This is a genomic window from Arthrobacter sp. LAR12-1-1.1 (assembly GCF_040676555.1).
GTDB lineage: Bacteria > Actinomycetota > Actinomycetes > Actinomycetales > Micrococcaceae > Arthrobacter.
Genome location: NZ_JBEGIG010000012.1, coordinates 110,762 through 225,025 on the forward strand (window position 1 = coordinate 110,762; position 114,264 = coordinate 225,025).

The 114,264-nt window shown below is 65.4% G+C and carries 100 protein-coding genes, 1 tRNA gene and 3 pseudogenes (2 of these 104 only partly in view); 61 read left to right on the plus strand and 43 right to left on the minus strand.

Annotation, left to right across the window (positions count from 1 at the left end; genetic code table 11):
* Together MRBLAR12_RS08570 and galU are read left to right on the plus strand one after the other, a co-directional pair.
* Positions 1-276, plus strand: partial view of an enoyl-CoA hydratase/isomerase family protein gene (locus MRBLAR12_RS08570; RefSeq protein WP_364745176.1) — the end only. 507 nt of this gene lie to the left of the window's left edge; only the last 276 of its 783 coding nucleotides appear in the window; its start codon lies off the left edge, out of view; its stop codon occupies positions 274-276.
* Between the two features lie 57 nt (positions 277-333).
* Positions 334-1,224, plus strand: a complete 891-nt coding sequence (gene galU / locus MRBLAR12_RS08575) for a UTP--glucose-1-phosphate uridylyltransferase GalU (RefSeq protein ID WP_364745179.1) — start codon at positions 334-336, stop codon at positions 1,222-1,224.
* Positions 1,225-1,319: 95 nt separating this feature from the next.
* Here the strand turns inward: galU and MRBLAR12_RS08580 are convergent.
* From MRBLAR12_RS08580 to MRBLAR12_RS08610, 7 genes and pseudogenes are all read right to left on the minus strand, one after another.
* Positions 1,320-1,703 (minus strand): annotated as a pseudogene (locus MRBLAR12_RS08580) (VanZ family protein); the annotation flags it as partial.
* A gap of 304 nt (positions 1,704-2,007) precedes the next feature.
* Positions 2,008-2,610, minus strand: a complete 603-nt coding sequence (locus MRBLAR12_RS08585) for an LPXTG cell wall anchor domain-containing protein (RefSeq protein ID WP_364745184.1) — start codon at positions 2,608-2,610, stop codon at positions 2,008-2,010.
* Between the two features lie 167 nt (positions 2,611-2,777).
* Complete coding sequence (locus tag MRBLAR12_RS08590; protein WP_364745961.1) at positions 2,778-4,121, minus strand: DUF4012 domain-containing protein; 1,344 nt, start codon at positions 4,119-4,121, stop codon at positions 2,778-2,780.
* A 634-nt stretch (positions 4,122-4,755) separates the two neighbouring features.
* Positions 4,756-6,192, minus strand: a complete 1,437-nt coding sequence (locus tag MRBLAR12_RS08595; RefSeq protein ID WP_364745187.1) for a sugar transferase — start codon at positions 6,190-6,192, stop codon at positions 4,756-4,758.
* A gap of 62 nt (positions 6,193-6,254) precedes the next feature.
* Positions 6,255-7,229 (minus strand): GDP-L-fucose synthase family protein, encoded by a 975-nt coding sequence (locus MRBLAR12_RS08600; RefSeq protein WP_364745190.1) that lies wholly within the window; start codon positions 7,227-7,229, stop codon positions 6,255-6,257.
* Entirely contained in the window at positions 7,229-8,257 is a 1,029-nt protein-coding gene (gmd, locus tag MRBLAR12_RS08605; RefSeq protein ID WP_364745193.1) for a GDP-mannose 4,6-dehydratase, read from the minus strand. Before gmd ends, MRBLAR12_RS08600 begins: the two co-directional genes overlap by 1 nt.
* A 46-nt stretch (positions 8,258-8,303) precedes the next feature.
* Positions 8,304-9,548 carry a glycosyltransferase gene (locus tag MRBLAR12_RS08610; RefSeq protein ID WP_364745196.1) on the minus strand — a complete coding sequence of 415 codons (1,245 nt, stop codon included), beginning with the start codon at positions 9,546-9,548 and terminating at the stop codon, positions 8,304-8,306.
* A 109-nt stretch (positions 9,549-9,657) separates the two neighbouring features.
* Between MRBLAR12_RS08610 and MRBLAR12_RS08615 the strand changes: the two genes are divergently transcribed.
* The 4 genes from MRBLAR12_RS08615 to MRBLAR12_RS08630 all read left to right on the plus strand — a co-directional run bounded on the left by MRBLAR12_RS08615 (position 9,658) and on the right by MRBLAR12_RS08630 (position 13,722).
* Positions 9,658-10,230, plus strand: a complete 573-nt coding sequence (locus tag MRBLAR12_RS08615; RefSeq protein WP_364745964.1) for an acetyltransferase — start codon at positions 9,658-9,660, stop codon at positions 10,228-10,230.
* Entirely contained in the window at positions 10,227-11,351 is a 1,125-nt protein-coding gene (locus MRBLAR12_RS08620; RefSeq protein WP_364745198.1) for a glycosyltransferase, read from the plus strand. Before MRBLAR12_RS08615 ends, MRBLAR12_RS08620 begins: the two co-directional genes overlap by 4 nt.
* A 55-nt stretch (positions 11,352-11,406) precedes the next feature.
* Positions 11,407-12,288 (plus strand): glycosyltransferase family 2 protein, encoded by an 882-nt coding sequence (locus tag MRBLAR12_RS08625; protein WP_364745201.1) that lies wholly within the window; start codon positions 11,407-11,409, stop codon positions 12,286-12,288.
* A gap of 342 nt (positions 12,289-12,630) precedes the next feature.
* Positions 12,631-13,722: a hypothetical protein gene (locus tag MRBLAR12_RS08630; RefSeq protein ID WP_364745204.1), complete on the plus strand. Its 1,092-nt coding sequence runs from the start codon at positions 12,631-12,633 to the stop codon at positions 13,720-13,722.
* Positions 13,723-13,925: 203 nt separating this feature from the next.
* On the opposite strand, the gene MRBLAR12_RS08635 is transcribed toward MRBLAR12_RS08630, so the two are convergent.
* From MRBLAR12_RS08635 to MRBLAR12_RS08655, 5 genes and pseudogenes are all read right to left on the minus strand, one after another.
* Complete coding sequence (locus MRBLAR12_RS08635; RefSeq protein WP_364745967.1) at positions 13,926-14,300, minus strand: transposase; 375 nt, start codon at positions 14,298-14,300, stop codon at positions 13,926-13,928.
* Between the two features lie 152 nt (positions 14,301-14,452).
* Positions 14,453-14,791: pseudogene (locus tag MRBLAR12_RS08640) on the minus strand (IS110 family transposase); the annotation flags it as partial.
* Between the two features lie 656 nt (positions 14,792-15,447).
* Entirely contained in the window at positions 15,448-16,815 is a 1,368-nt protein-coding gene (locus MRBLAR12_RS08645; protein WP_364745207.1) for a hypothetical protein, read from the minus strand.
* Between the two features lie 55 nt (positions 16,816-16,870).
* On the minus strand, positions 16,871-18,385 hold the full coding sequence (locus MRBLAR12_RS08650; protein ID WP_364745970.1) for a polysaccharide biosynthesis tyrosine autokinase: 1,515 nt from the start codon (positions 18,383-18,385) through the stop codon (positions 16,871-16,873).
* 353 nt (positions 18,386-18,738) lie between these two features.
* Positions 18,739-19,203, minus strand: coding sequence for an Lrp/AsnC family transcriptional regulator (locus tag MRBLAR12_RS08655; RefSeq protein WP_364745208.1), 465 nt, complete (start codon positions 19,201-19,203; stop codon positions 18,739-18,741).
* Positions 19,204-19,362: 159 nt separating this feature from the next.
* Between MRBLAR12_RS08655 and pdhA the strand changes: the two genes are divergently transcribed.
* From pdhA to MRBLAR12_RS08675, 4 genes are all read left to right on the plus strand, one after another.
* Positions 19,363-20,601: a pyruvate dehydrogenase (acetyl-transferring) E1 component subunit alpha gene (gene pdhA, locus MRBLAR12_RS08660; protein ID WP_364745211.1), complete on the plus strand. Its 1,239-nt coding sequence runs from the start codon at positions 19,363-19,365 to the stop codon at positions 20,599-20,601.
* A complete protein-coding gene (locus MRBLAR12_RS08665; RefSeq protein WP_364745214.1) occupies positions 20,598-21,710 on the plus strand; it encodes an alpha-ketoacid dehydrogenase subunit beta in 1,113 nt (370 codons plus the stop codon). The genes pdhA and MRBLAR12_RS08665 overlap by 4 nt, the downstream gene beginning before the upstream one ends.
* 2 nt (positions 21,711-21,712) lie before the next feature.
* Complete coding sequence (locus MRBLAR12_RS08670) at positions 21,713-23,209, plus strand: dihydrolipoamide acetyltransferase family protein (RefSeq protein ID WP_364745217.1); 1,497 nt, start codon at positions 21,713-21,715, stop codon at positions 23,207-23,209.
* Between the two features lie 602 nt (positions 23,210-23,811).
* Positions 23,812-26,553 (plus strand): SGNH hydrolase domain-containing protein, encoded by a 2,742-nt coding sequence (locus MRBLAR12_RS08675; protein WP_364745220.1) that lies wholly within the window; start codon positions 23,812-23,814, stop codon positions 26,551-26,553.
* 21 nt (positions 26,554-26,574) lie between these two features.
* Here MRBLAR12_RS08675 and MRBLAR12_RS08680 read toward each other — a convergent pair whose 3' ends face one another.
* From MRBLAR12_RS08680 to MRBLAR12_RS08690, 3 genes are all read right to left on the minus strand, one after another.
* Positions 26,575-27,132, minus strand: coding sequence for an SGNH/GDSL hydrolase family protein (locus tag MRBLAR12_RS08680; RefSeq protein WP_364745223.1), 558 nt, complete (start codon positions 27,130-27,132; stop codon positions 26,575-26,577).
* Positions 27,074-27,823: a hypothetical protein gene (locus MRBLAR12_RS08685; RefSeq protein WP_364745225.1), complete on the minus strand. Its 750-nt coding sequence runs from the start codon at positions 27,821-27,823 to the stop codon at positions 27,074-27,076. The genes MRBLAR12_RS08680 and MRBLAR12_RS08685 overlap by 59 nt, the downstream gene beginning before the upstream one ends.
* Before the next feature lie 87 nt (positions 27,824-27,910).
* Positions 27,911-28,540, minus strand: coding sequence for a TMEM175 family protein (locus MRBLAR12_RS08690; protein WP_364745228.1), 630 nt, complete (start codon positions 28,538-28,540; stop codon positions 27,911-27,913).
* Positions 28,541-28,759: 219 nt separating this feature from the next.
* On the opposite strand from MRBLAR12_RS08690, the gene MRBLAR12_RS08695 reads away from it, so the two are divergent.
* The 3 genes from MRBLAR12_RS08695 to MRBLAR12_RS08705 all read left to right on the plus strand — a co-directional run bounded on the left by MRBLAR12_RS08695 (position 28,760) and on the right by MRBLAR12_RS08705 (position 31,414).
* Positions 28,760-29,575, plus strand: coding sequence for an MBL fold metallo-hydrolase (locus MRBLAR12_RS08695; RefSeq protein ID WP_364745231.1), 816 nt, complete (start codon positions 28,760-28,762; stop codon positions 29,573-29,575).
* 307 nt (positions 29,576-29,882) lie between these two features.
* Positions 29,883-30,005, plus strand: a complete 123-nt coding sequence (locus tag MRBLAR12_RS08700; protein WP_364745233.1) for a hypothetical protein — start codon at positions 29,883-29,885, stop codon at positions 30,003-30,005.
* A gap of 131 nt (positions 30,006-30,136) precedes the next feature.
* A complete protein-coding gene (locus MRBLAR12_RS08705) occupies positions 30,137-31,414 on the plus strand; it encodes a MinD/ParA family ATP-binding protein (RefSeq protein WP_364745236.1) in 1,278 nt (425 codons plus the stop codon).
* Here MRBLAR12_RS08705 and MRBLAR12_RS08710 read toward each other — a convergent pair.
* Together MRBLAR12_RS08710 and MRBLAR12_RS08715 are read right to left on the minus strand one after the other, a co-directional pair.
* Complete coding sequence (locus tag MRBLAR12_RS08710; RefSeq protein WP_364745238.1) at positions 31,411-32,322, minus strand: nucleotidyltransferase family protein; 912 nt, start codon at positions 32,320-32,322, stop codon at positions 31,411-31,413. The genes MRBLAR12_RS08705 and MRBLAR12_RS08710 overlap by 4 nt on opposite strands.
* Positions 32,322-32,618 carry a PqqD family protein gene (locus MRBLAR12_RS08715; RefSeq protein ID WP_364745241.1) on the minus strand — a complete coding sequence of 99 codons (297 nt, stop codon included), beginning with the start codon at positions 32,616-32,618 and terminating at the stop codon, positions 32,322-32,324. Before MRBLAR12_RS08715 ends, MRBLAR12_RS08710 begins: the two co-directional genes overlap by 1 nt.
* Before the next feature lie 115 nt (positions 32,619-32,733).
* On the opposite strand from MRBLAR12_RS08715, the gene MRBLAR12_RS08720 reads away from it, so the two are divergent.
* The 3 genes and pseudogenes from MRBLAR12_RS08720 (at position 32,734) to MRBLAR12_RS08725 (ending at position 35,548) form a co-directional block, all read left to right on the plus strand.
* The gene (locus tag MRBLAR12_RS08720) at positions 32,734-33,468 is read left to right on the plus strand and encodes a GAF and ANTAR domain-containing protein (protein WP_364745244.1); all 735 of its coding nucleotides are present in this window, start codon (positions 32,734-32,736) and stop codon (positions 33,466-33,468) included.
* Positions 33,469-33,471: 3 nt separating this feature from the next.
* Positions 33,472-33,570 (plus strand): annotated as a pseudogene (locus tag MRBLAR12_RS23725) (2-oxo acid dehydrogenase subunit E2); the annotation flags it as partial.
* Positions 33,571-34,333: 763 nt separating this feature from the next.
* Positions 34,334-35,548 (plus strand): MFS transporter, encoded by a 1,215-nt coding sequence (locus MRBLAR12_RS08725; protein WP_364745247.1) that lies wholly within the window; start codon positions 34,334-34,336, stop codon positions 35,546-35,548.
* On the opposite strand, the gene MRBLAR12_RS08730 is transcribed toward MRBLAR12_RS08725, so the two are convergent.
* Positions 35,526-36,617 (minus strand): flavin-containing monooxygenase, encoded by a 1,092-nt coding sequence (locus MRBLAR12_RS08730; protein WP_364745250.1) that lies wholly within the window; start codon positions 36,615-36,617, stop codon positions 35,526-35,528. The two genes, MRBLAR12_RS08725 and MRBLAR12_RS08730, sit on opposite strands and share 23 nt — an antisense overlap.
* Positions 36,618-36,698: 81 nt before the next feature.
* Here MRBLAR12_RS08730 and MRBLAR12_RS08735 point away from each other — a divergent pair, with 81 nt between their 5' ends.
* Entirely contained in the window at positions 36,699-37,313 is a 615-nt protein-coding gene (locus tag MRBLAR12_RS08735) for a TetR/AcrR family transcriptional regulator (protein ID WP_364745253.1), read from the plus strand.
* A gap of 127 nt (positions 37,314-37,440) precedes the next feature.
* Here the strand turns inward: MRBLAR12_RS08735 and MRBLAR12_RS08740 are convergent, their stop codons facing one another.
* The gene (locus MRBLAR12_RS08740) at positions 37,441-38,463 is read right to left on the minus strand and encodes a phosphatase PAP2 family protein (RefSeq protein ID WP_364745256.1); all 1,023 of its coding nucleotides are present in this window, start codon (positions 38,461-38,463) and stop codon (positions 37,441-37,443) included.
* Between the two features lie 356 nt (positions 38,464-38,819).
* On the opposite strand from MRBLAR12_RS08740, the gene MRBLAR12_RS08745 reads away from it, so the two are divergent.
* From MRBLAR12_RS08745 to MRBLAR12_RS08785, 9 genes are all read left to right on the plus strand, one after another.
* The gene (locus MRBLAR12_RS08745; RefSeq protein ID WP_364745259.1) at positions 38,820-39,341 is read left to right on the plus strand and encodes a DUF6993 domain-containing protein; all 522 of its coding nucleotides are present in this window, start codon (positions 38,820-38,822) and stop codon (positions 39,339-39,341) included.
* Positions 39,342-39,355: 14 nt separating this feature from the next.
* Complete coding sequence (locus MRBLAR12_RS08750; RefSeq protein ID WP_364745262.1) at positions 39,356-40,150, plus strand: class E sortase; 795 nt, start codon at positions 39,356-39,358, stop codon at positions 40,148-40,150.
* Positions 40,151-40,442: 292 nt separating this feature from the next.
* Entirely contained in the window at positions 40,443-41,378 is a 936-nt protein-coding gene (locus MRBLAR12_RS08755; protein ID WP_414645496.1) for an o-succinylbenzoate synthase, read from the plus strand.
* 79 nt (positions 41,379-41,457) lie between these two features.
* Positions 41,458-41,985 carry a MarR family winged helix-turn-helix transcriptional regulator gene (locus MRBLAR12_RS08760; protein WP_229995324.1) on the plus strand — a complete coding sequence of 176 codons (528 nt, stop codon included), beginning with the start codon at positions 41,458-41,460 and terminating at the stop codon, positions 41,983-41,985.
* A 139-nt stretch (positions 41,986-42,124) separates the two neighbouring features.
* The gene (locus MRBLAR12_RS08765; RefSeq protein WP_364745268.1) at positions 42,125-44,209 is read left to right on the plus strand and encodes a PhoX family protein; all 2,085 of its coding nucleotides are present in this window, start codon (positions 42,125-42,127) and stop codon (positions 44,207-44,209) included.
* Positions 44,210-44,492: 283 nt separating this feature from the next.
* On the plus strand, positions 44,493-46,247 hold the full coding sequence (locus MRBLAR12_RS08770; protein WP_364745271.1) for a multicopper oxidase family protein: 1,755 nt from the start codon (positions 44,493-44,495) through the stop codon (positions 46,245-46,247).
* Between the two features lie 119 nt (positions 46,248-46,366).
* Positions 46,367-48,223 (plus strand): arginine--tRNA ligase, encoded by a 1,857-nt coding sequence (argS, locus tag MRBLAR12_RS08775; RefSeq protein WP_364745274.1) that lies wholly within the window; start codon positions 46,367-46,369, stop codon positions 48,221-48,223.
* On the plus strand, positions 48,220-49,953 hold the full coding sequence (gene menD, locus MRBLAR12_RS08780; RefSeq protein WP_364745277.1) for a 2-succinyl-5-enolpyruvyl-6-hydroxy-3-cyclohexene-1-carboxylic-acid synthase: 1,734 nt from the start codon (positions 48,220-48,222) through the stop codon (positions 49,951-49,953). Before argS ends, menD begins: the two co-directional genes overlap by 4 nt.
* A gap of 275 nt (positions 49,954-50,228) precedes the next feature.
* Positions 50,229-51,188, plus strand: coding sequence for a hypothetical protein (locus MRBLAR12_RS08785; RefSeq protein WP_229995329.1), 960 nt, complete (start codon positions 50,229-50,231; stop codon positions 51,186-51,188).
* Positions 51,189-51,285: 97 nt separating this feature from the next.
* Here MRBLAR12_RS08785 and MRBLAR12_RS08790 read toward each other — a convergent pair whose 3' ends face one another.
* The 4 genes from MRBLAR12_RS08790 to MRBLAR12_RS08805 form a co-directional block, all read right to left on the minus strand.
* On the minus strand, positions 51,286-52,062 hold the full coding sequence (locus MRBLAR12_RS08790; RefSeq protein WP_229995330.1) for an amino acid ABC transporter ATP-binding protein: 777 nt from the start codon (positions 52,060-52,062) through the stop codon (positions 51,286-51,288).
* On the minus strand, positions 52,059-53,030 hold the full coding sequence (locus MRBLAR12_RS08795) for an amino acid ABC transporter permease (RefSeq protein WP_364745281.1): 972 nt from the start codon (positions 53,028-53,030) through the stop codon (positions 52,059-52,061). Before MRBLAR12_RS08795 ends, MRBLAR12_RS08790 begins: the two co-directional genes overlap by 4 nt.
* A gap of 35 nt (positions 53,031-53,065) precedes the next feature.
* Positions 53,066-54,019, minus strand: coding sequence for an ABC transporter substrate-binding protein (locus MRBLAR12_RS08800; protein WP_229995332.1), 954 nt, complete (start codon positions 54,017-54,019; stop codon positions 53,066-53,068).
* Positions 54,020-54,297: 278 nt separating this feature from the next.
* The gene (locus MRBLAR12_RS08805; protein ID WP_364745284.1) at positions 54,298-55,698 is read right to left on the minus strand and encodes an isochorismate synthase; all 1,401 of its coding nucleotides are present in this window, start codon (positions 55,696-55,698) and stop codon (positions 54,298-54,300) included.
* 153 nt (positions 55,699-55,851) lie between these two features.
* On the opposite strand from MRBLAR12_RS08805, the gene MRBLAR12_RS08810 reads away from it, so the two are divergent.
* The 5 genes from MRBLAR12_RS08810 (at position 55,852) to MRBLAR12_RS08830 (ending at position 60,420) form a co-directional block, all read left to right on the plus strand.
* A complete protein-coding gene (locus MRBLAR12_RS08810) occupies positions 55,852-56,646 on the plus strand; it encodes a demethylmenaquinone methyltransferase (RefSeq protein ID WP_229995334.1) in 795 nt (264 codons plus the stop codon).
* A gap of 12 nt (positions 56,647-56,658) precedes the next feature.
* Complete coding sequence (locus MRBLAR12_RS08815) at positions 56,659-58,050, plus strand: geranylgeranyl reductase family protein (RefSeq protein ID WP_364745287.1); 1,392 nt, start codon at positions 56,659-56,661, stop codon at positions 58,048-58,050.
* Positions 58,047-59,147 carry a polyprenyl synthetase family protein gene (locus MRBLAR12_RS08820; RefSeq protein ID WP_229995336.1) on the plus strand — a complete coding sequence of 367 codons (1,101 nt, stop codon included), beginning with the start codon at positions 58,047-58,049 and terminating at the stop codon, positions 59,145-59,147. The genes MRBLAR12_RS08815 and MRBLAR12_RS08820 overlap by 4 nt, the downstream gene beginning before the upstream one ends.
* A 452-nt stretch (positions 59,148-59,599) precedes the next feature.
* Positions 59,600-60,235 (plus strand): hypothetical protein, encoded by a 636-nt coding sequence (locus MRBLAR12_RS08825; protein WP_364745290.1) that lies wholly within the window; start codon positions 59,600-59,602, stop codon positions 60,233-60,235.
* Positions 60,184-60,420, plus strand: a complete 237-nt coding sequence (locus MRBLAR12_RS08830; RefSeq protein ID WP_364745293.1) for an endonuclease domain-containing protein — start codon at positions 60,184-60,186, stop codon at positions 60,418-60,420. Before MRBLAR12_RS08825 ends, MRBLAR12_RS08830 begins: the two co-directional genes overlap by 52 nt.
* Positions 60,421-60,577: 157 nt before the next feature.
* On the opposite strand, the gene MRBLAR12_RS08835 is transcribed toward MRBLAR12_RS08830, so the two are convergent.
* Together MRBLAR12_RS08835 and MRBLAR12_RS08840 are read right to left on the minus strand one after the other, a co-directional pair.
* Complete coding sequence (locus MRBLAR12_RS08835; protein WP_229995872.1) at positions 60,578-61,006, minus strand: hypothetical protein; 429 nt, start codon at positions 61,004-61,006, stop codon at positions 60,578-60,580.
* Positions 61,007-61,026: 20 nt separating this feature from the next.
* Positions 61,027-61,692, minus strand: coding sequence for a trimeric intracellular cation channel family protein (locus MRBLAR12_RS08840; protein ID WP_229995873.1), 666 nt, complete (start codon positions 61,690-61,692; stop codon positions 61,027-61,029).
* Between the two features lie 61 nt (positions 61,693-61,753).
* On the opposite strand from MRBLAR12_RS08840, the gene MRBLAR12_RS08845 reads away from it, so the two are divergent.
* From MRBLAR12_RS08845 to MRBLAR12_RS08885, 9 genes are all read left to right on the plus strand, one after another.
* On the plus strand, positions 61,754-62,500 hold the full coding sequence (locus MRBLAR12_RS08845) for a sirohydrochlorin chelatase (protein WP_229995874.1): 747 nt from the start codon (positions 61,754-61,756) through the stop codon (positions 62,498-62,500).
* A 131-nt stretch (positions 62,501-62,631) separates the two neighbouring features.
* Positions 62,632-64,377: a nitrite/sulfite reductase gene (locus tag MRBLAR12_RS08850; RefSeq protein ID WP_364745297.1), complete on the plus strand. Its 1,746-nt coding sequence runs from the start codon at positions 62,632-62,634 to the stop codon at positions 64,375-64,377.
* Positions 64,374-65,084, plus strand: a complete 711-nt coding sequence (locus MRBLAR12_RS08855) for a phosphoadenylyl-sulfate reductase (RefSeq protein ID WP_364745300.1) — start codon at positions 64,374-64,376, stop codon at positions 65,082-65,084. The genes MRBLAR12_RS08850 and MRBLAR12_RS08855 overlap by 4 nt, the downstream gene beginning before the upstream one ends.
* The gene (cysD, locus tag MRBLAR12_RS08860; protein WP_229995877.1) at positions 65,081-66,028 is read left to right on the plus strand and encodes a sulfate adenylyltransferase subunit CysD; all 948 of its coding nucleotides are present in this window, start codon (positions 65,081-65,083) and stop codon (positions 66,026-66,028) included. The genes MRBLAR12_RS08855 and cysD overlap by 4 nt, the downstream gene beginning before the upstream one ends.
* Positions 66,028-67,440, plus strand: a complete 1,413-nt coding sequence (locus MRBLAR12_RS08865; protein ID WP_364745303.1) for a sulfate adenylyltransferase subunit 1 — start codon at positions 66,028-66,030, stop codon at positions 67,438-67,440. The genes cysD and MRBLAR12_RS08865 overlap by 1 nt, the downstream gene beginning before the upstream one ends.
* A gap of 163 nt (positions 67,441-67,603) precedes the next feature.
* Positions 67,604-68,770: an RtcB family protein gene (locus MRBLAR12_RS08870; RefSeq protein ID WP_364745306.1), complete on the plus strand. Its 1,167-nt coding sequence runs from the start codon at positions 67,604-67,606 to the stop codon at positions 68,768-68,770.
* A gap of 240 nt (positions 68,771-69,010) precedes the next feature.
* Entirely contained in the window at positions 69,011-70,189 is a 1,179-nt protein-coding gene (locus MRBLAR12_RS08875; protein WP_364745309.1) for an aliphatic sulfonate ABC transporter substrate-binding protein, read from the plus strand.
* Positions 70,190-70,233: 44 nt separating this feature from the next.
* A complete protein-coding gene (locus MRBLAR12_RS08880; RefSeq protein ID WP_364745312.1) occupies positions 70,234-70,959 on the plus strand; it encodes an ABC transporter ATP-binding protein in 726 nt (241 codons plus the stop codon).
* Positions 70,949-71,887: an ABC transporter permease gene (locus MRBLAR12_RS08885; RefSeq protein WP_364745315.1), complete on the plus strand. Its 939-nt coding sequence runs from the start codon at positions 70,949-70,951 to the stop codon at positions 71,885-71,887. Before MRBLAR12_RS08880 ends, MRBLAR12_RS08885 begins: the two co-directional genes overlap by 11 nt.
* A 76-nt stretch (positions 71,888-71,963) precedes the next feature.
* On the opposite strand, the gene MRBLAR12_RS08890 is transcribed toward MRBLAR12_RS08885, so the two are convergent.
* Entirely contained in the window at positions 71,964-73,478 is a 1,515-nt protein-coding gene (locus MRBLAR12_RS08890; RefSeq protein WP_364745318.1) for a hypothetical protein, read from the minus strand.
* Between the two features lie 252 nt (positions 73,479-73,730).
* Here MRBLAR12_RS08890 and MRBLAR12_RS08895 point away from each other — a divergent pair, with 252 nt between their 5' ends.
* The 4 genes from MRBLAR12_RS08895 to MRBLAR12_RS08910 all read left to right on the plus strand — a co-directional run bounded on the left by MRBLAR12_RS08895 (position 73,731) and on the right by MRBLAR12_RS08910 (position 78,168).
* The gene (locus MRBLAR12_RS08895) at positions 73,731-74,027 is read left to right on the plus strand and encodes a putative quinol monooxygenase (protein ID WP_229992420.1); all 297 of its coding nucleotides are present in this window, start codon (positions 73,731-73,733) and stop codon (positions 74,025-74,027) included.
* A 123-nt stretch (positions 74,028-74,150) separates the two neighbouring features.
* The gene (gene cobA / locus MRBLAR12_RS08900; protein WP_364745321.1) at positions 74,151-75,437 is read left to right on the plus strand and encodes a uroporphyrinogen-III C-methyltransferase; all 1,287 of its coding nucleotides are present in this window, start codon (positions 74,151-74,153) and stop codon (positions 75,435-75,437) included.
* Positions 75,438-75,525: 88 nt separating this feature from the next.
* On the plus strand, positions 75,526-76,989 hold the full coding sequence (locus MRBLAR12_RS08905) for an FAD-dependent oxidoreductase (RefSeq protein ID WP_364745324.1): 1,464 nt from the start codon (positions 75,526-75,528) through the stop codon (positions 76,987-76,989).
* Between the two features lie 177 nt (positions 76,990-77,166).
* Positions 77,167-78,168 (plus strand): DNA topoisomerase IB, encoded by a 1,002-nt coding sequence (locus tag MRBLAR12_RS08910; protein ID WP_364745327.1) that lies wholly within the window; start codon positions 77,167-77,169, stop codon positions 78,166-78,168.
* Positions 78,169-78,224: 56 nt separating this feature from the next.
* Here the strand turns inward: MRBLAR12_RS08910 and MRBLAR12_RS08915 are convergent, their stop codons facing one another.
* From MRBLAR12_RS08915 to MRBLAR12_RS08940, 6 genes are all read right to left on the minus strand, one after another.
* Complete coding sequence (locus MRBLAR12_RS08915) at positions 78,225-79,064, minus strand: DUF1206 domain-containing protein (protein ID WP_364745330.1); 840 nt, start codon at positions 79,062-79,064, stop codon at positions 78,225-78,227.
* 23 nt (positions 79,065-79,087) lie between these two features.
* Positions 79,088-81,856, minus strand: coding sequence for a cation-translocating P-type ATPase (locus MRBLAR12_RS08920; protein ID WP_364745333.1), 2,769 nt, complete (start codon positions 81,854-81,856; stop codon positions 79,088-79,090).
* Between the two features lie 28 nt (positions 81,857-81,884).
* The gene (gene ppk2, locus MRBLAR12_RS08925; protein ID WP_364745336.1) at positions 81,885-82,718 is read right to left on the minus strand and encodes a polyphosphate kinase 2; all 834 of its coding nucleotides are present in this window, start codon (positions 82,716-82,718) and stop codon (positions 81,885-81,887) included.
* A 392-nt stretch (positions 82,719-83,110) separates the two neighbouring features.
* Positions 83,111-83,791 (minus strand): FadR/GntR family transcriptional regulator, encoded by a 681-nt coding sequence (locus tag MRBLAR12_RS08930; protein ID WP_229992427.1) that lies wholly within the window; start codon positions 83,789-83,791, stop codon positions 83,111-83,113.
* Entirely contained in the window at positions 83,788-85,101 is a 1,314-nt protein-coding gene (locus tag MRBLAR12_RS08935) for an MFS transporter (RefSeq protein WP_364745340.1), read from the minus strand. Before MRBLAR12_RS08935 ends, MRBLAR12_RS08930 begins: the two co-directional genes overlap by 4 nt.
* A gap of 116 nt (positions 85,102-85,217) precedes the next feature.
* Positions 85,218-86,660 carry a PucR family transcriptional regulator gene (locus MRBLAR12_RS08940; protein ID WP_364745343.1) on the minus strand — a complete coding sequence of 481 codons (1,443 nt, stop codon included), beginning with the start codon at positions 86,658-86,660 and terminating at the stop codon, positions 85,218-85,220.
* A 146-nt stretch (positions 86,661-86,806) separates the two neighbouring features.
* Between MRBLAR12_RS08940 and MRBLAR12_RS08945 the strand changes: the two genes are divergently transcribed.
* Complete coding sequence (locus tag MRBLAR12_RS08945; RefSeq protein WP_364745346.1) at positions 86,807-88,237, plus strand: gamma-aminobutyraldehyde dehydrogenase; 1,431 nt, start codon at positions 86,807-86,809, stop codon at positions 88,235-88,237.
* Positions 88,238-88,331: 94 nt separating this feature from the next.
* The gene (gene gabT / locus MRBLAR12_RS08950; RefSeq protein WP_229992431.1) at positions 88,332-89,687 is read left to right on the plus strand and encodes a 4-aminobutyrate--2-oxoglutarate transaminase; all 1,356 of its coding nucleotides are present in this window, start codon (positions 88,332-88,334) and stop codon (positions 89,685-89,687) included.
* Positions 89,688-89,912: 225 nt separating this feature from the next.
* Here the strand turns inward: gabT and MRBLAR12_RS08955 are convergent, their stop codons facing one another.
* A complete protein-coding gene (locus MRBLAR12_RS08955; protein ID WP_364745349.1) occupies positions 89,913-90,689 on the minus strand; it encodes an AMIN-like domain-containing (lipo)protein in 777 nt (258 codons plus the stop codon).
* Between the two features lie 191 nt (positions 90,690-90,880).
* Here MRBLAR12_RS08955 and MRBLAR12_RS08960 point away from each other — a divergent pair, with 191 nt between their 5' ends.
* Complete coding sequence (locus MRBLAR12_RS08960; RefSeq protein WP_364745352.1) at positions 90,881-91,753, plus strand: universal stress protein; 873 nt, start codon at positions 90,881-90,883, stop codon at positions 91,751-91,753.
* Here MRBLAR12_RS08960 and MRBLAR12_RS08965 read toward each other — a convergent pair.
* The 4 genes from MRBLAR12_RS08965 to rarD form a co-directional block, all read right to left on the minus strand.
* Complete coding sequence (locus MRBLAR12_RS08965; RefSeq protein ID WP_364745354.1) at positions 91,720-92,565, minus strand: class I SAM-dependent methyltransferase; 846 nt, start codon at positions 92,563-92,565, stop codon at positions 91,720-91,722. The genes MRBLAR12_RS08960 and MRBLAR12_RS08965 overlap by 34 nt on opposite strands.
* A 65-nt stretch (positions 92,566-92,630) precedes the next feature.
* Positions 92,631-94,163: a putative bifunctional diguanylate cyclase/phosphodiesterase gene (locus MRBLAR12_RS08970; RefSeq protein ID WP_364745355.1), complete on the minus strand. Its 1,533-nt coding sequence runs from the start codon at positions 94,161-94,163 to the stop codon at positions 92,631-92,633.
* Positions 94,150-94,554 carry an STAS/SEC14 domain-containing protein gene (locus tag MRBLAR12_RS08975; RefSeq protein ID WP_229992436.1) on the minus strand — a complete coding sequence of 135 codons (405 nt, stop codon included), beginning with the start codon at positions 94,552-94,554 and terminating at the stop codon, positions 94,150-94,152. Before MRBLAR12_RS08975 ends, MRBLAR12_RS08970 begins: the two co-directional genes overlap by 14 nt.
* Positions 94,555-94,656: 102 nt before the next feature.
* Entirely contained in the window at positions 94,657-95,682 is a 1,026-nt protein-coding gene (gene rarD / locus MRBLAR12_RS08980) for an EamA family transporter RarD (protein ID WP_364745358.1), read from the minus strand.
* 129 nt (positions 95,683-95,811) lie between these two features.
* On the opposite strand from rarD, the gene MRBLAR12_RS08985 reads away from it, so the two are divergent.
* From MRBLAR12_RS08985 to MRBLAR12_RS09020, 8 genes are all read left to right on the plus strand, one after another.
* A complete protein-coding gene (locus tag MRBLAR12_RS08985; protein WP_364745361.1) occupies positions 95,812-97,248 on the plus strand; it encodes an FAD-dependent oxidoreductase in 1,437 nt (478 codons plus the stop codon).
* A 112-nt stretch (positions 97,249-97,360) separates the two neighbouring features.
* Entirely contained in the window at positions 97,361-98,134 is a 774-nt protein-coding gene (locus tag MRBLAR12_RS08990; protein WP_364745364.1) for an ion transporter, read from the plus strand.
* Between the two features lie 180 nt (positions 98,135-98,314).
* Complete coding sequence (locus tag MRBLAR12_RS08995; protein ID WP_364745367.1) at positions 98,315-99,694, plus strand: GAF domain-containing protein; 1,380 nt, start codon at positions 98,315-98,317, stop codon at positions 99,692-99,694.
* Positions 99,695-99,839: 145 nt separating this feature from the next.
* Entirely contained in the window at positions 99,840-101,363 is a 1,524-nt protein-coding gene (locus MRBLAR12_RS09000) for an aldehyde dehydrogenase family protein (RefSeq protein ID WP_364745369.1), read from the plus strand.
* A gap of 169 nt (positions 101,364-101,532) precedes the next feature.
* Complete coding sequence (adhP, locus tag MRBLAR12_RS09005) at positions 101,533-102,555, plus strand: alcohol dehydrogenase AdhP (RefSeq protein ID WP_364745371.1); 1,023 nt, start codon at positions 101,533-101,535, stop codon at positions 102,553-102,555.
* Complete coding sequence (locus MRBLAR12_RS09010; RefSeq protein ID WP_364745373.1) at positions 102,555-102,971, plus strand: DUF779 domain-containing protein; 417 nt, start codon at positions 102,555-102,557, stop codon at positions 102,969-102,971. Before adhP ends, MRBLAR12_RS09010 begins: the two co-directional genes overlap by 1 nt.
* A 173-nt stretch (positions 102,972-103,144) precedes the next feature.
* Positions 103,145-104,716, plus strand: coding sequence for an amino acid permease (locus MRBLAR12_RS09015; RefSeq protein WP_364745375.1), 1,572 nt, complete (start codon positions 103,145-103,147; stop codon positions 104,714-104,716).
* A gap of 125 nt (positions 104,717-104,841) precedes the next feature.
* Positions 104,842-105,447 carry a TetR/AcrR family transcriptional regulator gene (locus MRBLAR12_RS09020; protein ID WP_229992445.1) on the plus strand — a complete coding sequence of 202 codons (606 nt, stop codon included), beginning with the start codon at positions 104,842-104,844 and terminating at the stop codon, positions 105,445-105,447.
* 8 nt (positions 105,448-105,455) lie between these two features.
* On the opposite strand, the gene MRBLAR12_RS09025 is transcribed toward MRBLAR12_RS09020, so the two are convergent.
* The 3 genes from MRBLAR12_RS09025 to MRBLAR12_RS09035 all read right to left on the minus strand — a co-directional run bounded on the left by MRBLAR12_RS09025 (position 105,456) and on the right by MRBLAR12_RS09035 (position 108,255).
* Positions 105,456-106,091, minus strand: coding sequence for a DUF2461 domain-containing protein (locus MRBLAR12_RS09025; protein WP_229992446.1), 636 nt, complete (start codon positions 106,089-106,091; stop codon positions 105,456-105,458).
* A gap of 174 nt (positions 106,092-106,265) precedes the next feature.
* Positions 106,266-107,765 carry a catalase gene (locus tag MRBLAR12_RS09030; RefSeq protein WP_364745378.1) on the minus strand — a complete coding sequence of 500 codons (1,500 nt, stop codon included), beginning with the start codon at positions 107,763-107,765 and terminating at the stop codon, positions 106,266-106,268.
* Positions 107,766-107,787: 22 nt separating this feature from the next.
* Positions 107,788-108,255: a Fur family transcriptional regulator gene (locus tag MRBLAR12_RS09035; RefSeq protein WP_229992448.1), complete on the minus strand. Its 468-nt coding sequence runs from the start codon at positions 108,253-108,255 to the stop codon at positions 107,788-107,790.
* Positions 108,256-108,356: 101 nt separating this feature from the next.
* On the opposite strand from MRBLAR12_RS09035, the gene MRBLAR12_RS09040 reads away from it, so the two are divergent.
* Positions 108,357-109,628 (plus strand): MFS transporter, encoded by a 1,272-nt coding sequence (locus MRBLAR12_RS09040; RefSeq protein ID WP_229992450.1) that lies wholly within the window; start codon positions 108,357-108,359, stop codon positions 109,626-109,628.
* 71 nt (positions 109,629-109,699) lie between these two features.
* Positions 109,700-110,569: a zinc metalloprotease HtpX gene (gene htpX / locus MRBLAR12_RS09045; RefSeq protein WP_364745380.1), complete on the plus strand. Its 870-nt coding sequence runs from the start codon at positions 109,700-109,702 to the stop codon at positions 110,567-110,569.
* Between the two features lie 165 nt (positions 110,570-110,734).
* On the opposite strand, the gene MRBLAR12_RS09050 is transcribed toward htpX, so the two are convergent.
* A complete protein-coding gene (locus MRBLAR12_RS09050; RefSeq protein ID WP_018773569.1) occupies positions 110,735-111,226 on the minus strand; it encodes a YajQ family cyclic di-GMP-binding protein in 492 nt (163 codons plus the stop codon).
* 198 nt (positions 111,227-111,424) lie between these two features.
* Here MRBLAR12_RS09050 and MRBLAR12_RS09055 point away from each other — a divergent pair, with 198 nt between their 5' ends.
* The gene (locus MRBLAR12_RS09055; RefSeq protein ID WP_364745382.1) at positions 111,425-111,679 is read left to right on the plus strand and encodes a hypothetical protein; all 255 of its coding nucleotides are present in this window, start codon (positions 111,425-111,427) and stop codon (positions 111,677-111,679) included.
* Between the two features lie 172 nt (positions 111,680-111,851).
* Positions 111,852-111,933: transfer RNA gene (locus tag MRBLAR12_RS09060), tRNA-Tyr, on the plus strand.
* Between the two features lie 103 nt (positions 111,934-112,036).
* Here the strand turns inward: MRBLAR12_RS09060 and MRBLAR12_RS09065 are convergent.
* On the minus strand, positions 112,037-112,618 hold the full coding sequence (locus tag MRBLAR12_RS09065) for a LysM domain-containing protein (RefSeq protein WP_364745384.1): 582 nt from the start codon (positions 112,616-112,618) through the stop codon (positions 112,037-112,039).
* 118 nt (positions 112,619-112,736) lie between these two features.
* On the opposite strand from MRBLAR12_RS09065, the gene MRBLAR12_RS09070 reads away from it, so the two are divergent.
* Positions 112,737-113,330, plus strand: coding sequence for a DinB family protein (locus MRBLAR12_RS09070; RefSeq protein ID WP_364745386.1), 594 nt, complete (start codon positions 112,737-112,739; stop codon positions 113,328-113,330).
* Positions 113,331-113,501: 171 nt separating this feature from the next.
* Here MRBLAR12_RS09070 and MRBLAR12_RS09075 read toward each other — a convergent pair whose 3' ends face one another.
* Positions 113,502-113,963, minus strand: coding sequence for a DUF1810 domain-containing protein (locus MRBLAR12_RS09075; RefSeq protein WP_364745388.1), 462 nt, complete (start codon positions 113,961-113,963; stop codon positions 113,502-113,504).
* Positions 113,964-114,202: 239 nt separating this feature from the next.
* Between MRBLAR12_RS09075 and MRBLAR12_RS09080 the strand changes: the two genes are divergently transcribed.
* On the plus strand, positions 114,203-114,264 hold the beginning of the coding sequence (locus MRBLAR12_RS09080; RefSeq protein ID WP_229992457.1) for an MgtC/SapB family protein. 670 nt of this gene lie beyond the right edge of the window; only the first 62 of its 732 coding nucleotides appear in the window; it begins with the start codon at positions 114,203-114,205; its stop codon lies beyond the right edge, outside the window.

The following is a 114,264-nucleotide window of genomic DNA, read 5'->3' on the forward strand; positions in this document are numbered from 1 at the left end:
GACGCCGTGGCGCAGGGACTGTTCAGCCGGGCCATGCCGGCAGCCGAACTGCTCGAGGCCACCCGGTCGATCGTCGCCAACGTGGCCACAGGCGCCACGGGTGCGTTCCGGGCCAGCAAGGAGCTCGTGGCGCACATCCGGGACCAGCGGCTGGGGCTGTGGGAGGCCATGGCAGAGGAGAACGCCGAGCAGGCAAGGCTGTGCAAAAGCGAGGACTACGCCGAGGGTTTCCGCGCCTTCCAGGAGAAGCGCAGCCCGGTTTTCAAAGGTTTTTAAGCTTCTCCTTTGAGGTCACGATTGCGACTTTGTACGATTGATTTGTAGGGTTCACCTATGACTTTGGGGAAATCAGTAAGAAAAGCCGTCATTCCTGCTGCCGGATTGGGAACACGCTTCCTGCCCGCCACTAAGGCAATGCCGAAGGAAATGCTGCCGGTGGTTGACCAGCCGGCCATCCAATATGTGGTGGAGGAAGCCGTCACGGCAGGCCTTACGGACCTCTTGATGATCACGGGGCGCAACAAGCGGGCCCTGGAGGACCACTTTGACCGTGCCCCGGCCTTGGAGCGGACGCTGGAGCTCAAGGGCGATCTGAACCGCTTGGAGGCAGTGCAGCACGCCTCCAACCTGGGGCCGCTGCACTACGTCCGCCAGGGCGACGCCAAGGGCTTGGGCCACGCTGTCTTGTGTGCCCGCCAGCACGTGGGAAACGAGCCCTTTGCCGTCCTGCTTGGCGACGATCTTATTGACGAGCGCGACGAGTTGCTCAGCACCATGATCGAGGTCCAGGCCAGGACCGGCGGCTCGGTGGTCGCCTTGATCGAAGTGGATCCGTCCCAGATCAGCGCCTACGGCTGCGCGGACATCTCCGTGGTGGAAGGCGAGGACTACTTCCGGGTGAACCGCCTGGTGGAAAAGCCCGCTGTGGAGGACGCTCCGTCCAACCTTGCAGTGATCGGGCGGTATGTTCTTCACCCCGAGATCTTCGACGTCCTGGAGGACACTCCGCCGGGCCGCGGCGGGGAGATCCAGCTGACTGATGCCCTCCAGACCTTGGCCGTGTCCGATTGCGACGGCGGAGGCGTTTACGGTGTGGTGTTCCGGGGCCGCCGCTATGACACCGGAGACAAGCTGAGCTACCTGAAGGCGGTTATTTCCATCGCCTCGGAACGCGTGGAGTTCGGTGAAGAGCTGAAGTCCTGGTTGAAGGAATTCGTGAACTAAACCGCAATCTAAATGCGATACTTCGGCTGGTCCGGCGCTGACAGGCGCTGGGCCTGTTGGGTTCTTACGGCTCTGAGCACACCGGCTGCCAACAGAGTGCCTGCCGCGCAGCCGGCGCTGTTCGTCATAATGTCCAGCGGGCTTGCATAGCGGCTACTGAGGAAGAGTAACTGGCCGAGTTCCATGCACGCGGAGACTAGGAGCCCCAGGGCCGCGTTCTGCCACCATTTCCTGCGCGGAAAAGCCAAGGTGGCCGCGATGCCCACGGGAATAAAGAGCACCACGTTTGCGATGGCCTCTATGAACGCGTAGTTGATCCAGCCAGGAATTCCGTACGCATGGAGCAAAAGCAGGGTCCCGGCAATTTCGCCCTGGACGGGCCGGTCCACGGGGCTGGGCCAAAATCCGATGAGTGCCAGCAGGATAAATGCACCGCCCAGGACTCTTTGCCAGAGCCGGGGCCGCAGCAGCGTCCTCAAACCAGCCCTAGGAGGACTTCAGAATGGCCAGGGTCGCTGTCCCGAGCGCGGCTGCCGCCAGGAGCGTTAGAAGGAAATAAGGGAGTGCCTGCGGCGTTGGCAACGGCAGGGAAAAGTGCGGCCGCCATCGCCTTGTTCTTATGCGCCAATGTCTCCCCGTAAATTCAGGTCTCCCCATAACCCTAGTAAATACCACAATGGGTCCATGACAGACCGTGTGACGTGTTTAACATAAAATGGTGGTGTGGTTCATCGGTTTCCCAATGAACCACACCACCAACTTTAGTGCGTGTTGTCCTGAGGCCTAGGCTGCAACCTCTGCCTTGGCGCGGCGGCGAACCACCACAACAGAGGTCGCGCCGGCTGCCAATGCACCTGCGCCAACCAAGGACCAGATCATGAGGTTGGAGTCAGCGCCGGTGTTGGCCAGTCCGCTTGTCGAGGTGGAGGTCGTGGTGGTCGTGGAGGCGGGCGCCACTGCGGCGCCTTCCACCGTGATGCTCGAGGTAGCGGTGACGCCAGACTCCAAACCGGTCGCGGTGATGGTGTATACGCCCGGCTCGCTGATGCTGAGCGGGAGGGCGAAGGCGCCATTGGCATCTGCCTTAGCGGACAACTGCTGCGGTGCCAGCGGCAGCGTGATCTTGCCGGTGACGCTCATTCCGCGGCCGTTGACGCTGGCGCCCGTCGATGCAGGCTTGGTCCCGGGCGTGACCTTGATGACGAGGCCTTCGCCAGCCTTAAAGCCCTTGCCGCGGAAGACGAAGTCAGCGCCTGGGCCAACCACGCCGTCAGAAACGGCGGCGTTTGCGGGCGGTGCCGGATACTTATCCGCTGCGACTGCCGGAAATGCGCCGATGAGGGCGATGGAGCCTGCGAGCGCGATTGTTGCAAGTGTTTTTTTCATGTGTCCCCCTGAGACCGTAAATTCGTGTGTCACGCGATGTGGAGATTTCCGGCCCCCCGAGCGGCCGCGGATTGAAATCTCATTTGATAAGCCCATGCAGAGACTAGCATCTAAAACGAATGTGACCAAAGTGAATCAAGTCGCTTTACTTACTGTTAACGTGGCATTTACGTCCCCGCCCCGCAGGCGGAATTCTCGGTGGCCATGATGACGTCCTTGACGGGCTGGACGGTGGGCGTGACAACCACGGTCGGTTCCGTATGCTGGACGATTTTGCCGAAGGTCAGGTCTACCGTGCTGCTCTGACCGGGGGCCAGGGTGAGGGTGACAGTTCCCACAGGTCTATCGGCGTGGCGGTGGGCGGCGAAGTCGGTCTTCGTGCCGTCCACGGTGGCTGTTTCCACGTTGGCCTGGACCGGACCGTAGGCAATCACGTTGGTCTGGACTGTCCCGGCTGGCACACCGAAGATGCCCCCTCCAGTGACATAGGCAGGAAGTGACGTTGCTGCGTCGGCAGGGGCTGTGTTGGTGCTCGTGATGCGGACCTTGACCTGACCGTAGTCGTCACCGGTACATTCCTTTACGAGCTGGACAGTCCGTTTGACGTAGTAGTCCATTTTGGCTCCGGTGCCATCGTTGAAGTAGACGCCGAACTGTGCGGGGGCGACACTCTTGCCCGCGATTGATCCGCTAAGCGGATAATTCGCGATGATGGCCTGTTCATTGGCCGCGCCGGACCAGACAAGAACCCGGCCTTCCGCCGCACCGCGGGTGATGCCCTTGATCAAGCCCCTAGCTTCACCCTTGCCGCTGGAGAGGGCCCCAAAGACCTCCTTGGCCACGTCCGCGAAATAGGCGTCCTGCAGTTCAGGGCGTTCGATCTTCGCGTAGACGTCTGAGACCAGGGTCTGCACAACGTTCTTACCTGTCAGTTCGGTCGGGAGCCCGATCTTGGCTGCAGCGGCCAGCCCGGGATCAGTTATCCGCACGGGCCCGGTTGCATCCAGGATATAGCCCAGCGCCACGGGGTCCAGGGACAGGACGCCGTCCACCTGCTGCCCGGTCCTCTTCTCCCACATGGCCTGCGCTGTGGCTGCCGCAGTGGGAAAGTCCGGGGTGAGATTGACGTCGTGCATGTACTCGCCCAGGCGTGCCGAGTAGATCTGCGCCTGCTCAGGGTCCGCAGGGAATACGGGGAAGAAGACGCCGAGCCCCGAGGCACTGCCTTGGGCCCCGAGCGTCAGCTTGCCGTGATCGAACGTCAAGACCGCCAAGGCCCCCGGAATGCCCCCAGAGGCCCGGGATTCCGCGTTGTTTTGGATCATCAGCAAGTAACTGCGCGGGCCATCTGACCCCAACAGGCCTGGGGCCACTTTTGCGGCACTAGCAGCTGCATCCAGCGCACCGGTGACGCTCCGAAGCTGTTCGCGGGCGCGCGCCAGGGGTTCAGCCACCTGAGGGAGCAAACCGCTAGTCTCGATTCCGTCAATTCGCTCGGCCGATGCCCGCACGGCGTGGGCGGCGGACGAAACGCTGGGGGAAGCCTGTCGTAGGGGTTCCAGATTCGTGCCCGCGCTGCTCGGCAGCAATCCCTCCCAGCTGAGGGACTCGAATACGTTTACGAGCGGGTCTACGCCCAACGTGGCAACGTCGTCTGCTGATCGTGCGACTTCTGTAATGGCGCTGAAATTTGGACCTAACCACGGAATAGCAGAGGCCAAGGACCACAGCGGATCGCCGGCTGCCTCCCGTGCTGTGGCTGTGTGGGAACGAAGCCGGTCCGAAGTCTCTCTTGCTTCCTGTGGCTTGTCGTTGGCAATACTAGCTTTGAGGACGGGGATCAGCTGCGCGGTTGCTTCAAGTTCGTCCTTGATGACGGTGGCTCGTGTACCAAGCCATGCCGCCGCCACACTGAGCACCGCAGTGAGCGCTAGGGACGAGGAAAGGACTATGTAACGGCGCGGCAATTTTCGGGCTTGTGTCTGCTGTGTCCGCCTCTTCTGCTCGGGATGGCCGTTGCCGTCCTCTGGCGCCTCTTGGGTGTCAATCATCGCCTACGGAAGCCCCAGACTTAGGTGGCCACAGCCAATTACAGATGTTCGCATTGTTTGTTTCCTTGCCTATGAAGGGCGTCTGCTTGGTGGCTTAGTAGGCGCCTGCGCCACGAAAAACGGCACGAAAGGTCTTCAGTAAAATCATGAGATCGCCAGCAAGCGACCAGTTTTCCACGTAATACAAATCAAGCCTGACTGAGTCCTGCCACGATAGATTCGAGCGCCCACTCACCTGCCAAAGACCCGTGAGGCCAGGCTTAACCAGGAGTCGGCGGCGAACATCATGCTCGTAGGCTGCCACTTCCGTAGGCAGAGGGGGGCGCGGACCAACCAGGCTCATGGAGCCACCGAAGATATTGAAGAGCTGGGGGAGCTCGTCCAAGCTGAATTTTCTGATGGATCTCCCAACGCGTGTTACGCGGGGATCTCTCTTCATCTTGAAGAGGAGACCGCTCCCGTCACTGTATTGCGCGAGCTCCGCCAGTCGCTGTTCGGCGTCCACCACCATTGACCGGAACTTCAGCATTTCAAAATGCTCGCCCTCCATCCCCACTCGCTCTTGCTTGAAGAGGACGGGCCCCTGGCTTTCCATCTTTACGAGCACGGCTACGGTTAGCATGATCGGTGCGGAGACGACGATCAGGACGGTTGACACGAGGACGTCAAACAGCCGCTTTGCTACGCCCTGGCCACCGGCCAGAGTAGGTGTCGTCACATGGATCAGCGGTAATCCGGCAACCTGTTGAGTGTGAATCCGCGGCCCCGCAATGTCAGTTAACGCTGGGGCCATGATCAACCCGATATTGCGAGAGGCCAACTCCCAGCCAAGGTGGCGCAGGGTTTGAGGATGGAGTTGAACCCCAGCGGAAACGGCCACGGCGTCTGCGCCGCAGACCTCAATTGCGTTCATGATGGAACGCGCGTCAGGCTCGTGTCCCAGTACTGGCAAACCGGACTCCGGTTCTACGCCGGGTCCCGCATGAGTTCCCGGGGTATACGCCGCGATTGGCAGATAGCCGGCGTGCCTTGCGCGTTCTAGGGACGCTGCGAGATGTGCGACGGCGCTTGGACCGCCCAAAATGAGCAATCGCGACATGCTGTGGCCGCGCTGTCGGGTGATATTTAGGTGCTGCCTAATAAGCCAACGTCCAAGGAGCAAACCAACCAGCCCGACCGGTAGCGCAACTCCAACGTATCCTCGTGCGGTATCGACGCGGAGGACGTAGGAGACGATAGCGATCAGACCAAATAGCCAGAGTGAGGCCGCAGCGACCCGCTTGTATTCGTCGGGGCCAGAACCGAGACTTCGAGTCTGTCGGCTGTTCCAGGCCCCGAGCATGACCCACCAAACGATAGCCAAGGCGACCGAAAGCCAGGCATAGGCGAATTCCTGACCCGCGACAACGAAATCCGGTTCCACGCCGAAACGGATAATGAAGGCTCCCACCACCGCCCAAACTACGACAAAAGCATCGACCACCCGCAAACGCCGGGAAGACCGAGCACGCCAATCTCCGCCCGCAGGCATCAGATTCCCCCCACTTTTTGAAGTTCTGGATTACGCATTCAGTTGTGCGCTGACGGTGTTAATTAGCTGCGGACCGAAGCAAAGTTCGCGCGATACCAATCTACAGTTTCGCGAACACCCTCTTGGAGCCCGATTGAAGCTGACCAGCCGGCCCCTGTCAGCTTGGAAACATCCAGCAACTTACGTGGGGTTCCGTCAGGCTTGGAGCTGTCCCAATCAATAACGCCTTTGTAGCCGACGGCATCAGCAACGAGGGACGCCAATTCTTTGATGGTGACGTCTGTTCCCGTCCCAACATTCACCTGGGAAGCGCCGTCGAAATTCTCTAGCAGGTGAAGGCAAGCAGCAGCCATATCGTCCACATGCAGGAACTCGCGCCGAGGCGTTCCGGTTCCCCAGTTACTGACGCTTTCCGCTCCAGACCTGGCCGCTTCGTCGTAGCGGCGGATAAGGGCAGGTAGGACATGCGAGCCTTCCGGGGAGAAGTTGTCCCCGGGGCCGTAGAGGTTCGTGGGCATTGCCGAGATCCACGGCAAGCCATACTGACGGCGGATGGCCTGGATCTGCATGATTCCAGCGATTTTCGCGATGGCGTAGGCGTCGTTGGTGGGCTCCAAATGCCCGGTTAGGAGTGAGTCCTCCCGAATAGGTTGTTCCGCGAATTTGGGGTAGATGCATGAGGACCCTAGGAACAAGAGGCGTTCAACACCGTGTTCCACCGCAGCGTCTAGAACATTTACCTGGATACGGAGGTTTTCGCTGAGAAAGTCCACCGGGTAGGTGTTGTTGGCAAGAATGCCACCAACCTTGGCTGCAGCCAGCACCACATAGCGGGGCTTGGTCCCGGCGAAGAACCGGAACACTGCCTCGCGGTCCTTCAAATCGAGATCCGTCGACGACCGACCGATGATGTTCGTGAAGCCCTCGGATTCAAGGTTTCGCCAGATTGCCGATCCGACAAGTCCACGGTGGCCGGCAACGTAGAAAGTTGAAGTCCGGTCAAGCTTGCTTGGACGGAAACTGGACTCCGTCACCATCAGTTCTTCCAGCTTTCGAGATTGACGCTGTCGATCCAGTGGTTTCCTGCGTGCTTCAAGGCCTCGATGTCGGCATCTACCATAATTCGAGCTAGTTCCGGTGTATGAACGGAGGCCTTCCAACCGAGTTTCTCCTGGGCCTTCGACGCATCTCCGACCAAGGCGTCTACCTCTGTCGGGCGCAGATAGCGCTCATCGAAACGCACGTGGTTCTCCCAGTTGAGGCCGGCATGCTCGAAGGAGATCTGGAGGAAGTCACGAACGGTGTAGTTGCCACCTGTGGCCAGCACAAAATCATCGGGCTCGTCAGCCTGCAGCATGCGCCACATGCCTTCGACGTACTCGGCGGCGTAGCCCCAGTCACGAACTGCGTCCAAGTTGCCCATGTAGAGCAGATCTTGTTTGCCGGCCTTGATCGCGGCCACCGCGCGGGTGATTTTGCGCGTGACAAAGGTTTCACCGCGTCGGGGTGACTCGTGGTTGAAGAGGATGCCGTTCACCGCGTACATCCCGTACGCTTCACGGTAGTTCTTGGTGATCCAGTAGCTGTATACCTTCGCAGCGCCGTAGGGGGACCGGGGATAAAACGGAGTGTCCTCGTTCTGTGGGGGAGGCGTGGCGCCGAACATCTCGGAGGAGGACGCCTGGTAGAACTTGGTCTCAATTCCGGACATACGAACCGCCTCCAGGAGACGGATCGTGCCGACACCAGTGGTGTCAGCCGTATGCTCCGGTTCATCAAAGGAAACTCGCACGTGAGACTGGGCCGCCAGGTTGTAGACCTCGTCCGGCTTGATCTCCGCAAGCAGCGTGACGAGTCGCGCACCGTCACTCAAATCGCCATAGTGCAGGAACAGTCTGGCCTTCGGATCGTGCGGATCCACATAGAGGTGATCCACACGGGCGGTATTGAACGTGGATGCCCGTCGGATGAGGCCGTGAACCTCGTAACCCTTGGACAACAACAGTTCGGCTAGATAGGACCCGTCCTGTCCCGTTATACCCGTGATCAGAGCGCGCTTGGCCATGGTATCCCCCAAATGAAGAAGTTGCGTGACAAAAGAATCGCCCGACCTATCGGCCGCGCGACGATGCCAGACTTGTAATGAAATCATCATAGTGGCTGATGGCAGTGGACTCCGACAATGTTTCGTGTCGGAATTTAAGGCCGCGGGATCCCATCGCGTTCGCGGCGTGTTTGTCATTCCAGAGTCCCTCGGCAGCTTCAAGTAGAGCCTGCGGATCTGCCGCGTCAACACGGATACCACCTCTGGAGGCCGCGAGCTCCCCGGCTGTCACGCTTCCCTCGTCAGTGGCGGCAATTACCGGAACTCCGGCATTGAAGTAGGAGGTGAGCTTACTGGGGACGGCCATGTCCCTCACTCCAGGCAACTCATTGACTAGGAGGACGTCGGCTGCCGCTAGGGCCTCCATGAAGTCGCTCCCCGGGAGAGGGGGCAGGAATTGAAGGTGGCGCAAGTCCGTGGCCATGGTCTGCAGCTCACGTCGCTGATTGCCATCACCCATCAGGACGAAACGAACGGGACTCTCTTGCTCCTGCGCCAGCCTGGCGGCGTTGACCACGTTCGCCAGCCCCTGCTTCTTGCCCATGTTCCCAGCGTGAAGAACCACCGTTTCTTCCGGGGCCCAGCCGAGGCGGGATCTGACTTCCTGCCGGCATGATTTTGGAGCGGGCGGCAGATGGGTCCAGTTTCGAATTACCTTGACGTCATCCGAAGACACATCGAGTGAGGTGACCATGTGTTGTTTGAAGCGATCATGGATTGCCACCACTCCGTCAGCCGATCGTAGTATCAGGGATTCCAAGGCTGTGGAAAGCCATGCCAACTTCTTCCCCCCGGTGCCGGTCTCGGTCACGCCACGACTGTAGAGATCTTGCACCCAGATTCCGAGGGCTGGGCGGCCCGGGGACAATTTCACGCGCACCATAGCTAGCGCACTTGAAAAGAGCGCAGGACTGACGACCAGTACCACGTCTGGCTTCTCCCAGCGCGCAAAAACGAGCCGGAGACCAAAACTCAGTTCCATATGCAGACGCGACAACGGACCTGGGGCGGACGGAACGTGGTGACGTAGCCGCTGGACTTGGACGCCATTAATCACTTCCGAACGTGCCCAGCCTGAATATCCCTTCCTCAGAGTCCACTCGGGATAGTGTGGGTACCCCGTAAGTACGCGGACCGTATGGCCGGCCGCAGCCAGGCCTTCCGCAAGACTTGAAGTGTAGGGAGCGTTGCCGGTTGGCTCGGGAGCGTAGTTCAATCCCAAGATAGTTATGCGCAGATTTGGTCGATTCACAGATGTAAGAATAGTGCGAAGCGTCCTTGCTCAGATGCGAAGCGTGCCAATCAAGCCAAGTCAACGTCACACCCGGGAGTTAATGAATGGGGATGCAGTCCACGTGAACATGTCAACGAGGGTCATTGACCTGTCCCGCGCTCCGGGCGAGGGGGCGTCATGGGGCCGACCGAAGGCAGTCGTCTATCTTTGGGCCGCAGTCGAACTGATATTCGTAACCAACCCGTGGCAAGTGAGCTCGGGTCTGAGGGCCGCGGTTCTCCGGCTATTTGGAGCCGAGATAGGAAATGGCGTCATATTTAGACCCCGAACAAGGGTGAAGTTCCCTTGGAAACTCAAAGTTGGAAACAACAGTTGGATTGGCGAAGGTGTCTGGATCCATAATCAGGATCAGGTCACGATAGGTGCCAACGTTGTTGTCTCTCAGGAATCATTCATAACCACGGGGAGTCATGCGTTCCGGCGCGACATGGCGCTGCTTACTAAGCCAGTCAAAATAGCGGACGGTTCGTGGGTGACATCCAGATCAATTATTCTCGGGGGATCGTTTCTCGGTGAATCATCATTTGTGGCACCCATGAGCGTCGTCTCAGGGATAGTTGCAGCGAACAGTATGGTCAGAGGTAATCCAGCCGAGCATTATGCATATCGTTTTGTCGAAGAATCGGATTTCATCAGTTGAGAATTACTCACGTACTTACTTACGTTTCGGAAGATGGTTCCTTCGGTGGGCCCACCGCAGTAGCCTTAGCCCAACTGGATGATTTGAAAGAAAAAGATGTCATCTGTGGCCTAGTAGCAGGATGGGACGGCCACGTTTCCTTGAATTCTACAGTTTCCCACGTCTTTGGACGGGTTTGGAAATTGGGAAAAGGATTCAAATTCATTTTTGCTCCGCGAGTGCTATGGGAAATGATCGGCCCCAGGCCTCAACGCGAGATACTTCATATTCATTTGGGTAGAGATTTTGTATCCATGTCTGCGGCGATAATTGCAATGCTCAGGAAACTTCCGTTCGTAGTCCAGACTCACGGGATGATCACTTTAAGATCCTCAATTTCTATCAGATTATTTGATTCACTTTTTACGATACCGGTGCTGAGGCATGCTGAAAGAGTATATGTGCTTACGGATGAAGAGGAATTACGAATTGCTTCGATAGCGAAGCGTGGCGCTGCGATTGAATCCCTCGCGAACGGCATAAAAGACGTGCTGGACTCCCCGGAGGATATTCGCGACCCTCATCTGATTGTTTTCTTGGCGAGGTTACACCCCAGGAAACGAGTGTTGGCTTTTGTCGAGATGTGCCGTCTTCTACGTGACCAGGGTGTACGATTCCGGGCGGAAGTATATGGTCCGGACGAGGGTGACTTGGACGAGATGCTGCACCTAGTCAGAACGCACGACCTTGATTTGCTTGTCAAGTACTGCGGATCGGTTAATCCCGGCCAGTCAATTGGACTTCTACGGAAGGCAGGAGTCTTTGTGCTCCCTAGCTATGGTGAGGTCTTCCCCATGACAGTCTTAGAATCGATGGTGTCCAGGACGGCTGTGGTCACGACGATGGACTCTGGACTTTCTGAGATTCTTTCCGCTCTGGATGCTGCAGAGGTTACTGACGGTTCCCCTGAAGAGCTGGCAAATGCTACCGCCAGGGTACTGGTCGATTCATCACGGAGGGTTGAGCTTGTCCGGAATGCACAAGGCGCCTTGGAGTCACATTTTGGAATAAGAGCCGTTACGAATCAGTTAGTGAATGGATATAGAGAAATTCTGGATCGAAGAAACCCTGAACTTAAGTAATCTGCGCGGTATGTCGTGACACCTCGGATAAAAGCAGGAGAGAGGCTGGTAGTCAGTGCCGAAATACACGGTTATTATGGCCGCAAAGAATTCAGCGGAGACCATTGGGCTCGCTGTATCATCGGTGATGAGGGGGCTGCCATCTGATTCAGAAATCGTCGTGTGGGACGATGGCAGCGTCGATGGAACCGGCGAGGAGGCTCTTAGAGCTGGGTCCGGCAAGGTCAGCGTGATTCGTGCCGAAATGAGCGTCGGTAGCGGGCGTGCTCGGCAGAATATACTTGAGTCAACCGATAGTGAATTTGTAATAAACATGGATTCGGATGACGTTTCTATGCCTTGGAGATTCAATTATCAACTCGATCAAATGGACGCCGCCGACTTTTGTTTTTCCGCCAGTTTTCGCTTCTCCAAGGGAAGCCTACTCAGGAAGCCAACACTGCCCCTGAGTTATACGGACCGAGAGACGCGCACGTCATTGGCATTTCATAATGTTTTGACACATTCAAGCATGGTGGCACGTCGTTCTGTATTGTCAATGGTAGGTGGCTACGGGGATTTTCGACTTGCCCAAGACTACGAATTGTGGTTGCGCGCAGCATCTCGAGGTGCCCGCTTTCGCCGCATCGGCGTGCCTTGCTTGGCTTACAGACTAAGTGATTCGCAAGTTTCTAGCCAAGAGGGGTATATGGATCGAATACTCACGCAGCCAGGGCTATTTAATTCGTACTTGGGGTTATTGGATAGCCTAGCTCCCGGAGGGCCTAGCCGGCTTCCTGGCGCCGGGGGCGGCGATGGAGATATTGAGTCATTATCTTATCTTTTACCTGAACTGCTATCGAATTTTCGTCCTCCCTTGCGATATTATTATCGAACCCTGCTTAAGAAAAATGCTTATGGTCCGTTTCACGGCCTGCGATCGCTAAATGAGCGTTAGACCAAAATGCGGAGTGAATGACATTTCATGCCCTCAACCGAACTCTTCCTTCTCATTGGCAAGCAGTCTTTCGTTGTTGTTCGACAACTTCCGCGTCCCCCCCGTGTCGTCTGCTGCGATATTGTGCCCGCAAGTTAGGTCAGTGTGTCCGCTCGATTTCAAATCGGTTGGGATGCTCTGTTGATTCGGTCTGTGTGGTCCCTACTAGAGCGCTTGATACCTCGAGCTTCGACATCCGTTCTAATGCTTTTGTTGGCCTGGCGCACTTCTCCGGAAGTCGTGGGAGTGTACGCTTGGGGAATTCTCGCATATACGGCTTTGACGGCTGTTACGGACTCGACAATGAGGCAGATTGTCGTTTCGGCGATCAAATCTGACAAAGGTCTGCAGTTCGTTCGACGATATCAACGAATTGTGGTTTTTGTTTCGCCAATCTGCATGGCAAGTGTGATCCTGCTGCTTTGGCTGACGTCGGACGGTGAGCGGCGGATGACGGTTCTGTGCTTATTGCCCCTTCTACTTGGGCCTCCCGTCATGGCATGGAACATCTGGAATATTGGTGCTATGCAGGCCGCTCACAGTTGGCGATCCTTAGCCACGGGGCAAGTGCTGGCCAGCTTGTTTGCGATCATTGTCGGCGTGCCGCTGGTAGTTGTGTACGCCAATCCGTTCGGTGCATCGCTTGGCGCCGTGACGGTCGAGATTGTCATGGCGATCTGGTGCAGCGTTGCAGCAAAGGGGCTGCCAAATCGGATAGATCGTCGCTCTGATAGGTCGAGAAAGGACTATAGGACGATGGCGGTCTACTCTGGCCTGGCTTGGGGCCAAGGGCAAACCGACCGACTTTTTGTGGGATTGGTCGCGGGCAGTCATACGCTTGGCGTGCTTTCCCTTGGTGCATCACTTTCTCGGGCGCTTGGGGATGCTGTCGCGTCTTCAAACGCCAACCTTCTGCGCGCCGAACTGGCCTCCGCACCAGCATCACGCGCGGAGCGGCTGGGCACGAAAGTCCTATTGAGAGGGATGATTCTGGCCGCAGCTGCCGCGGTGCTGACGGCGTGTGCTAACAAATGGGTGCTAATCCCGATACTTTCCGAAAGCTGGCGGCCAGCCTTGGAAATTGTCCCGCTTCTCTGCCTAAGCGTGGTGCCATCAGTGCTTTCATGGAGTGCCGCTGTTTATCATGTTCGATTCAACACAGGTAAGCGCGCGCTTATCGGTCCGTTTGTGAGCATAGTAATCGCACTGCCGCTGTCGATGCTTTCACTATTGAGCCTCCAGGCCCTAGGCATTGGTATAGTCGTTCGCGAGTTCGTTATGGTGGCCGTTTCCTACATGGCGATTGGTCGTCGCGCGCCGTGGCAGGCGCTATATGGCGCTCTCGCCATTACTGCGCTGCTCGGTGCAGCGGTCTTCACATTAGACATGATTTAATGTAGGAATTCGGAATCTACGGAAATATACCTTGGGAAATGGGGATCCTGTTCGACCAGCGACTGCATGCGGTCTTTCACCGCGGCTTCGCCTGCCACTGATCCGGTAGCGAGCAGGGCCCTGAGCTGTTCCTTGACCTGCCAGGCGGACCGTCGCTTGCCGGCTCCTCAAGGTTCATGGGGAAAGTGATTCCCGGATGAGTGTCATGCCGCCGTCCGGGCGGCACTTCTCATGAGAATAACCGATTTGTAGTTCCCTGCGTTGTGGTAGCCGCGGGCGGTGCGATTGATGTGCTTGATGCCGGTGTCATTAGCTTCTACCTTGCCGGTTGTGGCGCCGGTGACAATGAGGACTTCGATCTCATTCCACCACCGGCAGACGGTGCGATAGAGCTTGTTCGTTTCCGGCCGTCCGGCGGCCTGGACCAAGATGTTGAGTTCCTCTTTCGCGGTTGCGGCGTCGGCGAGGGATCCTGTCCGGAGTAGCGCCCCCAGCTGTTTCCTCGACCTTCCACACGGCCTGCAGCTTGCCGGTGGAGTCGTCGTCGGCGAAGACCTCGGCCAGGCAGCGGGCTGAATTTCCGGTGAGCGTGTCGCCGGCGCGCAGGAGCAGCATCCGGTGGGCCCAAGCTTGTCGGCTCACCACGAACCGCGGAGAGCCACCATACCTCGGGGAAGGCCCGCCGGGCCAGGGACAACAGCCGCCGCCAGTACCGGTTGCCGTCAATGACGGCCCCGGCCCGGCGGACCACGGCCCGCCGCAGCGCCAGCTGTCCCGGAGATGCCAGCACCAGCGGTGGCGGGTCGAAGATCTCCCCGGCATGGGTGAGCACTTCGGAGTCGATGACGTCGGATTTGTTCTTGCCCATGATGGCCCCGCGCAGCCGTGAGGAGTGCCGGGCACCGATCATCTCCATCTGACCGCCGGCCCGTTCGACAGCGAGGGTCAGCGCCAGCCAGGTCATCGAGGTTGGTTCCACGAGCGCGGTCACCGGTGCCTGCACGGCGGCCAGCCGCTGTGACAGACGGTCCAGCCCGGCCAGGGTGGGGTCGACCGTGAAACGGCTCAGATGCTCTGTTCCGTCATCAAAAACTCCCGCACCGCGATATGGTGCCGTGCCGTGATGGCCGCGTCGATACCTGCCACTGCCCGCACGAGCCCGGCGGGCTTATCCTGATCCTGCATGATGGTTCTCCTCCTCGCATCGAATACGTGCGATGGGACAACCCGTCGTTGCCGGTCCACCAGCCGAGTCACCAGGCCGGGCATCCCACCCGGGAGAACCGTCATGCGCTAACTGGTGCGCCCGCGGCGACCTCCCTCACACGCCCGCAACTGCTGAGGAAGCGTCGGATACAGCTCCCGCGCTTGTGAGTCATACGGTGCCCGCCCGAACGAAAACCGGTGCTGCGCACCGTTCTCCTCCGGCCACCAATTCCCTCAATCGGGTCTGCTTGGAAGACAGGCCGGGGGCGACGATCTCTTTCACGGGCCATGACGCCCAGCCGAAAACCAGAACCACCCCGGCCCCTCCCAAGGCCACCGTAAACGACGACCACCCCACCTCAACAGGGGTACCTAAGAGATACAAGCCGATTTGCCACCAACTGCGAAGCCGGATTCCCGGACGGCGGGATGACATTCACCCGGGAATCACCCTCCCCCACCAATTGAGGAGCCACAAAGCCGGGGCAGTCCAAGACGACAGGCAAGTGCGGCCCTGCGTCACGGATGCTGAGGCTGCTTGTGCAGAATGTCGTTGCTGGGGGACTTGGCGTGCCGTCGAATACGGCGTCTTACCAAACCGGAGTAGACGCCTAGAGCAATCAATGGAAGACCCGTGTACAAGAGGTAGCCGTAGATGGCTCCTGAGTCGGCGGAAACAGTCCGGAAGACTAAGAGTGTACCGAGATAGGCAAACGCCAGTCGTAGGATCGCACCCGGGGCCTTATCGTATTGAGCGTCAACCCATGATGTGATTCGACCAAGACTGTAATAGCCGATGATAATGCCGATCAGACCAAAGTTCATATACAGCTCTGCCGTGAGGCCTGGAACTATGTGTATGGCGCTGCTCGAGTTCAGCAGTTCCTCACCGGTTATGTTCATGGACATTCGAAGGGGAGGATTAGGGATTCCGACCCCGACGAGCCGCAAAGCACCAAACAAAACGTTTGTGATCCCAGCCAAGAAGGTCTCACCATATAAGAATCCATGCTCGTCAACGTGCGCATCGGCAAGCCCCATTAGTGAGAAACGACCCCACTCCCAATCCAGCCACGTTGCGAGTTGACCCCCGGAGCTAATCGCTCTGGCTTCCGTTGCAGAAAGAATGTACGATACGGCGGCCATAACAGCAGCGGGGAGCGCTAGCCAGCGGACACCGTTTAGCTTTGGCAGCAAGACCAGCAATAAAGGAAGGGCCATAACAATGATCACCGTTCGGCCCCCACTCCATGCGAGCGATAAAACTATTGCGATCATCGACGAGGCGGCCACGATCAGCACAAAGAGCCGTGATTGGCCAAATCTTCCGCTTACCAAGGCTATTGCGGCAAATGAAACCACCCAAACAAACCAGCCAGAAATAAAGCTATATCGGGCGTAGCCCTCGGCAACGGAGATGACTCGAGCTGTATCGATATCTCGCACATAGCCTTGAATTTGAAATATTGAAAACAGTGTTAAGGGCAGCATGGTCAAGCTGAACAGCCATGCGGCCCGTCGTTCACCATTCGTTATCCAGGACCTTTTCGGCTCCCGTAGGCGGGTCGGAACTGCTGAGTTCGAAAGCCCGCGGACGCACGCCAAGCAAAGAGCAGTCAGCCCTAATGTGCTGCCCATGACGGGATTCACAAGGGAATGCGGTTCAATCGATGCAGCCAGATCAAAATATCCTCTGCTCGCACCAGGAATTTCTAAAAGATGAATAATGCCCGAGATTTGGGTCACGAGGACATAATTGATAATGAGCATTGAACGAAAATTTAGAATACTTCCCGTTCGTCGAATAATGTGGATTGCAACGCAAACCGCCATAAATGCAGGAACGACTAGCGTCAGGTACACTAGGATCACAAAATCATTGTCCATCTATATTCTCAAATCTCAACGTCTTCGCCGAGAGTGATCCATTGCGACCCGCAAGCTAATCATTGAATCTCCCGCGCGGAAATGACCTTGCCGGTTGTACTTCTGCGTCACGAAGGGCTCGTTCAAAATTATAAGACACGGGAATTTCCCACTCACCGTCTTGGGCAATTGCATGGTCTGCTGGGTTATCGGCTGTAACGTTTGCTCCGGATTCAGCTTTTTCGTCGTGACTGTAGTAGCTGTATGTGTACGCATCCGGCCCTTTGGAGGGGAGGCGGTTCAGCACTATTCCGAGCACGTTCGCTCCCACCATTTTCAGAGCTTTCAGCGATTTCTCCAGATCTTGGTTTTTTAGTCTGTGGGAACCGACAACGACGACTATTCCACTCACGTGCTGGGACAGGACAGCAGCGTCAGTGACCGGCAGCAGGGGTGGAGCGTCAATTACGACAGTGTCGAAGGTTTGCTCCAGCCTGGATATAAGATCCTTCATTTCCGAAGAGCCGAGAAGCTCGCTGGGGTTGGGCGGAATCTGACCGGACGATAGGACGTAGAGGTTGTCGTCACCCCACGGTTGCAGAAGATCTTCGACGTCCGCAGCCCCTACGAGCGCCGTAGTGAGTCCAGCATTTCTGTCTAAGCCCAGATATTCGCTAATCATTGGTCGTCGAAGGTCTGCATCGATGAGGCACACACTTTGTCCGGCCTGAGCCAGGGCGATGGCTAGATTGGTGGCAGTCGTGGTCTTTCCCTCGCCTGGCACGGAGGACGTCAATAGTACGGTTCTTGCCTGGCCCGAGATGTTGGCGAATTGGAGGTTCGTCCGAAGCTGGCGAAAAGATTCTGCGCGGGGACTCTGAGTTGCCGTCTCGGTGATCAGCGGGCGCTTGACCGCATCCTGATCAAACGTGATTCCACCCAGGAGGGGCGCATCGGTCACCTGACGGAGGTCAGCCTCACCTCGAATCCTGTTGTCAAGGGTGGCGCGGAGCATGCCTAGACCCACTCCGAGACCTGCTCCTATGAGCAAACCAAGGAGGAGATTCAAAGGAGTATTCGGGGCTGTCGGCATCTGTGGGGCTTTGGCTGGCTTCGTGACTGAGAGGCCAACAGGTGATGAACCGCCGTTCTTGGGCCGCTCAAGAGTCTCGATCGTTGCCACGAGGCTGTTTGCGATCGATTGAGCAATCGCAGCGGCCTGGACTGCTGACTCGTCGCTTACGGAGATATTGATCAGAACGGTGTTGAGGTCAGTGCTCGCCTTCACCCTCTTGGCCAGTTCCTCCGCGGACGTCGTTAGTCCCAAACTGTCAATTACAGGTTGAAGTACTAGCGGAGAATCCACTGTTTTTACATACGACTGGACTCGAGCTTGGCTGAATGTGTTGCCTTGCTGGAGTTCCTGAACAGACCCAGAATTAGATATTGCTACGAACAGCTGAGTGTCCGAAACATATGTGGGCTTCGTCAGCACAGACACCGCGCCACCTATGAGCAGCCCTGCCAACGTAGCTGCAACTATTAGAATCCAATTGCGGCGAAGGATGCGCAAGTAGTCGCGTAAGTCCAAATCGGTGTCCCCCTGTGTCGATTTCTGGGGCACCCTGAGCGAATGCCACTAGAACGGCAATATTCGCGCGGTCAGGCCCATTATACCCGGCGTTTGCCGAACGATTTGCGGGTTACTACGGCAGCGTCCGAGGTCGGGGCAACCCCTGGAAGGTGGTCTGGATTGCTGGCGCGGCAAGGATGCAAATGTGTAGGCAAGCGAAGAGCTAAAGAACCATGGTCGGCGATTGGCCGGCCGGATGACCGGGATGGGCGCGGACCCGAATCGGTGCGTGGATCAACTGTGGTCACATCTGGGTTCGGACATTGCCCGGGCTCCCGGCAAAAGTTCTGGATCTAGCGCGCGGCCAGTGGTTACCGCGTATCCACATCCTCAAACACCAGGAACGTCTGGGTGTCCAGGACCCCGGGCATGGACTGCAGCTGGTCGAAGATCACCCGGCGCAGGTCGATGTTGTCCACGGCGCGCACCAGCAGGATGACATCGAAGTCCCCGCCCACCAGCGCAATGTGGTGGACCTCCGGGATGGCGCGCAGGAGTTCGCGCAGCTCGCGCCAGGAATGCTGGCGCACCTTCAGCGTGACGTAGGCAGAAGACTTCAAGCCGGCCTTGATGGGATCCACCAGGGCGGTGAACTTGGTCAGGACGCCCTCGCCGGTGAGCCGGGCAATCCGGGTGTAGGCGTGGGCACGGGAAATGTGGACGTTCTCGGCCACCTGTGTCACGGACATCCGGCCGTCCCGGGTCAGCTCCGCGATGATGTTCCGGTCCACATCGTCCAGCGGCACCGCCGCCTGCTCCGCCTCAAGCTCTGCCATTCGTCTACAACCCCCGCCGGTAATCCAGCTCACACTTACGATTTGTCTTCCAGACTAGGGCAAATTTGTGGACTTCTCCACGATTTGCCGTGGAGGTGGATACGAAACGGCGGCTGGCGGCATACTGGGAAAGATTAGTGGCTACAGAAGGACGGACCAATGACGATCTCCGCAGACCACGCTGCGCAGCAACACGCGCAGCAGGCCGCGCAGCAGAATCCAGCCAGTGACGCCGTGAGCAAGTTCGGCATCACGGTTGAGGACTACATGCTTCCGGCCCGACACCAGATCCAGATGGTCGGCCCCGACGGCACCCTGAATCCGCACACGGAGCAGGGCACCCAGCCCGGGCACGAGTACAGCCTGCCCAGCGAGGCCGAACTGCTGGCCGCCTACGAGCAGCTCGTCGTCGGCCGCCGCGTCAATGACCAGAACTCCGCGCTGGTCCGGCAGGGCCGCATGGCCGTCTACCCTTCAAGCCACGGCCAGGAGGCATGCCAGGTTGCCGCGGCCCTGTGCCTTGCCCAGGGTGACTGGCTGTTCCCCACCTACCGCGACTCCGTGGCCGTGATGGCCCGCGGCGTGGACCCTGTCCAGACGATGACGCTGTTCCGCGGCGACTGGCACGGCGGCTACGACCCCGCCAAGAACAAGGTCGGCATCCAGTGCACCCCGCTGACCACCCAGCTGCTGCACGGCGTCGGCGTTGCCCACGCCGCCAAGCTCCGCGGCGAGGACACCGTGGTCCTGGCCATGTGTGGTGACGGCGCCACAAGCGAAGGCGACTTCCACGAGGCCCTGAACTTCGCCGCCGTCTTCCACCTGCCCGTGGTCTTCTTCGTCCAGAACAACCAGTACGCGATCTCCGTGCCGCTCGCGCACCAGTCCGTCGCGCCGTCGCTGGCCCACAAGGCCGTGGGCTACGGCATGGCCGGCGAACGCGTGGACGGCAACGACGTCGTCGCCCTCCTCGCCGTCCTCGGCCGGGCCGTCAAGCTCGCCCGGGAAGGCTCCGGCCCGCTCCTGGTGGAGGCGCACACCTACCGGATGCAGGCGCACACCAACGCCGACGACGCCACCCGCTACCGGCAGGACAGCGAAGTGGCCGAGTGGGTGGCCAAGGACCCGCTGAGCCGGATGAAGACCTACCTGACGGACCGCGGCCTGCTCGACGACGGCCGCGCCGCCAGGATCGCCGAAAAGGCCGAGGCAGTGGCCACGCAGCTGCGCGAAGGCCTCAGCGAAGAGGTCCCGGTGGAACCGCAGGACCTCTTCAAGTACGTCTTCTCCACCCCCACCCCACAGCTGAAGGAACAGTCAGCCATGCTCGCCGACGAACTGGCCCGCGACGCCGCATCCACCGCAGCCGAATCCACATCTAGGGAGGCCAGCAAATGAGCCCCACCATCACCACGTCCTCCGAAGCGAACGGTAACGTCAGCGCGGCGACCGCCCGCGCGGCCGCCAAAGCTGCAGCCACCGCAGAGTTGACCGGCCCGCAGACCATCACGCTTGCCAAGGCCCTCAACACCGCGATGGCCGACGCCATGCACGCCGACGAGTCGGTCCTGGTATTCGGCGAGGACGTCGGCATGCTCGGCGGGGTCTTCCGCATCACGGACGGGCTCACCAAGACCTTCGGCACGAGCCGTTGCTTCGACACCCCCCTGGCCGAATCCGGGATCGTCGGCATGGCCGTCGGCATGGCCATGAACGGCATGCGCCCGGTCATCGAGATGCAGTTCGACGCGTTCGCCTACCCGGCCTTCGAACAGATCGTCAGCCACGTGGCCAAGATGCACAACCGCACCAAGGGCGCCGTGAAGCTGCCCATGGTCATCCGGGTCCCGTACGCCGGCGGCATCGGGGGAGTGGAGCACCACTGCGACTCCTCCGAGGCCTACTACGCGCACACCGCCGGCCTGAAGGTCTTCACCCCCGCCACCGTGGCCGACGGCTACCGGATGCTCCGCGAAGCCATCGACTCCGACGATCCCGTCATGTTCATGGAGCCCAAAAAGCTGTACTGGTCCAAGGACCAGGTGGACCTGGACGCGCTGCGCGCCGAGCACGCCGAGAACACCGAGCGCGGCACCTCCTCCGAGGGCAGGGCCGCCGTCGCCCGCCCCGGTACCGACGCCACGCTGATCGCCTACGGACCGTCCGTCCCGACGGCGCTCGCCGCCGCGGCCGCCGCCGCCGAGGAAGGCCGCTCGCTGGAAGTGATCGACGTCCGCTCGATCGTCCCGTTCGACGACGAGACCGTCTGCGCCTCGGTCCGCAAGACCGGCCGCGCCGTGGTGATCGCCGAGGCCCACGGCTTCGCGTCTGTCGCCTCGGAAATCGTCGCCCGGGTCCAGGAACGCTGTTTCCACCACCTGGCCGCGCCGATCCGCCGCGTCACCGGCTTCGACGTGCCCTACCCGGCGCCGAAGCTTGAGCACTACTACCTGCCCGGCGTGGACCGCATCCTCGACGCCGTTGACGACCTCCAGTGGGAAGACTGACCATGAGCGAACCGAAAGTATTCCTCCTGCCGGACCTGGGCGAAGGCCTGACCGAGGCCGAACTCGTGAACTGGCTTGTGGCCGTGGGCGACGAGATCCGCGTGGACCAGCCAATCGCCGAGGTGGAGACGGCCAAGTCCATGGTGGAGGTGCCCTCCCCGTACGCCGGCACCGTGGCCGTGCTGCACGGCGAGCCCGGCCAGACGCTGGACGTCGGCAAGCCGCTGATCTCGGTGATGCCGGTTGGTGCTGATGTTTCGGCCGCAGGTGTCGCCGTAGGGAGGCCCGATGCCACTCCCGGGGCGGCATCATCCGCGTCGGCTGGTTTCGCTGCTGTTTCCGCGCCTGCTGCTGTTGCCGCTGAAGCGTACCGCGAGGAGGAGAAGGCCGGGTCTGGCAATGTCCTGATCGGTTATGGGACTCCGGGCGGGCATGGGGTTGCTCGACGGACTCGGGCTCCTAAGCGGGCTGCGGGGGCCGAGCCGATAAACGGGGTGTCTGCTGCCGAGAAGGCTGCCGATGACCTGTTGCTGACGCGGACCAGGGTTCCCGGGAAATTGGGGGCCGTTATTTCTCCGCTGGTCCGCCGGATGGCGCGCGATCATGGGGTCGATTTGGGGGGACTCCAGGGGTCGGGGGCCAGCGGGCTCATCATGCGGCGGGATGTGGAGGCTGTGATCAAGCCGTCTCCGGTGGCTGTGCGCCCGGTGGCTGAGACGGCCGCTCCTGCTGCGCCTGCCGCGGCGTCTATTCTGTCCGATACGGATGCGCGTACCGGGCTGGGCATTTCCGGACGTACTGCCGTCCGGGGCGTCCGCAAGGCTGTGGCGGCGAACATGACGCGCAGCCGGTCCGAGATCCCGGAAGCCACGGTGTGGGTGGACGTGGACGCCACGGCGCTCGTGGAGATGCGCGCCGCGCTGAAGAAGGCCGACCCGCACAACACGCCGGGCCTGCTGGCGTTCATCGCCCGGTTCGTCGTCGCGGGGCTGAAGAAGTACCCGGAGCTGAACACCAGGATCGTGACCACGGAGGACGTGGCCGGCGGCGCCATGCAGGAGATTGTGGCCTTCGACGGCGTCAACCTCGGTTTCGCGGCGCAGACTGACCGCGGACTGATGGTGCCGTCCGTGCGGAACGCGGACAAGCTCAGCGCCCGCGAACTGGACGCGGAGATCCGCCGCCTCACGGCCGTCGTGCGCGAAGGCAAGGCGACCCCGGCGGAACTGGGCAGCGGCACGTTCACGCTGAACAACTACGGCGTGTTCGGTGTGGACGGGTCTGCCGCGATCATCAACCACCCCGAGGTCGGAATCCTCGGCGTCGGGCGGATCATCGACAAGCCCTGGGTGGTCAACGGCGAACTCGCGGTCCGCAAGGTCACCGAACTGACTCTCACGTTCGACCACCGGGTGTGCGACGGCGGCGCGGCCGGCGGTTTCCTGCGCTACGTCGCCGACGCGATCGAGAACCCGGGGTCGGTGCTCGCGGACATGTGAGGTGGGCGGGGCCGTCCGAACCGATCCAATCTAGCCTCCCGGTGACTGAACGGGAAGCCAAGGTTGCTTGGATGCAACGGGTGGTTGAAGCCGCCCTTGCGAACTGTCGGTCGTTGTGGCATGCGGACAGGGCGGGATTTCTGTCACGGCCGGCCGGGGCACTTAACCGGTCTTGCCTGTCCGTAAGCGAGTGATTTGCGCCACTAAATGCCCGTAGTCACTACTCGTGCGCCCATTGCTCCTAGTTCTTAGTCTCGGACCATGGAACAAGGGACATACAACGACAAGTGGCGGCGCAAACGGCCCCGGCTTACGGAACGCGAGATCCAGGACCTCATCGCCCTGATTAATGCAGATGAAAGGGTCACCAAAATATCCGTTGTTGCACCCGTATCCGTGCTAGCTATTATCCGCACGTCCCTAGGGAAGGTTGTGGATCTGCCTGCTGCGATCCTCCGAAGCAAGTCCACCACTTAGCCTGCCGGGCCCGGCACGCTACTTGGCAACCCAGCCGGTCTTACCTAACCAGTCGTATTGCGTCTGCGATGTCTGTTGCGCCTTGCCTCTGATATAGGATCTGGGAATAAAACATAGGGGGAAATGTGGCGCAGTTGACGCTGTCAAGAAGCCAAAGTAAGCAATTCGGAGGCGTCAAGAAATCAGGCTTCAGGCCTGATGTGCAGGGTTTGCGTGCGCTGGCCGTTTTACTGGTGCTCGTCTACCACGCCGGGGCCACGGTCTTCCCAGGTGGATTCGTTGGAGTGGACGTATTCTTTGTCATCTCCGGCTTTCTCATCACGGGCATACTACTCAAAGAGGCGGCCAGTTCAAACAGCATTTCCATTACGGGGTTCTACGCTCGCCGAGCCAAGCGTATCCTTCCCGCCTCTACGCTGGTCCTCATTGTGGTGGCGGCCGCCACTTTCTTCATCTTGCCGCGGACGCGCTGGGATGACACAGCGTGGCAGATCATGGCTAGCGCTTTCAATGTCGTGAACTGGCTATTCGCCGGAAGCGCCGTTGATTACCTCAACAATGATGAGGCCGCAAGCCCTGTCCAACACTTTTGGACGCTAGCTGTGGAAGAGCAGTTCTACCTCTTGTGGCCCCTCCTGTTGGCTGGATGCCTGTTCCTAGCGGGCGGGCGCTCGAGGCGACAGCGGCGGAGGCGCGTGGATTCGGTGAAATTCAAGCGGTGGGCAACTATTGCCGTACTCGCCGTCACCGTACCTTCCCTCGGCTTCTCGGCGTACTACACTGCAGCGAACCCTGGCGCGGCCTACTTTGTTTCAACGACGCGACTGTGGGAGCTTGGCATCGGTGCCATGGTGGCAATTTTCGCCCCGCAGCTTCAGCGTCTTGGCGGTAATACGTCGCGCTTGCTTGGCTGGGGCGGGTTAGCTGCCATTCTGATGGCCGGGGTTTCTTACTCCAGCTCCACACCGTTCCCTGGTGTTGCCGCATGTGTGCCCACACTTGGCGCAGCGGCCGTGATCATCGCTGGCATGGGCGGGCGCGACCGGCTGGGGGTAGGACGAATATTGTCGGTTAGTCCGGCTACGCGCATTGGCGACATCTCGTACTCTCTTTACCTCTGGCACTGGCCCATGATCGTAATCGGCACGTATCTTTTGGGTCAGCTGCAACTGCATCAGGGGCTTCTAATAGTGGCAGCATCTTTTGTACCTGCCTACTTGAGCTATCGCTACGTTGAGACTCCGCTGAAAGACTTTCAGCAGAGCGACGGGGATGCGCTGCAGGTAGGCGCTGTGGCCATTCTGGTGACAGCCGTGATGGCCGTCGGAATCATGGTGCTGCCGAAGCCTGCTGAGCAAGGGGTCTATGTGCCGCCAGTCGCGAGTCCCGGCTCAGCGGTCTCAGCTCCGGTCGCACTGGTCGGTGCAGAATTGCTCGCCAAGGACCCCTCGGTTGGAGAGCCGAAGGACGTAGTCGACGCGTTCATGCCCTCGGCACTGGAAGCTGCGAACGACAACCCGACCGTCTACAAAGACGGCTGCCATCAGGCCGTGACGGAGGTCGAACCTGAGGCTTGTACCTACGGCAAGTCCGGGGCAGACTACCGTGTTGCAGTCGTAGGAGATTCCCATGCGGCTCAATGGGTCCCTGCGCTCACACGCCTCGCCAAAGAGAACGCGTGGCAGGTGGATAGCTACACGAAGTCCTCTTGTCCGTTCGTTGGAACGCCCATCATGGCGGAGGGCAATACACGGGTGTATGACGAATGCACCACTTGGAATAGCAATGTAACGAAAGCGCTGACGGGTCCGGAGCGTCCCGACCTTGTACTCGTCACGGGACAGAGCTACCAAACGACGGGTGAGCAATCGTTTGCCCAAGGATTGGAGTCTGCTTGGACTCGACTTCGTGAGGCGAGCGTCCCATTCGCCGTACTGATGGACACCCCGAGACCTGGCATCAACGTCCCCGAGTGCGTGAGCACGAACCCACAGTCACTCACTAAGTGCGCTGTGGACCGCGAGAAAGCGATGGCGAACGGCTCCGCTGTCCAGCGCGAAGCGGCCGGTGCCATGGGCAAAGTAGAGGAAGTCGACATGACCGACTCCATTTGCCCAGGTACCCGGTGCGCGCCGATCGTCGGCAAAGTGCTCGTTTACCGCGACAGCAACCATTTGACGGCTACATATTCGACAACCCTCGGGCCGGCTCTTGGTGCACGCCTGGCCGAGATTGGCGCACCGGTTGTGAAGGCGCCAACTGCCTCGGCGCCCGCTACACAGACGGACCCGAAGCTTGTGACCGTCGTGGGCGACTCCTACGTTGCCGGGTCGGACATGGGCGGCGTGTCCACGACCAACTGGACATCGCTGGTTGCCCAGCAGCTTCAGGTCTCCGGGCCGATTAGCCTCTCCCGATCCGCCGCCGGCGGCTCCGGCTATGTCGCCCCGGGACCAAAGAACATTGTCTTCGACGAACTGCTCACCACATCGATCGGACCTAAGACCGACCTGATTGTGTTTTTCGGCAGCATCAACGACAGCGGCGCCAACTCGGCGCAGGTGGGCATGGCTGCTGCCAAGGCCTATGCAGATGCGAAGAAGCTGGCACCGAACGCAAAACTGGTTGTCTTCGGCCCCGCCTGGAGCAACCCCAAGGTGCCTGCCAAGATCATTGCCAACAGTCAAGCTCTGCGGAGTGCGGCGGAAGCCGCTGGCGCCACATGGATTGACCCGATTGCCGAGCTGTGGTTCTTCGATAAGCCCTCCCTCATCGGCACGGACAAAACTCATCCGACCGACGAGGGACACGCCTACATGGCGAAGCAGATCCTCCCACACCTTGCCGCAGCTCTTGGGAAACCCTAATTAACGAGCTTGAAAGCGCCGTTACGGCGTCATACTGAAGCCGCCTGCGATGCCCTGATAGAGGCGCCTGGTCAGGAGCTTGTGACCCTCATGGGTCGGGTGGACGTTGTCAGTGCCGATGCAGTAATCGGCGTTGCCGTTGCCGGTCATGGTGACTGACTTGCCCGTGCCGTAGATGATTCCCATGAGGTCAATGTAGGGGCGTCCTGCCGCTTCGGTCCCGGCCTTGACCGCGTTGTTGCCAGTGCCCGTTCCGGCGACGATATACCCGGACACGTAGACTTCCGGGACGGCGCTGCACGTCGCCACGGTTGATGTCACGGCGGCTGTTAGGGCTGGGATGTCCGTCCACGAGTCGTTTCGGGAGCCGAGGAATATCACGACGTCCGGGTTCATTCCGGTTACGCCGCTCATGCGGGTCGAGAACGGCGAGGCCGACGCAAGCCAGCCGGTCCCGCCGATGCCCGCGAGGATTGTCTCGTCGGCGCCCAGCAGGTATGCGAGGCGCATGGCGTAGGTTTCAAATACGCCAGCCCCGCCCGGGGCCGTGCCCGAGCCCTGCGTGAATGAGTCGCCCACAATGGCGATCCGCCGGGGTAATGGGCGCGGGTGTGCGGACCAGGGTTGTCCCGGTCGACGCCCATGCCCCGCCGAATGCCGCGTCACGGGTGAACAGTTCCACGGTGCGCGGGCGGGCGTCCGGGAAAGTCAGCTTGAACCTAAACGTGCCGCCTCCGATCAGTCCTGTCACAAGGCTTTGCGTCTCGGTAACCCAACGCCCATTAACCCGCAGCATGTACGCGAACGACGTCGGGACGCAGCGGAACTTGTATTCAATTTCCGCGCCGACCATGTCCGTTTCGATGCTCCACGTCCAGGCAACCGTCGACTGACCCGGAATGAACGGGGTCTTCACGAAGTTGGCCTGCTGGTTGCCCGAGTCTTCCGGGATGCCAGACGGGGCGCCCTTGATGCGGAAGTGTGTATCCCCGGCGATGTCAAGGTTTGCCGTTGACACGTCTCCGATGCGCTTTTCGCGGATCAATGTCGCCCCGGCAATGGTGCCGGTTGTTGAGGATGAGAAGAAGCCCGCCCTCGTCACGGTCACGGCGGGCACGTCCGTAGCGCCCGGGGCCGCGAATGCGTCCGTGGCCCAACGATCCAGCCGGGCCAGCGGCGCGTACTTAGTCACGGCTTCTGTACGGTTCACCTTGTCTGCACTTGCCGCAGCAATAGTGGCATTAAGTTCACTCGGCAACGGGGCAGTCAACGGGGAGCTCGCGGTCCGCGAGGTCACCGAACTGACGCTCACTTATACTCGCCGGAGTTCCCAGATGTTGGGGCGGGGACCGCACGGTCAGTTCTGTGCGGTCCCCGCGCTCTTCTCCGTCTTCGCGGATAGCCACCGCGCCAGCCACGACGCCGGCAGGAGCAGCAGCCACATAAACGGCGTGTAGGCGTTGAGGACGAACGCCGCCGGAATCGAGAGTAGGAAGACCAAGGTCACGGCGATGCGCGCATAGAAGATGCGGCGGTGCACGTGGGCGGCCATTTCGCGGTCCATGAGCCCGGCGTGCTTCGCGTAGCCCCAAATGGCCGCCAGCATCAGATAGACCGCGGCAATGTTGGCGGCGTACAAAATGCTCGGCCACGGCGTGGGGTCGTCCCCGTAGTCGCTGAGGATAGACGTCGGAGCGGGCAGCATGGCAATGAAGAACAAGAGCGCCAGATTCAGCCAGGCCAGGTTCGCATTGAAGCGGCGGATGAGGGCAAAGTCGGAGTGGTGCGACATCCACGTCTTGGCGATGATGACAAAGGACAAGGCATACGCCAGCAACTGTGGCCAGGCCGCAAGCAAGGCGTTGTCCAGCTGCTCCGCGGGGATGCCCTCGGGCAGTTTCAGGTCCAGGGCCAGGAGGGTCAGAGCGATGGCGAAGACGGCATCGCTGAAGAACACCATCCGCTCCAGGGAAGTACCGGCATTCAACGGGAGCCACCCCCAATCGTTTGGCGGAGCAACGGGCTCATGGACGGAAGTTGCCCACAGGCTACTCCGCGGTGCGGGCCAGGACGAGGGGCGTCCGGGCACACCGCCGCAGGGTCAGGACGGCCATGCCCTCCCGGAATTGCCAGCCGACACGGGTAGAATCGAGGCCAACACACCGCACCAACAACGCCGGAAAAGCGTCGGAATTACGGAGATTCAATGTCACGATGGCTCGAGGTCGGTCCGGACAACTACGTACTGACAACTCAAGGTTCCCTGCTCAACACGGGTCTGGTGGTCGGCACCGAGCGCGCCATGGTGATCGACACCGGCGGCGGCCCCCGCCAAGGCCGTGAGATCCTGACCGCTGTGCGGGAAAAGACCATGCTGCCGCTGGTGGTGGTCAACACGCACGCCCACTACGACCACTTCTTCGGCAATGCGGTCTTCGCCGACGACGGCGTCACGGAATTCTGGGCGCACGAGAACTGCGCCGCGGAAATCGAGGAGAACGGCGACGAGCAGCGCCGGCTCGTGGCCTCGGAGGAACCGGAAATGGCGGCCGGGCAGGGCTCCGACGCCGAGTTGGTGGTTCCGAACGCGATCGTGAAGGACCAGCCGGTCCTGGTGGACCTTGGCGGGCAGACTGCCACCTTGTTCTATCTGGGCCGCGGCCACACCGACGGTGACCTCCTGGTCGGCACGGCGAGCACCCTCTACGCCGGCGACCTTGTGGAACAAGGTTCCCACCCGTCCTTCGAGGATTCTTTCCCGGAAGACTGGGCCGACGCCCTCCGGCACCTTTCCGCGCTGCGGCACCGCTACGAATTCCTGATTCCCGGCCACGGCGAACCGTGCAGCGACGAGTTCGTCAAGACCATGGCCAACACCATGACCACCGCGGTCCGGCAGGCAATCCAGGCCACCCGGGAAACCCCGGACGACGCTACCAAGGCCATCCCGATCCTGCCGTACGGCCCCGAGCAGTCGCGCTGGTTCATTAAGCGCCTGCAGGACACGCGGGCCCACCGCTAGGACTGGCGGGCTCACGCGCGCCGGATGGACAACGCCGGTAGCCTGTGAGTAATCTCATCTCCGGGTCCCTTTCCGTGGACCCGCTCTCGCCCAGCGACCAGCTTGCCCAAGGATGGGGATCCGAGGGGCTCGCGACAAAATGATGTCGCTGCTCTCAGGAGGTCTCACCTGTGACTTTGCCCGGCTATGTCCTTGCGCTGTGCATTTTGCTGGGGAGTCTCGTGTTTCTCTCCGCCGTGTTCTACGGGCTACTTCGCCTCAGGCGGCGCAGACACGAGCCCGCCTCCGTTCCCCATCGCCAGGAGTCATGACAGTGCCGTACGTCGACATCAACCCCCACCGCAACCGGCCGAAATGGTGGGCCTACGTGGGCCTGGTGCTCTTGGCGGCAGCAACGGTCGCCGTTGTGGTGCTCGCTCTGCGTCGCTGAATAGGGGCACTTTCCGGCCGCGTTTGCGGGTCCCGTCAGCTGACCACCGTGCCTGCGCCTAGACTTGCTGGTTGGACCAAATCAAACAAGCAACGCAGCGGCCTGCGCTGTGATCCCTGGGGGGAACAAACATGTCCGAACCGGTGGACACCAAAACTGCCAACGACACGGTGGACGCAGGGCAGCCGGATCTCCGGCGCCGGCGTGACCGCCGCGGCGACGGCTCCGATGCCTGGACGGGAACCATGCCGATCATCACGCCCAACGAAGCCGACGCCCAATCTGTACGTACCGCCCCGAGCAGTTCATGGGCAGAAGCGGCCGCCGCGGCGGATGCGCCCGCTGCACCCACACGTGCACCCGCAGGCGGAGCGCCGGCGGCGTTGCCCGAGGCCCCCGGAACAGCTCCGGCCGTGCCTGCGCAGCCGGCTCGCTCCACGCGTTCAGCCAACCGGTCAGCGGCTCTGGCCGACGCCCCGGTGCCTGACTTCATCAGTTCCCCCGGCCTGTTCGTCCGCGAGCAGAAGCCCCGGCCCGTCGGCGGGTTCCGCGGCGCCCTCTACAAGCTGACCGGCGGCGGGCTGAACCTGGGCCCGAACGCGCGGCAGCGTGAAGAGGACGAGCTCGCCCGGCGCATCTCCCGCCAGCTCCAGGGCAGCTACAACACGGCCGTCCTGAGCCTCAAGGGCGGCATCGGCAAGACGTCCACCACGGTGGGCGTCGGACTGACCCTGGCCGAGTTCCGCGGCGATCCGCCGTGCGCGATTGACGCCAACCCCGATTCCGGCGACCTCGTGGAGCGCGCCCTCGGCGAGGGCATCTACCAGCAGCAGAGCCCGCGGACCATCACGGACCTGCTCAAGAACATTGAATCGGTCGATTCCCTCACCGCTCTGGCCCGCTACATGCACCATGCCGGCAGGCTCCACCTGATTGCCGGCGAACAGGACCCCGAGGTGTCGGATTCACTGACGGCCGCGGAATACCTGCGGATCCGCAAGCTCATCTCCGCTTACTACTCGGTGGCACTGATCGACTGCGGCACGGGCGTGACACACAACGCCATGAGCGGCATCCTGCAATCGGCGGACAACCTGATCATCGCGGCCGGCTACGCCGTCAGCGGCGCCAAACGGGCCCGCAGCACCCTGCACTGGCTGGCGAGCCACGGCTACCAGGACCTGGCCCGCAACGCGATCGTGGTCATCACGGACAAGGATGAGGTCTCCACGCGGGTGGACAAGGACGCGATCGAGGAACACCTGTCCGGCATCTGCCGCCAGCTGATCGCGGTCCCGCACGACCGCGGAGTGGCCGACGGCGACCTAGTCACCTTGGATGTGCTCCGCCCGGAAACGCGCCGCGCGTATCGGGAGATTGCCGCCGCCATTGTGGACGGGTACGTCTAAGCGGCGGACCGCTGCCGGCGGCGTGAATCCCTGATCTTCCGGGCTGCTGCCGGAAGGCCAGCCATCCCGCGGCGCCAGCGCGCAACGTGGGCCCGGAGGAGCCCGGCTACCGAGTCGTCCAGATGGAGGTCGCGCTCCCGCAATGTTTGCCGCGAGGGAAAGAGCGCACGGGCCAGCACGAGTGGCTTAACCCTCCAGGGGCTTTCGACGAGCGAGACCAGGTAGGCCGTTCCGGGGCCCTGCACGGAAGTGCGGTGGCGCCACTCCTCACTGACAGTTCCCTGCAAGGCTGGCATGTCCGCTATACCCAAGTCGGCAAGGAGCGGCTGCAGCGCCGCCGTCGCCTGCAGTTCCGCACTGAGGTCCACCAAGTCCTGGTGCATCGTGACGTCCACCCGATGGAGGAGCGCTGAGTACTCGCGTTGATGGCGGGGCTCATCCATGGAGCGCAGGCTGTGCAGCGCCTGAAATATCACCGCCGCAGGTTTGGAAGGAACAGGCACGGGCCTGGCCGCCATGACCAGGTATTGCCTGTCGCGCCAAAGCGTGTCGAAGGCATTGCCGGGGGAGGCCTCCATCCCGGGAAATCTGTCATGCACGTCGATATCGCAGTTCCACTGCGGATGATAGAGAGTGCGGGAGTGCGAGTACCGGCGAACAACTGTCACGCCGGAGGGCCTTTCGAGCCAGCCTCGCCCGCCCAGATGGTCCACCATTTCGTCTAGATGCTCCGGGCGGACCAGGACGTCCACGTCTGCGGAGACGTGATGTCCGCGGATCCCCATCATGGTGGCGGCTGGGCCTTTGATGAACAACACGTTGAGACCGGATGATGCTGCCACGTGGTCCACGAGGGCTGTGGCCAAGAGGACGGCTTCATCTTGGTGCAGGGGCTCTGCGCCGCCCATCAGCTGGCACCTTCGTCTCGAGGAGACGAAGTGATCGTTCCGGTGCTGCTCAAGGTGTGGATCAAGCCCATCACATCCCCGTGGATGGTCCCGGCCTCAGTGGCGTATTCGCGGGCAAGGAACTCGATGAGCTCCTTCTCGGTCCTGGTCCCGTCCAGCCCGTTCCACACCGAGGCAGCCGTCCCGGCCAGGATGAACGGCACGTGTTGCTCAAGATGCAGGACGGCAACGCGATCGCCGTCGGCACTTTGGACGCAGGCGACATCGGAACTGACGCGCCATACCTGTTCAGTCATGAGACCTCCGCCGACACTAGAGAGGCCATGAAGCATCACGCGGGCCTTCGCAAGGCTTCATGCTACCGCGCAGCAGGCAAGTTGTTTCGCGCCGGTGACCGACTTAGATTTAGGCATGACCAACAACGCCGGGGACGAAGCCGCCCTGCAACTGCAGGACCTCCTGATGGGAACAGAGAACGTCGAGGACTTCCTGGGCCGCCTCGCTGAATTCTCGGCCGCCACACTCAGCCAGGCCGCCGGCGCGGAGATCGAATGCGGCGTGACGCTGCAGCGCCGGAAGAAGACCATGACGGTGGCGGGGAGCAGCCCCCGGGCTGTCATCCTGGACCGCATCGAGCAGAGCCTCGGGGACGGCCCGTGCATCGCCGCACTGCGGACCAAATCCGTGGGCCTGCTGGCCGACGTCGATACCGATCCGCGCTGGCCGGAGTACCAGCGGCAGCTCGCGGCCCATGGCTGCCGCAGCACCCTCGGCGTACCCCTGGAAATCGGCGAGGACGCGGCCGCCGCCCTGAACTTCTTCGGCTCTGACACCGGGATTTTCACCGAGGCAATCATCACCGAGGCCTCCGGCTTTGCCGACCTCGCGGGCCGGTCCCTCCGCTTGGCCGTCCGGATCGGCACCGCGCAGTCCCGGGCCGAGGACCTGCAGGCCGCCATGGAGCACCGCACGTCCATCGACCTGGCCTGCGGCGTCGTCATGGCCCAGAACCGCTGCTCCCAGGACGAGGCCATGGGCATCCTGACCCGGGTGTCCAGCAACCGGAACCAGAAGCTCCGCGACGTCGCGGCCGAAGTCCTGCGGAATCTCACCAGCGGGGAAGTCCACACGCACTTCGACGCCTGAGCGCTCACCTTCGACCACCGTGTCTGCGATGGTGGAACGGCCGGCGGATTCCTGCGCTTCGTGACCGACGCGAGCGAGAATCCGGGTTCGGTGCTGGCAAATCATGGCCACTGCTGTCGCGGCCTCGGGCCCCATAGCCCGTTCAACGCTTGCAGACTTACACCCTGGCCACGACTTCGGGATGGCTCCACCGACGCGATGAGGGGGCCGGCAGGGTGGCCACCGGAAGGTTGCCATCAGGACATCGACTGGCCTGGCGTTATGCTTCGACGGCCGCTTCTGCAGCGGCGCAGTTGCTGCCCACGTCCTCCGCTAACTCTTCTTCGTAGGCCCGCCGGACCGCCGGTGCCGGAGCAGCCCGTGAGTATTAGCGAGTGACTCAAGCTTCAAAAACAGGTATCACATACTGGTCCGTTCCCAGGATCTGATATCTAACCTGAATCAAGGCCGCGCGGCATCGGTAAGTGAGAGATTTTCGGGAGGACCTATGTTTTCCACGCAACGTCGATTGTTCGCACCCAGCCCGCGGTGTAAGCACTGTCGAGTATCGCTCCGCCGGCGACAATTTACTACTGACTTTTGCTCGCGCGCATGCTGGGAGACTTGGGAATACATGCGAGTCCATAGGCCAGACTTGGCCAAATTGGGCCGGTTTCGAGATGCGGTTCTCGTGGTACGGCTCGTTCTTCGTGCGTGACGACGCCGCGCAGGGCCAGACGGCATGGCGTCTGCGCCCTTCAAGAAATACGGGCAATATTGTTGGTTTTGAGATCGGCGTTACCTGGATGGTATAGCCAGTGTGGAAGTCCACACGCACTTCGACGCCTGAGCTCCCCGGCCCCCCGGCCGCCCTAGGATGAAGGGGATGACCACCACACAGACCGCACCCTTCAGCCTCCGCAGCATCGCCGTCCCCGCCTTCGGCCCGGCCCTGCTGTTCTGCATCGGCGAGGGCGCCATCCTGCCCGTGGTGGCACTGTCCGCCCGTGACCTCGGCGCCTCGGTGGCCGTCGCCGCGCTGGTGGTCACCCTGATCGGTCTGGGCTCCTGGTTCTTCAATCTCCCCGCCTCTCTCATCACCCTGAAGTTCGGCGAACGCTGGGCCATCGTCGGGGCGGCGGCGGCCAGCGCCGTCGCCCTCGCCGCCGCGGCACTGGCTCCGCTAGTGCCGGAAGGGCTGTGGCTGCTCGCGGCGGCCATGGTGGTGGTCGGCATGGCCGCGAGCGTCTTCAGTCTGGCCCGGCAGAAGTACCTGACCGAGGCGGTGCCCGTGATCCTCCGGGCACGGGCCCTGTCCACGCTCGGCGGCGTCAACCGGATCGGCATCTTCATCGGACCCTTCATCGGCGCAGCCGTGATGCAGTTCGCCGGCATCACCGGCGCCTACTGGGTAGGCGTCGTCGCCATGACCGCGGCCGCCCTCTTGTCGGTGACCATCCCGGACCTCGTGGCCACGCCCGCAGCGGACGACGGCGTCCCCGTCCAGCAGGCGACGCTGCGCAGCGTCGCCGTGTCCCACGCCGGGGTTTTCCTGACCGTCGGCATGGGGGTGCTGCTGCTCAGTGCGCTGCGTGCGTCCCGGCAGGTGGTGATCCCGCTCTGGGCCGAGCACCTCGGGATGGACGCCACGCAGGCATCGCTGATCTACGGGCTGTCCGGCGCCATCGACATGCTGGTCTTTTATCCGGCCGGCAAGCTGATGGACCGCAAGGGCCGGCAATGGGTGGCGATACCCTCGACCCTCATCATGGGCACGGCGATGCTGCTGATCCCGCTCAGCACCGGCTTCGCGGGCCTGCTGCTCGCGGCCCTCCTGATCGGCTTCGGCAACGGCATCAGTTCGGGCCTGAACATGACGCTGGGGGCCGACTTCTCACCCGACAACGGCCGCGGCCAGTTCCTGGGCATCTGGCGGTTCATGGCCGACGCCGGGGCCACCGGAGGTCCGGTGCTGCTCTCCGGCGTGACCGCCGTGGCCTCGCTCGGGGCGGGGGTGGCCGCCACCGGCGTGATTGGCTTCGCAGCCGCCGCGGTCTTCGCCGTGACCATTCCCCGGCTCAAACACCGCCGGAACTACTGACCGCTGCCGGAAGGCGCTGCACCACCTGGTCAACCACGTAGGCGGCGTCCCGGTCCACACCGCCGATCAGGCCGGAGGTGAGGGCGTACTGGAACGGCATACCGACAAAGTACAGCCCCGGCGTTCCGGGGACAGCCCCCCGTTCGGTTTCCGGCCAGCCCGACGCAGCCAGCTTCAGCCCGTCGATCCAGTCAAGGTCCGGGCGGTAGCCGGTGGCCCAGATGACGGTCCGCACGCCGACGGAATCGCCGCCGTCGAAGGTGGGTTGACCGTCCCCGGTGCCGGTCAGCCGCGGAACCCGGACCACACCGGCGCGGTCAAGGTCCGCCGGCGAGATCCGGATCAAGGGTGCGCCACGCTCATGGAAGTTGGCCGCTACCTTGCGTCCGACCGGCGTGCCCAGCGTCAGCACCGAGTGGATGAACCGCCAATAGGCCTCGCCGGCGTAGCGCAACAGGACATCGGGAATGTGCGGGGTGGGACGGCCGGAGAGGAGCACCCGGTGGCTTGCCGACAGCTCCAGGGCAATTTCCGAGCCAGAGGTTCCGGCGCCCACCACCAGCACGTCGCCCGCCGGGATATCAGCCGGGCTGCGGTATTGCGAGGTGTGGAGTTGGTGGATGGTGGAGTCCAGGCCGGATGCGGCGTCCGGAATGCGGGGGAGTGCGTTTGCTCCGGTGGCCACGATGACGTTGCGCGCCCCCATGGTGCCGGTGCGGGTTTCGACGGCGAACCCCGCACCGTCCGGTGTGACGCGCTCCACGCGGATGCCCGTCCGAACCGGGAGGCCGAAACGCTCCGCGTAGCTTTCGAGGAAGGCGGCGAACTCCTCTTTGTCCGGGTACGTGTTCCGCGCCCCGGGGAACGGCAGACCTGGGAGGCCGTCGTGCTGGGCGGGGGTGAACAGGCGCAGGGAGTCCCAGCGCCGCCGCCAGATATCGCCCACCCTCGGGGCGCTCTCGAGAATCTCGAATCGGAGTTTCGTCCGGGTGAGGTGGTAGCCGGCAGCAAGCCCGGCCTGGCCCGCGCCGATCACCACGGCATCAAGCTGCTGATTGTTCTGGTTCATGGCCGGCTCCTTGCTTAGAGCAATCCCTCTGCCTTCGTCACTAGAATACCGTTCCAGTGAGTGGATTGGTAGTCTAATTTCATGGAAAAAACGACTCGGCGAACGATCCAGGCTGCCGGCACCCGGGACGTGATTGTCGACGCCGCCGGCCGGCTGTTCGCCGCCGAAGGGTACGTCCGCACCACGATCGACGCGATCGCGGCCGAGAGCGGTGTGGCCGTCCAGACGGTCTACAACTCGGTGGGCAACAAGGCCGCGCTGCTCTCGGCCGTGCTGGACAAGGCAGCTGCGGGGCCCGGGGGGCAGGCAGGCGTCCTGGACTTCATGCGGGAGCGCACCCGGCAGGCCGCGGACTTCAACGCCCTGATCGCCGTCCTGGCGGACTGGTTTGTCGAGGTTCATCCGCGCACCGCCGGGACCAACACGGTCATTGCGCAGGCCGCAGCCGTGGATGACACGGCGGCGCAGCTGGAGAAGGACCGGGGGCAGCAGCGGCTCCGGCGCTACGCAGAGGCTGCCGCGGCGGTCCGGACGCGCGGCGGCCTCAGTTCCGGAATGTCCGACGCCGAGGGGGCTGCAGCCATCTGGTCGCTGGGACATCCCCAGGTGTACCGGGCCCTGGTGCAGGACTCCGGCTGGTCGGTGCCGGCCTACAGGGAGTGGATCGCCAAAGCGCTGGCGGGCGCGCTCGCCTAATGACTGCGCCCGCGTGGCTGTGCCGTGAACCGGTGCTCACCGGGTACCCAACTGGCTGGCAGCAGGGGCCGTTTCCGGGGGTCAAAACGGCCCTTACCTGCGAGCTACATGGGGCTACATGGGGCGCTCAGCGCAGAGGCGCGCGCCGGCGTCGTGCCGCATGACCGAACAGCCAGATGCCGGCCACGGTGGCGAGGTAGCCGGCGATCACGATCAGTGAGGTCCCGGCCCAGAAGTACGTGGTGGTGCTGCTTTCCGGTCCGGTGCCGGACGCGGTCTGCAGCAGCGAGTAGCTGGCCAGCGCGGCGGAGGCGAGCCCCGCCAGTACCGGAAGCGCGAGCCACAGCCGTGCCGCCGCCCAGTGCGCTCCGTAACCGTCCCAGACGTTCCAGTGTGGGCCGGTCCGGATGATCAGCCAGCCGGCCGGGAGCATGAACGCGCCCACCACGAGGAACGCCGCGACGACGTCGGCCGGACGGTGCCACTGGTTGATGAGGGTGGACACCCCGGTGGCGACGGCGAAGCTGCCGCCCAGGAAGCCTGCCAGCGGCCGCCAGCGCGGCGAGACCATGAGGAACACGGCGGCCGCGGCCGAGGCGGCCATGGTGGTGTGACCGGACGGCAGCGAGTTCAGCTCCAGCGTCTCGACCCCGCGGTACGGCCGGACGGGCACGAGGTCCTTGAGGATCTGGGTGGCCACGTTGGCGCCCACGCAGGCCGCCACGGCGATCCCGGCCGCGGCCCAGCGCCGCCGCAGGATGGTAACAAAGAGCACCACCACGGTGGCGATCACCACGGACAGGGCGGGCAGCCAGTCGAGGAGCTTCGTCGCGGCCTTGCCCGCCGTGCCGCTGAGCTCCACGGCTTCAACCAGCGCCGATTCGTCGATGAACTGTCCCGTGGTGGTGCGGACAAAGAAGAAGTAGGTGGCGGCCAGCGCAGCGGCACAGGCAAGCGTGGCCAGCACGAACAAGGCGGCCGTGGCCTTGCCGGGGGACCACTCCGCCTGGGGATCACGCGTTCTGCCGGCCTGCGTCTTTGGCGCCCGGGTGGGTGGCGCCTGAGTCTTAAGGACCTGCGTTTCCGGGATCTGCGCCTCAGGGACTCGGGCAGACGGGTCCCATGGGGTGCGTTCCTGCCGAAAAGTCATGCCATTAAGGCTCCCACAGAACCCTGCACGCCACCTGATGGGCCCGGCGCGCGGCGTGGGGAGTAGTGACCGGACAAAAAGCCGAGTACCCGCTACTCGTGCCGCGCAGGAACAGGCTTCATAGAGTCGACAGTGCCGGCGCGGCACGTCCCCGGCAATACGCTCCTTGAGCGGGGCCGGCTGAGACGAGTTTCCTGGTCCAGGAAACTCACCCCCAGTTGACGCCGGCCCAATCAAGGACCCCGGAGACGCGCAGCCGCATCCCTGCCTGGGGTCGATGAACAACTCCTTGCCGGCGCCCAGCCTGCGGCCGCGTCGGTCGCCTGGAGCCAGACCCGGTATGGGAGGATGTTCCGGTGACTTCCCGCGACCCCGCCCAGCTCCGCCGCCCACGCGGCCGCCGGTACGTGGGGCTGGCTGTGGCGGTTTTGCCGCTGCTGATGGGTATGTCTGCGTGCTCTGCCCCTTCTCCGGGTACGCCCTCCGGCTCGGTGAGCGAGGCGCCGGCATCGGCTGAGATGGCATCGGCTGTCCCGTCCCAGGTAACGGCGGCGACGTCGCCGTCCGGTTCCGCAACTGCTGCTGCCTCCGGTGTTCCTCGTGCTGTGGAAGCGGCCCTGCAGACCCTGCTCGCGTCATCGCCGCAGCCGAGCCGGGAGCAAATCCGCAAGAGCCTTTCCGCGGCCGGCTTTGCCCCGGCCGCTGTGGAGGTTTCAGCGTCCCGTACGCCCACGGGACTGGCCGCCGACGCCGTCGAGGTTGGCGTGCTGAGCGGTACCGACTGTGTGATGGCGCAGCTCCGGTCCGGAACTGTGGAATCGTCAGTCTTGCCGGTTCTTCCGAACGGGCGATGCTTCGTCGGCAGCGTCCAGCGGTAGTCACCAGGAGGGGCATGTCAAAGGTACTGAACCGCCGCGCCACGGTTGCGCAAGAAACTAAACGCACCCGCCGGCGTCGTTCCCTGCTGGCCGTCCAGGTCGCGGGCGAGCTGCTGATCACCCTCGGCGTGATTGCCGTGCTCTTCGTCGCCTGGCAATTGTGGTGGACCAACGTTGAAGCCGACGCGGCCCAAGGGGCTGCCGTGAAGCAGTTCGTGCAGGAGCACCAGGCACCCGCAACGAATGACCCGGCCGCCACGGCACCGGCGGACACCACGGCAGCCGCCGCCGTGCCGGTCGGCAAATCGCCGGGTCACGGACAGCCGATCGGGGTCATCTACATTCCCCGTTTCGGAGCCGACTACAGCAGGCCGATCATCGAGGGCACCAGCCAGGACGTCCTGGACACGCTCGGTCTGGGCCGCTATCCGGGCACGGCCATGCCGGGGGCCCTGGGGAACTTTGCGGTCGCAGGCCACCGCCAGACGCACGGCGCGGTGCTCGACAACATCCACACGCTGGTGCCCGGGGACAAGATCTATGTCCAGACCGCCGACGGGTTCTACACCTACGTTTTCCGGAACCAGGAGATAGTCCTGCCGGACCGGACCGATGTGCTGGCGCCGGTGCCGACTCAGCCCGGCGCAGAGCCGCAGCAACGGATTTTGACCATGACAAGCTGCAATCCGCGCTTTGGTGCCCAGGAGCGCATCATCGCGTACTCCGTTTTCGATTCATGGCAGCCGCTCAGCGCGGGGCCTCCGGCGCCCATCGCGAAGCAGCTCGCCGCGCTGCAGGGGAAGGGCTAGACCGTGTACCTTTGGCTTTTTCGGCAACTGCCCGGGCCTCTTTGGCTGAAGATCATTCTGTCCGTGGTGATCCTTGCGGGAGTCCTGGTTGTCCTGGACCAGTTCGTGTTTCCCTGGATGGCTGAAGTGACGCATCTGACCGACGCAACCGTCGGGCAGAGCTGAGCGCGGCACAACCATGAGCACAAACCCGTTTCCCCCGCCGCCGGCCCGGCGCCGTCCGGAGGAACCCCGCGATCGGCACCCCGCGCTGGAGGAACTCCTCGCCGGCGCCCACGTGGTGAGCCTGCCGATGCGGGTGAAGTTCCGCGGCATCCTCCAGCGCGAAGCCCTGCTGCTGAACGGCCCGCTGGGCTGGGGCGAATTCTGCCCCTTCCCGGAGTACGGCGACCAGGAAGCGTCCCGCTGGCTCGCCGCCGCGATCGAGGCCGGCTGGCAGGGCTTTCCCGAGCCCCTGCGGACCAGCATCCGCGTCAACGCGACGGTTCCCGCCGTCGCCGCGGACCGGGTCCCGGAAATCCTGGCCCGCTTCGGCCGGGTGGACGCCGTCAAAATCAAGGTGGCCGAGCCCGGGCAGAGCCTGGACGACGACACCGCACGGGTAGCCGCGGTCCGCGAGGCACTCCCGGACGCCGCGATCCGGGTGGATGCGAACGGCGGCTGGGACATCCCGGCCGCCGTCGAGGCGCTGACCCGGCTCGCCGGCGTCGGGCTGGAATACGCCGAACAGCCCGTGCCGGACATCGCCGGCCTCGCCGAGGTCCGCCGCCGGCTGCAGGCCGCCGGGATCCCGGTGCTGATCGCCGCGGACGAAAGCGTGCGCAAAGAGGACGATCCTCTCAAAGTGGCCCGCGCCGGCGCAGCGGACCTGATCGTCGTGAAAGTGGCGCCGCTCGGGGGAGTGAGACGGGCGCTGGACATCGTGGCGCAAGCCGGGCTCCCCGCCGTCGTCAGCTCCGCGCTGGACACCTCCGTGGGAATCCGCGCCGGACTGGCGCTCGCCGCGGCGCTGCCCGAACTGCCGTACGCCTGCGGGCTGGGGACCGTATCCCTGCTGGCCGCCGATGTCACCCGGGACCCGCTGGTTCCCGTCGACGGCGCCATCCGGGTCCGCGAGGTCGCCGCCGATCCGGAGCTGCTGGCGGAGTACGCGGCCGCGCCGGAGCGCCGCGACTGGTGGCTCGAGCGCCTGCGCCGGGTCCACGCGGAGCTGGCTGCAAGCCAGTGACGCCAATGCTTTGAGAGTAAAGTGGGTGCGGACGCGGCGAAGTAGCCGCCGAAGATAGCTTTGGAGCGGAAGATTCGTGATGACCACCTCGGTACCCCGGCAAGTTGACGCGCTGGCTACGGCAAAGCGCGCGGAGGGCCAGATGGTGGCCCAGAAGGACGGGCTGCTCCGGATCGTGCAAGGCCTGCGGCGGGTCGACACGGGGACCTATGCCCTCCGTATCCGGCTGGCCGAGAATCTGGGGATCGGGACGATCGACATCAACGCGATGGCCTTTGTGGGCGAGGTGGACGGCCTCACTCCCAAGGATCTCGGTAAAGCGCTGAACATCACCACCGGGTCCGTAACGGCCATGGTGGACCGCCTGGAATCCAAGGGCTTCATGGTGCGGAAGCCCAACCCCACGGACCGGCGCAGTGTGCTGCTGCACCTGAGCCCGGAGGGGACCGACGCGATGCAGTGGGCCAACGACCACTTCGCCGCGGCGGCCGCGGCCCTTCTCCAGGAATCCTCCGAAGGCAGCATTGTGAACATCGCCGAATTTCTCGAGGGCATTGGCCAGCGGCTGATGGCTGCCGCCAGCGCCCCGGAAGAGACAGACAGCTAGCCTCCACCAGGAGTTCGCCGGTGACGCTCCCTCAGTTTGTCCCCTGAGTTCACCTGGACTTCATTTGGGAGACGTCTCTCGGTAGACCGCGGCTGGAAGGGTGGGCGCGACCGCAACTCACCCCATGGAAGGTCTCTCCATGTCTGTCTCCTCCGGACGCACATTCTCCCTGCTCCCCATGCTTGGCCGCACCAAAGGCAAGCGAAGCCCCGTGACCTGCGCGCTGAAGTGCGACAACGCCTGCTCGGGCGAGGTCTGCAACACCAGCACCAACAGCTACTTCCGTGACATCGCCTCCGCCACGATGTCCCGCCGCGCCGCCCTGGGCTTCGGCGCCGCCGGCGCGCTCGCCGTCGCCTTCGGCAACGCGGTGACATCTGCCGGACCCGCAGCCGCCGACGGCGGCCCCGGCCTCGCCGCTGCCGCCAAGGAAGGGTTTGGCAAATCCAAGCTGCAGTTCACCGCCATCGCTCCGGTGGACGCCGCCGTGGACCAGTTCACCGTCCCGGCCGGGTACACCTGGCAGCCGGTCATCCGCTGGGGCGACCCGCTCTTCAAGGACTCGCCGGCCTTCGACCTGGACCGCCAGAGCGCCGCGGCGCAGGCCCGCCAGTTCGGCTACAACAACGACTACACGGACATCCTGCCGATCGCTGGCTCCAAGGACCGCCGGGCCGTGCTCTTCACCAACCACGAATACACCAACGAGTCCATCATGCTCCCGGCCGGATTCGACGCCGCCGAGACCCGCGCAATCGGCCGTGCAGCCCACGGCCTCACGGTGGTCGAGCTGGAGCGCGCGGACACGAACCAGCCCTGGCGCTACGTCCAGGGCGCCGGACTGAACCGCCGCTTCCTGACCGACACCACTTACGAGCTCGACGGTCCGGCCGCCGGATCCGCGCTGCTGAAGACCGCCGCCGATCCCTCCGGCCGGGCCATCAAGGGCACGCTGGGCAACTGCTCCGGCGGCACCACCCCGTGGGGCACCATCCTCTCCGGCGAGGAAAACTTCAACGGCTACTTCGCCGCGCCCGGAACCTCTGACGCCGACAAGCGCTACGGCCTGACCAGCAAGCCCACCGCCCGCCAGTGGGAACAGGATGACCCGCGCTTCGACACCCGCAACCCCGGCTACGAGAACGAGGCCAACCGCTTCGGCTGGATCGTGGAAGTGGACCCGTTCGACCCCTCCTCCACGCCCCGCAAACACTCCGCGATGGGCCGCTTCAAGCACGAGGGCGCCAACGTGATCGTCGCCAAGTCCGGCCACGTGGTGGCCTACATGGGCGACGACGAGCGCTTCGACTACCTGTACAAGTTCGTCTCCAGGGATCAGTACCGGGAAGGCGACCGCGCGCACAACCTGACCCTCCTTTCGGAGGGTGACCTGTACGTCGCCAAGTTCACGGGCAATTCCCCGGCCGCCGGGTTCGACGGCGCGGGCAAACTTCCGGCCGACGGAGCCTTCGACGGCGCAGGTGTTTGGCTGCCCCTCGTGGTCGGCGGACAGTCCAAGGTGGCCGGGATGTCCGTGGAAGAGGTGCTCGTGTACACCCGCCTCGCCGCCGACAAGGTGGGCCCCACCAAGATGGACCGCTGCGAAGACGTCCAGCCCAGCCTGCACACCGGCAAGGTCTATGTGGTCTGCACGAACAACGCGGACCGCGGCAAGCCCGGCAAGGAAGGGGCCACCGAGGTCAACCCCCGCACGCTCAACCGCGACGGCCACATCGTCGAAATCACCGAGACCGGGGACCAGACTTCCACCACGTTTGGCTGGAACCTGCTCATGGTCTGCGGCGATCCGGCCAAGAACTCCACCGCCTACTTCGCCGGGTTCCCCGCCAGCCAGGTCTCACCCATCTCCTGCCCGGACAACGTGGCCTTCGATTCCGTAGGCAACCTGTGGATCTCCACGGACGGCGCGCCCTCCAGCATCGGCTACGCCGACGGGCTCTTCAAGGTGACCCTGGACGGTGCAGAACGGGGCAAGGTGGAGCAGTTCCTCGCCGTCCCGCGCGACGCCGAGACCTGCGGCCCGGTCATCCACGACGACGAACGCACCGTATTCGTTGCCGTTCAGCACCCGGGCGAGGAAGGCACGTTCGCCGAACAGCACTCCTACTTCCCGGACTACGTCGCCGCCGGCGCGGCGCCGAAGCCCGGCCAGGTGCGCGCCCCGCGTCCGTCCGTGGTCCAGGTGTTCCGCACCGACGCCTAGGGTTTCTGAGGCTGCAGAGCCTTCGACGCCACAACACAGCAACGGCACGACGCTACGCACGTTTGGCGCGTCCCGGGCCGACGCTCCCTCACGTTCCGCAGTTCGACGGCGGGATGTGAGGGAGCGTCTGTTTGCTTTAAGCCACCTGACAGCGAGTGGTTCCGAAGGCGAACCAAGTGTGGGTCCGTCCAAACTCGGGTGCACGCCACTGCTGTGGTGCAACGATTCTGTCCGTAGTCTGCGACTTGTTCGGTAGATGGACTAGGTGGGGAGCGTTTCTGACATGGAGATCACAAGAAGAACCCTGTTTGAGGCCGGCGCTGCGGCGGGCGCAGGTCTGCTACTGGCGCCGGTCATCACATCGACAGCCTCTGCGGCCGTTCCGCCGGGGGTCACGCCTTTCACCGAGCAACTCCCGACGCTGGCGAACCTGGGCGTGATCGATGCTACCGGCGGTGGCAGCGCAACCATCGAGATGGTCAATGCAACTCATCAGTTCCACAGTGCGATGGCCGCGACACCGACGTTTGCCTACCGGGGCGGTACCGTCTCGCAGAACTACCTTGGCCCCGTCATCGTGGCGAAGCAGGGTGTTCCGTTCGACCTGACAGTGGTCAATAGTCTCGGCGCTCACCCGCTGGCTTCCGCCATCGACTACGACCTGGCTGGCGTCGTCGTCGCCGACGCCACCGGCCCACGGGCCTCCGTGCACCTGCATGGCGGGAACACCAGCCCGGGCAACGACGGCGACCCAACCGACACCTTCGCCACTGGCGCATCGAAGACCTACCATTACGGGAACACGCAGGAGGCCGCCGGCCTCTGGTATCACGACCATGCCCTGGGCATCACCAGGCTAAACGTGTTCGCGGGACTTGCCAGCGGCTATCTTGTTCGCAACGGCGATGACCCCGGCGACGGCACCACCGGTCTGCCACCTGCGCCGTTCGAGGAGCCGCTGGTAATCCAGGATCGTATGTTCAACGCCGACGGCACCTTCCTCTACCCGCCCAACGTCAATCCCGGGACAGCCGGCCGGCCGTGGGCGCCCGAATTCTTTGGCGACGTAGCTACGGTCAACGGCAAGGCTTGGCCAAACCTTAACGTCGCCCGGGGCAAGTACCGGTTCCGCGTCTACAACGGGTCGAATGCCCGTTTCTACAATCTCAATCTCAAGTCCGCAGGCCGGGCCAGCACGTTCTTCCAGATCGGCTCGGATGGTGGCCTGCTCAACGCGCCCGTTACCCTAAAAACGCTATTGCTCGGCCCCGGTGAACGGGCCGACATCGTGATCGACTTCGCCGGGCTGAAGCCGGGCGCCACGGTCGTTCTCACCAACGACGCCCGCGCGCCGTTCCCGGGAGGGCCGCGCGCACCTAAGCGAGGCGGGTTGCCCCTTTCTCAGATCATGCAGTTCTCCGTGACAAGTGCACCCGGGTGGACAGCACCGCTGCCCCCAACTCTGCGCGCCGTGCCCATCGCACCCTTGGCCACCGCGGCCCGGCCGGTTGCAGCCATCCGGACCATGACGCTGGTCGAAAACCTCAACAGTTTGGGCTCTCCACTCATGGTGGTGCTGAACAACAGGACCTTTGAGGCCCCGGGCGCAACCACAACGGTCGGCACAAACACCCTCGAACAGTGGGATCTGGTCAACACCACCGTCGACGCTCACCCGATCCACCTGCACTTCACCCAGTTCCAGGTGCTCAATAGGCAGAAATTCGACTCTGCGGGCTACCTGGCCGCCAATTACGGGCCCCAACCGGTGGCTGTCAACTCCGGTTCGTTTCCGCCACCACCAGTTGCCGCGTTCCTGAGAGGCGGACCGACGGCGCCCCCCGCCAACGAACGGGGGTGGAAGGACACCGTCATCGCCATGCCGGGGGAGGTCACCCGAATCGTTGTACCCTTCGGCGCGAACGCTGGCGGCTCCGTAACCGCTTTCCAGACCTCGTTCACCGGGCCTTACGTATGGCACTGCCACATCCTGGAGCACGAGGATAACGACATGATGCAGCGCTACGTCATCGCCTAGGCACCCCGCCTGTCCGTAGTCCACACACAGCAACGCGGGGTCAGATCCGGGATATCTGACCCCGCGTTGCTTCTGGGGCAGGGCGTCGGGGGAGGGGCGGAACTGATAATTTGAACAGTGTGAATAATCCCGCCGAATTGGTTGTCCCCAGAGTCCAGGCTGCAATTGCCACCGCGTTTGGCGAAGAGTTCCGGCACACGGACCCGGTGGTCAGGCCCTCCCAGTTCGCCGACATCCAGATCAACGCCGCCATGGCCCTGGCCAAGAAGGCCGGCCTGCCGCCGCGCGACGCCGCCGCGAAGATCGTGGACGCCCTGAACCTGGACGGCATCTGCACCAGCGTGGAAATCTCCGGGCCCGGCTTCATCAACCTGAGCTTCGACGGCACGTGGATCGAGGAACTGCTCAATGCAGAGTCGGTCCAAGCCGCGTCCAAGGCCACCGCGGTCACGCCGGCCGCGACGCCCCAGCGCGTCGTCGTCGACTATTCCTCCCCGAACGTCGCCAAGGAAATGCACGTCGGCCACCTGCGCACCACCGTGGTGGGGGACAGCCTCGTCAAGGTGCTCGAAGCCCTAGGCGACACCGTGATCCGGCAGAACCACATCGGGGACTGGGGCACCCCGTTCGGCATGCTGATCGAACACTGGCTGGAGATCGGCGAGGACTCCCCGGAGGCGGCGCTGCTGGTGGAGGACCCCAGCGCGTTCTACCAGGCCGCGCGGGCCAAGTTCGACGCCTCCGCCACCGACGAGGACGGCTTCGCCACCCGGGCCCGGCTCCGCGTCGTTGCCCTGCAGGGCGGCGACGCCGAGACCTTCGCCGTCTGGCAGCGGCTGGTCGCCCAGTCCAAGCGTTACTTCAACGCCATCTACTCCACCCTGGGCATCAGCCTCACCGATGACCACATCGCCGGCGAAAGCTCCTACGACGCGCATCTAGCACAGCTGTGCCAGGAACTCGAGGAACGCGGCCTCGCCCGGATCAGCGACGGCGCCCTGTGCACCTTCCCCGCAGGCTTTACCGGCCGCGACGGGCAGCCGCTGCCGCTGATCATCCGCAAGTCCGACGGCGGCTACGGCTACGGCACCACGGACCTCGCCACCATCCGCTACCGGGTCCGCGACCTGGAAGCCAACCGGATCCTCTACGTCGTCGGCGCCCCGCAGAACGTCCACCTCCGGATGGTCATGGCCACCGCCCGGGACGCCGGCTGGCTGCCGGACACCGTCGAAGCCGTTCACGTGCAGATCGGCAACGTGCTCGGCGAAGACGGGAAGATCCTCAAATCCCGTTCGGGCGCCCCGGTGAAGCTCATGGCCCTGCTCGAGGAGGCCGTGGACCGCGCCCGCGCCGTCATTGACGCCAGCCGGCCCGAGCTCAGCGAGGACGAACGTGCCGTGACCGCCCGGCAGGTGGGCATCGGCGCCGTCAAGTACGCGGACCTCTCCACCGGCCACGACACCGAGTACGTCTTCGACTTCGACCGCATGCTCGCCCTCAGCGGCAACACCGGACCCTACGTGCAGTACGCCGCCGCCAGGATCCGCTCCATCCTGCGCAAAGCCGGGGTGCTGGAGCAGTTCACCGGCGGCCCCGACGCCGGCACGCCGGCCGGCACCCAGGCAACTGGCATCGCGGCAGCCGGCACCCAGGCAACTGGCCTCGCGGCAGCCGGGGAGGGCGGGCCCGCCACGGCGATCGCCGTCGTCGAACCCGCAGAACGCGCGCTGGCCCTGCACCTGCTGGAGTTCGACGCGACGCTGAACAAGGTCCGGGACGCGCTCGAGCCGCACCGGCTCTGCGGCTACCTCTTTGAGCTCGCGCAGCTGTTCACGACCTTCTACGACCAGTGCCCGGTGCTCAAGGCCGAGGAATCCGTCCGGGACTCGCGGCTGGCCCTGTGCGCGCTGGTGCTGCGCCGCCTCTCCGGCGGCCTGGAGCTGCTGGGCATCGAAACGCCGGAGAACATGTGAGTCCGGGGGATGCCGCTGCCGCCTCGTCCACCCCCGGCGGACTGACGGCGGTGGAGGCGGCGCGCATCGCCGTCGACACGTTGCTCGCCGCCGGTGTGCGCCAGATGGTGGTGTCCCCGGGGTCACGCTCGGCGCCCATGGCCTACGCCCTGGCCGAGGCCGAGGCCGCCGGACGCGTGGAGCTGCTGGTCCGGATCGACGAGCGCTCGGCCGGCTTCACGGCCCTCGGCCTCGCCCTGTCCGCCGGAGCCCCCGCCGCCGTCCTCACCACGTCCGGGACCGCCGTCGGCAACCTCCTGCCGGCCGTCATGGAGGCCAACCACGCCGCGGTGCCGCTCGTGGTCATCTCCGCCGACCGGCCCGAGGAACTGCGGGGGACCGGTGCCAACCAGACCACCGTGCAGCTGGACCTTTTTGGCGAACACGTCCGCTTCGCCGTCGACGTGCCCGCGGGCAGCGATCCGCAGCGCGCCGTGGACACGGCCCTCAGCGCCGCCACCGGAGCCTTCGAGGACGCGCCTCCCGGGCCGGTGCAGGTGAACCTTGCCTTCCGCGACCCGCTGGTCCCGGCCGCGGACGACCGACTGCCCGCGGCGGCCGGACGCGGCATGTACCGTGCCGTGCGGAACCCCCTGGCACTGGACTTTCCGGCCGCGTCAACGGCCCTGCCGGAGCGGCGCACCGTGGTGCTGGCCGGGCACGACGCCGGTCCGGTCGCCGAGGCCTTTGCCCGCGCTCACGGCCTGCCGCTGCTGGCCGAGCCGTCCTCCAACGCCCGCTTCGGCCCGAATGCCGTGGGGCCCTACCGGCTGCTGATCGAGCACTTCGGCCCGGACTCGGCACAGCCGATCGAACGTGTGGTGCTCTTCGGCCGGCCAACGCTCTCCCGGCCGGTGAGCGCGCTGCTGGAGCGGGCCGACGTCCCCTCTGCCCTGTACCAGCCGGTTCCGGTGGCCTGGTACGAACCGGGCCGCCGCACCGAACTGCCGCTGGAAACCCTGGCGGACCTGGCGGAGTTCGCCGGCCGCGGGGCTGCCGCGTGGCTCGATGCCTGGCTGCTGGCTGGAGCCGCCGCCCAGCACGCCGTGGACCTGATCCTGGCCGCGTCCCCCGCAGCGACCGGCCCGTCGGCGGGCGCAGAAGTCTGGAAACACGCGCGCGGGCAGCTGGTACTGGGCTCCTCGAACGGGATCCGCGACGTCGACCTCGCCGGGGCGCCCCCCGCGGAACCGCAGGCCATCATGTTCGCCAACCGCGGTCTGGCCGGGATCGACGGCACCACGTCCACCGCCACCGGGATCGCGCTGGGCGGGGGCCAGGAAACCACCGTGCTCATGGGGGACGTGACGTTCCTGCACGACGCCGGGGGACTCCTGCTCGGCGCCGGGGAAGCCGAACCGCAACTGCGGATCGTGGTGCTCAACGACGCCGGCGGTGCCATTTTCGGGCTCCTGGAGCACGGCGCAGTCGCCGCGGCGGGGCGCTACGGCACCGCCGTCGAACGCCTCTTCGCCACCCCGCACCGGGTGGACCTCGCCGCGCTGGCCGCGGCCTACGGCGTCAAGCACCGCCGGGTCGGCACGACGGCGGAACTCGCCGAGGCGCTGTCCGGGCCGCTCGAGGGCCGCAGCATCATCGAAGTGCGCACGGACCGGCACCGGCTCGGGGAACTGCACCGCGCCATCCGGGCCGCGGTGGCCACCGCCGTGGAAGGCCTCCCGCAGACCTGACGGCAGTGCGCCGGGCACGACGACGCGCTCCGTGCCCGGCGCTGCGCAAAATACCGGCCGACACCCGAATACCCGCCACGTCAGGTAATGTGCGCGTCGCGGAAGCGAATGCGCGTCGCTGGACGGAATGCGCGTCGCGGGTCGGAAAGCGCGTCGCCGGACGGAAAGCGGGTCGCCGGACGGAAGGCGGGTCGCCGAAGGGAATGTGCGCCGGGTTGTCCACACTCGGGCAACCGGTCATGGCGCCGCCGATCCCAGGCTGGGATCTTCGTTCCATGAACGAGTTACCGAGACTGATCCTGGCCCGCGAGCACGTCCAGCAGGGGCTCACGCCGAAAGAGCTCGCCAAACGCTGCCGATCGAGCGCGCTCGTCCGCGTGCGGCATGGCGTCTACGTCGACGGGGAGGCGTGGCGGGCGCTGCAGCCTTGGGAACAGTACCGGCTCCGGGTTAGCGCTGCCGCGGAGACGTTCACGGCCCCGACAGTTTTTGCCTGGCACTCCGCCGCGTCCGTGTGGGGAGTTCCAACCATTGGCCAGCGTCATCCGGTCCATGCGCTGACGCTTCAGAACGGTGGCGGACGCTCGCGTGCGGGAGTGCGGCGGCACTACGCAGGCCCGGACGGTCTCAAAGTGTTCCGGCGCGAAGGCCTCCTGGTCACGGGGAGGGTCCGTACGGTGCTGGATCTGGCTGCGTTCACGCCGTTTGCTCAAGCAATCGTTCCCTTGGACCATGTGCTCAGGCCGGACGCAGCGCAGGGGTTGCCCGCGCTCTCGAGGGAAATACTGCTGGCGGGTGTCGACGGCAATTACACCGCTGCGGCCGCGCGGCGGATCAGGACTGCCGTGGAGTTCGCGGATCCGCGGTCAGGGTCCCCGGGGGAGTCTTACAGCCGCGGGCTCATGTGCGTCGCCGGATTCCAGCCGCCGGAACTTCAGCACGAGGTCCGGGACGGCGCCGGTCTCGCGGGCTACACCGACTACTACTGGGACACTGCCCGGCTGGTGGGCGAGTTCGACGGCGTCGAGAAATATCTGAAGCCCGAATACCTTCGGGGCAGGACCGCATCGCAGGCCGTCGTGGACGAGAAAGAGCGCGAAAACCGGATCCGGGCCACGGGGCTCCGGGTACTGCGGTGGGTCTGGGCGGATCTCATGGAGCCGGGCCGGCTGGAACAGAAGCTCGCCGCGTTTGGTGTACCCCGCCGTCGAGCCCGTTCCGCAGCGTGGCCATGACACGCAACCCTACCCACGACGCGCAAATGCCCTGGCGCTACCGGAATAACGGTAGCGACAGGGCATTTGCGCATCGACAGGTAACTTCCGCGTCGGGCTACAGCACCCGGCTCAGGAACTCCTTGGTGCGGGGGTGCTGGGGGTTGGCCAGGACCTCCCGCGGGTCGCCCGACTCCACCACGATGCCGCCGTCCATGAAGGTCAGGCGGTCACCGACCTCCCGGGCGAAGCCGATCTCGTGGGTCACCACGATCATGGTCATGCCGGACTTGGCGAGGTCCTTCATCACGTTCAGGACATCGCCCACGAGCTCCGGGTCGAGCGCGGACGTGGGCTCATCGAACAGCATGAGTTCCGGATCCATGGCCAGGGCCCGGGCAATCGCAACGCGCTGCTGCTGGCCGCCGGAGAGCTGGGACGGGTAGTGGCCGGCGCGGTCACCGAGCCCCACTCGGTCCAGCAGCTCGAGGGCCCGCTTCCGCGCCACGGTCTTTGACTGGCCCTTGACCTGGATCGGGGCCTCCATGATGTTCTGCATCGCCGTTTTGTGCGGGAACAGGTTGAAGCGCTGGAACACCATGCCGATTTCGCGGCGCTGGGCGGCGATTTCCTTGGTCTTCAGGTCATGGAGCCTGCCCTTGACCTCGCGGTAGCCGATCAGGTCGCCGCCCACCGAAATGCGCCCGGCACTGATGGTTTCCAGCAGGTTCACGCAGCGGAGCATGGTGGACTTGCCCGAACCGGACGGGCCGATCACAACCGACACCTCGCCCTGGTTGACGGTCAGGTCGATGCCGCGCAGCACGTGGTGCGTGCCGTAGTACTTGTGAAGGCCCTCGATCTTGACCAGCGGCTGCTCTGTGGTGATCGTCATTTCGCCTCCTCCTCGGGGAAGTCCATTTTCAGGTCCGGCTCGGCAGCGGCGCTGGGGGCCACCGCCGCGGAGGCCTTGGCAGCGGCGGGGTTGATTGCCGCCGGAACCCGGTTGTCCACGCCCTTGCCGTAGTGCGCCTCAATGAAGTGCTGGCCCACCATCAGGATGCTGGTGATGACGAGGTACCAGAATGCGGCGACAATCAGGAGCGGAATCGGAAGGTAAATGCGGTTGGCCAGGGCATTGGTTGCGAAGGTCAGGTCCAGCGTGAACGGCACAGCCAGAACCAGGGAGGTGGTCTTCAGCATGCCGATGGTCTCGTTGCCGGTAGGCGGAACGATGACGCGCATGGCCTGCGGCAGGATGATCCGCCGCATGATCTTGCCCTTGGTCATGCCGAGTGCCTCGGCAGCCTCACTCTGACCCTGGTCCACGGATTTCAGGCCAGCCCGGAAGATCTCTGCCAGATACGCCGATTCGTTGAGACCCAGGCCAAGGATGGCAGGGATCAGGCCGTGCGTGGGGTCCGAGGTCACCCAGGTGAAGGTTGCAGGACCAAACGGGATTCCAAGGACGATCGTCGGATAGAGAACAGTGGCCAGTCCCCAGAAGAGCAACTGGGTGTACACCGGGGTGCCGCGGAAGAACCAGACCCACGTCCAGCTGGACCAGCGGAACACAGGGTTGTCAGACTGCCGCATGAAGGCCAGGAGGATGGCCAGGACGATCGCCAGGACCATGGAGGCAAACGTCAGGAACAGGGTCCACATCACGCCCTGGATCACCTTGGTGTCCAGGATGTAGGTGCCCACGACATCCCAGCGGAAGTTGGGGTTCGTGAACAGGCTCTGCATGAAGGCGAGAAGGAACCCGACGATGATGACGGCGCTGATCCAGCGGCCGGGGTGCCGCACCGGTACCGCATTGTTCAGTACCGGTGCTGCGTGACTGTCCTGATGGCTGTCCATCTCTGCCCCTGCTGTTGGTGGGGTTGTGGGGAGGCTCAAGATGCGGCCGCCGGGTTGACTTCGGACGTGGTGATGGCACCGTCAGCGGCGCCCCAGCCGTCGAGGATCTTCTTGTAGGAGCCGTTTTCCATCAGTTTGGTGACGGTCTTTTGGATGACGTCCGCCAGGGCCGTGTCGGACTTGGCGACGGCAATGCCCTGCGGTGCGGCGTCGTAGACCTCGCCGAGCTTTTCGAGCTGGCCGCCGGTCTGGGTCAGCGCGTAGCCGACGATGGGGGAGTCGGCCGCCATCGCATCGATGCTGCCGTTGACCAGGCGGGTGGTGATATCCGTCTGGGTCTTGAGCGTCACGATGTTGATGGGCTGCTTGCCCTCGGCCAGGCACTTCTTGTTGCGGTCAGAGAGGTCCGGATCCTCCTGGATGGTGCCGGTCTGCACGCCAACGGACTTGCCGCACAGGTCATCGAGGGAGACGTTCTTCGGGTTGCCCTTCTGCACTGCCCAGCCGGTACCGGCCTTGTAGTAGCTGACCATGTTCACCGCGGCAAGCCGCTCCGGGTTGATCGTGAAGGAAGAGATCCCGAGATCGTACTTCGGGCCCAGGGCCGGAAGGATGCCGGTGAATTCGGCAGTCTGGACCTGGACCTTGAGGCCCAGCGCGGCGCCGATCGCCTTGGCGATGTCGACGTCGTAGCCCACGGCGGTCTGGCCGTCGGTACCGAGGAATTCTGCGGGCGCGTAGGTGGTGTCCGAGCCCACGGTCAGAGTGCCTTTGGCCTTGATCGCCTCAGGCACCATGGCCGCCAGGGCATCGTCCTTCTGGACCGTGCTGGGGTCAAAGCTGGCCGCGGCGCTGCCGGAAGGGGTGGCCGCGCCGCCGGTCCCGGTCTCGGAGGCGTTCGTGCAGGCCGTGAGGGCCAATGCGCTCACGGCGAGCACCGTGGCGGCCTTGAGTGCGGGGTTGCTCAGGAGCGAACGGGAGATCTGCATTTTCTTACCTTTTTTTGCAGGAGGGATGCGTATTCAAGTCGATTTAAAAAGTGTATCGCCGACAAAGAGATGTACGTCACAGAAAACTAAGTTTCACTATTGGATAACTAAACCAGACCCAAATGCAATATCTCCACCGCCCGATCTGTCTGTAATCCCGGATTCCTGCCGATTGGCCGGCGTCGTTGGCCTCCCCGTTTCGCCAACATCACCAGCGCCACGAGCATCACCAGCGCCAATAGCCTCACCAGCCTCGCCGGCCTCGCCGGCGCCGCCGGCTAGCTGCTGATGCCGAGCGATTCCAGCATAGGGCGGAACTTCGCCCACGTCTCGGCGAGCTCGGTCTCGGGGACGGAGCCGTCCACCACGCCGCAGCCCGCGTAGAGCCGGACCGTCTGCGGGGACTCGATGACGGCGCCCCGCAGCGCGATGCCCCACTCGCCGTTGCCGGCCGCGTCCAGCCAGCCCACCGGCCCGGCGTACGGGCCGCGGTCCAGGTGTTCGAGCTTGCGGATCAGCGCCCCGGCCACGGTAGTGGGAGTGCCGCAGACGGCGGCGGTCGGATGCAGTGCGTTGATCAGGGCCAAGCAGGTGGGGACGTGGCCTTCCACCTCGGCCAGTTCAGCCTTCACATCGGACGCCAGATGCCAGACGTTGGGCAGTTCCAGGATGAACGGCTCGCTGTGAGCGTTCATGGCCTCGGAAAACGGGGCAAGCTGCGTGGTCAGGGACTGGATCGCGATGTCGTGTTCGTGCCGCTGCTTCTCGGAGCCGGCCAGCACCCGTTCGGCGAATTCCATCGGGGACCCCGCCTTGCCGTCGGCATCTCGGCGGTCCAGCGTGCCGGCCAGGACGCGGGCCTGCGCGGTGCGGCCCTCCACCTGGATCAGCATCTCCGGCGTGGCCCCGACCAGCCCGTCCACCCCGTACGTCCAGCATTCGCGGTACCTGGCCGACAACTCGCGGAGCACCGCGGCGGCGTTGACGCCGGTGGGGACGGTGGCCACGACGTCGCGGGCCAGCACCAGCTTCTCCAACGCACCGGTCCGGATCTCCTCGACGCCCGCGGCAACGGCGGCCATCCAGTCTTCCTCGCTGAGCGAGCCGGTGTGCAGGGTTGCCCCTGCCGCCAACGGCAAAGGCCGTACGACGGCGCCGCCCGCCTGTGCTGCCCCGGGCAGCGGGTCGTCCACCTCGGCGCAGTCTGTATTGGCACCGGTGCTGCCATCGGTGCCGGTATTGACGCTGGTGGTGCCAAGCCAGCGGTCCAGGGCGGCCCGGGCGCCCGCCTCGGTGAGTTCGCCGTCGTCAAGCGTGAGCTGGGTCAGCCAGGCCTGGCCGTCACGGAGCCCCACGACGATTTCGGGGACCAGCAGGCGGGACTCGTGGGCAGAAACTTTGGAGAAGGCGAAGGAGCCAAAGGCCACCGGACCGGTGCCGGGGCAGTCCACGGCGTCCTCGATGTCCGCCTCCAGGACCAGGTGGCGCCACCAGATGTCCGCTTCCAGGAACCGCTCGGGGCCGGTGGCTGTGAACCTGGCGATCTCGCCGAAGCCCACGAGCCCGGCCTCGCGGCGGGTCCAGCAGAGGACATCGTCCCGGACCAGAAACGACGGCAGACCCCCGGGGAAAGTTTCGGCATCGAGGGGGACTGTCAAGGTGCGGAACGTGCTCGTCATGATGGCATAACACTAGCCCGTGATCGCCCATACCGTGGATAAACAGGGTCCGGCACGGCATGAACGGGGCGGCGGCGGCCGTTCCCGCAGGTGAAAGCCGCGTTGATTCGCGCGCCGTTCGTGGGGGAGCCGATCATTTGAGACAATGGCTGGGTGAACCGAGCATCCTTGGATAAGCGTCCGGACGAAGTAGCCACGATGTTTGACGACGTCGCCCCCAAATACGACGTCGTCAACGATGTCCTGTCGATGGGGCAGACGCGGCGTTGGCGCAAGGTGGTGGTGGAGGCCGTGGGCGTATCGGCCGGCCAGCGCGTCCTGGACCTCGCCGCCGGCACCGGCACGTCCAGCGAGCCGTACGCCGACGCCGGCATCAACGTCATCGCCTGTGATTTCTCCCTCGGCATGCTCAAGGTCGGCAAGCGCCGCCGCCCGGACATCGACTTCATCGCCGGGGATGCCACCCGCCTGCCGTTCGCGGACAACACCTTTGATGCCAGCACCATCTCCTTTGGCCTCCGCAACGTCAACGAGCCCAAGAAGGCCCTGGCCGAGATGCTGCGGGTCACCAAGCCCGGCGGCCGGCTGGTCATCGCGGAATTCTCCCAGCCCGTGGTGCCGCTCTGGCGCACCATGTACACCGAATACCTCATGCGGGCCCTGCCCGCCATCGCCGTCAAGGTCTCCTCCAACCCAGACGCCTACGTCTACCTCGCCGAATCCATCCGCGCGTGGCCGGACCAGGACCACCTCGCGGCCTGGCTGCAGGAGGCTGGCTGGGAATCCGTCACCTACCGCAACCTCAGCGGCGGCATCGTCGCCGTGCACCGGGCCCAGAAACCGCTGGCCGGCCCCACCAGCGATCCCGCCGCCGGCGCCGCCGCGCTGGCAGCCCACACCGGACCCGTGGCCAAGCTGCGCCGCAACATCACCCGGCCCGGGCGTTAGCCGCTACGCGTCGTGAATGTACTGATTGTCGGAGCGGGCCCGGCCGGATCCACCGCCGCCTACTACCTTGCCAAAGCCGGCATTGACGTGACGGTGCTGGAGAAAACCAGCTTTCCCCGCGAGAAGGTCTGCGGCGACGGCCTGACTCCGCGCGCGGTCCGCGAGATCCAGAAGCTGGGACTCGCGCATCCTGAAACCGAGGGCTGGCGGCGGAACAAGGGCCTGCGCCTGATCGCCGGCGGCCGCACGATCGAACTGCCGTGGCCGGAGGTTGCCGACTTCCCGCAGTACGGGCTGATCCGGACCCGGCTCGGCTTCGACGAACAGCTGGCCCGCCACGCCCAGTCCGCGGGCGCCGTCGTGCTCGAACGCCACAGCGTCACCGAGGCGCTGCACTCCGAAGATGGCCGGGTGACGGGCGTCCGCGCCTCACTGCTGGACAACTCGGGGCGCAAGACCGGCGAAACGCGCGACTTCAGTGCCGACGTCGTGCTCGCGGCGGACGGCAACTCGACGCGCACCGCCGTGTCGCTGGGCATCGGCAAACGCGACGACCGGCCGCTCGGCGTTGCCGTGCGGACCTACTTCACCTCGCCGCGGCACGAGGACGACTGGATGGAAGGCTGGCTGGAGCTGCCCGGCCGCGACGGCAAGCTCCTGCCCGGCTACGGCTGGGTTTTTGGCGTCGGCGACGGCACCTCCAACGTGGGCCTGGGCATCCTGAACTCCTCGAAGGACTTCGGCAAGCTGGACTACAAGCAGGTGCTGCGCGAATGGACCGCCGGCATGCCCGCCGACTGGGGCTTCACCCCGGAAAACCAGGTGGGCGAGATCCGCGGCGCGGCGCTGCCCATGGGCTTCAACCGCACCCCGCACTACTCACCGGGTCTGCTCCTCCTCGGCGACGCCGGCGGCATGGTCTCCCCGTTCAACGGCGAGGGCATCTCCTATGCCATGGAGTCCGCCCGCTTTGCGGCTGAATTCATCATCGACGGCGCTGCCCGGTCCGCGTCGGCAGGCTGGGGCGCTGCCGACGCCGACGCGCACCTGGCCCGGTACGCAGACTACGTGCGCCAGCAGTGGGGCTCCCACTTCACGCTGGGCCGGGCGTTCGCCGCCCTGATCGGCAAGCCGGCCGTCATGAAACTGGCCCTCCGGACGGGCATGCCTGTCCCCGTGCTCATGCGTTTCGTGGTGCGGTTGCTGGCCAACCTCACCGATCCTGCCGCCAAGGGTTTCGAGGACCGGGTCATCCGGGTCCTGGAATCCCTGGTACCTGCCACGTCCAACCAGGCCGCGTCCAACAAGGCCGCGCCCGCCACGGCCGCGCCCACCACGGACAGCGTTCCGCACTCCGGCACCAACTCTGCGGTTTCCGCAACAAAAGTTAGGGTTAACCCGTGACCAACTCTGCAGATCAAAGCTGGACGCACGCCGGACACGGCCTGCCGAGCTCTGAACCCGACCTCAATACCACGGCGATCGCCACCGGCCTCCAACTGCCGGCAGGCTTCGCGGCCATTGCGGGCGACCCCGAACTGGGTCCCGCGCTCACCACCAACCTGGCGCGCGTTGAGAAGCGGCTGCGCGAAGCCATTGCCAATTCCGATCCCCTGGCTGACGCAACGTCGCGTCACCTCGTGGAAGCCGGCGGCAAGCGCATCCGCCCGCTGCTGACCCTGCTGTGCGCCCACCTTGGCGACGCCTCCCTGCCCGCGGTAGTGCAGGCCGCCGTCGTCGTCGAACTGACGCACCTCGCCACCCTTTACCACGACGACGTCATGGACTCCGCGCCGTTCCGCCGCGGGGCGCCCACAGCCCACGAGGTCTGGGGCAACTCCGTTGCCGTCCTGACCGGCGACCTCATCTTCGCGCGCGCCTCCATCCTGGTCTCGGAGCTCGGCTCCCGTGCGCTGGGCATCCAGGCGCGCACCTTTGAACGGCTCTGCCTGGGCCAGCTGCACGAGACCGTGGGACCGCGGCCGGACGAGGACCCCCTGGCGCACTACCTGTCCGTCATCGCGGACAAGACCGGCTCGCTGGTGGCCGCGTCCGGGCAGCTTGGCGCAATCTTCTCCGGCGCTGACGAGGCCTACGAGCCGCTCCTGGTCGAGTACGGCGAGAAGGTGGGCGTGGCCTTCCAGCTCGCCGACGACGTCATCGACGTCACCGGGATCAAGGTCAAGTCCGGCAAGTCCCCGGGAACCGACCTGCGCGAAGGCATCCCCACCTTGCCCGTGCTGCTGCTGCGCAACGCCGCCCGCGACGGGGACCAGACCGCCGTCGAACTGCTGACGCTGATCGACGGCGACCTCAGCTCGGACGAGGCCCTGGCCGCTGCCGTGGCCGGACTCCGGGAGCACCCCGTCACCGCGCAGTCCTGGGTGGTGGCACGCGCCTGGGCCGATGAGGCCATTGCCGCCCTTGCACCGCTGCCCGAAGGCGTCGTGAAGGCCTCGCTGACCAGCTTCGCCCACGCGGTAGTGGACCGCAGCAGCTAGCCCGGCGGCGCCTGGCGCTCAGCCTTCACTTCCTGGCCCCGGCCGGTCCTTCCGGCTGGGCGCTTCCGGCTGGGCGATCCTTAAACGGAATGGCCCCGGTTCCTCACAACGATCGAGTCTTCCGTTGTGCCGAACCGGGGCCATTTCTCCGTTCGCATCAGATCCACCGGAGGCATTTGGTGAACCCAGAAACGAGTCTATGACAGTTGTGTCATAGCGTCCAGCCCTTGCCGTAAATTTGTTGTCATAAGATTTCGATCCGATGCCGGGTGTTGTCGCGCTGAGTTTCCCCACCTTTGGCCGGACAGCGGCGGGACACGCCGGCCGGTGGCGGCACACGCCGTCGGACGTCCTCAAAACCGGAGAAAACCAGCGGCGCGGATGGTGCGGACTTGTCCACATAGCCGGCGTTGTGGCTGCCCGGGGTGTCATGCCACGTGTGTGATTGCCCTATGGACCTCGCGGGATACCTGGGATACGCCGGCTCGGTTGCCCGGACGGCCACGTTGCTGCAGGCCGGTTTTACGTCGAACGGGATCCGCACTTCCGTGGCTGCCGGGGAAATTCGTCGCCTGCGCCATGGGGTGGTGGCGCTGCCCGGGGCGCGGGCGGACTTCGTGGCTGCCGTGCTCGCGAACGGTACGCTCACCTGCGCCTCCGCCGCGCCGTTCCACGGCATATGGCGCCTCCATGAGCCCGAACGGCTGCACCTGCTGTGCGCACACGGATCAGCGCCCGGAGCTGTTGTCCACCGCGCAAGCCTGGTCCCGCCGGAATTTCCGCAGCCCGTGGCCGGCCTGACGGACACCCTGCTCCATGCGCTGCGCTGCCTGCCCCCGGTGGATGCCGCCGTCATGGTGGAAAGTGCCTTGTTGCAGGGCCGCACCGCGCTCGATTACCTCAGGCAGCGGCTGCCGGGAAACCGGAACGGGGCCGCCCGGGCAGTCCTGGACCTGGTCGACGGCACGGCTGACTCGGCGATCGAGGTCGTTGCCAGGCTGCTCTTCAGGGCCAGGGAATCTACACCCAGACGCAGGTGCAGCTCCCGGGGATCGGGATTGTCGACTTCCTGCTCGAAGGCTTCCTGATCGTGGAGATCGACGGGAGCACCCACCTTGAGCGCGCGCAGGTCAGAAAGGACCGGGGGCGCAACAACGCCAGCACCTTGGCCGGCTATGCGGTCCTCCGATACGGCTACCAGGACGTCGTCTACAACCCGCAGAAGGTGATCGATGAGGTGCGGCAGGTGCTGCGCGGCAGGGTCATCCGCTGAAATTCCCCAGGTATGAATCTCCAGCGCTGCAGAATATCGGCGGTTCGGCCGGACACCCCGGCGGGGGACGCCAAACATGGGGAGAATCGGCGGCGGAAGGAGGAGGAAGGGGCGGGGGAGGGGAGGAAGGCGGGGGAGGGGTGGCCGCAGTGGCCGCCTAGTCCTCGTCTTCGTCGTTGAAGGCCCACTCGAACATGTCGAAGACGAATTCGGAGAAAGTCCCCTCCTCGCTCTTCCACTGGCCGCGGGCGTTGTTCCGGCGGTACACGATGGGATCCGGGATGCTGAGGTCCCCGACGCGGAAGCCCCAGGTGAACTGCTCTTCCTCGTCCTCGAGGAACATGAGGAAGCCCTCGTCATCGACTTCGAGCTCTTCGGGGTCCCAGAAGTAGTGGTAGGCCTCCATGATGTCCTCGCAGCCGCCGACGGCCAGGTAGAACTCGCGCAGGACCAGCGGGACCTGGAACTGGTGTTCGGCCAGGGCGGCGTCAAGCTCGTCGGCCGCGAGGCCATCTTCTTCCTGCCATTCGTCTTCGAGATACTTCGGGACAAGCGCGCGGAATTTCTCGAGGAACATGTCAGTCATGGTCTTATCCTAGCTAATCCCTAGCGGTCGTTTTCCGCAGTGTCCAGGCCCAGCCGATGCCAGCCGCGCACTGCCAGCGGAACGTACCAGTGGCGCCGCCAGGCCGTGACCCGGAACGCGAAGACGAGAGCGGCGACGGCGCAGGCCGTCAATGCGGTGAAGGTCCCGGTGAGGGACAGGATCACGGTCGACAATGCCCCGGCGAACGCCGGCAGCGCGTAGAGATCCTTGGGGTCGAAGAGCTGCGGCACCTCGTTGGCGGTGATATCCCGCAGAAGGCCGCCGCCCACCGCCGTCGTGACGCCCAGCAGGACTGCGGCTACGGGGTTCATCCCGGCGGCCAGGGCCTTCAGCGTGCCGGTGATGCAAAACAAGGCCAGCCCGCCGGCGTCGAACAGGACCAGCAGCGAAGTGAAGCGCTGGACGCTGGAGAACAGGAAATACACCAGCACAGTGGCGAGCAGCGGCGGCGCCAAATACGCCGGGTTGGTGAACGCGGCGGGCGGGCCCGCGCTGATGATGATGTCGCGGATGACACCGCCGCCAAGGCTCACCACAGACGCCAGGAGCAGCGAGCCGATAATGTCGAACTGCTTTCGCGCCGCGAGCAGCGAGCCGGAGACCGCAAAGAAGAAGACACCCGCCAGGTCAAGCCAGATCAGGACGAGGCTAAAGGAGAAGGTCATGAAGCGTCCCGGTCGATAACAAGGGGGCGGATAGGGCGGCTCCAAGGTTACGCTAACGGCTATGAATAGCCCCATCCTGATCGCCTGCGCCCACGGCACGTCAAGCCCGCACGGAGCCGCGGAGGTCAACGCGCTCCGGGACGGCATCGCCGGGCTCCGTCCAGGGCTTGATGTCCGCGAGGCGTACGTCGACGTCCAAGACCCGGACCTGCCGGCCGTCGTGGCGGGCCTTCCGGAGGGGGAGACCGCCGTCGTGGTTCCCCTGTTGCTCAGCGTCGGATACCACGTCAAAGTGGACATCGCCCGGGCCGTGAAGAGCCGGCCGGACACTCTTGCCGCGGCGCCGCTGGGGCCGGACCCGCGGCTCGCAGCGCTGCTGGACGCGCGGCTGCGCGAGGCAGGAGTGACAGACAACGACGCCGTGGTCCTCGCCGCCGCCGGGTCCTCCGATCCCAGCGCCGCGCAGAGTGTCGAAGAACTCACGGACCAGCTCCGTGCCTTGCGTTCCAACCGGATCGTGGCCGGCTACGGTGCCTCCGCCAAGCCCTCGGTTCCCGACGCCGTCGCCATGCTCCGCGAGGAGGCCGCCGGCGGTGCCGGCGCGGGGGAGTCGGCCGGTGCGGTGGACCTGGGCGGCCGCGTGGTCATCGCCTCCTATCTCCTGGCGCCCGGCTTCTTCCATGACCAGTTGGCCAAGGCCGGCGCGGACCTTGTGACGGCGCCGCTGCTGCCCTCGCCGGTCCTCGCCGAAATTGCCCTGGAACGCTACGACGCCGCGCTGGCCGCAGCCCCGCAACCCCGGCCCTGACGGTCCCCGCAGATGCACAGCCGCGTGGCTACTTCAAGGGTTTCCGGCGGTTCGTGACGAAATATTTCCCTAGGTGACTCCCCATTTCTGAACCTTTGTGACGGGATTACAGCCACCCCTACAGTCGATGCATGACTGATACAGCTCTAGCCGGAGCGTCCACGGACGAGGCTGCCGCCGGCCGCACCAAACGCCCCTCCCGTCCGGCCGCAAAGCCGCACGGGCAGTGGAAAGTGGACGGCACCACGCCGCTGAACGCCAACGAAACCTGGAAACAGGAAGACAACGGCCTCAACGTCCGCGAGCGTATCGAGTCCGTCTACTCCAAGCACGGCTTCGACTCGATCGACGGCACCGACCTGCACGGCCGGTTCCGCTGGTGGGGCCTGTACACCCAGCGCAAGCCCGGGATCGACGGCGGCAAGACCGCCACGCTTGAGCCGCACGAACTCGAAGACAAATACTTCATGCTGCGGGTGAGGATCGACGGCGGTGCGCTCACCACCGAGCAGCTGCGCGTCATCGGCCAGATCTCCGTGGACTTCGCCCGCGACTCGGCCGACCTCACGGACCGCCAGAACATCCAGCTGCACTGGATCCGGGTGGAAGACATGCCCGAGATCTGGCGCCGGCTCGAGGGCGTGGGGCTGTCCACCACGGAAGCCTGCGGCGACGTCCCCCGCGTCATCCTTGGCTCCCCGGTTGCGGGCATCGCCAAGGACGAGATCATCGACCCCACGCCGCTGATCCAGGAACTCGCCGAACGGTTCATCGGCGACCCGGAACTGGCCAACCTGCCGCGCAAATTCAAGACCGCCATCACAGGCCACCCCAGCCAGGACGTGGTGCATGAGATCAACGACGTCGCCCTGGTGGGCCTGGTCCACCCCGAGCTCGGCATCGGCTACGACCTCTGGGTAGGCGGCGCGCTCTCCACCAACCCCATGCTGGGCAAACGCCTCGGCGCCTTCGTCCGGCCGGACCAGGCCGCCGACGTGTGGCTCGGCGTCACCAGCATCTTCCGCGACTACGGCTACCGGCGCATGCGCACCAAGGCCCGCCTGAAGTTCCTGCTGGCCGACTGGGGACCGGTGAAGTTCCGCCAGGTCCTCGAGGACGAATACCTCGGCTACAAACTCGACGACGGCCCCGCGGCGCCCAAACCGTCCACGCCCGGTGACCACATCGGCGTGCACGAACAGAAGGACGGCAAGTTCTTCATCGGCGCCACCCCGCTGGCCGGCCGCCTCTCCGGCAGCCAGCTGGTCAAGCTCGCGGACACCCTCGAAGCCCGCGGCTCGCAGCGCCTGCGCACCACCCCGCACCAGAAGCTCGTGGTCCTCGACGTGCCCAAGGACGAGGTGGACCCGCTCGTCGCCGAACTCGACGCCCTGGGCCTGTCCGCCCGGCCGTCCGTGTTCCGGCGCGGCACCATCGCCTGCACCGGCATCGAGTTCTGCAAGCTCGCCATCGTGGAAACGAAGGTCACTGCGGCGACGGCGGTAGCCGAGCTGGAGCGCCGCCTGGCCGACCTCGCCGAGAGCAAGCAGCTGCCCCAGGCACTGTCCCTTCACATCAACGGCTGCCCCAACTCCTGCGCCCGGATCCAGACGGCGGACATCGGCCTCAAGGGCATGATGCTGCCGACGCCCGACGGCGACCCCACCCCGGGCTTCCAGGTCCACCTCGGCGGCGGGCTCGCGTCCGACAGCCGCGAGGAGGCAGGCCTCGGCCGCACCGTCCGCGGCCTCAAGGTCACGGCCGGGGAGCTGCCCGACTACGTGGAACGCGTGGTCCGGAAGTTCGTCGCGGACCGCTCCGAGGACCAAAGCTTCGCCGAGTGGGCGTTCGCCGCGGAGGAGGGTGATCTCCAGTGACCGTTGCACTCCGCACCCACGACGAGCTCAAGGCCCTTGCCGAGGCCGGCGCCGCCGAGCTCGGCTGGGACGCCCCGGCCCGCGATGTCATCGCCTGGGTGGCCCGCAATTTCGAGCTGCCGATGGTCGCCGTCGCCTGCTCCATGGCGGACGCGGTCCTGCCGGCGCTGGTCGCGGACGAGCTCCCCGGCGTCGACGTCCTGTTCCTGGAGACCGGCTACCACTTCCCGGAGACGCACGCGACCCGCGACGAGGTGGCGGCCAACCTGCGCGTCAACGTCGTGGACGTGCTGCCGGAGAACACCGTGGAGCAGCAGGACCGGCTCCTGGGCAAGGACCTGTTCGCCCGCGACCCCGCGCAGTGCTGCGCCCTGCGCAAGGTGGCGCCCCTGCGCCGCACCCTCGCCGGCTACGAGCTCTGGTTCACCGGAGTCCGCCGCGACGAGGCCCCCACCCGCACCATTACGCCGCTGATCACCTGGGACGAGGCCAATGGCCTGGTCAAGGTCAACCCGGTGGCGGCCTGGACTTTCGACCAGCTGGTGCAGTACTCCGACGACAACCTTCTTCCCGTCAACCCGCTGCTTTCACAGGGCTACCCGTCCATTGGCTGCCAGCCTTGCACCCGCAAGGTGGCGCCCGGCGACGACCCCCGCGCCGGACGCTGGGCAGGAACCGACAAGACAGAATGCGGACTACACGTATGAGCACTTTCCTGACTGAGGAGCCCACACAGGTGACCGACGCTCCCGTTTCCACGCGCCTCTCCAGCCTCGACACGCTCGAATCCGAGGCCATCCACATCATCCGCGAAGTGGTTGCCGAGTTCGAGAAGCCTGCGCTGCTGTTCTCCGGCGGCAAGGATTCCGTGGTGATGCTGCACCTGGCCACCAAGGCCTTTTGGCCCGGCAAGGTGCCCTTCCCGGTGCTGCACGTGGACACCGGCCACAACTTTCCCGAGGTCATCGACTTCCGCGACCGCACCGTGGAACGGCTGGGCCTGAAACTCGTTGTAGGCTCCGTCCAGGAGTTCATCGACTCCGGCGAACTGGCCGAGCGCGCCGACGGCACCCGCAACCCGCTGCAGACCGTCCCGCTGCTGGATGCGATCCAGCGCAACAAGTTCGACGCCGTCTTCGGCGGCGGCCGCCGGGACGAGGACAAGGCCCGGGCCAAGGAACGGATCCTGAGCCTGCGCGACGAGTTCGGCCAGTGGGACCCCCGCAACCAGCGGCCCGAGCTGTGGAACCTCTACAACGGCCGGCACACCGTGGGCCAGCACGTCCGGGCCTTCCCGATCAGCAACTGGACCGAACTGGATGTGTGGCGCTACATCGAGCGCGAGAACATCGAACTGCCGGGCCTGTACTACGCCCACGACCGCGAAGTCTTTGCCCGCGACGGCATGTGGCGCGCAGTTGGCGAGGTCTCCCAGCCGCGCGAACACGAGGAAGTCATCACCAAGACCGTCCGCTACCGGACCGTCGGCGACATGTCCTGCACCGGCGCCGTGGAATCGGCTGCCGCCACCGTGCGCGACGTCGTCATTGAAGTTGCCGCCTCCACCATCACCGAACGTGGCGCCACCCGGGCCGATGACCGCATCTCCGAGGCCGCCATGGAAGACCGCAAGAAGGACGGCTATTTCTAATGAGCACGGAAACGTTTCTCCCGGGCCCGGACCTCGTTGCCGCGGCGCTGCCCACCACGCTGTTCCGCTTCGCCACCGCAGGCTCCGTCGATGACGGCAAGTCCACGCTGGTGGGCCGGCTCCTGCACGACTCGAAGGCGATCCTCGCCGACCAGCTCGACGCCGTCGCCCGCACCTCCGCGGACCGCGGGTTCGGCGGCGAAAAGGGCGGGATCGATCTCGCGCTGCTGACTGACGGCCTCCGCGCGGAGCGCGAGCAGGGCATCACCATCGACGTCGCCTACCGCTACTTCGCCACGGACCGCCGCAGCTTCATCCTCGCGGACTGCCCCGGGCACGTGCAGTACACCAAGAACACGGTGACCGGCGCGTCCACCGCGGACGCCGTCGTCGTGCTCATCGACGCCCGCAAGGGTGTCCTGGAGCAGACCCGCCGGCACCTGTCGGTGCTGCAACTGCTGCGCGTGGCCCACGTGATCGTCGCCGTGAACAAGATCGACCTCGTGGATTTCAGCGAGGACGTGTTCCGCGAGATCGAGGCGGACGTCCAGCAGGTCGGGCGCGAGCTCGGGCTCGGTTCCGACGGCGTTGCTGACCTCCGGGTCGTCCCCGTGTCCGCCCTCGACGGCGACAACGTGGTTGATTCCTCGGAGCGCACCCCGTGGTACGACGGCCCCGCGCTGCTGGAAGTCCTGGAGACACTGCCGGCGGCCGACGAACTCGAAAGCCACCTGGAGAGCTTCCGTTTCCCGGTCCAGCTGGTGGTCCGGCCGCAGGGCGCACTGGCTCCCGACGCCGTGGCCGGCGGCCTCGATCCGGAGGCGTACCGCGACTACCGTGCCTACGCCGGCCAAATCACCGAAGGCTCGGTCAAGGTGGGGGACCAGGTCAGTATCCTGACCCCGGGCCAGGCCCCGCGCACCACCACCATCACCGGGATCGACTTCGCCGGCCGCGAGCTCGCCGAGGCGGCCGCCCCGCAGTCCGTGGCCCTGCGCCTGGCCGATGAGTTCGACGTCGCCCGCGGTGACACGATCGCGGCGGCGGGGACGGTACGTGAAGCCTCGGCCGACCTCTACGCTGCCCTTTGCTGGCTCTCGCCCAAGCCGCTCCGTGAAGGGGCCAAAGTGCTGGTCAAGCATGGCACCCGCACGGTCCAGGCCCTGGTCCGGAACGTGACGGGCAAGCTGGACCTCGCCAGCTTCGGTCTGGAGCCGACATCCACCCTGGAGCTGAACGACATCGGGCACGCGCAGCTTCGGCTCGCTGCCCCGCTTCCGCTGGAAAACTACCTGCACCACCGCCGCACCGGGGCGTTCCTGGTGATCGACCCGCTCGACGGCAACACCCTCGCCGCGGGCCTGGTCAACGACCACCCCGGCGACCACGAGGACGAGCGCTACTCGATCTAGGCCTGCTCGAACTGGCTGAAAGCATCCCGACACTCTCGCGAGTCGCCGGAAACGCGCGAGGTCGCCGTAAACTTACGGCGTCCTCGCGCGTTTCCCGCGAATTCGCCGCTTTGGCCCTTGCCACCCGGCCGGCGGACGATGATCATCGTCATGGAGGGGTGCCGTGGAAGTCATCAACAGCCGGCTCATCAGCTGGGCGTCGATCCTGGATGACAAGACCCGCGAGCAGGCGCTGGCCACAGCTGAGCTGCCCATCATCTACCCGCATCTGGCGCTGATGCCGGACGCCCACCTGGGCCTGGGCGCCACAGTGGGATCCGTCATACCCACCCTTGGTGCGGTTATCCCGGCCGCCGTGGGCGTCGACATCGGCTGCGGCATGATTGCCGTCCGCACGCAGTACTCCCTCAAAGACCTGCCCAAGGACCGGAAACGCCTGCGGGAGGGTATTGAGCACGCCATTCCGCTGTCCGCCGGCAAATGCAACCGCAGGATCACCGTCACCGCCGAACCGCGGCTGGCTGAGTTGCGGCGAATGGCAACGACAGCGGGCTTCGAACCCGCCCAGTACGCCGCGAACTGGAAACTGCAGCTGGGATCGCTGGGATCGGGCAACCATTTCATCGAGGTGTGCGCGGATGAGACGGACGCCGTGTGGCTGTTCCTGCACTCAGGCTCCCGCGGCGTGGGCAACAAGATCGCGCAACGGCACATTGCCCGGGCCCGGAGCGGGGCCAGGATGAGGAACGCCGTCCTGCCGCATCCTGCCCTGGCCTACCTCGAGGAGGGAACTCCCGAATTCGAGCGCTACATCAGGGAACTCCGCTGGGCCCAGCACTTCGCACTGCTGAATCGTGAGGAGATGATGGACCGCGTCGTCCGGCAGTTTGAATCATGGACAGGCGGCCGTGTCCGGGAGACCGAACGGATCAACTGCCACCACAACTTCACCGCGCAGGAGAAGCATTACGGCAAATCCGTCTGGGTCTCGCGCAAGGGGGCGATCAGGGCCGAAGCGGGGGACGCAGGGCTCATCCCCGGCTCCATGGGCACGGCGTCCTACGTCGTTGTCGGGCTGGGGAACCCCGTGTCCCTGAACTCATCGCCGCACGGCGCCGGGAGGGAATACTCGAGGACCGCCGCGAAGAGAACGTTTTCGCTGGCCGAGCTAAAGGCCGCCATGCGGGGCATCGAATTCCGCCCCAGCGAGGCATTCGTAGACGAGATCCCGGCGGCGTACAAACCCATCGACCAGGTGATGCGCGACTCCGCCGACCTCGTCAAGATACGGCACAAGCTGCGGCAGCTCGTCAACGTTAAAGGCGATTGACGAGCTCCAGAGCCCGGATGGCGGCCCCCGATCTTTTGGGGCCGAATGTGACGCTGCGTGAACCCGCGTGACCCCCGGTTTCCGGGCCGTTGAACCGCCAATATGACACTCCCTATGGTGAATGAATGAAGACAACGGAACGGTTTCCCGGCCTCCCCCGCAGGGACTTCCAGGGGCGATGTCGCCGGCGCTGACCACCCAGCCCGGCCTTTCCACACACCCCAGAACAGGACTTCACCCATGTCACGCACCCCCGAAAACCCCGAGCCCGGTACGCAGCCCGGCACCACCCGGATTGTCGCTGGCGAGACCGGCAAACCCAAACGCAAGCGCACCCTTGAGATCGCCCTCGTCGCGGGGCTCGTGCTCCTGATCGGCGCCGGCGCAGCCGTGGCATCCTCGCTGTCCCGCAGCCCGGAAACCGCCCCGGCCGCGGCCGTTTCGGACGCCGGCCCGGCCGCCGAACTCAGGCTCGGCTACTTCGGCAACATCACCCACGCCCCGGCCCTGGTGGGTGTCAACAAGGGGTTCATCGCCAAGGACCTCGGCCAGACCAAGCTCAGCACCCAGGTCTTCAACGCCGGCCCCGCCGCGATCGAGGCCCTCAACGCCGGCGCCATTGACGCCACCTACATCGGCCCCAACCCGGCCATCAACTCCTATGTCAAGAGCAACGGCGAATCGATCAGCATCATCGCCGGGGCCACGGCCGGCGGAGCGCAACTGGTGGTCAAGCCCGGTATCAACTCGGCCGCCGAACTCAAGGGCAAGACGCTCGCGTCCCCGCAGCTCGGCGGCACCCAGGACGTGGCGCTCCGGGCCTGGCTCGGCAAGCAGGGGTTCAAGACCTCCACGGACGGCAGCGGCGACGTCGCGATCAACCCGACCGAGAACGCCCAGACCCTCAAACTGTTCCAGGACGGCAAGCTCGACGGCGCGTGGCTGCCGGAGCCCTGGGCCTCCCGCCTGGTGCTCCAGGCCGGCGCGAAGGTCCTGGTCGATGAGAAGGACCTGTGGGAGAAGGGCGAGTTCGTCACCACCGTCCTGATCGTCAACAAGAAGTTCGCGGCCGAGCACCCGGCCACCGTGCAGGCGCTCCTGAAGGGCCATGTTGAATCCGTGGACTGGCTCAACGCGGCGCCCGCCGCCGAGAAAGCCACGGTCCTCAACGACGGACTCAAGGCAGCCGCCGGCAAGGGGCTGCCGGCCGACGTCATCGACCGGTCCCTGAAGAACATCGTCTTCACCACCGACCCGCTCGCAGGGACGTACAAGAAACTGCTGCAGGACGGCGTCGACGCCGGCACCACCAAGCAGGCCGACATCAACGGCATCTTCGACCTCACAGCGCTCAACAGTGTCTTGGGCGAGAGCACGGCCGGCACGAAGATCTCTGCCGAAGGGCTCGGCAAGGACTAGCTCCTTGGCCTCCAGCCATCCGCCACAACAGTAAGGACCAGACCATGCCAGTCGTACTGGAAAACCTGGGCAAGCGCTTCGGCGACGGCGCCCCGGTACTGGACGACGTCAACGCCACCATCGAGCAGGGCGAGTTCGTCGCCCTGCTCGGTGCCTCCGGCTGCGGCAAGTCCACCCTGCTCAACATCATGGCGGGACTGGAGGCCCCGACGTCGGGCGCCCTCGAAGTGCCCAGCGACGGCGCCGCCTTCATGTTCCAGGACGCGGCACTGTTTCCCTGGCTGACCGCGCGGGAGAACATCGAGCTGGCCCTAAAGCTGCGCGGTGTCGGGAAAGCCGACCGCAGGGTCCGGGCGGGGGAGCTGCTGGACCTGGTGCACCTGGGCGGTGCGGGGGACAAGCGGCCCCACGAACTTTCCGGCGGCATGCGCCAGCGCGTGTCCCTGGCCCGGTCGCTGGCCCAGGACCGGCAGCTGCTCCTCATGGACGAGCCGTTCGCGGCCCTGGACGCGATTACGCGGGACCTCCTCCATGACGAGCTCGAACGCATCTGGAAGGAAACCGGCCGGACAATCGTCTTCGTCACGCACAACGTCCGCGAGGCCGTCCGGCTTGGCCAGCGCGTGCTGCTGCTTTCCTCCCGGCCCGGCCGCGTGGTGCGCGAATGGCACGTCAGCGAAGAACACCGCACCGACGCCGGACTGGCCGGCCAGCTCACCGGCGAAATCACCGCCCGGCTACGCGAGGAGATCCGCCGCCATGCCAAGTAACCAACTTCCCGTAGCGGAAGCCCCGACCGAGACCCGCAAGGTCCACGCCGCCCTGACCCGTTCCTCCAGCGGCAAGGAAGATCTGCGCGAGCTCGAGGCGGGCCTCGATTCCCTGCAGTCCGACTCCATCCGCAAGGCCCGCATCGACTGGAGCCGGATCCTGCTGCCGGTGGCTGCGCTCGCAGTGCTGGTCATCCTCTGGCAGTTGTACGTGTCGCTGGGCTTCAAGCGGCGCGACATCGTGCCCGGCCCGCTGGATGTCATCGGCCAGATCGGCACCCTGTGGGGCGAGGGCAAGCTGCAGGAGGCCGTCTGGACCTCGCTGCAGCGCGGCGTCGTGGGCTTCCTGATCAGCGTGGTCATCGCGACCCCAGTGGGGCTCCTGCTCGCCCAGGTGGCACCGCTGCGCCGCGCGTTCGGGCCACTGATCTCCGGGCTGCAGGTCCTGCCGTCGGTTGCCTGGGTGCCGGCAGCCATCCTCTGGTTCGGCCTCACCGACGCCACGGTGTATTTCGTTGTCTTCATGGGTGCCATTCCCTCGATCATCAACGGCCTGATCTCCGGTGTGGACCAGATTCCGCCGCAGTACCGCAGCGTCGGAAAGGTCCTGGGTGCGTCCCGGCTCCAGTTGGCCCTGCAGATCATCCTGCCGGCGGCCCTGCCCGGGTACCTCGGCGGCCTCAAGCAGGGCTGGGCGTTCTCCTGGCGCTCGCTGATGGCAGCGGAAATCATCGCCGTGGGCGGCACCATCGGCTTTGGCCTGGGCTCCATGCTGGACCAGGGCCGCGTCCTGTCCGACATGACCATCGTCATGTCCGCCATCCTGCTGATCCTCGCGGTGGGCATCCTGATCGAACTGCTCGTGTTCGCCCCGATTGAAAAGCGGCTGCTCCGGCGCAGGGGACTGCTTGCCGGAAGCACCCGCTAAAGCACCTCAGCAATGCCAAACAAACAACGAAAGCCCGACGGCGATACTGGCCGTCGGGCTTTCCGCTGTCCGTTTGTCAGCCCCGCGTCAGCGTGCCGCACCCCTGGACCTCGAAGCCCTGGGCCGAAGATGGGATCGTCACGATGGTCCGGGCCGGACCGAAGTAGTTCTCGATAGTCTCGCCAAAGCTGCTGCCAAAGCCGCTTAGGGTCGCCCAGTAGCAGGAGTCGCCGGCGCCGTATCCGTAGTACGTTCCAGGCAGGATGTCGATGCCGACGCGGTAAGTGCCATCGGTTGTGATTCGAGTGGACTTGGCCCCGTTGGAAGGAACGGTCGTCCACGAGCCGCAGCCGTCGGTGCTGAATCCGACGTCTCCCGTAAGGATCTGGACGTATGTCCGGGCCGTTCCAAAGTAGTTGGCATTGATCTGACTCAGGCTGCCGGAGAAGCCGCTGAGCCTTTCCCAGTAGCATCCGCTGCCGGTCCCCGTCGCCTTGTACAGACCGGGCTTGATCTGCGTTCCGACACGGTATGTGCCGTCACCAGCAAGTACCGTCACAGCCCAGACAGGCAGTTTCAGTGCCGGACTCATGGTGACCCGCGTATCCCGGTAGATCAGACTGGCGGACACGCGGACCGTGATGGAGCGGCCGTTGTCCGCGGCAGTGATGCCGTAGGTGCGGTAGCGCGCGCCGGAGATCGCGGCGCCGTCACGGTACCACTGGTAGGAATAGGCCGACGGCGTCGGTGCGTAGGTGCCGGCGTTGGCTGTCAGGGTCGATCCAAGGGACAGTGCTCCGGTGATCTTGGGGGCCGACATCAACGTGATCACGGCCTTGCCCACCGTGATGGCTGGAGTGGTGGCCGAGCGGGTCATGTATCCCGCCTTGGAGACTGTCACCTTTACATTCACCCGGGCGCCGATGTAGCCGCTGTTAAGGTACAGAGCGTAACCGGTCCCGCCGCTGACCGCGACGCCGTTCCGGTACCACTGGTACCGGATGGTTGAACCGGCAGTCCAACCCTGGGAAACCTTCACCGTCTGTCCAAGGCGGTGGGTTCCGATCACCGTCAGCGACGTGGTGGCCGCGATGGTCCCGGCAGCAATCGTGCGGGCCTCGGAGTAGCGGTCTAGCGTTGTGTAGCCGGGCTTGGCTGCACGCACCCTGACCTTGAGCGTCTTACCGTATTCGAGTGCAGTGGTGGTGTAGGTGCGGCTGGCTGCGCCAACGATGGCCGCCGTGCCGCGGTACCACTGGTAGGACAGCGTGGCACCGGTCGGCGCCCACGTGCCTGCATTGGCCGTCTGCAGCTGGCCCACCTTGGCGATACCGGTGACTGTCGGTACCGGTGCGCTTAGCGACAGCGCCTGCCCGACGACGGGTTTGCCGGCTACGGCGTTGCTCCAGTTGACCCCCACGACGGTTCCCGGGCTAACCGCTGCCGGCGTGGTAGCCGTTTCCATCGGCAGCGCCTGTGCTGCCGGAGCCATTAGAAGACCGGCGAGCAGTGCGGTGCTCCCGGCCGCGGCTACTGCCCTGGTCAGACGGCCAAGGCGCGTCCGAATAAGGACGTTTTCGTGCAGAGACAACGAAGTCCCCTTCCCCCAAGTTGAGACTGACCGGAGAGTCCGGCCGGAGTAAATTGTATGGCTCATCACGCCGGGTAAGTGTGTGGGGTCTTGCGGGAACACAAAATACTGGACGGCGATACTCGCCGCCGGGCTTCTGCTGTCGCCGGCGGACCATTGTTCCGCCGAAACCGCGGGCCTACACTCACGCCTATAGGCCGGGTTGCGGCCCATTCCAAGACTGTTCTTACGACTGATTCCAAGGAGGTCGCTGTGGCAGCAAAATTTGGCGTGCTGGCCCTGGTCGAAGCCAAAGCCGGGAAGGAACAGGATGTCTGGGACTTCCTGAACGGGGGCCGCGAGATCGTGCTCAACGAGCCCGGAACGCGTACCTGGTACGCCTTCCGGGTCAATGAGAACACCTTCGGCATTTTCGACACCTTCGATACCGAGGAGGACCGGCAGGCCCACCTGGGCGGTGCCATCCCCGCCGCCCTCGGCGAACACGGTCCCGCCATGCTCGCCAAGGATCCGGACATCAAGCTGATCGAACTCATCGCCGTGAAATAGGGGCGCCGCCGGCCGCCGCAGATCAGGAGCGGCGATTGCCACAATGTGACGCGGCATTACCTTGCGTGAACTGGTGTTTCCGTACCGTTGTTCCGCTCTGTGACGCCGCCCTATCGTCGATGCATGGCAATTCAGGACATTTACCCCACGGCGCTGCGCCTCCTCGGCCGCCCCGTGCTGGTGGTCGGCGCCGGACCGGTGGCCGCCCGGCGCACCAAGGGGCTGCTCGACGCCGGAGCCCGCGTCACCGTCGTGGCACCGGTCGCCTGCCCGGCCCTGGCTGAACTTGCCACCGCCGGCCTCCTGAACTGGGAGCCCCGCCCGTACCGGCCCGCCGACGTCGACGGCGTCTGGTTCGTCCAGACCGCCACCGGCGACGCCGCCGTGGACGCGCAGGTCTCGGCCGACGCCGAGGCGCAGCGCATCTGGTGCGTCAACGCCTCCGACCACGAAGCTTCCGCCGCCTGGACGCCCGCCGTCGCCGTGGTGGACGACGTCAAGATCGCCGTCAACGCCGGCGGAGACCCGCGCCGCGCCATGGCCCTGCGCGACGCCGTCGCCACCGCCCTGGACACCGGGGACCTGCCGCTGCGCCGGCACCGTGTGTCCGGCACAGGTGCAACCGCCGGATCAGTGGCCCTCGTGGGCGGCGGTCCCGGCGACACCGGACTCATCACCGTCCGCGGCCGCCGGCTCCTGGGCCAGGCCGACGTCGTGGTGGCGGACCGGCTCGGCCCGCGTGAACTCCTGGCCGAACTGGCCCCCGATGTCCGCGTGATCGAGGTCGGCAAGACCCCCGGCCACCATCCCGTGCCGCAGTCTGAGATCAACCGGATCCTGGTCGACGAAGCCGTGCAGGGCCACCGTGTGGTCCGGCTCAAGGGCGGCGACCCATACGTCCTGGGCCGCGGCGGAGAGGAAGCCGAATTCTGCCGGCAGCACGGCGTCGAGGTGGAAGTGGTTCCCGGCGTCACCTCGGCCATTTCCGTCCCGGCCGCAGCTGGCATCCCGGTCACACACCGCGGGCTCGCCAAAGGCTTCAGCGTGGTCACTGGCCACGAGGAACTCTCCGAAGTCCCGGCCCGGGCCGACCACACTGTGATCCTGCTCATGGGCGTGGGCCAGCTGCGCGATTCCGCAGCCTCCCTGGCCCGCGCCGGTTTGCCTCAGGGGACGCCTGTTGGCATCGTAGAGAATGGATACCTGCCGAACCAGCGGGTGACCATCGGAACTCTCGGGACCATCGCGGACCAGGCGGAGGCCGCCGGCGTCGCGAACCCCGCCGTGATCGTGATCGGCGACGTGGTCCGCGTCAGCCCGTTCGCGCCGTCGCACTTCAAGACCGCGGACTACAGCACCACCTCCCCGAATGCTGCCCGCACCACCAAGACCCGCGTACTGACCCCCTAACACCCGTCGATTGCTCCACAACTGCCGTTATCAAGCCTCAAAAGGGCAGTTGTGGAGCAACGGATGCAGAAGAAAAAGGAACACAGCCGTGTCAACGAACACCCCTGTAGGAACCGCCGCCCGACCGCTGCGCGTTGCCGTCGTCGGCTCCGGTCCCGCCGGCGTCTACGCCGCGGACATCCTGACCAAGAGCGAGGCCGTCAAGAGCGGCGAGCTCACCGTCAGCATCGACCTCTTCGACCGCTACCCGGCACCCTACGGCTTGATCCGCTACGGCGTGGCCCCCGACCACCCCCGCATCAAAGGCATCGTCAACGCCCTGCACAAGGTCCTGGACCGCGGCGACATCCGTTTCTTCGGCAACGTGGACTACGGCACGGACCTCTCCATCGAAGACCTCCGCACCCACTACGACGCCGTCATCTTCGCCACAGGCGCCATCAAGGACGCGGACCTCAACATCCCCGGCATCGAACTCGAGGGTTCCTACGGCGGCGCCGACTTCGTGTCCTGGTACGACGGCCACCCCGACGTGTCCCGCGAATGGCCGCTGGAGGCCAAGGAAATCGCCGTGATCGGCAACGGCAACGTGGCCCTGGACGTGGCTCGCATGCTCTCCAAGCACGCCGACGACCTCCTGGTCTCCGAAATCCCGGACAACGTCTACGCCGGGCTGAAGTCCTCGCCCGTCACGGATGTGCACGTGTTCGGCCGCCGCGGCCCGGCCCAGGTCAAGTTCACGCCCCTGGAGCTGCGCGAACTCTCCCACTCCAAGGACGTCGACATCATCCTCTACGCCGAGGACTTCGAGTTCGACGCCGAGTCGGACCGGCAGATCCAGAGCAACAACCAGACCAAAACCATGGTGGGCACGCTCACCAACTGGATCGCCGAACAGCCCGAGGACCTCTCCGAGCTCACGGCGTCCCGCCGGCTGCACCTGCACTTCCTGCACAGCCCGGTGGAGGTGTACGACGGCGCCGAGGCTCCCGGCCGCGTCGCCGGGATCAAGTTCGAGCGCACCGAACTGGACGGCACCGGCAACGCCCGCGGCACCGGCGAGTTTGTCGACTACCCGGTCCAGGCCGTGTACCGGGCAATCGGCTACTTCGGTTCCGCCCTCCCGGAGGTCGAGTTCGACCACAGCAAGGGCGTTGTCCCGAACGACGGCGGCCGCGTCCTGGACGCCGCCGGCACCCACGTCCCGGGAATCTACGCGACCGGCTGGATCAAGCGCGGACCGGTGGGACTGATCGGCCACACCAAGGGTGACGCCCTCGAAACCGTGACCTACCTGCTCGAGGACCGCGAAAACCTGCCCTTGGCCGCCACACCCGCCCCCGAGGCGATCGTGGAACTGCTGGCGGGCCGCGGCGTCGAGTACACCAGCTGGGAAGGCTGGCTGGCCCTGGACGAGCACGAGCGCGCCCTGGGCGAGAAGGCCACCGCAGCCGGCGAGTCGCACGGCGTCGCCGTCCAGCGCGAGCGCATCAAGGTGGTGCCCCGCGAGGACATGGTGGAGATCTCCCGCGGCGCCGCCGTCGAGGTCTAGCCTCAACGCAGAACAACGCAGAACAACGCAGAACAACGCGGGGTCACTTCCCGCCCATCCCCGCCGGCGGGATCATGGGCGCGAGGCGGCCCCGCGTTGTTTGCTTTGCGTGGCAACCCGGGCGGTAGTCAGTAAGCTTACCGTCATGGATGAGCACGATTCGCGCAGGGCCGGCCAATGAGGCTCCGTCACAGCAACGCATCCGGCCGCGGATACCGCCGGGTCCCCGCGGGAACCGGGTTCAGCTACAAGGACCTGGACGGGTCCACCCTGCCGCCCGGTCCCGTGCGGGAGCGGCTGGAGGGCATCGGGATCCCGCCGGCCTGGACGGACGTCTGGATTGCTCCGTACGACACCGGGCACATCCAGGCCACGGGGGTGGACGCGGTGGGCCGGCGGCAGTACATCTACCATCCGAGCTGGCGGGAGCGGAAGGACCGGCTGAAGTTCGACCGTTCGCTCCAGCTGGCCGAGACGCTGCCGGCCGCACGCCGCCTGGTGACCATGGACCTGCGCTCCGAGGGGCTGACCCGGGAACGGGTGCTGGCGGCCGCCTTTCGGATGCTCGACAGCGGATCGCTGCGGGTCGGCTCCGAGCGCTACACCAACGAAAACGGCAGCCACGGGCTCGCCACCCTGCTCTGCGCCCACGTCAAGGTGCGCAAGGACGGGCTCCGGCTCAGTTTCCCAGCCAAGAGCGGCAAGACCTGGGAATCGCGGATCGACGACGCCGACCTCGCCGCCGTCGTCCGCCAGCTCAAGCGGCGCGGCGGCAAGGCCCGGCTGCTGGCGTACAAGGACGGCCGCAGCTGGCATCCGGTGTCCAGCGCGGACATCAACGGGTACGTCAAGGAGCGCACGGGGGAGGACTTCACCGCCAAGGACTTCCGCACCTTGCGGGGGACGGCGGCGGCAGCCGTCAGCCTGGCGCAGAGCGGCCCGCAGGCGAAAGTCTCGGCCCGGAAGAGTGCCGTGAGCCGCGCCATGCAGGACGCGGCCTCGGTCCTGGGCAACACGCCGTCGATCGCCCGGAAAAGCTATGTGGATCCAAGGCTGCTGGACCACTTCGCGGCGGGGGAGACGATCGACCCGAAGCGGCCCGATTCCGCCGAGTCCGAGATCCGCGCCCTGCTGTATCAGGAAGGCGATGTGGTTCCGCTGCAAAAGGCCGCAGGCTAGAACGCCGGTCCGGCGTGCTGCCCGCGCCGGCCGCTGTGCTAGTTCCGGCGGCGCCGCTACATCCGGCCGAAGCGCGCCCGGACCAGGGCGAACACGCCGTAGGCGATGAACCCTGCCCCGATCGCCAGAAGCAGATACGGGCCGAAGGGATGGTCCCGGAGTGCCTTGAGGCTGCCGTCCAGGCCGGTGGAGGAACTGGGGTTGTTGGTGGCCGCGGCGATGACGAACAACAGCCCGGTCAGGAGCAGCGCCAGCCCTTTCGCGACATGGCCGGTGACTCCGAGCACGCTGATCAGTTTGCCGCGGTGGGTCCCTTCGAAGTGGTGCAGTTCCTCCTTGAACTTCCTCCCGCAGCCCTTGACGATGAAGTACACGCCGATCCCGATGATGGTCAGCCCGAGGCCGACCATGGCCGGAATGCCGAACGGGGACTGGACCAGGGCAGTGCTGAAGTCCCGCGTCGAGTCGCCCGAATCGCCGCGCTGGCCCAGTGCGAAGCCCGCGAAGCTCAGCCCGACGCTCCCGTACGCTATGGCGAGGAAGCCGGAGGAGATGAGTTTGCCCAGCCGTTCCCTGCGCGGCAGGTGGCGGCCCCGGAGGGTCGCTTCGCTCAGCTGCCAGAGCGAGAGGCCCCCGCAGGCGATGCAGGCCGCCCACATCACGGCCGGACCCCAGGGGTTGGCGGCGAGTTGTTCGATGGCGCCGGTGGGTTCGGCTTGGCCGGGCGCGCCCAGGACCAGGGCGATGGCAATGGCGCCGATCACGATATGCAGCAGGGCCATCACGGCGAATCCCGAACGTGCGACGGCGTCGAGCCAGCTGCTGTTCGACGCCGCCTCGGCGGCGTCGGCGGCGCCGCCGACGGCGGCTTGGATCCCGGAATCTTCTTTGGCCATGCCCTCAGCGGTTGCAGATGCCGTCAGGCAGGAACGGCCGCAGCCTGGTGCCTGGCCAGTACCTTCGGGCGCCTGGCCCGCAGGATCAGCTTGAACAGTTCGCCAAGGAGCAGCAGCACCACGGCCGGCACCAGACAAATCAGCCACTGCGCACCGGTCAGCGGGACGGTGCCGAACAGATCCTGCAGCACGCGGATCTGAGTGATCAGCATCGAGCCGATCACTGCCCAAGCGAATGCCCAGAGCAGCTTCGGGTTGGAGACGGTGGACGGCCCGAAGGCGCTTTCCTCGGGGAAACGCAGGTTGAGGGCGACGGTGATGTTCATCAGCCCCAGGCCAACCAGAGCCATGCTCTGGCCCACCTCGAGTGACCCGTAGCTGGTCTTGCCAATCTGCACGATGATCAGCGTCGCGGCCGCCATGAACAGCCCGACGACGAACAGGCGCACCATCATCGACCGGACGATGATCGGCTGGTTGAACGGCCGGGGCTTGCGGTCCATGATGCCCGGCGTCGCGAGGTCCAGGCCCATCACGGCCCCAATGGGGGCGACGATCGCCATGTGGATCCACAGCACCTGCGCCGGGCTGAGCAGCGCTGTTCCGGCGATCGCGAACGCCGACGAGCCGATGAAGGCCAGGATGAACATGAACAGGTTGGCGACCTGTATGCGGATGAACTTCTGCAGGTTGTCATACACGAGCCTGCCCTGCTCGACCGCGCTCACGATCGTGGCGAAGTTGTCGTCGGCCAGGATCATCTTCGCCGCTCCCTTGGCGACGTCCGTGCCCGTGATGCCCATCGCGATCCCGATATCGGCCGCGGCAATGGCTGGTGCGTCGTTCACGCCGTCGCCGGTCATCGCGACAATGTTGCCCTTGCGCTTGAGCACCTCGACCAGCCTGACCTTGTGCTCGGGCGCCACCCGGGCGATCACGCCGATCCCGTCCACCTCGCTGTCGGCTTCCGCGTCGCTCATCGCAGCGAACTCGGCACCGGTCACCGCGCGGCCCCTGATGCCAAGTTCGTCGGCGATCGCCGCCGCGGTGACGGCATGGTCTCCGGTGATCATCCGGACCCGGATGCCGGCGTGCTTGGCTGTGGCAATGGCGGCCACTGCCTCGGCCCGCGGCGGGTCGACCTCGCCAATCAGTGCCGAAATCTCCAGGTCTTGCATGAGCGCCATAAGGTCGCCCGTCGGATCGAACGTCGCGGGGTCGAACTCGCGCTGGGCCAGGGCGAGCACCCGCCTGCCCTGGCCCGCGATGCGGTCGTTCTCGGCGAGCACTTTCGCGCGCATCTCCTCCGTGAGGGGTTCGGCGCGGCCGCCCGGCATCCGGCCGAAGGATGACCTGTCGAGGAGGACGTCGGGAGCCCCCTTCACGTAGGCACGGATCACGAAACGGCCGTGGGCACCGGGCATCAGGTGGAACGTGGCCATAAACTTGTAGTCGGAGTCGAAGGGTACCGACGCCACGCGCGGGTTATTTCGGCGGAACTCCCGGACGTCCACGCCGCCCTTCTGCGCGAGCACGAACAGTGCAGCCTCCGTGGGGTCTCCCACGACCTCGCCGTCCTGGATGTCGGAGTCGTTGCACAAGGCGCAAGAGAACATGACATAGTCCAGGTCCCGCTCGGCGTCGCCGGTGGTCCGTTTGACCTGGCCGTCGAAGCTGTAGCCCTCACCGCTCACGGTGTAATGATGCTGGACGGTGGTGATCTCGCGCACAGTCATCTGGTTCAGGGTCAGGGTGCCCGTCTTGTCCGAGTTGATCGCCGACGTGGATCCGAGTGTCTCGACCGCGGGCAGGACCTTCATGATGGCATTCTTCTTGGCCATGTTGACCGAGCCGACGGACAGGATCGTGGTGACGACGGCTGGCAGCGCATCAGGGATCGAGCCGACCGCCAACGCCACACCGATCCCGAAGAGCACCGCGAAGGATTCGCCCTGGGCCAGGCCCATCACCACGATCGCGACGAAGGCGAAAAGTGCCGCGACGATAATGAAAATGGTGAGCCGGTCCACCTGTTTGGTGAGCGGGGTTTTCTCCGTCTTTTGGCCGGCCAGCATGTGGGCGATGTGGCCGACCTCAGAGCCCATGCCCGTGGTGGTGACAAGGATCTCGCCGTGGCCCCGGGTCACGTTGGTGTTCATGAACGCCATGTTCAAGCGGTCTCCGATGCCGACGTCGTGCCGCCTGATGGCCGGGGTGTCCTTCTCGACCGCGACGCTTTCCCCGGTCAGGGCGCCCTCCTCGATCTGCAGGGTCGCGGCCAGGATCACCCGCCCGTCGGCCGGGACCCGGTCGCCGGCGTCGACCACCACGATGTCCCCGGGCACGATCTGGTCGGCGGGCAGCTCCACGATGTCGCCGTCGCGGCGCACCTTGGCCATCGACTTCATCATTTGCCCCAAGGAAGCGGCGGCCGCCTCGGCCTTTCCTTCCTGGTGATAGCCCAACCAAGCGTTGAACAGCGTCAGCAAGGCGAGGCCGACGGCGGTCCCGTACTCCTCGATCACCAGGCTGACCAAGGCCGCGACCACGAGCACAATCTGCATGTAGTCCTTGTAGTGCTTGAAAAACCGCTTCCACACAGGCTCCGGTTTCGCGGCCGCCAGGGCGTTTAGGCCGTGCTCCTGCAGCCGCTGCTCCGCCTCGGCCGTGCTCAGCCCGAGGGACGGATCAACGCCCAGCCGGCCCGCGGCCTCGCCCGGTGAGAGCGCGTACCACGTCGCGTCCGCGTCGGTCGCAGTCAACTCTGCTGCTGCTCCGGGATTGTCGGTCATGACTTTCTCCTCATCGCCGGGACGCTACTCAGAATGGTGTCGGGATTTGCCGGACAGCCAGCGTGGGTTCACGGTAGTCGCCGGCCTTCTGACGCTTGGGGAGTTCGACGTCGAGCCCGGCGTACGGCTCGTAGGGAACCTGGCTGAGCAGGTGGCTGATGATGTTGAGCCGGCCGCGCTTCTTGACGTCGTTGTTCGCGACGTACCAAGGTGCCCATGCGGTGTCGGTCGCCTCGAACATGGCGTCCCTGGCCCGGGAGTAGTCGTACCACCGGCTGTAGGACTTCAGATCCATGGGCGACAACTTCCACGTCTTGCGCGGATCGTCCATACGGCTCTCAAGCCGCCGGGTCTGCTCGTCTTCGCTGACCTCGAGCCAGTACTTGATCAGGATGATTCCGGAGTCGACCATCGCCTTCTCCACCATCGGAGTCATGTTCAGGAACCGCTCGGTCTGCTCGGGGGTGCAGAAGCCCATCACGGGCTCGACGCCGGCACGGTTGTACCAGCTGCGGTCGAAGATGACCACCTCGCCGGCCGCCGGGAAGTGCGACATGTAGCGCTGGAGGTACATCTGGGATTTCTCCCGCTCCGTCGGTGTGGGGAGCGCCACCACCCGGAAGACCCGGGGGCTCACGCGTTCGACGATGCGCTTGATCGTGCCGCCCTTGCCGGCCGTGTCGCGGCCCTCGAAGACGATGCAGACCTTGGCTCCGGTGGACTTTACCCACTCCTGCATGGCGACCAACTCGCCTTGCAGGACAGCCATCTCCGCTTCGTACTTCTTGCGGCGCATTTTCTTGCCGGCTTGCTCGTCCTGTCCGTCGGCGTTCTTGGTCTTTTTCTTCTTCTTGCCCACCATCGACCTCCTCGCGGCGTACTTGCTGAGGTAAATCAAAGCAGCGGCACTACAAGATTCGATGCGACCGGCACTTAGTCCCGGGGGATGGGGCGGAAGTGCAGACAGCCTTGTCGCGGGCACCCTCGCGCAGCGTGCTACCACTCTTAGTGTTGACCGAGGTCGGAACGCGGTCTACGGCACTAAGACCCTATTGGGGTGCCCGCGGAACCGCGCGCCACAGTCGAGCCGGCCCCTGCTGCTGGGCGCAGGGGCCGGCCGTCTGGACTCGGCGTTGGCGCCGATGATGACGGGGATCCGCGTGGCCGCGAGCCTGGCCGCGAGGCCGGTGCGCGAGTGGCGGCCGCCACTGACACAGAGCATCTTCCGGTCACCTTGGGAAAACCCTTAGGAGGCTACTCCTGGAGCCATTCGGCGCAGGAGTTCAGGTTCCGGGTGACGCTCTCGACGGCGGCAGCCTCGTCGCGGGCGGCAATCGCGGCCACGAGTTCGTCGTGGCCCTCGAGCGGCAGGCCGTTGAATCCTCCCCGCCGCTGCTGGCGGAGCAGATCATTGTGGAAAACACTGCCGAAGCTGACATACAGCTCATGCAGCAGCGGGTTGGCGGACGCCTGCGCCACGCGTACATGGAAATCCCAGTCGGCGCGGGCCCACGAGGGATAGTCCGCGGCCAGCCAGGCGACACGGCGGGCGGTGAGCAGGCCGCGCAGGGCGGTGACGTCCTCGGCCGTCGCGTGACGGGCGGCAAGCCGGGCCGCCTGGGTGTCCAGCCCGACCCGGACCTCGAGGATGTGCTCCTGGGAGTGGTCTTCGTACATCCGCTGTGTGGCGCCTGCGATCTCGCTCGTGGCGCGGACGTACGTGCCGTCCCCGCGGCGGACCTCGAGCATTCCGCTGTGGGCGAGCGCCTTGATGGCCTCGCGCAGGGTTCCGCGGGAGACCCCGAACGCGGCCATCAACTCAGGTTCGGCCGGAATGCGCTGCTGCAGCGGCCACTCGCCCGAGTGGATCAGGGCCCGCAGCTTGGCAGTGATTTCCTCCGCCAGCGGCGTCCGGTGCGAGGCAGTGAGTGTCATCGCAATGTTCCTTCCGGGGAGTGCGCAGTTCCTTCTGGAGTGTGCGAAGCGGCGGCCCGCAGTTCCTTGGCCCGCTGTTCTTTGGCCCGCAGTTCCTTCGGCCCCGCCGACAGGAGATGGCCTACCGCGATCTGGCCGAGGGCCACTGCCAGCAGGAGGGCCAAGGGCAGCGTCCAGGAGTTGGTGGCGCTGTGCAGCAGGCCCATGCCGAACGGCCCGAGGGTCGCCAGCAGATACCCGGCTGACTGGGCCACGGTGGACAGCGCGGTGGTCTCGGCTGTGGTGCGGCCGCTGCGGCTGATCATCACCATGACCAGCGGGAAGATGCCGAGGCCGAAGCCCAGCAGCACCGCGGTCAGTGGAGCCAATGCAGCCGGCAGGACCAGCATGGCAAGGACGCCGAGGGCCATGGTCACAGTGGCCAGGTAGAACGCTGTCCGAAGCATCCGGGGGCGTGAGCCGATGGCGACCAGCACCATGCCGGCGGGGACGGAGACGAGCTGCATGAGTCCGAACATGAGCCCGCTGTCGGAGGCGGTGAGGCCCATCGTGGCCAGCATGTAGGGGAACCAGCTGAGCACGGCATAGGCCAGCAGCGCCTGCACCGTGAAGCCGAGGGTGATCAGCGCGCCGGTGCGGGTCCGCAGCAGGGGCCAGGGGGAAACCCGGGCGGCCTTGCCGGCGGACGCGTTGCGGTGGGCGTGCACCGCGATCGGAATGAAGCCGAGGCAGGCGCCCAGGGCCAGGAAGCCGATGGAGCCGACGCCCGCCGAGGGTGAGCCAAGGGCCTGGGCCACGGGAACGATCAGCACGGCGGTGACGGTGGCGCCTGTGGTCATGGTCAAGGTGTAGACGGCGGTCATGAGAGATGTGCGGTCCGCGAAGTGCACCCTGATGAAGGAGGGCATGGCCACGTTGCAGATGGCCAGCCCGGACATCCCCGCCACGGTGCCGGCCAGCAGCATCCCGGTGGACGGAACTCCGCGCAGCAGCAGCCCCGCCGCCAGCATCACGAGGGAGAGCAGGATGGCTTTTTCCAGTCCCAGCTGCCGGGTAAGCCAGGACGTGGCAGCTCCGGCCACCGCGAAACACAGCGTGGGGATCGAGGGGATCAGGGCAGCGATCAGCGGGCCGTAGCCCAGGACGGCCTGCAGGTCGTGAAAGAGCGCGGCGGCGCCGGTGATCCCGGCGCGCAGGTTGAGCCCAATGAGCACGAGCGCCACGACGCCGGCCACGATCACGCCGCGCGGGCGGACCGCGCCGGGTGGAGCTGTCTGGGAAAGTGCGGAAACCGCCGTGCTGCTAGCCATACCTAAAGGTTAGACGTTTGATGTTTGAGGTTCAGCCTTTAGTGGCGAATATCTCGGAAAGTGACAGCCCCAGCGCACTGTGACCCGCCTTGCCCGGGGTGTGGCGCGGACGGTGGTCAGCGCGGGTGCCGGGCGCTGAGCCGCTGCACCGACAGCGCGAGCCAGAGCTGCACCCGGTCCGCTGTCTGCGCGGGGTCGTAGCCGGTGAGTTCGGTGATCTGCGCCAGCCGGTAGCGGACCGTATTGCGGTGCAGGGTGAGTTCCTCGGCGACGGCCGCCACCGAGCCGTTGTTGCCGAGGTAGCTTTCCAGCGTGGCCAGGAGCTCGGCGCCGTGCGCCGCGTCGAAGGCCCGCAGCGGGTTCAGCGATTCGTTGGCCATGTCCGCCAGCGGAACGTCCTCGCTGGCCAGCAGCAGCGAGGTCAGGCTCAGCCGCTCAGGCTCGTTGACCGGCAGGCCGTGGCTGGCCGCGTCGCGTGCCTCGAAATAGCTCCAGCGCAGGCCGTTGGGCTTGGTGTAGGCCCCGCCAATGCCGATCGTGGCGTGGATCCCGGCCTCGGCCAGGTGGTCGCTGAGGCTGCGGGCGAGGGCGCTGGCGCCGCTGCCGTCGTCGGGCATCACCACCACGAGGTCCTTCCCGACGACGGCGCTGACCGCCGCCTCGAGCGGCTGGGGCAGGGAAGAACTCCCCAGCTGTTTCTGGTGGGCGGCTGATTCGGCGAGCAGGACCACGTTCTTGCGGGTGCTGTTGATGCCGACCCCGGCCAGGCGCCGGGTGGCTTCGCTGGCCTCCAGCGTCCCGTGGATGACGTCGTCCAGGACCTGGCCGGCCAGCGCCCGCTGGGCCTGCCGCTGCTTGACCATGTTGTTGAGCTCAACGCTGATCAGGTTTTGGGCGTAGCCCACGATGCCCGAGTCCTCGAACGGCTGCTTCACCCACAGGGTGCAGGCGTCGCGGCGGCCTGTGGGGATGGGGTAGGACGCCCAGCCCTCGGCCTTGGGTGCCGGGTGGCCGGGCACGCTGTTGTACAGCTGGGCGGTGAACTGGGTCAGGACGATCTCGGTGCGCAGCATCGAGCCCAGGTGTTTCAGGAGTTCGGCGAGGCCGCCGCCGGTCAGCAGGGCGCGGGCCAGGATCTGGTGCCCGGCGATGAGCCGCTCGAGCTTGACCAGGTGGTCCGCGGACTGGGCGTCGGCCACGAGCTTTCCGATCGCGATGAAAGGCGTTTCGTAGGGCACCTCCACCACCGGCAGCCCCCACCGGTTGGCCTCGGCGATCAGGGCAGGCGGCACGGCGTCGTGCGTCAGGCCCACCCCGAACCCGATGCCCACCGCTCCTGCCCGCTGGACCTGACGCACGAACCGGCGCTGCTCCGCGGCGCTCTTGAGCCGCATCCCCGTCGTCAGGATCAGTTCGCCGCCGTTGAGGAAGCGCTGCGGGTCCTCCTGTTCGGTGACGGCCACCCAGTGAATGTCCTGGTGCCAGGTGGTTTCGGCGAGGCCGGCCTTGGTGAGATTCAGGGACGGAACTCCCAGCAGGGCGGCGAGTGAAATGGCCATGGATTCAGGATAGCCGGGTGCTGGTCAAGCGCACTAAAGTGTGCCGAGCATGGTGTGCAGGTGCCTATTCCCTGGCTTGCCCCGCTGGCATAGGCTCGTGACCAGTCACACATCCGTCATTGGCAGTAAGAAAGAGGTTGTACACCGTGGTTCAAACCTTGCAGAACTTCATCAACGGCGAGTTCGTCACCCCCGCCGGCACAGGGTTGCTGCCCATCGTGAACCCCACCAACGGCGACGTGGTGGCGCAGGCGCCGATCTCGGTGCAGGCCGACGTCGACGCCGCCATGACGGCAGCCAACAACGCCTTCAAGAGCTGGAAGCACGCCACGCCCGGGCAGCGGCAGCTCATGTTGCTCAAGCTCGCGGATGCCGTCGAGGCCAACAGCGACGAGCTCGTGGAGGCCCAGCACCGCAACACCGGCCAGGTCCGCTCCCTGATCGCCTCCGAGGAAGTGGCCGCGGGCGCCGACCAGCTGCGCTTCTTCGCCGGCGCGGCCCGCATCATGGAAGGCAAGTCCGCCGGCGAGTACTTCGAAGGCCACACCTCCTACGTGCGGCGGGAACCGATCGGCGTCGTGGCCCAGGTGGCCCCGTGGAACTACCCGTTCCTCATGGCCATCTGGAAGATCGGGCCCGCCCTGGCCGCCGGCAACACCGTGGTCCTCAAGCCCTCGGACACCACCCCGGAATCCACCCTGGTGCTGGCCCGGCTCGCCGGTGATATCTTCCCGGCCGGCGTCCTGAACGTTGTCCTGGGTACCGGCGAGACCGGCGCCATGATGGTGGAGCACAAGGTCCCGGGCCTGGTCTCCATCACCGGGTCCGTCCGCGCCGGCATCGCCGTCGCCTCGGGCGCCGCCAGGGGACTCAAGCGCGCCCACCTGGAACTCGGCGGCAAGGCCCCGGCCATTGTGTTCGCCGACGCCGACATCAAGAAGAGCGCCGCGGCGATCGCCGAGTTCGCCTTCTTCAACGCCGGCCAGGACTGCACGGCGATCACCCGGGTCCTGGTCCAGGATTCGGTGCACGACGACGTCGTCGCCGCCATGGTGGAGCACACCAAGACCCTGCACACGGGTTCGCAGAACGACGAGGACAACTACTTCGGCCCGCTGAACAACGTCAACCACTTCAACGCGGTCACGTCCGTTGTCGAGCACCTGCCGGCGAACTGCAAGATCGAGACCGGCGGCCACCGCGCGGGCGAGAAGGGCTTCTTCTTCGAACCCACGATTGTCACCGGCGCCAAGCAGAGCGATGACATTGTCCAGAAGGAAACGTTCGGCCCGGTCATCACGGTGCAGAAGTTCAGCACCGAGGACGAGGCAGTGGAGCTGGCCAACGACGTCGACTACGCCCTGGCCTCCAGCGTCTGGACGACGAACCACGGCACCGCGATGCGCCTGAGCCGGGACCTCGACTTCGGCGCCGTCTGGATCAACACGCACATTCTCCTGACCGCCGAAATGCCGCACGGAGGCTTCAAGCAGTCCGGCTACGGCAAGGACCTGTCCATGTACGGCGTCGAGGACTACACCCGTATCAAGCACGTGATGAGTGCGCTCGACGCCTAACGCAGATGCATAACGCCGACGCATGACGCGGCTGCCTAACTGAACCTGACGCATAACTGGCGCGCCTCAACCGCACGCTTAGAAAGGCTTTCCCATGACCACCACCGCACATGACATCACCTACCGGCTCGAGCAGAAGCGCCGCGTCCAGGCCGACTTCCCGGGCCCCAAGTCCGTTGCCCTGACCGAGCGCCGCAAGGCGGTCGTCGCCGCCGGCGTCGCGTCCAGCGTCCCGGTCTTCGTGGCCGACGCCGACGGCGGCATCATCCACGACGTCGACGGCAACTCCTTCATCGACCTCGGCTCCGGCATCGCGGTGACAAGCGTCGGCGCCTCGGACCCCGCCGTCGTCGGCGCCGTGAAGGAAGCCGTGGAGCACTTCACCCACACCTGCTTCATGGTCACCCCGTACGAGGGCTATGTTGCCGTGGCCGAGCAGCTGAACCGCCTGACCCCGGGCGACCACGAAAAGCGCACAGTGCTGTTCAACTCCGGCGCCGAGGCTGTCGAAAACGCCGTCAAGGTGGCCCGCCTGGCCACCGGCCGGGACGCCGTCGTCGCGTTCGACCACGCCTACCACGGCCGCACCAACCTGACCATGGCGCTGACGGCCAAGGCCATGCCGTACAAGACCAACTTCGGCCCGTTCGCGCCCGAGGTCTACCGCATGCCGATGAGCTACCCGTTCCGCGAGGAAAACCCGGAGATCACCGGTGCCGAGGCCGCCAAGCGCGCCATCACCATGATCGAGAAGCAGATTGGCGGCGAGCAGGTGGCCGCGATCATCATCGAACCCATCCAGGGCGAGGGCGGCTTCATTGTCCCCGCCGACGGGTTCCTGCCCGCGCTGGCGGACTGGGCCAAGGACAAGGGCATCGTCTTCATCGCCGATGAGGTCCAGTCCGGCTTCTGCCGCACCGGCGAATGGTTCGCCGTGAACCACGAAGGTGTTGTCCCGGACATCATCACCATGGCCAAGGGCATCGCCGGTGGCATGCCGCTCTCCGCCATCACCGGCCGCGCCGACCTCCTCGACGCCGTCCACCCGGGCGGCCTCGGCGGTACCTACGGCGGCAACCCGGTGGCGTGCGCCGCCGCGCTGGCCTCGATCGGTTCGATGGAGCAGTACGACCTCAACGGCCGCGCCAAGCACATCGAAGAGATCGCCCTCGGCAAGCTGCGCGAACTGGCAACGCAGCAGCCCGTGATCGGTGACGTCCGCGGCCGCGGCGCCATGCTGGCCGTTGAACTCGTCCAGGCCGGTTCCAAGGAGCCGAACCCGGAGCTGACCAAGGCCGTCGCCGCAGCCTGCCTCAAGGAGGGTGTCATCATCCTCACCTGCGGCACCTACGGCAACGTCATCCGGCTGCTGCCGCCGCTGGTGATCAGCGACGAACTGCTGCTGGACGGCCTCGAGGTCCTGGCCGCGGCCATCAAGGCCAACGCCTAGCCCACCGACTAGCACACGGCCCAATAGGCTGCCGGGACGGCAATCCCTTCCCGGAAACCGGCCTTGCCCGAACAGCGGGGGACACAACGGAGGAGCCGCGGACACATCGTCCGCGGCTCCTCCGTTTTCTGTTGTGCCTGGTGTTCCTGTTGTTTTCGTCCGCTCTGCCGGCTACGCGGTTTCCGTCCCATTTTTTGGCTTTCTGGCTTTCTGCTTCTGCCGGCCCTACTTCCAGGCGGTCGCGTCCAGCTGGATTGCCACTACATAAAGGTGCTGGCCCTGCTCGATCTTCTCCACCTCAGTGACGCGCACCTTGGTCTCCGGGATCGTGCTCATCGGACGGCCGACGCCGATCCCGTAGCTCAGCACGCCCTCGAAGTCCCCGGCCGGCGCGTAGCTGGTGAGCGCCTGGTACCCGATTGCCGGTGCGGGCGCGCTGGTCACGGTGCTGGCCGTGCCGTCCGCGGTGTGCGACTGGGCGCCGCGGAACGTCACTTCGAGGATGGTTCCCGTACCGGGCATCGGGATGGGCAGCCCGCTGCCGTCATCGACGAGGTCGGGGACCACTTCGACGTCGTAGCTGGGGAAGCCGCCGGAGAACCGGAAGCTCAGCTGGTCATACGGCGGGACGTCGGAGGGGTGCTGGCCCGCGCCGATCGCGTACAGCGTGGGCAGCGGTGCCGCCGGCGGAGGTGCGATGGGCACAGGGTTCTCGTGGTCCGTGTGGAACGGGGTGGTCGGTCCCGGCACCGACCAGTCGTGGGTAACCGTGGAGGAGATCACTTTGTCGCCGGATTGCGGCGGTAACGTCTCGTCGGCGTCGCCGGTTGCTGACGGCGACGGGCTCGCCGTCGCGCTGACGGACGGGGACTGCGACGGCGGCTGGCTGCTGGGAGAAGGCTGCGGCGCCGGCGGCGTGCAGGCGGTCAGGACCAGCAGGAGCGTCAAAGTTCCCAGTCCCGCGGTCCGCGTCCCTGTCCTGCGGTTGCGAATGGCGTTCATGATGCGCTCCCCTCGACCATCCAAGCGTAGGGCCTGAAGATTGTGCTGCTCAGGGCCATAAGTCACCCCCTTTGGAGGGTCCGCTGGACTAGAGTCGTTCCTATCCACTGCAGGAGCGCAGACCGGCCGACGTCGCCCGGAACCCCCGGGGCGCAGCTGGCGTCTGCCACAGACCCATAAGGGGTTCATACATGCGATACGTAGTCGGCTATACACCCACCGAACGCGGCGCGGACGCCGTTGCCCTGGCATCGGCCATGGCCCGGGCGCAGGGGGCGCAACTCGACCTGGTCTATGTGGTGGACCGGCACACGCCCCATGTGGCGACGAATCCGGAAGGAGACCGGGTCAGCGCCGCGGAGCAGCAGGTCCTCTCCGCGGAACGCCAGGGAATGGAACTGGTCCCTGAGGGGCTGGAGGCGCATTTCCATGTCCGCCAGGCGGAATCGTTCGCAGCTGGCCTGATCGATGCCGCACTCGAGTACAAGGCGGGGCTGATTGTGGTTGGTGCCGCCAGCCATGGCCTGTTCAAGCGGCATACCGTGGGCAACGTGGCCAACGCCCTGCTGCACGCCGCCCCGGTTCCGGTGGCACTGGCGCCGCACGGCTACCGCCGGACCGAAGCCATCACGCGTCTGACCCTCGCCGTGGGCCAGCGCGTCGGAGCGGAGGCGGCGATCGACGTCGCGATCGAATCCGCCGAGCGCCGGGGGGTGCCGCTTCGGCTGGTCTCCCTCGTGGAACTGGACGTCGAGGGGGACGGCGGGGAAAACGTCAACGCTGCCCACATCCACGCCAACACCGTCCTGGCCGCCGCCGCGCACCGTCTGCCGGAGGGCCACCATGTGAGTGTGGAGGTCGCCCACGGCCGCACGATCGAGGAAGCAATCGACGATCTGGAATGGGACGACGGGGAGGTCATGATCGTCGGATCCTCCCGCCTGGCGGAGAAGTACAAGCTGTTCATCGGCAGCACGGCCTTCAAGGTGCTGCGGGCGCTCCCCGTGCCGATGGTCGTGGTTCCGCGCGATTACCAGCAGGTGGATACCTTCCCGGCGGTCTGATTCTCGGAGGTCTGGGGCCGCGGGGCCAGGACCGCCCAGTATGCGGGAATGCTGCCGGGCGGTCCACCGGCCTCCATCGGCACTGTCTTCAGGACGGTGGAACCCTGCGCGATGAGGGTCCAGCGGTCCGCGGGGAACACGCGCGAGCGTCGCCCGGCGCCGAAGTGGCCCGGTTTCGGCAGGGCAGAAATGGCCTGGCGGAGCGGTCCCGGGATCTTCTCGCCCGTGGCGCCCAGGCCGCGCAGGTAGCTGAGTGCGCCGCCCGGGACGTTTGTCTCGACCAGGTAAATCCGTCCCCGAGTGCCAAGGAGGGCTCCGATGGAGCCCGCGAGGCGTGCCTGCCGCCGCCGGCTGAGGACGTGGAAAACGCCGCGGACAAAGACGTTGGCGTCGCCGAATTCCCGCGCCAGCCCGGCTGCCGCAGCCGGCTCGGTGGCATCCAGGCTCCGGAAACTGAGGCCCGGTACGTGCGGCTGGGCGCACTGCGCGGCTGCCACGGCCTCGGGTGAGACGTCGACGCCCAGGACCGAGGGGAAGATTTCGGTCAGCCGGCGTGTGATGGCGCCGTTCCCGCAGCCGAGATCGATCGCGGGAAGGCCGGTGTCCATCGCGCCCGCCATGGCCTGCAGGTGGTGCCGGATCTCTTCGTTCCCGGCGCCGGGGGCGGCATCCCAGATGATCGGTTCGGTGAGGGAGCCTTGGGACACTCCGCGCCAGAAGGCATCCCACCGCCGGTCCGGGCGGCTGGGACGGTGCAGTGACAGCGCCGCGACCCTGGCAGCCAGCAGGAACGTGTCCGCCGCCCTATGCATGCCCGCCGTGCTTTTTCCTGTTTTGCGTGTTCCTGTTTTGCGCGTGCCCGCGGGAACGGGTCCGCTCACGCGACGGCGCCGTCTCTGTGTGCGAGCAGATCCGTCATGTCCGGCACCGGCAGCGGACGGCTGAAAAAGTACCCTTGACCGAATTCGCAGTTCAGCTGCCGCAGCTTGTTCGCTTGCTCCCTGTCCTCGATGCCCTCGGCTACGGCGCCCAGTCCGGCCGAATGGATCAGTTGCAGGATGGCCGCGACGAATGCCTCCTGCTGCCGGTCTGTGGTCAGTCCGTCGAGCAGGGACTTGTCGATCTTTGCCTGCGCGGCCGGGAGGGTGCGCAGGTAGCTGATGGAAGAATAGCCCGTGCCGAAGTCGTCGATCTCGATCCGGACGCCGAGATCATTGAGCGACTTCATGGTGGCTGCGACTTCCGGGCCGCCGCGCATGATCGCAGTTTCGGTGATCTCGATTGAGACATGGCTGGGGTCCACGTCGTGGCGGGCCAGCAGACTTTCCACGTAGGGCGCCAGATCAACGTGGTGCAGGTCCGCAGGGGAGAGATTGATGTGCGTGCTGAAGTCCGCCGGGAGGCCCGGATCGGACTTCCAGCGGCCGGTCTGCGCGATGGCGTTCCGGAGCACCCAGTGGCCGATTTCCACGGTGAGCCCGGCCTCGTCGGCGGCGTCAAGGAAGGTATCCGGCGCCAGCAGGCCCAAGGCGGGGTGGCGCCAGCGGATCAGGGCCTCGGTGCCGGCAATGGCTCCAGTGCGGAGGTCCATGATGGGCTGGTATTCCAGCTCGAGCTGGTCCATTGCCAGTGCCGTCCTCAGCTCTGCCACCTGGTGGACCCGCTGCTTGGCGGCCTCGTGCATGGCCGCAGAAAACACCAGGAGGGTGTCCCGGCCGCGTTTCTTGGCCTCATGCATGGCGATGTCGGCATCGCGGATGAGTTCCTCGCTGCGCAGGCCAGGTTCCCCCAGCCGGACACCGGTTCCGGCCGTGAGGGCGACAGCGACACCGCCTGCGACGATTCTGTCCTTCAGCGATTCGCCGAGCCGGGCCGCGATCTGCAGCACGTCCTCCGTGTCCTGGTCCGCGACGAGTACGGCGAACTCATCACCGCTCAGACGTGCGATCAGGTGGCCGGCACCGGCCGCCGCGCGAAGCCGCAGGGCCGCCTCGCGCAGGACGGCGTCCCCCGCGGCATGGCCGAGGCTGTCGTTGATGAGCCGGAAGGAATCGAGGTCCAGCAGAATGAGGGCCGGCTGGTGTCCCGCGCCGGCGCCGGCAACGGCTTCGGCCACTTTTTCCTGCAGCAGCGAGCGGCTGGCCAGGCCGGTCAGCTCATCGGTGTTGATGACGCGCCGGAGTTCGGCTTTGGCCGCCTCCAGGAGCGAGGTCCGCTCGGCGACCCGGACTTCCAGGTCCTCGTACATGCTTTGGAGCTCTTCGGCCAGCAGGTTGATGCCGGTCGTGACGGCGTCAATGCCGTCCCTTGCCGGTGAGACCGGCAGGCGGTTCGACAGATCGCCCGAGGACAGTACGACGATGCCGTCCACGAGTTCCTCGAGGCGGCGGTCATCCTCACTCCCCGTCATGGCCCCGTGCGGTCAGCCAGCGGACCGCCTCATCGCTGTTGGTGAAAAAGCGTGTCGGAACCGGCGCCGAATTGACGCCCAGGAAGAAGTTGGCGAGAACCCGGTCCACGGCGGACGAACCGAGGAGCGCGATTGCCGAGGCGTCGCAGCGCTTGGCGAACACGGCCCGGGCGGCCCGGGTGACGGACTCCGTGGTGGCCATGTCGATCAGCAGCGGCGTGGGCCGGCCGCCGCACAATTCATTGACGCGATCCATGGCCAGCTGGGCGTTGGGGGCATCAATCACGACGCCCCGGGCCCACTCGAGGCGCAAGATGCCGCTGCTGTCGAAGTCCAGAGACGAGATGTCGCGCCCGCCCGGAGTTTCACGATCCTCTTCTGGCACCAGCAATCCTCATTTTCGCCCCAACGTGTGCATTCATACTGACACTAATGCACAGCGGCCGTGGTGCGCAGGCAGCAGCCCTCAGGTCAGTAACGCAGGGCAGGAGCGCTAGGCGGCGGCGCGGGCCAGTTTCCGGGTCACGGAGTTCTTCCGGGCAGTGTGCAGCATGTCCACGGTCAGCACCAGCAGCGCCAGCCAGACGACACCGAAACCGATCCAGCGGTCCGGTGTCATGGCTTCCTTGAACACGACGAGCGCCACGATGAACTGCAGGACCGGTGCGAAGTACTGCAGCAGGCCGATCGTGGTCATCGGCAGCCGGCGGGCGGAGGCGCCGAAGAACAGCAGCGGCACGGCGGTGATGACGCCGGACGCCACGAGCAGCCAAAAATGCCCCGCACCGTTGGTGGCCAGACTTGCCGCCCCGCTGACCGCCAGGAAGATCATTGTGGCCGCAGCCAGTGGTGCCAGCACGATCGTCTCCACGGTGAGGCTCGTGATCGCGTCCGCCCGCGGGCCAACACGTTTCTTGACGAATCCGTACAGGCCGAAGCTCAGCGCCAGCGTCAGCGCGATCCAGGGGAGCTTGCCGTAGGAGACCGTCAGAACCCCGACAGCAATGAAACCGATGCCGACGGCGGCCCACTGCAGCGGCCGCAGCTTTTCCTTCAGGACAAAGACCCCCAGCAATACAGAGACGAGCGGGTTGATGAAGTAGCCCAGGGAAGCTTCGACGGCCTGGCCGGTGGTTACACCGTAGGTATACGTCAGCCAGTTCACCGCGATCAGTCCGGCCGCGATCGAAAGGGGCCCGATCACCGTGCGGTTGCGGAACGCGGATCCGAGCACCCGCCACGAGCGGGTGATGGTAATCAGCAGGACGCAGAAAAGCAGCGACCAGACCACCCGGTTGGCCACGATCTCGACGGCGCCGGCCGGATGCAGGACGTAGAAGTACAGCGGCAGCAGCCCCCAGAGCCCGTAGGCGCCGATCCCGAACAGGATTCCCGCCGTCGTGTCCTTGTCTACCGGTGCCGGTCCAGCCGGCCGGGCCGGCGCCGGCCCGGCTGCAGCGGCTGAGGCGCTCGACGCTGTCAGTGGGGCGGGGGAGAAGGATCCTTCAGGCTTAGGCACAAGATCAATAACACCACCTGCGCGGCGCCTATTCCTGCCAATCGGAGCAGGAGCGAGCCGGCGACATTTAGAATAGGGGCCTGTGCGCTGTATCTACTGGCGCTGTCCTAAGACTCAGAAGGGCTCCCGGTGTCCAACTCGGCCGAATCCACATCCACTCGTCCCCTCCGTGTCGCGATTGTTGGCGCCGGTCCGGCCGGCGTCTACGCCGCGGATATCCTGACGAAGTCCAATGAGGTCAAAGACGGCGACTTCCAGGTCAGCATCGATCTCTTTGAGGCATATCCGGCACCGTACGGCCTCATCCGGTACGGGGTGGCCCCTGACCATCCGCGGATCAAGGGGATCGTCAACGCCCTGCACAAGGTCCTGGACCGCGGCGACATCCGGTTCCTCGGTAACGTCACCTACGGCCGGGACCTGACGCTGCATGACTTCCGGGCCTTCTACGACGCCGTCATCTTCTCCACCGGAGCCATCAAGGACGCGGACCTGGACATTCCAGGGATCGGCCTGGAGGGGTCCTTCGGCGGGGCGGACTTCGTCTCCTGGTACGACGGCCACCCGGATGTGCCCCGGGACTGGCCGCTGGAGGCCAAGGAGATTGCGGTGATCGGCAACGGCAACGTGGCCCTCGATGTGGCCCGCATGCTGGTCAAGCACGCCGATGAACTCCTCGTCACCGAAATCCCGGACAACGTCTACCGGGCACTGAAGGATTCGCCGGTCACCGACGTCCATGTTTTTGGCCGCCGCGGCCCGGCCCAGGTGAAGTTCACGCCGCTGGAGCTGCGCGAACTCAGCCACGCCAAGGACGTGGACATCGTGCTGTATCCGGAGGACTTCGAGTTCGACGAGGCCTCGGACGAGGCCATCCGCAGCAACAACCAGATCCGGACCATGGTCAACACCCTGACGAACTGGCTCGTCGAGGAACATGCCGAGGCCGAGGAACCGTCCTCGCGCCGGCTGCACCTGCACTTCCTGCACAGCCCCGTCGAGATCCATGACGACGCCGCGAACCCCGGCCAGGTCGCCGGCATCAAGTTCGAACGCATGCAGCTGGACGGCACCGGGAACGTCAAGGGCACCGGGGAGTTCCTCGACTACCCCGTCCAGGCCGTCTACCGTGCGATCGGCTACCACGGTTCGCCGCTTGATGAGCTGGAATACGATGCCCGCCGCGGTGTCGTCCCGAACGAGGGCGGCCGCGTGCTCGACGCCGAGGGAAACGCCGTGCCCGGAATCTACGCCACGGGCTGGATCAAGCGCGGGCCCGTCGGGCTGATCGGCCACACCAAGGGCGACGCGCTGGAGACCATCGGCTTCCTGCTGGAGGACCGGCTGACGCTGCCCCCGGCGCAGAACCCGGACCCGCAGGCCATCATCGACCTGCTTCAGGAGCGCGGCATCGAGTACACCACGTGGGAAGGGTGGATCAAGCTTGACGCCCACGAGCTCGCCCTCGGCGCCGAATGGTCCGCGGCGCAGTCCGCCGACGGGATCGAACGGGAGCGCATCAAGGTAGTGCCCCGCGAGGGCATGATCGAGATTTCCCGCGGCTAGGGCAGGTCTTTGGGGGCAGCAGGTCCTTGAGGCAGCAGGGGGGCCAGCGTCCCGTCAGCCCCGGGCGAAAAAAGTGTCGGCTGCGCGGCTGCCTACGTGCCAGAATCCTCACATGACCAAGGAACGCAGTGAACTGAAGAGCACCGGATACGAGATCTTCATCGGTATCCTTTCGATCCTGTCGATCGTGAATCTCGGGCTCTTGTATCTAGTGCAGGACGCGTCGCTCGACACTGTGCTCACCGTGATGAACGGCATTTTCAGCGTGGTCTTCCTCGCCGATTTCCTCTACCGGATCGTCACCGCACCATCGGCCGGCGCCTATTTCTTCAAGCACTTCGGCTGGGCCGACCTGCTTGCCAGCGTGCCTGTCGCCCAATTCAAGATCCTGCGCACCTTCCGGCTGGTCCGGGTGTACCGCCTGCTCCGTGAGCTCGGCATCCGCACCGTCGGCCGCGCGCTGATCAAAGATCGGGCCGGCAGTTCCCTGTACGTACTGCTGCTCATGGGCATTTTCGTGCTGGAATTCGGCAGCCTCACGATACTCCGCGTCGAGCAGTACGCCCCGGGGGCCAACATCACGACCGCCTCGGACGCCATCTGGTACACGATCGTCACGATCTCGACAGTTGGATACGGTGACCAGTATCCGGTCACCGATCCGGGCCGTGTCATCGGGTCAGGCATCATTGTCCTCGGCGTCGGTATCTTCGGCACGTTCACCGGCTACCTGGCCAACTTCTTCCTCTCTCCCAAGAAACCCGCACCGTCCGTCGGAGCGGCCGGCACCGGTACCGTGACGGTCGAGGCACTCCGCCTGCGCCTGGAAGAGTCCGAAGCCAAGCTCACCGAGATCAGAAAGCTGCTCGCCGAGCCAACTTCGTGAACGCCTGCACATAGTCGCGGACTTGGTGCAGGCTTCCGCGGGAACCTGATCCGTGTCGACGCGGGTCATTCGTCGTCCTGCTGAGGACTCCGGCGCGTTTCCAAACGCCCCGCTCGGAACTAGACTGGACCGGACGTGGCGGCCTTCGGTACGCCGTCGAGCCCGTCCGGTGGGAGTTCAATGAGGAATCTGGTCCATCCGGCAGCTCCGTTACCGCCAGCTGGCGGGGTCAGTGCGGAGCTGCGCCAGCAGCATGCCAGCGCCGGGCATGAGGAACTGGACTCGCAGGGACTCGTTTTTCCCGGGAACCTGCAACTGCCTGGACTCAGCAGCCTGATCCAGGAGTCGTGGCGGCGTTCCGCACAGCTGCTCGCCAACCCGGACAACCCCGAGGCGCCGCTGGCCATGGACCGCGAGGAACTCGAGGAATACCGCCGCCAGCACCCGCTGGCCGCCATCATGCCCGTGATCCATAAGCTCCTGGTCCTGCCGAGCCATGACAGCGGGATGCTGGTAGCCGTGGGAGACGAGGTGGGCCGGCTGCTCTGGGTCGAAGGCGACGCCGCCCTGCAGCGCCGGGCCGAGGGCATGATGTTCGTCCCCGGTGCCGACTGGTCCGAAGCGACGGTCGGCACCAGCGCCCCCGGAACCGCGCTGGCCCTCGGCCGGGGAATCCAGATCTCCGGTGCCGAACACTACAAGCGCTCGGTTCATCCGTGGAGCTGCACGGCTGTGCCGTTCCACGATCCTGATTCCGGCGCCCTGCTGGGGGTGGTGGACATCACCGGCACAGAGTCGGCCGTGGCCCCGCATACGTTATCGCTCGTTGAGGCGACGGTCGCCGCGGCCCAGGCGCATCTGCGGGTGGAACGGCTGCAGCTGGCCGCAGCCGGGCAGTCCTCGCCGTCCAGGCGGCGGAACTCGGCGCCGAAGACGGCCGGGGCGCCGGCGGCCAACAGCCTCTACCGCAACAGCCTCCAGCTGCTCGGCCGCGACCAGGCCCTGCTCAGCATTGACGGCCGGACCGTGGCCCTGTCCGCCCGGCACAGCGAGATCCTGGCCCTGCTCAGCACCCACCCCGCAGGGCTGAATGCCGAGGAACTCTGCGCCCTCCTGTACCCCGGGGAGGCCTTCACCATGACCCTGCGCGCGGAGATGGTGCGGCTGCGCAAGGTGCTTCAGCAGCTCCATCCCGGTGCTGTCCCGGAATCACGCCCGTACCGCCTGCCGCTGGACCTGGTCCCCGACGCCGGACAGGTGCTGGACTGCCTGCAGCGCGGCGCCCACCGGATAGCGCTGGAGATCTATCGCGGCGCCGTGCTGCCCCGCTCCGAGGCGCCCGGCATCGTGGAGCTGCGGGCCAGGGTCTCCGCACTGCTGCGCGAGGCCCTGCTGACGGACGGCAGCGCCGAATCGCTCCTGAAGTACGCCGCGTTGCCCGAGGCCAAGGACGACGTCGACGTCCGCATCGCCGCGCTGAAGCTGCTGGCGCCGCGCTCGCCCAAGCGCGCCGCCGTCGTCGCCGATCTGGAACGGCTGGACCGGGAACTGAGCGCCTAACCCGTCGCGGCCGGCAAGGACGGCGGGTGAGTGACCGGGGTCACTTGCTTGCAACCTGACTGCAACCTTTGCGCGCCTACGCTGGGTGCAACGGGGGCCGGAAGCGCCTTGCTACCCCCCATCTTGCACAGCAAAGGAGCTAGCAATGACTGTTTACGCCCAGCCCGGTACCGAGGGCTCGAAGGTCACCTTCAAGGACCGCTACGAAAACTGGATCGGCGGCGAATGGGTTGCCCCGGTCAAGGGCCAGTACTTCGAGAACATCACCCCGGTGACCGGCAAGGCGTTCTGCGAGGTGGCCCGCGGCACCGCCGAGGACATCGAACTGGCGCTGGACGCCGCCCACAAGGTTGCACCGTCCTGGGGCAAGACCTCGGTGGCCGAGCGCGCCGCGATCCTGAACAAGATCGCCGACCGGATCGATGAGAACACCGAGATGCTCGCCGTCGCCGAATCCTGGGACAACGGCAAGCCGATCCGCGAGACCCTCAACGCCGACATTCCGCTGGCCGCGGACCACTTCCGCTACTTTGCCTCTGCCGTCCGCGCCCAGGAGGGCCGGCTTTCCCAGCTCGACGACGACACCACCGCCTACCACTACCACGAGCCGCTCGGCGTCGTCGGCCAGATCATTCCCTGGAACTTCCCGATCCTCATGGCCGTCTGGAAGCTCGCCCCGGCCCTCGCCGCCGGCAACGCCGTGGTGCTGAAGCCCGCCGAGCAGACACCGTCCTCGATCCTGGTGCTGATGGAACTCATCGGCGACATCCTGCCGGCCGGCGTGCTCAACGTGGTCAACGGCTTCGGCGTCGAGGCGGGCAAGCCGCTGGCCTCCAGCCCGCGGATCCGCAAGATCGCCTTTACCGGCGAGACCACCACGGGCCGCCTGATCAGCCAGTACGCCAGCCAGAACCTGATCCCGGTCACCCTGGAACTCGGCGGCAAGAGCCCGAATATCTTCTTCAACGACGTCGCCGACACCAACGATGCCTTCTACGACAAGGCCCAGGAGGGCTTCACGCTCTTCGCCTTCAACCAGGGCGAGGTCTGCACCTGCCCGTCCCGCGCCCTGGTCCAGGACGGCATCTACGACTCGTTCATGGCCGACGCCATCGCCCGGGTGCAGAAAATCATCCAGGGCAACCCGCTGGACACCGAGACGCAGCTCGGCGCCCAGGCCTCCAACGACCAGCTGGAGAAGATCCTCTCCTACATCGACATCGGCAAGCAGGAAGGCGCCAAGCTGCTCACCGGCGGCGCCCGGGCCGAACTGTCCGGCGATCTGGCCGGCGGCTACTACGTGCAGCCCACCATTTTCGAGGGCCACAACAAGATGCGGATCTTCCAGGAGGAGATCTTCGGCCCCGTGGTGTCCGTGACGCGCTTCAGTGATTACAACGACGCCATGGGGATCGCCAACGACACCCTCTACGGCCTCGGTGCCGGTGTCTGGTCCCGCAATGGCAACGTTGCCTACCGTGCCGGCCGCGAGATCCAGGCCGGGCGCGTGTGGGTCAACAACTACCACGCCTACCCGGCCGGTGCGGCGTTTGGCGGGTACAAGTCCTCCGGCATCGGCCGCGAGAACCACTCGATGATGCTGGACCACTACCAGCAGACCAAGAACCTTCTGGTCAGCTACAACGAAAACAAGCTCGGCTTCTTCTAAGCCGCATTGACCCGGGCGGGGCGGATCGGCAGTGATCCGCCCCGCCCGTTCCATGTGCCCGCACTGGCCACCTCTCGGGCATGCAGCACCTCCCGCCACCCCACGGAGTACACCAAACCCTCAATATGCCCTAAGAAACTATGCCTAAAACTACGCAAGGATTTCGCCAATGAGGACGACAATGCAAGCTGCTGTGGTAACTGAATTCGGCAAGGACCTCCAGATCCAGGACCTCCCCATTCCCGCCCCGGGCCGGGGCGAGGCGCTGGTCAAGGTCATCACCACGGGTGTCTGCCACACTGACCTCCATGCTGCGGAAGGTGACTGGCCGGTCAAGCCGTCGCCGCCGTTCGTGCCCGGACACGAAGGCGTGGGCGAAGTGGTGGCCCTCGGCGAAGGCGTCACGGACCTCGCCGTCGGAGACCTCGTGGGCAACGCCTGGCTGTGGTCCGCGTGCGGCGACTGCCAGTTCTGCCGGACCGGCTGGGAAACCCTCTGTGAGACCCAAAAGAACGCCGGCTACAGTGTGGACGGTTCCTTCGGCGAGTACATGCTGGTGGACAGCCGCTTTGCTGCCCGCATCCCAGCCGGTTCTGACCCTGCGGAGGTGGCGCCGATTCTCTGTGCGGGAGTCACCGTATACAAAGGCTTGAAGATGACCGAGGCCAAGCCGGGCCAGTGGGTCACCATCTCCGGGATCGGCGGGCTCGGCCATATCGCTGTCCAGTACGCCTTGGCCATGGGGCTGCGGGTCGCTGCGGTGGACATCGCCGACGACAAGCTCGCCCTGGCCAAGAAGCACGGTGCCGAGCTGACCGTCAATGCCCTGCACGAAGACCCCGTCGAAGTTATCCAGCGCGAAACAGGAGGATGCCATGGAGTCCTGGTCACGGCAGTGCACCCCTCGGCGTTCGGCCAGGCCATTGGGATGGCTCGACGCGGCGGAACGATCGTGTTCAACGGGCTGCCGCCGGGCGACTTTCCAGCGCCGATTTTCGAGATTGTGCTCAAGGGGCTGACCGTCCGGGGCTCGATTGTTGGCACCCGGCAGGACCTTGAGGAAGCCCTGGATTTCTATGCCCAGGGCAAGATCCACCCCACGGTTTCCTCCCGGGAACTCTCCGAAGTCAACGCCGTTCTTGACGAGATGAAGCACGCCAAGATCGACGGCAGAGTGGTGCTGACGTTCTGATGCCGCAGCCGCAGACCAGGCTCGACGCCGCCGTCACGCGTCAGGGCGAAGACTTCTCGCGTGTGGCGCTCACCCCTGCGGCCGCTGGGCTGCTCCGCAAGCTGTGGGGACAGCACGGGCCCTTAATGTTCCACCAGTCCGGCGGCTGCTGTGACGGGTCCGCGCCCATGTGCTATCCGGCGGGGGAGTTCCTGACCGGCGACTCCGACGTCCTGTTGGGCCTGTTCGACATCTCCGACGGATTGCGGCCCCAGCCACTGGAATTTTGGATGTCGCGGGAGCAGTTCAACTACTGGAGCCACACGCACCTGACGGTTGACGTCGTCCCTGGCCGGGGGAGCGGTTTCTCAGTGGAGGCGCCGGAAGGCAAGCGGTTCCTGATCCGCTCTACGCTGATGGAAAACTGGCCGGTCTGAGCCGGAACAGGGCAGCCTAAAGCGAGCCGACAGACGTGCGGGCCGTGCCGGCAGCACCGGTACGGCCCGCATTCGCGTCTCACTATGTGGGACAAATCTGGCCGCCCAGTGGATGGACACTACGATGGATAGGTCTGTTTCCAAACCCAGTTACCAAGATTGCGGACTTTTCTATGAACCTTTTCCGGACAAAATCCTTCGAGCAGTCCATGTCCGACGCCGATGAACCCGGACGCAGGCTGAAGCGATCGCTCAGCACGTGGGACCTCATGATCATGGGGGTCGCGGTTGCCGTCGGCGCCGGGATCTTCTCGGTCGGCGCCAAGGCCGCCGCGAATTTCGCCGGGCCCGCCGTGACCATCTCCTTCGCTATCGCTGCCGTCACCTGCGCGCTCGCCATCATGTGCTACGCCGAATTTGCCACGGCCATCCCGGTGGCAGGCTCCGCCTATGTCTTCACGTACGCGACCATGGGGGAGATCCTTGCGTGGATCATCGGCTGGAACCTGATCCTTGAACTGTTCACGGCCGGCGCCGTGATCGCCAAATACTGGGGCATCTACCTCAGCAAGGTCTTCGCGCTCATGGGCGTGGACATCCCGCCGTCGATCTCGCTGGGCGGCGTTGACCTCTACTGGGGCGCCTTCCTGATTGTTGCCGTCTTCACCGTGCTGCTGGTCCTCGGGACCAAGCTCTCTGCCCGCGTCGGCAACATCTTCACGCTCATCAAGATCGCGGTGGTCCTGTTCGTGATCGTGGTCGGCTTCACCTATGTGAAGTTCGAGAACTACGCCCCGTTCGTCCCGGCGTCCGAACCCACCGGAGGCACCGGAACCGCCGATGTCCTCAAGCAGTCCTTCTTCGGCTTCCTGACCGGTGCGGCCCCCGCCCAGTACGGAACCCTGGGCATCTTCGCCGGCGCCGCCCTGGTCTTCTTCGCCTTCATCGGCTTCGACGTCGTCGCCACCTCCGCCGAAGAGGTCAAGAACCCGCAGAAGACGCTGCCCCGCGGCATCTTCGGCGGCCTGGCGATCGTCACGGTGCTGTACATCCTGGTGTCGCTGGCACTGACCGGCATGGTCTCCTACACGAAGCTGGCTGAGGCCAAGAACCCGACGCTCACCACCGCCTTCGAGGCCGTCGGCAATACCGACGCCGCCAAGGTCATCGCCTTCGGCTCCCTGGTGGGCCTCACCACGGTGATCATGGTGCTGCTGATGGGCCTGTCCCGCGTTGTCCTCGCCATGAGCCGCGACGGCCTGCTGCCGCGCTCCCTGTCCAAGACCAGCACCATCCGTGCGACGCCAGCCCGCCTCCAGATCATCTGCGGCGCCGGAGTGGCACTCGTTGCCGGCTTGACCAACGTGGACTTGCTGGAGGAAATGATCAATATCGGGACCCTGTCCGCCTTCGTGATGGTCAGCCTGGGCATCCTGGTGCTCCGCAAGAAGCGTCCCGACCTGAAGCCGGCCTTCCGCGTCCCGTTCGGCAAGGTGCTCCCGATCGTCTCTGCCGTCCTGTGCCTGTACCTCATGACGAACCTCGCCGTGGAAACCTGGATCTTCTTCGCGATCTGGCTGGTGATCGGTATCGCGATCTACTTCGCCTACGGCCAGCGCCATTCCCGGCTGAACGAGAAGTTCGCGGAGGCCCGCGCCTCCGTGAACGGCCCGGGCAAGGAGAGCACGGTCAACGCGGCCGGACCGTCCGCGGCGGACGACGAGGACGCGCTCACCCGCTCCTGACCGGGGAGTACCGGCTCCCGACGCATCGAAGTCGCCGGAGCCGTGCGAATTCGCTGGAAACTTCCGGCGTCTTCGCACGGTTCCGGCGACTTCGGCGTTTGGCCTGCGCTCCCTAAGATGGACACATGGCCCGCCCAGCAAGACCGGAACGCAAATTAGAGTTGTTATCGGCGATTCTCGACTACCTCATGGACAAGACGCTGGCGGAGCTGACGTTCCGCAGCCTCGCCGACGGGCTGGGCGTCAGCAGCTACGTCCTGGTGTACCACTTCGGCCACCGTGAACAGCTGATCAACGAGATCATCCGCGGCATCGAATCCCGGCTGGACAGCATCCGCGCCACCGACGTCAGGGACATCGACAGGGACGCGTGGCGGGCCTTCCTCCTGGAATCCTGGCAGTGGACCATGGCGCAGCGCAACCGGCACCTGGCCCGGCTTGAATTCGAGGCGACAGCGCAGGACGTTGTGGCGGCGGTACCGCGCGGCACCGCCCAGGAACACTTCCGGATGCTGCACGCGAAGGCCCGGGACTGGCTCATCATCCAGGGCATCGAGCCGGAGTTCGCGGAAACCGACGCCCGCCTGTTCACCGCCGCGTTCTATGGGCTCCAGTTCGATTTCGTCGTCAACAACCAGCCCGAGGAAGCCACAAAGGCCTTTGAGCTGATGATGCTGGTCTTCTTCAACAACCTCGACCGGCGCCTGGCCACCGACGGCCAGCACATCTGAGCTGAGCCTCAGGGAGCGGCGTAGCGGCCCTCCCACTCCACGAGCGGGCGCAAATCCTCCCAGCGCCGCGCCACTTCCTCCACCGCCCCGGGTCCGGCAAGCCAGCCGGGCTGGCCCACGTTGACCCCGGCCGTGAGGGATTTGTGCTTGAGCAGCTCCGCCCGCGGATGGTCCTTCTCGAAGCCCCGCGGCACGGTCTTCAGGCGTTCGCCCTCCACCGCGAACCCCGCTGCCTCGACCTTGCGCACGATCTCCCGCAGGGCCTCGCCGCTGGCGGGATCATCCACGGCGCCGCGGAAGCGTGCCAGTTGGGCCGGGGTGTGGGTGTGGCAGCCGCCGCCGATCAGGAGGCCGTCGGCGCTGAGCTGGATGTAGAAGCCCACTCCTTCGTCCAGCGCCGCGAAGGCCCCCTGCGCGGTCTTGTAGGGCGATTTGTCCGGCGAGAACCGGACGTCCCGGTTGGGGCGAAAGAGCTTGGCCGGGCCGAAGCGCGGCTCCAGCTCGGCCAGCAGCTGGGTCAGCGGACCTTTCACCGCGGCGTCGTAGACAGGCTTGTGCTCCAGCCACCAGTCCCGGTTGTTGTTCTGTTCAAGATCGGCGTAGAACCGGAAGGCGTCGTCCGGAATGCCTGCGAATGCGGTCATGCCCAAATCCTACGGAGCCGCGGTGCACGGTGGCGAGGGGCCCGCGCACGCATGTGGATAACGCAGAACGCCCCGCCACGGAGGTCCGTGGCGGGGCGTTCTGTTGGCCCAAACGGCCTCCCGTTGAGCCGGCCCTCAAAGCGGCCGGCCTTCAAGTGGCCGTCGACGCAGCTATCAGACCTTGTTGGCGGCCTCGGCGTCGGACTCAACCTGGCCGGCGCCGAGGTTGGCGCGCAGCTTGGCGCCAAAATCGGCGTCGACATTGGTCCAGTACGCGATGGCGCGTTCCTTGATGCTGGCGTTCTTGACGCCGCTGACGGCGCCGGTCACGGTCTCCAGCAGGCGGGCCTTCTCGCCGTCGTTGTACACCTCGCGGTACAGCGTGCCGGCCTGGCCGAAGTCGCTGTCCTCGGCGTGCAGGGAGTGCGCGGAGAGCGTGAGCTCGCCGTCGTTCTCCCAGCCGCCGCCCGCAACGCCAAGCTCAACCGCAGCCGGACCGCCCACGGAGTTCGGTGCGTACACCGGAACGGACGGAGCGTTGAAGTGGTACCGTCCGGCGCCGTCCTGGCTGTAGTTGTTGACCTGGTTCTGGGGCGCGTTCACCGGGAGCTGGGCGTGGTTGGTGCCGACGCGGTAGCGGTGCGCATCCGCGTAGGAGAAGATGCGGGCCTGCAGCATCTTGTCCGGGGAAGCGGCGATGCCGGGCACGAAGTTCGACGGCGCGAAGGTTGCCTGCTCGATCTGCGCGAAGTAGTTCTCCGGGTTCTTGTTAAGCTCCATGGTGCCGACCTTGATCAGCGGGTAGTCCGCGTGCGGCCACACCTTGGTCAGGTCGAACGGGTTGAAGCGGTAGGTCTTGGCGTCCTCGTACGGCATGACCTGGACGTGCAGGTCCCAGGACGGGAAGTTGCCGGCGGCAATGTTTTCCTGGAGGTCGCGGATGTAGAAGTCGCCGTCAGCGCCGGCCAGGGCCTCGGCCTCGTCGCCGGACATGGACTTGACGCCCTGGTTGGACTTGAAGTGGTACTTCACCCAGAACCGCTCGCCCTCGGCGTTGATCCACTGGTAGGTGTGCGAGCCGTAGCCCTGCATTTCACGCCAGGAAGCCGGCAGGCCGCGGTCGCCCATGAGCCAGGTGACCTGGTGGGCGGACTCGGGGGAGAGGGTCCAGAAGTCCCACTGCATGTCGGCGTCGCGCAGGTGGGTGCCCGGGAGGCGCTTCTGGGAGTGGATGAAGTCCGGGAACTTGATGCCGTCGCGGATGAAGAACACCGGAGTGTTGTTGCCGACGAGGTCGTAGTTGCCCTCGGTGGTGTAGAACTTCACGGCGAAACCGCGGGGGTCGCGCCAGGTGTCGGGGGAGCCTGCCTCGCCGGCAACGGAGGAGAAGCGGATGAGCATGTCCGTCTCCGTGCCGGGCTGGAACAGGGCGGCCTTGGTGTACTTCGAGACGTCCTCGGTGGTCTTGAAGCGACCGAAGGCGCCGCCGCCCTTGGCGTGCACAACACGCTCCGGGACCCGCTCGCGGTTGAACTGCGCGAGCTTCTCGATCAGGTAGTGATCGGTCAGGATGATCGCGCCGTCGGCGCCGACGGACTTGGAGTGGGCGTCGGAAGTGACGGGAGCGCCGGACTGTGTTGTGGACACGGCGGGCGCAGAGATGATCTCGGTCATCGTTCTCCTTTGGTTGGGTTTCTTAGTTTCGGTCGGAGGGAAGCTGTTGGGTGCGCTGGCAGTCCTGGCAGATGCCCTGGTACAGCACGTCCGCGATCTGGATGGTCATCGGCTTGGCGTCCGCGCCCCAGTGCGGGGTCAGGCAGGGCGCGTGGCCCACGGCGCATTCGACGTCCTCCACGCGGCCGCAACTGATGCACACGGCGTGGTGGTGGTTATCTCCCACCCGCGTCTCGTACAGCGCGGGGGAGTGCGGGGGCTCGAAACGGCGCAGCATGTGCAGATCGGTGAGATCGCCCAGGACCACATAGACGGACTGCGCGGTCAGGTCCGGCAATTCCTGCCGGGCTGCGGCAAGGATCGCCTCCGCCGGCGAATGCGGGTGGTGTTCGACGGCGGCCAGCACGGCCAGGCGCTGCTTGGTCACCCGGCGGCCGTGGGCACGCAGGGCGGCTGCCCATGCGTCGTGGGTGCCCGAGGAAACCGTCATACCCCCATTCAAGCACTTATTATGACTGCCTCACAATAAGGCGGGACTAACTTTTCCGGCCGCGTCACAGTGCGCTCGCTGCCCGCCGCTAGAGTTGCCCGGTGGAGAATCTTCTGGCGGACATCACCCCCGTGCGCGAAAGTCCCGCGTTCCGCCGTCTGTGGCTGGGCTCGGCCGTTTCCGCACTGGGCAGCCAGCTGACGCTGGTGGCCGTCAGCCTCGAGGTTTACCGGCTGACCCAGGACAGCCTCTACGTGGGGCTGCTGAGCATCTTCGCCCTCGTGCCGCTGGTGTTCGGCGGCCTCCTGGGCGGCTCGATCGCCGACGCCCACGACCGCCGCACCGTGGCCCTGCTGGCTTCATCCGTCCTCTGGGTGAGCACCGCCGCGCTGGCCCTCCAGGCGTGGCTGCAGGTGGGCAACGTGTGGCTGTTGTACGCGATCGTGGCAGTGCAAAGCGGTGCCCAGGCCATCAACCAGCCGGCCCGCAGCGCCATCATCCCGGTGCTGGTGCGCAAGGAGCTGCTGCCGGCCGCCAATGCCCTGAACATGATGAGCTTCGGCCTGACGATGACGGCCGGCCCGCTGCTGGCCGGGGTGCTCGTGGCGTGGGTCGGGTTCGGCTGGACGTACACGATCGACGTCGTCACCTTCGCGTTTGCGTTCTGGGCGCTTTTGAAGCTGCCCCCAATGCCGCCCGGAAAGCATGCCAGGCCGGCCGGGCTGCGTTCCGTGGTGGAGGGATTCCGTTTCCTTGGCACCCGGCCCAACCTCCGCATGACATTCGTGATCGACCTCGTCGCCATGATCTTTGCCCAGCCCCGGGCGCTGCTGCCCGCCATCGGTGCCGTGATGATCGGCGGCGGCGAGGCCACGGTGGGGATCCTGTTGGCCTCGATGGCAGTGGGGGCGTTCCTGGCCGGTCTGTTCTCCGGCCCGTTGGGCGGCGTCCGCCGGCAGGGGGCCGCCGTCGTATGGTCCGTGATGGGCTGGGGCGCCTCGGTGGCGGCCTTCGGCCTGGTGGTGGTCCTCGCAGATCATTCCGGAGACGACGGCGTGACGGTGTGGCTGCTGCCCGCCGCCCTGTGCTGCGCACTGGCCGGGATCGCGGATTCCGTCAGCGCCGTCTTCCGCACCACCATCTTGCAGGCCTCCACCCCGGACCACCTGCGCGGGCGGCTGCAGGGCGTGTTTGTGGTGGTGGTGGCCGGCGGACCCCGGATCGGGGACATGCTGGCGGGCGGCGCGACTAAACTTTTGAACGAGGGATGGGTCCTGCTGCTCGGCGGCGTGATGTGCATTGCGGTCGCCTGGACGCTGGCCCACCTGCAGTCCGGATTCCTGCGGTACGACGCACGGAACCCGGTGCCGTAGCGGTTCGTTTTTCTTGGTAGTTCATTGAAGTACCGGGCATCAGCCTGCAGTGCAGGGCATCAGGAGGAGCAGTGCACCAGCATCACAACGGACTTAAAACCGCGGCACTCTTCGGGGTTCTGTGGGCGGTGCTGCTTGGCCTCGGGGCGTTCATCGCCGCCGGCACGCGCAGTGCCGCGCCGATCTGGATCATGGCCCTGATCGGCGTCGCCACCACGGCCTACGGGTACTGGAACAGTGACAAGTTGGCCATCCGTGCCATGCAGGCCTATCCGGTCACGGAGGCCGAGGCGCCGCAGCTGTACCAGATCGTCCGGGAATTGTCCGGCCGGGCCAACCAGCCGATGCCGCGGATCTACGTCTCGCCCACCATGGCGCCGAATGCCTTCGCCACCGGCCGGAATCCGCAGACCGCGGCGGTGTGCTGCACGGAGGGCATCCTGAGGCTGCTGGACGCCCGTGAGCTGCGCGGCGTCCTGGGCCATGAACTGATGCACGTCTACAACCGGGACATCCTGACGGCGTCGGTGGCCGCCGCCGTCGCCGGCGTCATCACCTCGGTGGCGCAGATGATGCTGCTGTTCGGCGGCGGGGACCGCCGCAACGCGAACCCGTTCGCTGCGATCGCGATGGCGCTGCTGGCCCCGTTCGCCGCGTCCCTGATCCAGATGGCCATCTCGCGGACGCGGGAGTACGACGCCGATGAGGACGGATCGGCGCTGACCGGAGATCCGCTGGCGCTCGCCTCCGCCCTGCGCAAGATCGAGCAGGGTGTGCAGTTGGCGCCGCTGCCGCAGGACCAGCGGCTGGTCAACGCCTCCCACATGATGATCGCCAACCCGTTCCGCGGCGGCGGCGTGGCCAAGATGTTCTCCACCCACCCGCCGATGGCCGAGCGGATCGGCCGGCTGGAGCGGATGGCCGGCCGCCCGCTCAGCTAGTTGGTTAGCTGCGGGTCTGGCGACGTGCAAATTCGCCGGCGACGCGCGAAGTGTCTGGCGACGCGCGAATAGTTTCGTGACATGCAAAAGGGCCCGCGACACCGGAATACCGGTGTCGCGGGCCTTTTTGCGCGTCGTGAGGAAACTTGCGCCGCGGACGGGCCGCTAGCTGCGGAAGTTGACGAACTGCAGGTCGGCCTCGTCGAAGCCCTTGAGCAGGTTCATGGTCTCCTGGAGGTCATCGCGGGACTTCGACGTCACCCGGAGCTCGTCGCCCTGGATCTGCGACTTGACGGACTTAGGGGCCTCGTCCCGGATCAGCTTGTTGATCTTCTTGGCGAGGTCCTGGGCGATGCCCTCCTTGATGGAGGCCTCGAGCCGGAATTCCTTGCCGGAGGCGTAGGGCTCGCCGGTGTCGAGGGACTTGAGCGAGATGCCGCGGCGGATGAGCTTGGATTGCAGCACGTCGAGCACCGCCAGCACCCGCTCCTCTGAGTTTGCCTTCATCAGGATCTTCTCGCCACTGAAATCAACCTCAGCGCCGACGCCCTTGAAGTCGTAGCGCTGGGCAATTTCCTTTTGTGCCTGGTTCAGCGCGTTGGCGACTTCCTGCTTGTCTACCTTGCTGACGACGTCGAACGTGGATTCGCCTGCCATGACTTTCCTCCTGATGGTTAGCCGGGTGCCTGATGTGAGGCCGGGATGTCTGCATTCCAGCCTAGTACGGATGCCCACGTTCTGGAGGGCGGCCGGGCGGGACTACTTTCACAGTCCGCTCATAGCTCAATCACGGCGGGAACGAAGCCAGGCTCGGAAGAGTTGCAAGGGTTGGAACTGCTGCTGAAAGGCAAGAACATGCACCATAAGGCCGTCCGTTACGTCACCCGCACTACCGCCGCCGCTGCCAGCACGCTGGCCGTGACGGCGACCTCCGTTGCCGCCGCCGCACTGGCGGCTTCCATCATTCTGAGTCCGGCCCCCGATGCGTCAGCCCGTCTGGACGGTGTCCACACGGACCTGGCCCGCGCCGTCGAGCTGAACCAGGTCACCGAAGAGCAGGCGGCACGATTCGAGGCACGGCTGGCCGGACGCATTCTCGGAGAGGCCTGAATTTCCGGGCATTTCGGCCCATTTTTGGCCCTTTTTTGGCCGATGGGTGCGCCGATTCGATTCTTCGGCGGAAGTTCTGTAAAGTTGTCTTGCCCGCGGGTGCTGGAAGCGGAACGGACTGGAAACAGACGTTCCGGGACTGGAAACCGCGAGTGATCTTCTTTTGAAGTTCGGCAGATTACCCGAGCGGCCAAAGGGGGCTGACTGTAAATCAGCTGGCAACGCCTACGGGGGTTCGAATCCCTCATCTGCCACCCTTGGAAAAGCCTCCGGAACCATTTGGTTTCGGAGGCTTTTTCTTTGCCTTCGGCTTTCGGGGCCCACCCAAGTTCGGGCCCGCCCGCGAAAGTCCGCGGCTCAGTCGAGCGGCGGATTTGGGATGGTTACAGTTGTGCCTGCGGGCGGAATCCATTCGCCGCCGTTCAGCAGGTTCAGATTGGCTATCCGCAGCGCATAGAGCGGGACGCCGTAGCGGCTCGCGATGCCAGCGGGCGTGTCTCCTGCATTCGCCGTATACAGGAGCCGCCCTTGCCCGTCCTGGCCGGTCACGCTTCCGCTGGCCCCAAGCTGCGGCACGTCCACGCCTCTGAGGTCGATGACCTCTCCCTCGGCAACGGATACCGGTTCGTTGAAGCTCCTGAGGATCTCGGGAGTCATCCGGAAGTGGGCGGCGATTCCTTCCCAGGTGTCGCCGTCGACAGCCGTGTAGCGCATCGGCTGGAAGTACCCGTTCATTTCGGTCGTTCCCTGCAGGCCCACGGGCGCCGCGGGCGATGCAGGAGCAGCGGCCGTCGGAGACGTTCCGGCGGCAGCGGCCGCCGGGGTTCCGCCCGCCGCATCCGTGCCGGATTCGCAGGCTGTCAGCAGGGCAACGAGAACCGCGGCCAGAAGAACTGCGGCGGCGGGCCGAACGCGGTTTGCACTGTAACCGAGACTCACCCTGGGTGTCCTGTCGCTCGGGGCCTCCCCCCGAGGCCCGTTGGTGCAATTATTCCATACGTTTTATGAAACCCGCTTCCCTCGGGACGGCCCCCGCGCGTTCGGTATAGTGCCGGTCATGGACGACAAAGCGATCTTGCACACATATCTGCGCACCCGGCGCGCAGACCTCCTCGGGAAGCTCGAAGGCCTCAGCGAGTACGACGCGCGCCGGCCCCTCACGCCGACCGGAACCAGCCTGCTGGGACTGGTCAAGCACGTGGCCAGCGTCGAACTGGGCTACTTTGGCGAGGTCTTCGGCCGTCCCAGCGACCTGGAACTGCCATGGTTCGCCGACGACGCGGAGCCGGACGCCGACATGTGGGCAGCCCACGGCGAGACACGGGAGCAGATCACGGAGCTGCACCGGCTCTCGGCCGCCCACAGCGACGCCACCATCGATGAACTCCCGCTGGACGCGCCCGGCGTCGTGCCCTGGTGGCCGGATGAGCGCAAGCACGTGACACTGCAGCAGATCCTCGTGCACATGTGCGTGGAGACCGCCCACCACCTCGGACACGCCGACATCCTGCGCGAGCTCATCGACGGCAGGGCCGGGCAGCGCCCGGGGGATCCCAACCTTTCAGTGCGCACGCCCGAGGAGTGGGCCGTTCACCGGGCCCGCATCGAGGCGGCGGCCGTCGCCGCTGAAGCAGGGGTGCCCGGCCGGTAGCACAGGCCGGCAACACTCCATTGTTCTGCGAGCAAAATCTCAGTTTTCGGCGCGGAGCCAACATGGGGTAGTCCAGTCCGCGGTTGAAGAAGAAGGAGCTTTCGTGAAGTCGTTTGCCTGTGGTGAGGTGGTTCCCGGTTGCGAAGCCCGGCCGGTGGCCACCGCGGACAGCTAACCGTCCGCCGGGTCGGGATCGCCTGTCTGCCCTTCCAGAAGCTGTTCGGTGGCGGGATCCGGCACGCCGTCGAAGTAGCGGTCCGAGACGTCGCGGAACACGGACTCGCCGGGGGCTGCAAGCCGGAAGAGCGTCATGGACGAGTGCAGCTTCCGCGCGTCGATGCTGCCAAAAATCTGCACCGCGGACCGGCCATCAACGGAAGCCACGGCGGCGGCAACCTCTCGCAGACGGGGGCCAAGGACGTCGTGCCGGATGTAGGCCCGGGCCTCGTCGAGGGAGGAGATGGCATATCTGCGGGCGGTTTCGCTGTGGCCCAGGCCTGCGAGCTGGGGGAACACGAACCACATCCAGTGGCTCCGCTTCATGCCCGACTTCAGCTCCGCCAAGGCCTGCCGGTACGTCCCGCCGGAGTCCTGCGCAGTCACGAACCGTTCAAGATCGTAAGGGTCTTCCATTCTCGCTAGGCTACGTCGCCGGGGCGCGCCGGAACAGCCTGGTCACCGGGGTCCTCGACAGGACCAAAGTCGGCCCGGGCTTCTAAGCGGACCAGACCAATCACTACTCCCCGGCCACTACTCCCCATAAGGGGGTGGCGGTACGATCAACATCGAGAGTCATTGGCGCACCTCAGAGTTGGCCGGAGCTGCAGGCGTCCGGATCCGGGCGCCACTCTCGGGCCGGGCCGGAGGGCGGGATGCAGGACGCATATGGGCTATATACCCCAACCACGCTGGTGGAAGTCGGGCTGCTGCTGGC

Excerpts from the sequence above, each read along its gene's own strand:
- galU (WP_364745179.1), top strand. The coding sequence starts at position 334 with ATGACTTTGGGGAAATCAGTAAGAAAAGCCGTCATTCCTGCTGCCGGA.
- MRBLAR12_RS08585 (WP_364745184.1), bottom strand. The coding sequence starts at position 2,610 with ATGAAAAAAACACTTGCAACAATCGCGCTCGCAGGCTCCATCGCCCTC.
- MRBLAR12_RS08595 (WP_364745187.1), bottom strand. The coding sequence starts at position 6,192 with ATGCCTGCGGGCGGAGATTGGCGTGCTCGGTCTTCCCGGCGTTTGCGG.
- MRBLAR12_RS08600 (WP_364745190.1), bottom strand. The coding sequence starts at position 7,229 with ATGGTGACGGAGTCCAGTTTCCGTCCAAGCAAGCTTGACCGGACTTCA.
- gmd (WP_364745193.1), bottom strand. The coding sequence starts at position 8,257 with ATGGCCAAGCGCGCTCTGATCACGGGTATAACGGGACAGGACGGGTCC.
- MRBLAR12_RS08615 (WP_364745964.1), top strand. The coding sequence starts at position 9,658 with ATGTCAACGAGGGTCATTGACCTGTCCCGCGCTCCGGGCGAGGGGGCG.
- MRBLAR12_RS08630 (WP_364745204.1), top strand. The coding sequence starts at position 12,631 with ATGAGGCAGATTGTCGTTTCGGCGATCAAATCTGACAAAGGTCTGCAG.
- MRBLAR12_RS08645 (WP_364745207.1), bottom strand. The coding sequence starts at position 16,815 with ATGGACAATGATTTTGTGATCCTAGTGTACCTGACGCTAGTCGTTCCT.
- MRBLAR12_RS08655 (WP_364745208.1), bottom strand. The coding sequence starts at position 19,203 with ATGGCAGAGCTTGAGGCGGAGCAGGCGGCGGTGCCGCTGGACGATGTG.
- pdhA (WP_364745211.1), top strand. The coding sequence starts at position 19,363 with ATGACGATCTCCGCAGACCACGCTGCGCAGCAACACGCGCAGCAGGCC.
- MRBLAR12_RS08665 (WP_364745214.1), top strand. The coding sequence starts at position 20,598 with ATGAGCCCCACCATCACCACGTCCTCCGAAGCGAACGGTAACGTCAGC.
- MRBLAR12_RS08670 (WP_364745217.1), top strand. The coding sequence starts at position 21,713 with ATGAGCGAACCGAAAGTATTCCTCCTGCCGGACCTGGGCGAAGGCCTG.
- MRBLAR12_RS08695 (WP_364745231.1), top strand. The coding sequence starts at position 28,760 with ATGTCACGATGGCTCGAGGTCGGTCCGGACAACTACGTACTGACAACT.
- MRBLAR12_RS08700 (WP_364745233.1), top strand. The coding sequence starts at position 29,883 with ATGACAGTGCCGTACGTCGACATCAACCCCCACCGCAACCGGCCGAAA.
- MRBLAR12_RS08705 (WP_364745236.1), top strand. The coding sequence starts at position 30,137 with ATGTCCGAACCGGTGGACACCAAAACTGCCAACGACACGGTGGACGCA.
- MRBLAR12_RS08710 (WP_364745238.1), bottom strand. The coding sequence starts at position 32,322 with ATGGGCGGCGCAGAGCCCCTGCACCAAGATGAAGCCGTCCTCTTGGCC.
- MRBLAR12_RS08715 (WP_364745241.1), bottom strand. The coding sequence starts at position 32,618 with ATGACTGAACAGGTATGGCGCGTCAGTTCCGATGTCGCCTGCGTCCAA.
- MRBLAR12_RS08720 (WP_364745244.1), top strand. The coding sequence starts at position 32,734 with ATGACCAACAACGCCGGGGACGAAGCCGCCCTGCAACTGCAGGACCTC.
- MRBLAR12_RS08725 (WP_364745247.1), top strand. The coding sequence starts at position 34,334 with ATGACCACCACACAGACCGCACCCTTCAGCCTCCGCAGCATCGCCGTC.
- MRBLAR12_RS08730 (WP_364745250.1), bottom strand. The coding sequence starts at position 36,617 with ATGAACCAGAACAATCAGCAGCTTGATGCCGTGGTGATCGGCGCGGGC.
- MRBLAR12_RS08735 (WP_364745253.1), top strand. The coding sequence starts at position 36,699 with ATGGAAAAAACGACTCGGCGAACGATCCAGGCTGCCGGCACCCGGGAC.
- MRBLAR12_RS08740 (WP_364745256.1), bottom strand. The coding sequence starts at position 38,463 with ATGACTTTTCGGCAGGAACGCACCCCATGGGACCCGTCTGCCCGAGTC.
- MRBLAR12_RS08750 (WP_364745262.1), top strand. The coding sequence starts at position 39,356 with ATGTCAAAGGTACTGAACCGCCGCGCCACGGTTGCGCAAGAAACTAAA.
- MRBLAR12_RS08755 (WP_414645496.1), top strand. The coding sequence starts at position 40,443 with ATGCGGGTGAAGTTCCGCGGCATCCTCCAGCGCGAAGCCCTGCTGCTG.
- MRBLAR12_RS08760 (WP_229995324.1), top strand. The coding sequence starts at position 41,458 with ATGACCACCTCGGTACCCCGGCAAGTTGACGCGCTGGCTACGGCAAAG.
- MRBLAR12_RS08765 (WP_364745268.1), top strand. The coding sequence starts at position 42,125 with ATGTCTGTCTCCTCCGGACGCACATTCTCCCTGCTCCCCATGCTTGGC.
- MRBLAR12_RS08770 (WP_364745271.1), top strand. The coding sequence starts at position 44,493 with ATGGAGATCACAAGAAGAACCCTGTTTGAGGCCGGCGCTGCGGCGGGC.
- MRBLAR12_RS08785 (WP_229995329.1), top strand. The coding sequence starts at position 50,229 with ATGAACGAGTTACCGAGACTGATCCTGGCCCGCGAGCACGTCCAGCAG.
- MRBLAR12_RS08790 (WP_229995330.1), bottom strand. The coding sequence starts at position 52,062 with ATGACGATCACCACAGAGCAGCCGCTGGTCAAGATCGAGGGCCTTCAC.
- MRBLAR12_RS08795 (WP_364745281.1), bottom strand. The coding sequence starts at position 53,030 with ATGGACAGCCATCAGGACAGTCACGCAGCACCGGTACTGAACAATGCG.
- MRBLAR12_RS08800 (WP_229995332.1), bottom strand. The coding sequence starts at position 54,019 with ATGCAGATCTCCCGTTCGCTCCTGAGCAACCCCGCACTCAAGGCCGCC.
- MRBLAR12_RS08805 (WP_364745284.1), bottom strand. The coding sequence starts at position 55,698 with ATGACGAGCACGTTCCGCACCTTGACAGTCCCCCTCGATGCCGAAACT.
- MRBLAR12_RS08825 (WP_364745290.1), top strand. The coding sequence starts at position 59,600 with ATGGACCTCGCGGGATACCTGGGATACGCCGGCTCGGTTGCCCGGACG.
- MRBLAR12_RS08835 (WP_229995872.1), bottom strand. The coding sequence starts at position 61,006 with ATGACTGACATGTTCCTCGAGAAATTCCGCGCGCTTGTCCCGAAGTAT.
- MRBLAR12_RS08840 (WP_229995873.1), bottom strand. The coding sequence starts at position 61,692 with ATGACCTTCTCCTTTAGCCTCGTCCTGATCTGGCTTGACCTGGCGGGT.
- MRBLAR12_RS08845 (WP_229995874.1), top strand. The coding sequence starts at position 61,754 with ATGAATAGCCCCATCCTGATCGCCTGCGCCCACGGCACGTCAAGCCCG.
- MRBLAR12_RS08850 (WP_364745297.1), top strand. The coding sequence starts at position 62,632 with ATGACTGATACAGCTCTAGCCGGAGCGTCCACGGACGAGGCTGCCGCC.
- cysD (WP_229995877.1), top strand. The coding sequence starts at position 65,081 with ATGAGCACTTTCCTGACTGAGGAGCCCACACAGGTGACCGACGCTCCC.
- MRBLAR12_RS08865 (WP_364745303.1), top strand. The coding sequence starts at position 66,028 with ATGAGCACGGAAACGTTTCTCCCGGGCCCGGACCTCGTTGCCGCGGCG.
- MRBLAR12_RS08875 (WP_364745309.1), top strand. The coding sequence starts at position 69,011 with ATGTCACGCACCCCCGAAAACCCCGAGCCCGGTACGCAGCCCGGCACC.
- MRBLAR12_RS08880 (WP_364745312.1), top strand. The coding sequence starts at position 70,234 with ATGCCAGTCGTACTGGAAAACCTGGGCAAGCGCTTCGGCGACGGCGCC.
- MRBLAR12_RS08885 (WP_364745315.1), top strand. The coding sequence starts at position 70,949 with ATGCCAAGTAACCAACTTCCCGTAGCGGAAGCCCCGACCGAGACCCGC.
- cobA (WP_364745321.1), top strand. The coding sequence starts at position 74,151 with ATGGCAATTCAGGACATTTACCCCACGGCGCTGCGCCTCCTCGGCCGC.
- MRBLAR12_RS08910 (WP_364745327.1), top strand. The coding sequence starts at position 77,167 with ATGAGGCTCCGTCACAGCAACGCATCCGGCCGCGGATACCGCCGGGTC.
- MRBLAR12_RS08915 (WP_364745330.1), bottom strand. The coding sequence starts at position 79,064 with ATGGCCAAAGAAGATTCCGGGATCCAAGCCGCCGTCGGCGGCGCCGCC.
- MRBLAR12_RS08920 (WP_364745333.1), bottom strand. The coding sequence starts at position 81,856 with ATGACCGACAATCCCGGAGCAGCAGCAGAGTTGACTGCGACCGACGCG.
- ppk2 (WP_364745336.1), bottom strand. The coding sequence starts at position 82,718 with ATGGTGGGCAAGAAGAAGAAAAAGACCAAGAACGCCGACGGACAGGAC.
- MRBLAR12_RS08930 (WP_229992427.1), bottom strand. The coding sequence starts at position 83,791 with ATGACACTCACTGCCTCGCACCGGACGCCGCTGGCGGAGGAAATCACT.
- MRBLAR12_RS08935 (WP_364745340.1), bottom strand. The coding sequence starts at position 85,101 with ATGGCTAGCAGCACGGCGGTTTCCGCACTTTCCCAGACAGCTCCACCC.
- MRBLAR12_RS08940 (WP_364745343.1), bottom strand. The coding sequence starts at position 86,660 with ATGGCCATTTCACTCGCCGCCCTGCTGGGAGTTCCGTCCCTGAATCTC.
- gabT (WP_229992431.1), top strand. The coding sequence starts at position 88,332 with ATGACCACCACCGCACATGACATCACCTACCGGCTCGAGCAGAAGCGC.
- MRBLAR12_RS08955 (WP_364745349.1), bottom strand. The coding sequence starts at position 90,689 with ATGAACGCCATTCGCAACCGCAGGACAGGGACGCGGACCGCGGGACTG.
- MRBLAR12_RS08960 (WP_364745352.1), top strand. The coding sequence starts at position 90,881 with ATGCGATACGTAGTCGGCTATACACCCACCGAACGCGGCGCGGACGCC.
- MRBLAR12_RS08965 (WP_364745354.1), bottom strand. The coding sequence starts at position 92,565 with ATGCATAGGGCGGCGGACACGTTCCTGCTGGCTGCCAGGGTCGCGGCG.
- MRBLAR12_RS08970 (WP_364745355.1), bottom strand. The coding sequence starts at position 94,163 with ATGACGGGGAGTGAGGATGACCGCCGCCTCGAGGAACTCGTGGACGGC.
- MRBLAR12_RS08990 (WP_364745364.1), top strand. The coding sequence starts at position 97,361 with ATGACCAAGGAACGCAGTGAACTGAAGAGCACCGGATACGAGATCTTC.
- MRBLAR12_RS08995 (WP_364745367.1), top strand. The coding sequence starts at position 98,315 with ATGAGGAATCTGGTCCATCCGGCAGCTCCGTTACCGCCAGCTGGCGGG.
- MRBLAR12_RS09000 (WP_364745369.1), top strand. The coding sequence starts at position 99,840 with ATGACTGTTTACGCCCAGCCCGGTACCGAGGGCTCGAAGGTCACCTTC.
- adhP (WP_364745371.1), top strand. The coding sequence starts at position 101,533 with ATGAGGACGACAATGCAAGCTGCTGTGGTAACTGAATTCGGCAAGGAC.
- MRBLAR12_RS09010 (WP_364745373.1), top strand. The coding sequence starts at position 102,555 with ATGCCGCAGCCGCAGACCAGGCTCGACGCCGCCGTCACGCGTCAGGGC.
- MRBLAR12_RS09015 (WP_364745375.1), top strand. The coding sequence starts at position 103,145 with ATGAACCTTTTCCGGACAAAATCCTTCGAGCAGTCCATGTCCGACGCC.
- MRBLAR12_RS09020 (WP_229992445.1), top strand. The coding sequence starts at position 104,842 with ATGGCCCGCCCAGCAAGACCGGAACGCAAATTAGAGTTGTTATCGGCG.
- MRBLAR12_RS09025 (WP_229992446.1), bottom strand. The coding sequence starts at position 106,091 with ATGACCGCATTCGCAGGCATTCCGGACGACGCCTTCCGGTTCTACGCC.
- MRBLAR12_RS09030 (WP_364745378.1), bottom strand. The coding sequence starts at position 107,765 with ATGACCGAGATCATCTCTGCGCCCGCCGTGTCCACAACACAGTCCGGC.
- MRBLAR12_RS09035 (WP_229992448.1), bottom strand. The coding sequence starts at position 108,255 with ATGACGGTTTCCTCGGGCACCCACGACGCATGGGCAGCCGCCCTGCGT.
- MRBLAR12_RS09050 (WP_018773569.1), bottom strand. The coding sequence starts at position 111,226 with ATGGCAGGCGAATCCACGTTCGACGTCGTCAGCAAGGTAGACAAGCAG.
- MRBLAR12_RS09055 (WP_364745382.1), top strand. The coding sequence starts at position 111,425 with ATGCACCATAAGGCCGTCCGTTACGTCACCCGCACTACCGCCGCCGCT.
- MRBLAR12_RS09070 (WP_364745386.1), top strand. The coding sequence starts at position 112,737 with ATGGACGACAAAGCGATCTTGCACACATATCTGCGCACCCGGCGCGCA.
- MRBLAR12_RS09075 (WP_364745388.1), bottom strand. The coding sequence starts at position 113,963 with ATGGAAGACCCTTACGATCTTGAACGGTTCGTGACTGCGCAGGACTCC.